At 58.3% G+C, this 115,343-nt stretch carries 94 protein-coding genes, 3 tRNA genes, 1 other RNA gene and 1 pseudogene (1 of these 99 running past the window's edge); 44 read left to right on the top strand and 55 right to left on the bottom strand.

Features of this window, described 5'->3' with window-relative positions; genetic code table 11:
• The 4 genes from garD to kdgD all read right to left on the bottom strand — a co-directional run.
• Positions 1 to 1,276, bottom strand: the 5' portion of a protein-coding gene (garD, locus tag AACY02_RS09680) for a galactarate dehydratase (protein WP_339431736.1). The gene continues 278 nt to the left of window position 1, outside the view; 1,276 of the gene's 1,554 nt are visible here — the first part of the coding sequence; it begins with the start codon at positions 1,274 to 1,276; its stop codon lies beyond the left edge, outside the window.
• A gap of 11 nt (positions 1,277 to 1,287) precedes the next feature.
• A complete protein-coding gene (locus AACY02_RS09675) occupies positions 1,288 to 2,652 on the bottom strand; it encodes an MFS transporter (protein ID WP_339431735.1) in 1,365 nt (454 codons plus the stop codon).
• Positions 2,653 to 2,741: 89 nt separating this feature from the next.
• The gene (locus tag AACY02_RS09670) at positions 2,742 to 4,187 is read right to left on the bottom strand and encodes an aldehyde dehydrogenase family protein (RefSeq protein ID WP_339431734.1); all 1,446 of its coding nucleotides are present in this window, start codon (positions 4,185 to 4,187) and stop codon (positions 2,742 to 2,744) included.
• Between the two features lie 74 nt (positions 4,188 to 4,261).
• Positions 4,262 to 5,173: a 5-dehydro-4-deoxyglucarate dehydratase gene (gene kdgD / locus AACY02_RS09665; protein ID WP_007981458.1), complete on the bottom strand. Its 912-nt coding sequence runs from the start codon at positions 5,171 to 5,173 to the stop codon at positions 4,262 to 4,264.
• 234 nt (positions 5,174 to 5,407) lie between these two features.
• Here kdgD and AACY02_RS09660 point away from each other — a divergent pair, with 234 nt between their 5' ends.
• From AACY02_RS09660 to AACY02_RS09645, 4 genes are all read left to right on the top strand, one after another.
• On the top strand, positions 5,408 to 6,721 hold the full coding sequence (locus AACY02_RS09660; RefSeq protein ID WP_339431733.1) for a phospholipase: 1,314 nt from the start codon (positions 5,408 to 5,410) through the stop codon (positions 6,719 to 6,721).
• 2 nt (positions 6,722 to 6,723) lie between these two features.
• The gene (locus AACY02_RS09655; protein WP_339431732.1) at positions 6,724 to 6,915 is read left to right on the top strand and encodes a hypothetical protein; all 192 of its coding nucleotides are present in this window, start codon (positions 6,724 to 6,726) and stop codon (positions 6,913 to 6,915) included.
• A 207-nt stretch (positions 6,916 to 7,122) separates the two neighbouring features.
• Positions 7,123 to 7,437: a hypothetical protein gene (locus AACY02_RS09650; RefSeq protein ID WP_339431731.1), complete on the top strand. Its 315-nt coding sequence runs from the start codon at positions 7,123 to 7,125 to the stop codon at positions 7,435 to 7,437.
• Positions 7,438 to 7,632: 195 nt separating this feature from the next.
• Positions 7,633 to 7,983 carry a hypothetical protein gene (locus AACY02_RS09645; protein WP_339431730.1) on the top strand — a complete coding sequence of 117 codons (351 nt, stop codon included), beginning with the start codon at positions 7,633 to 7,635 and terminating at the stop codon, positions 7,981 to 7,983.
• Between the two features lie 7 nt (positions 7,984 to 7,990).
• Here AACY02_RS09645 and AACY02_RS09640 read toward each other — a convergent pair whose 3' ends face one another.
• The 4 genes from AACY02_RS09640 to AACY02_RS09625 all read right to left on the bottom strand — a co-directional run bounded on the left by AACY02_RS09640 (position 7,991) and on the right by AACY02_RS09625 (position 12,508).
• Positions 7,991 to 8,737, bottom strand: a complete 747-nt coding sequence (locus AACY02_RS09640; protein ID WP_339431729.1) for a FadR/GntR family transcriptional regulator — start codon at positions 8,735 to 8,737, stop codon at positions 7,991 to 7,993.
• A 131-nt stretch (positions 8,738 to 8,868) separates the two neighbouring features.
• Positions 8,869 to 10,596 carry an ABC transporter ATP-binding protein/permease gene (locus AACY02_RS09635; RefSeq protein WP_339431728.1) on the bottom strand — a complete coding sequence of 576 codons (1,728 nt, stop codon included), beginning with the start codon at positions 10,594 to 10,596 and terminating at the stop codon, positions 8,869 to 8,871.
• 96 nt (positions 10,597 to 10,692) lie between these two features.
• On the bottom strand, positions 10,693 to 11,253 hold the full coding sequence (locus tag AACY02_RS09630) for a response regulator transcription factor (protein ID WP_003221630.1): 561 nt from the start codon (positions 11,251 to 11,253) through the stop codon (positions 10,693 to 10,695).
• Positions 11,246 to 12,508 (bottom strand): ATP-binding protein, encoded by a 1,263-nt coding sequence (locus AACY02_RS09625; RefSeq protein WP_339431727.1) that lies wholly within the window; start codon positions 12,506 to 12,508, stop codon positions 11,246 to 11,248. Before AACY02_RS09625 ends, AACY02_RS09630 begins: the two co-directional genes overlap by 8 nt.
• 259 nt (positions 12,509 to 12,767) lie before the next feature.
• Between AACY02_RS09625 and AACY02_RS09620 the strand changes: the two genes are divergently transcribed.
• From AACY02_RS09620 to AACY02_RS09575, 10 genes and pseudogenes are all read left to right on the top strand, one after another.
• Positions 12,768 to 13,484: an SIMPL domain-containing protein gene (locus AACY02_RS09620; RefSeq protein ID WP_339431726.1), complete on the top strand. Its 717-nt coding sequence runs from the start codon at positions 12,768 to 12,770 to the stop codon at positions 13,482 to 13,484.
• Between the two features lie 625 nt (positions 13,485 to 14,109).
• Positions 14,110 to 14,748: pseudogene (locus AACY02_RS09615) on the top strand (ABC transporter substrate-binding protein); the annotation flags it as partial.
• Between the two features lie 260 nt (positions 14,749 to 15,008).
• Positions 15,009 to 16,634: an ABC transporter substrate-binding protein gene (locus AACY02_RS09610; RefSeq protein ID WP_339431725.1), complete on the top strand. Its 1,626-nt coding sequence runs from the start codon at positions 15,009 to 15,011 to the stop codon at positions 16,632 to 16,634.
• A gap of 300 nt (positions 16,635 to 16,934) precedes the next feature.
• Positions 16,935 to 18,533: an ABC transporter substrate-binding protein gene (locus AACY02_RS09605; RefSeq protein ID WP_339431724.1), complete on the top strand. Its 1,599-nt coding sequence runs from the start codon at positions 16,935 to 16,937 to the stop codon at positions 18,531 to 18,533.
• Positions 18,534 to 18,711: 178 nt separating this feature from the next.
• Entirely contained in the window at positions 18,712 to 20,133 is a 1,422-nt protein-coding gene (locus AACY02_RS09600) for an OprD family porin (RefSeq protein ID WP_221730067.1), read from the top strand.
• Positions 20,134 to 20,210: 77 nt separating this feature from the next.
• Positions 20,211 to 21,806, top strand: a complete 1,596-nt coding sequence (locus AACY02_RS09595) for an ABC transporter substrate-binding protein (protein WP_339431723.1) — start codon at positions 20,211 to 20,213, stop codon at positions 21,804 to 21,806.
• A gap of 73 nt (positions 21,807 to 21,879) precedes the next feature.
• Positions 21,880 to 22,890 carry an ABC transporter permease subunit gene (locus tag AACY02_RS09590; RefSeq protein ID WP_221730069.1) on the top strand — a complete coding sequence of 337 codons (1,011 nt, stop codon included), beginning with the start codon at positions 21,880 to 21,882 and terminating at the stop codon, positions 22,888 to 22,890.
• 12 nt (positions 22,891 to 22,902) lie between these two features.
• Positions 22,903 to 23,829 carry an ABC transporter permease subunit gene (locus tag AACY02_RS09585; RefSeq protein ID WP_221730070.1) on the top strand — a complete coding sequence of 309 codons (927 nt, stop codon included), beginning with the start codon at positions 22,903 to 22,905 and terminating at the stop codon, positions 23,827 to 23,829.
• 10 nt (positions 23,830 to 23,839) lie between these two features.
• Positions 23,840 to 24,808, top strand: a complete 969-nt coding sequence (locus AACY02_RS09580) for an ABC transporter ATP-binding protein (protein ID WP_339431722.1) — start codon at positions 23,840 to 23,842, stop codon at positions 24,806 to 24,808.
• A complete protein-coding gene (locus AACY02_RS09575) occupies positions 24,808 to 25,788 on the top strand; it encodes a peptide ABC transporter ATP-binding protein (protein ID WP_339431721.1) in 981 nt (326 codons plus the stop codon). Before AACY02_RS09580 ends, AACY02_RS09575 begins: the two co-directional genes overlap by 1 nt.
• A 132-nt stretch (positions 25,789 to 25,920) precedes the next feature.
• On the opposite strand, the gene AACY02_RS09570 is transcribed toward AACY02_RS09575, so the two are convergent.
• The 3 genes from AACY02_RS09570 to AACY02_RS09560 form a co-directional block, all read right to left on the bottom strand.
• Positions 25,921 to 26,181, bottom strand: a complete 261-nt coding sequence (locus tag AACY02_RS09570) for a hypothetical protein (RefSeq protein WP_339431720.1) — start codon at positions 26,179 to 26,181, stop codon at positions 25,921 to 25,923.
• Positions 26,182 to 26,361: 180 nt separating this feature from the next.
• Entirely contained in the window at positions 26,362 to 27,564 is a 1,203-nt protein-coding gene (locus AACY02_RS09565; RefSeq protein WP_339431719.1) for an MFS transporter, read from the bottom strand.
• A 648-nt stretch (positions 27,565 to 28,212) separates the two neighbouring features.
• Positions 28,213 to 29,796 carry a peptide chain release factor 3 gene (locus AACY02_RS09560; protein WP_339431718.1) on the bottom strand — a complete coding sequence of 528 codons (1,584 nt, stop codon included), beginning with the start codon at positions 29,794 to 29,796 and terminating at the stop codon, positions 28,213 to 28,215.
• A gap of 357 nt (positions 29,797 to 30,153) precedes the next feature.
• Here AACY02_RS09560 and AACY02_RS09555 point away from each other — a divergent pair, with 357 nt between their 5' ends.
• The 4 genes from AACY02_RS09555 to AACY02_RS09540 are packed head-to-tail and all read left to right on the top strand — an operon-like array spanning position 30,154 to position 33,579.
• On the top strand, positions 30,154 to 30,843 hold the full coding sequence (locus AACY02_RS09555; RefSeq protein ID WP_339431775.1) for an ABC transporter permease: 690 nt from the start codon (positions 30,154 to 30,156) through the stop codon (positions 30,841 to 30,843).
• A gap of 20 nt (positions 30,844 to 30,863) precedes the next feature.
• Entirely contained in the window at positions 30,864 to 31,757 is an 894-nt protein-coding gene (locus AACY02_RS09550) for a glycine betaine ABC transporter substrate-binding protein (protein WP_339431717.1), read from the top strand.
• A gap of 14 nt (positions 31,758 to 31,771) precedes the next feature.
• Positions 31,772 to 32,425 (top strand): ABC transporter permease, encoded by a 654-nt coding sequence (locus AACY02_RS09545; RefSeq protein ID WP_221730077.1) that lies wholly within the window; start codon positions 31,772 to 31,774, stop codon positions 32,423 to 32,425.
• Positions 32,422 to 33,579 (top strand): osmoprotectant ABC transporter ATP-binding protein OsmV, encoded by a 1,158-nt coding sequence (locus AACY02_RS09540; RefSeq protein WP_339431716.1) that lies wholly within the window; start codon positions 32,422 to 32,424, stop codon positions 33,577 to 33,579. The genes AACY02_RS09545 and AACY02_RS09540 overlap by 4 nt, the downstream gene beginning before the upstream one ends.
• Positions 33,580 to 33,632: 53 nt before the next feature.
• On the opposite strand, the gene AACY02_RS09535 is transcribed toward AACY02_RS09540, so the two are convergent.
• The gene (locus AACY02_RS09535) at positions 33,633 to 34,430 is read right to left on the bottom strand and encodes a hypothetical protein (protein ID WP_339431715.1); all 798 of its coding nucleotides are present in this window, start codon (positions 34,428 to 34,430) and stop codon (positions 33,633 to 33,635) included.
• Between the two features lie 725 nt (positions 34,431 to 35,155).
• Here AACY02_RS09535 and AACY02_RS09530 point away from each other — a divergent pair.
• Positions 35,156 to 36,319, top strand: a complete 1,164-nt coding sequence (locus tag AACY02_RS09530; RefSeq protein ID WP_008088754.1) for a type III PLP-dependent enzyme — start codon at positions 35,156 to 35,158, stop codon at positions 36,317 to 36,319.
• 80 nt (positions 36,320 to 36,399) lie between these two features.
• Here the strand turns inward: AACY02_RS09530 and AACY02_RS09525 are convergent, their stop codons facing one another.
• Complete coding sequence (locus tag AACY02_RS09525) at positions 36,400 to 37,158, bottom strand: tetratricopeptide repeat protein (protein ID WP_339431714.1); 759 nt, start codon at positions 37,156 to 37,158, stop codon at positions 36,400 to 36,402.
• Positions 37,155 to 37,835 carry a Fe2+-dependent dioxygenase gene (locus tag AACY02_RS09520; protein ID WP_339431713.1) on the bottom strand — a complete coding sequence of 227 codons (681 nt, stop codon included), beginning with the start codon at positions 37,833 to 37,835 and terminating at the stop codon, positions 37,155 to 37,157. Before AACY02_RS09520 ends, AACY02_RS09525 begins: the two co-directional genes overlap by 4 nt.
• Before the next feature lie 206 nt (positions 37,836 to 38,041).
• On the opposite strand from AACY02_RS09520, the gene AACY02_RS09515 reads away from it, so the two are divergent.
• Entirely contained in the window at positions 38,042 to 40,357 is a 2,316-nt protein-coding gene (locus AACY02_RS09515; protein WP_339431712.1) for a TonB-dependent receptor, read from the top strand.
• A 234-nt stretch (positions 40,358 to 40,591) separates the two neighbouring features.
• Positions 40,592 to 43,120 carry a sulfite reductase flavoprotein subunit alpha gene (locus tag AACY02_RS09510; protein WP_339431774.1) on the top strand — a complete coding sequence of 843 codons (2,529 nt, stop codon included), beginning with the start codon at positions 40,592 to 40,594 and terminating at the stop codon, positions 43,118 to 43,120.
• Between the two features lie 58 nt (positions 43,121 to 43,178).
• On the opposite strand, the gene AACY02_RS09505 is transcribed toward AACY02_RS09510, so the two are convergent.
• The 4 genes from AACY02_RS09505 to ptsP form a co-directional block, all read right to left on the bottom strand.
• Positions 43,179 to 44,720 (bottom strand): alkaline phosphatase D family protein, encoded by a 1,542-nt coding sequence (locus AACY02_RS09505; protein WP_339431711.1) that lies wholly within the window; start codon positions 44,718 to 44,720, stop codon positions 43,179 to 43,181.
• A 171-nt stretch (positions 44,721 to 44,891) separates the two neighbouring features.
• Positions 44,892 to 46,625, bottom strand: coding sequence for a PTS fructose-like transporter subunit IIB (locus AACY02_RS09500; RefSeq protein WP_339431710.1), 1,734 nt, complete (start codon positions 46,623 to 46,625; stop codon positions 44,892 to 44,894).
• An 11-nt stretch (positions 46,626 to 46,636) separates the two neighbouring features.
• On the bottom strand, positions 46,637 to 47,578 hold the full coding sequence (gene pfkB, locus AACY02_RS09495; RefSeq protein ID WP_339431709.1) for a 1-phosphofructokinase: 942 nt from the start codon (positions 47,576 to 47,578) through the stop codon (positions 46,637 to 46,639).
• A complete protein-coding gene (gene ptsP / locus AACY02_RS09490) occupies positions 47,578 to 50,439 on the bottom strand; it encodes a phosphoenolpyruvate--protein phosphotransferase (protein ID WP_339431708.1) in 2,862 nt (953 codons plus the stop codon). Before ptsP ends, pfkB begins: the two co-directional genes overlap by 1 nt.
• 305 nt (positions 50,440 to 50,744) lie before the next feature.
• Here ptsP and cra point away from each other — a divergent pair, with 305 nt between their 5' ends.
• Both cra and AACY02_RS09480 read left to right on the top strand, forming a co-directional pair.
• Positions 50,745 to 51,740, top strand: a complete 996-nt coding sequence (gene cra / locus AACY02_RS09485; protein ID WP_339431707.1) for a catabolite repressor/activator — start codon at positions 50,745 to 50,747, stop codon at positions 51,738 to 51,740.
• A 3-nt stretch (positions 51,741 to 51,743) separates the two neighbouring features.
• Positions 51,744 to 52,520, top strand: coding sequence for a TatD family hydrolase (locus AACY02_RS09480; RefSeq protein ID WP_339431706.1), 777 nt, complete (start codon positions 51,744 to 51,746; stop codon positions 52,518 to 52,520).
• On the opposite strand, the gene AACY02_RS09475 is transcribed toward AACY02_RS09480, so the two are convergent.
• From AACY02_RS09475 to AACY02_RS09455, 5 genes are all read right to left on the bottom strand, one after another.
• Positions 52,521 to 52,910, bottom strand: coding sequence for a hypothetical protein (locus AACY02_RS09475; RefSeq protein ID WP_339431705.1), 390 nt, complete (start codon positions 52,908 to 52,910; stop codon positions 52,521 to 52,523).
• Between the two features lie 189 nt (positions 52,911 to 53,099).
• Positions 53,100 to 53,804, bottom strand: a complete 705-nt coding sequence (locus AACY02_RS25975) for a methyl-accepting chemotaxis protein (protein WP_445261998.1) — start codon at positions 53,802 to 53,804, stop codon at positions 53,100 to 53,102.
• A 1,491-nt stretch (positions 53,805 to 55,295) separates the two neighbouring features.
• Entirely contained in the window at positions 55,296 to 56,135 is an 840-nt protein-coding gene (ampE, locus tag AACY02_RS09465) for a regulatory signaling modulator protein AmpE (protein ID WP_339431703.1), read from the bottom strand.
• The gene (gene ampD / locus AACY02_RS09460) at positions 56,132 to 56,692 is read right to left on the bottom strand and encodes a 1,6-anhydro-N-acetylmuramyl-L-alanine amidase AmpD (protein WP_221730621.1); all 561 of its coding nucleotides are present in this window, start codon (positions 56,690 to 56,692) and stop codon (positions 56,132 to 56,134) included. Before ampD ends, ampE begins: the two co-directional genes overlap by 4 nt.
• Positions 56,693 to 56,756: 64 nt before the next feature.
• Positions 56,757 to 58,931 (bottom strand): DUF1631 domain-containing protein, encoded by a 2,175-nt coding sequence (locus AACY02_RS09455; protein ID WP_339431702.1) that lies wholly within the window; start codon positions 58,929 to 58,931, stop codon positions 56,757 to 56,759.
• Between the two features lie 281 nt (positions 58,932 to 59,212).
• Between AACY02_RS09455 and nadC the strand changes: the two genes are divergently transcribed.
• Positions 59,213 to 60,061, top strand: coding sequence for a carboxylating nicotinate-nucleotide diphosphorylase (gene nadC, locus AACY02_RS09450; protein ID WP_339431701.1), 849 nt, complete (start codon positions 59,213 to 59,215; stop codon positions 60,059 to 60,061).
• A 51-nt stretch (positions 60,062 to 60,112) separates the two neighbouring features.
• Here nadC and AACY02_RS09445 read toward each other — a convergent pair whose 3' ends face one another.
• Positions 60,113 to 60,412, bottom strand: coding sequence for a DUF6388 family protein (locus tag AACY02_RS09445; RefSeq protein WP_339431700.1), 300 nt, complete (start codon positions 60,410 to 60,412; stop codon positions 60,113 to 60,115).
• 275 nt (positions 60,413 to 60,687) lie between these two features.
• Between AACY02_RS09445 and AACY02_RS09440 the strand changes: the two genes are divergently transcribed.
• Entirely contained in the window at positions 60,688 to 61,182 is a 495-nt protein-coding gene (locus tag AACY02_RS09440) for a hypothetical protein (protein ID WP_339431699.1), read from the top strand.
• 5 nt (positions 61,183 to 61,187) lie between these two features.
• On the opposite strand, the gene AACY02_RS09435 is transcribed toward AACY02_RS09440, so the two are convergent.
• The 16 genes from AACY02_RS09435 to rlmE form a co-directional block, all read right to left on the bottom strand.
• A tRNA-Thr gene (locus AACY02_RS09435) sits at positions 61,188 to 61,263 on the bottom strand.
• A gap of 131 nt (positions 61,264 to 61,394) precedes the next feature.
• Positions 61,395 to 63,500 carry a polyribonucleotide nucleotidyltransferase gene (gene pnp, locus AACY02_RS09430; RefSeq protein WP_221730616.1) on the bottom strand — a complete coding sequence of 702 codons (2,106 nt, stop codon included), beginning with the start codon at positions 63,498 to 63,500 and terminating at the stop codon, positions 61,395 to 61,397.
• Positions 63,501 to 63,695: 195 nt separating this feature from the next.
• Positions 63,696 to 63,965, bottom strand: coding sequence for a 30S ribosomal protein S15 (rpsO, locus tag AACY02_RS09425; RefSeq protein WP_003177875.1), 270 nt, complete (start codon positions 63,963 to 63,965; stop codon positions 63,696 to 63,698).
• Positions 63,966 to 64,107: 142 nt separating this feature from the next.
• Positions 64,108 to 65,025 carry a tRNA pseudouridine(55) synthase TruB gene (gene truB / locus AACY02_RS09420; protein ID WP_339431698.1) on the bottom strand — a complete coding sequence of 306 codons (918 nt, stop codon included), beginning with the start codon at positions 65,023 to 65,025 and terminating at the stop codon, positions 64,108 to 64,110.
• A 4-nt stretch (positions 65,026 to 65,029) separates the two neighbouring features.
• Complete coding sequence (gene rbfA / locus AACY02_RS09415) at positions 65,030 to 65,431, bottom strand: 30S ribosome-binding factor RbfA (RefSeq protein WP_095191053.1); 402 nt, start codon at positions 65,429 to 65,431, stop codon at positions 65,030 to 65,032.
• Positions 65,432 to 65,590: 159 nt separating this feature from the next.
• Positions 65,591 to 68,122, bottom strand: a complete 2,532-nt coding sequence (gene infB / locus AACY02_RS09410; protein ID WP_339431697.1) for a translation initiation factor IF-2 — start codon at positions 68,120 to 68,122, stop codon at positions 65,591 to 65,593.
• A 27-nt stretch (positions 68,123 to 68,149) separates the two neighbouring features.
• Positions 68,150 to 69,631: a transcription termination factor NusA gene (nusA, locus tag AACY02_RS09405; protein WP_221730613.1), complete on the bottom strand. Its 1,482-nt coding sequence runs from the start codon at positions 69,629 to 69,631 to the stop codon at positions 68,150 to 68,152.
• Between the two features lie 47 nt (positions 69,632 to 69,678).
• Positions 69,679 to 70,137: a ribosome maturation factor RimP gene (rimP, locus tag AACY02_RS09400; RefSeq protein ID WP_007915250.1), complete on the bottom strand. Its 459-nt coding sequence runs from the start codon at positions 70,135 to 70,137 to the stop codon at positions 69,679 to 69,681.
• 139 nt (positions 70,138 to 70,276) lie between these two features.
• Positions 70,277 to 70,353: transfer RNA gene (locus AACY02_RS09395), tRNA-Met, on the bottom strand.
• 97 nt (positions 70,354 to 70,450) lie between these two features.
• Positions 70,451 to 70,536 (bottom strand) — tRNA-Leu (locus AACY02_RS09390).
• A gap of 22 nt (positions 70,537 to 70,558) precedes the next feature.
• Positions 70,559 to 70,945 (bottom strand): preprotein translocase subunit SecG, encoded by a 387-nt coding sequence (secG, locus tag AACY02_RS09385; RefSeq protein ID WP_095191056.1) that lies wholly within the window; start codon positions 70,943 to 70,945, stop codon positions 70,559 to 70,561.
• A 4-nt stretch (positions 70,946 to 70,949) separates the two neighbouring features.
• Positions 70,950 to 71,705: a triose-phosphate isomerase gene (gene tpiA / locus AACY02_RS09380; protein WP_016986498.1), complete on the bottom strand. Its 756-nt coding sequence runs from the start codon at positions 71,703 to 71,705 to the stop codon at positions 70,950 to 70,952.
• Between the two features lie 65 nt (positions 71,706 to 71,770).
• Positions 71,771 to 73,108, bottom strand: coding sequence for a phosphoglucosamine mutase (gene glmM, locus AACY02_RS09375; RefSeq protein ID WP_339431696.1), 1,338 nt, complete (start codon positions 73,106 to 73,108; stop codon positions 71,771 to 71,773).
• 16 nt (positions 73,109 to 73,124) lie between these two features.
• On the bottom strand, positions 73,125 to 73,976 hold the full coding sequence (folP, locus tag AACY02_RS09370; protein ID WP_339431695.1) for a dihydropteroate synthase: 852 nt from the start codon (positions 73,974 to 73,976) through the stop codon (positions 73,125 to 73,127).
• A gap of 8 nt (positions 73,977 to 73,984) precedes the next feature.
• Positions 73,985 to 75,892: an ATP-dependent zinc metalloprotease FtsH gene (gene ftsH / locus AACY02_RS09365; RefSeq protein WP_221730609.1), complete on the bottom strand. Its 1,908-nt coding sequence runs from the start codon at positions 75,890 to 75,892 to the stop codon at positions 73,985 to 73,987.
• Positions 75,893 to 76,095: 203 nt separating this feature from the next.
• Entirely contained in the window at positions 76,096 to 76,725 is a 630-nt protein-coding gene (rlmE, locus tag AACY02_RS09360; RefSeq protein ID WP_150617091.1) for a 23S rRNA (uridine(2552)-2'-O)-methyltransferase RlmE, read from the bottom strand.
• Between the two features lie 101 nt (positions 76,726 to 76,826).
• Here rlmE and AACY02_RS09355 point away from each other — a divergent pair, with 101 nt between their 5' ends.
• Positions 76,827 to 77,135 carry a YhbY family RNA-binding protein gene (locus tag AACY02_RS09355; protein ID WP_339431694.1) on the top strand — a complete coding sequence of 103 codons (309 nt, stop codon included), beginning with the start codon at positions 76,827 to 76,829 and terminating at the stop codon, positions 77,133 to 77,135.
• A 9-nt stretch (positions 77,136 to 77,144) separates the two neighbouring features.
• On the opposite strand, the gene AACY02_RS09350 is transcribed toward AACY02_RS09355, so the two are convergent.
• From AACY02_RS09350 to grpE, 8 genes are all read right to left on the bottom strand, one after another.
• Positions 77,145 to 77,549, bottom strand: a complete 405-nt coding sequence (locus AACY02_RS09350; protein WP_339431693.1) for an MFS transporter — start codon at positions 77,547 to 77,549, stop codon at positions 77,145 to 77,147.
• A gap of 28 nt (positions 77,550 to 77,577) precedes the next feature.
• Positions 77,578 to 78,054, bottom strand: coding sequence for a transcription elongation factor GreA (gene greA, locus AACY02_RS09345; protein ID WP_339431773.1), 477 nt, complete (start codon positions 78,052 to 78,054; stop codon positions 77,578 to 77,580).
• Between the two features lie 2 nt (positions 78,055 to 78,056).
• Positions 78,057 to 81,278, bottom strand: a complete 3,222-nt coding sequence (carB, locus tag AACY02_RS09340) for a carbamoyl-phosphate synthase large subunit (RefSeq protein ID WP_339431692.1) — start codon at positions 81,276 to 81,278, stop codon at positions 78,057 to 78,059.
• A gap of 126 nt (positions 81,279 to 81,404) precedes the next feature.
• Positions 81,405 to 82,541, bottom strand: a complete 1,137-nt coding sequence (gene carA / locus AACY02_RS09335) for a glutamine-hydrolyzing carbamoyl-phosphate synthase small subunit (RefSeq protein ID WP_339431691.1) — start codon at positions 82,539 to 82,541, stop codon at positions 81,405 to 81,407.
• Positions 82,542 to 82,799: 258 nt separating this feature from the next.
• Positions 82,800 to 83,606: a 4-hydroxy-tetrahydrodipicolinate reductase gene (gene dapB / locus AACY02_RS09330; protein WP_339431690.1), complete on the bottom strand. Its 807-nt coding sequence runs from the start codon at positions 83,604 to 83,606 to the stop codon at positions 82,800 to 82,802.
• A gap of 9 nt (positions 83,607 to 83,615) precedes the next feature.
• Entirely contained in the window at positions 83,616 to 84,740 is a 1,125-nt protein-coding gene (dnaJ, locus tag AACY02_RS09325; RefSeq protein ID WP_221730603.1) for a molecular chaperone DnaJ, read from the bottom strand.
• Between the two features lie 296 nt (positions 84,741 to 85,036).
• Positions 85,037 to 86,953 (bottom strand): molecular chaperone DnaK, encoded by a 1,917-nt coding sequence (gene dnaK, locus AACY02_RS09320; RefSeq protein WP_339431689.1) that lies wholly within the window; start codon positions 86,951 to 86,953, stop codon positions 85,037 to 85,039.
• Positions 86,954 to 87,055: 102 nt separating this feature from the next.
• Complete coding sequence (gene grpE / locus AACY02_RS09315) at positions 87,056 to 87,622, bottom strand: nucleotide exchange factor GrpE (protein ID WP_339431688.1); 567 nt, start codon at positions 87,620 to 87,622, stop codon at positions 87,056 to 87,058.
• Positions 87,623 to 87,862: 240 nt separating this feature from the next.
• On the opposite strand from grpE, the gene recN reads away from it, so the two are divergent.
• Positions 87,863 to 89,536: a DNA repair protein RecN gene (recN, locus tag AACY02_RS09310; RefSeq protein ID WP_339431687.1), complete on the top strand. Its 1,674-nt coding sequence runs from the start codon at positions 87,863 to 87,865 to the stop codon at positions 89,534 to 89,536.
• A 75-nt stretch (positions 89,537 to 89,611) separates the two neighbouring features.
• Here the strand turns inward: recN and fur are convergent, their stop codons facing one another.
• The gene (fur, locus tag AACY02_RS09305; RefSeq protein WP_339431686.1) at positions 89,612 to 90,016 is read right to left on the bottom strand and encodes a ferric iron uptake transcriptional regulator; all 405 of its coding nucleotides are present in this window, start codon (positions 90,014 to 90,016) and stop codon (positions 89,612 to 89,614) included.
• Between the two features lie 97 nt (positions 90,017 to 90,113).
• Between fur and AACY02_RS09300 the strand changes: the two genes are divergently transcribed.
• Positions 90,114 to 90,641: an outer membrane protein assembly factor BamE gene (locus AACY02_RS09300; protein WP_339431685.1), complete on the top strand. Its 528-nt coding sequence runs from the start codon at positions 90,114 to 90,116 to the stop codon at positions 90,639 to 90,641.
• 61 nt (positions 90,642 to 90,702) lie between these two features.
• Here AACY02_RS09300 and AACY02_RS09295 read toward each other — a convergent pair whose 3' ends face one another.
• The 3 genes from AACY02_RS09295 to AACY02_RS09285 are packed head-to-tail and all read right to left on the bottom strand — an operon-like array spanning position 90,703 to position 92,855.
• Entirely contained in the window at positions 90,703 to 91,017 is a 315-nt protein-coding gene (locus AACY02_RS09295; protein ID WP_339431684.1) for an RnfH family protein, read from the bottom strand.
• On the bottom strand, positions 91,010 to 91,444 hold the full coding sequence (locus AACY02_RS09290) for a type II toxin-antitoxin system RatA family toxin (RefSeq protein ID WP_016986510.1): 435 nt from the start codon (positions 91,442 to 91,444) through the stop codon (positions 91,010 to 91,012). The genes AACY02_RS09295 and AACY02_RS09290 overlap by 8 nt, the downstream gene beginning before the upstream one ends.
• Positions 91,445 to 91,451: 7 nt before the next feature.
• Positions 91,452 to 92,855 (bottom strand): sodium-dependent transporter, encoded by a 1,404-nt coding sequence (locus tag AACY02_RS09285; protein WP_339431683.1) that lies wholly within the window; start codon positions 92,853 to 92,855, stop codon positions 91,452 to 91,454.
• Positions 92,856 to 92,974: 119 nt separating this feature from the next.
• Here AACY02_RS09285 and smpB point away from each other — a divergent pair, with 119 nt between their 5' ends.
• Complete coding sequence (gene smpB / locus AACY02_RS09280) at positions 92,975 to 93,457, top strand: SsrA-binding protein SmpB (RefSeq protein ID WP_007915208.1); 483 nt, start codon at positions 92,975 to 92,977, stop codon at positions 93,455 to 93,457.
• 104 nt (positions 93,458 to 93,561) lie between these two features.
• On the opposite strand, the gene AACY02_RS09275 is transcribed toward smpB, so the two are convergent.
• Complete coding sequence (locus AACY02_RS09275; protein WP_339431682.1) at positions 93,562 to 94,329, bottom strand: FCD domain-containing protein; 768 nt, start codon at positions 94,327 to 94,329, stop codon at positions 93,562 to 93,564.
• 262 nt (positions 94,330 to 94,591) lie between these two features.
• Between AACY02_RS09275 and AACY02_RS09270 the strand changes: the two genes are divergently transcribed.
• The 12 genes from AACY02_RS09270 to AACY02_RS09215 all read left to right on the top strand — a co-directional run bounded on the left by AACY02_RS09270 (position 94,592) and on the right by AACY02_RS09215 (position 108,727).
• Positions 94,592 to 96,286, top strand: a complete 1,695-nt coding sequence (locus tag AACY02_RS09270; RefSeq protein WP_339431681.1) for a lactate permease LctP family transporter — start codon at positions 94,592 to 94,594, stop codon at positions 96,284 to 96,286.
• 162 nt (positions 96,287 to 96,448) lie between these two features.
• Positions 96,449 to 97,273, top strand: coding sequence for a (Fe-S)-binding protein (locus AACY02_RS09265; RefSeq protein WP_339431680.1), 825 nt, complete (start codon positions 96,449 to 96,451; stop codon positions 97,271 to 97,273).
• Positions 97,270 to 98,724 carry a LutB/LldF family L-lactate oxidation iron-sulfur protein gene (locus AACY02_RS09260; protein WP_339431679.1) on the top strand — a complete coding sequence of 485 codons (1,455 nt, stop codon included), beginning with the start codon at positions 97,270 to 97,272 and terminating at the stop codon, positions 98,722 to 98,724. The genes AACY02_RS09265 and AACY02_RS09260 overlap by 4 nt, the downstream gene beginning before the upstream one ends.
• Entirely contained in the window at positions 98,724 to 99,395 is a 672-nt protein-coding gene (locus AACY02_RS09255) for a LutC/YkgG family protein (protein ID WP_339431678.1), read from the top strand. Before AACY02_RS09260 ends, AACY02_RS09255 begins: the two co-directional genes overlap by 1 nt.
• A complete protein-coding gene (locus AACY02_RS09250; RefSeq protein WP_339431677.1) occupies positions 99,392 to 102,202 on the top strand; it encodes an FAD-binding and (Fe-S)-binding domain-containing protein in 2,811 nt (936 codons plus the stop codon). The genes AACY02_RS09255 and AACY02_RS09250 overlap by 4 nt, the downstream gene beginning before the upstream one ends.
• 211 nt (positions 102,203 to 102,413) lie before the next feature.
• Positions 102,414 to 102,692, top strand: coding sequence for a hypothetical protein (locus tag AACY02_RS09245; RefSeq protein ID WP_221730590.1), 279 nt, complete (start codon positions 102,414 to 102,416; stop codon positions 102,690 to 102,692).
• A 96-nt stretch (positions 102,693 to 102,788) separates the two neighbouring features.
• Positions 102,789 to 103,181: a transfer-messenger RNA gene (ssrA, locus tag AACY02_RS09240) on the top strand.
• Positions 103,182 to 103,364: 183 nt separating this feature from the next.
• Positions 103,365 to 104,621 carry an integrase domain-containing protein gene (locus tag AACY02_RS09235; RefSeq protein WP_339431676.1) on the top strand — a complete coding sequence of 419 codons (1,257 nt, stop codon included), beginning with the start codon at positions 103,365 to 103,367 and terminating at the stop codon, positions 104,619 to 104,621.
• Between the two features lie 413 nt (positions 104,622 to 105,034).
• Positions 105,035 to 106,429 (top strand): YfjI family protein, encoded by a 1,395-nt coding sequence (locus AACY02_RS09230; RefSeq protein WP_339431675.1) that lies wholly within the window; start codon positions 105,035 to 105,037, stop codon positions 106,427 to 106,429.
• Positions 106,413 to 106,748 (top strand): hypothetical protein, encoded by a 336-nt coding sequence (locus AACY02_RS09225; RefSeq protein WP_339431674.1) that lies wholly within the window; start codon positions 106,413 to 106,415, stop codon positions 106,746 to 106,748. Before AACY02_RS09230 ends, AACY02_RS09225 begins: the two co-directional genes overlap by 17 nt.
• A 370-nt stretch (positions 106,749 to 107,118) precedes the next feature.
• Positions 107,119 to 107,364 (top strand): hypothetical protein, encoded by a 246-nt coding sequence (locus AACY02_RS09220; RefSeq protein ID WP_339431673.1) that lies wholly within the window; start codon positions 107,119 to 107,121, stop codon positions 107,362 to 107,364.
• A 934-nt stretch (positions 107,365 to 108,298) separates the two neighbouring features.
• Positions 108,299 to 108,727 (top strand): hypothetical protein, encoded by a 429-nt coding sequence (locus AACY02_RS09215; protein ID WP_339431672.1) that lies wholly within the window; start codon positions 108,299 to 108,301, stop codon positions 108,725 to 108,727.
• Positions 108,728 to 109,035: 308 nt separating this feature from the next.
• Here AACY02_RS09215 and AACY02_RS09210 read toward each other — a convergent pair whose 3' ends face one another.
• Positions 109,036 to 110,685, bottom strand: a complete 1,650-nt coding sequence (locus tag AACY02_RS09210; protein WP_339431671.1) for a hypothetical protein — start codon at positions 110,683 to 110,685, stop codon at positions 109,036 to 109,038.
• Positions 110,686 to 111,749: 1,064 nt separating this feature from the next.
• Between AACY02_RS09210 and AACY02_RS09205 the strand changes: the two genes are divergently transcribed.
• The 3 genes from AACY02_RS09205 to AACY02_RS09195 all read left to right on the top strand — a co-directional run bounded on the left by AACY02_RS09205 (position 111,750) and on the right by AACY02_RS09195 (position 114,973).
• On the top strand, positions 111,750 to 112,613 hold the full coding sequence (locus tag AACY02_RS09205; RefSeq protein ID WP_339431670.1) for an integrase domain-containing protein: 864 nt from the start codon (positions 111,750 to 111,752) through the stop codon (positions 112,611 to 112,613).
• Positions 112,614 to 112,960: 347 nt separating this feature from the next.
• Positions 112,961 to 113,254: a hypothetical protein gene (locus AACY02_RS09200; RefSeq protein ID WP_024617742.1), complete on the top strand. Its 294-nt coding sequence runs from the start codon at positions 112,961 to 112,963 to the stop codon at positions 113,252 to 113,254.
• A gap of 831 nt (positions 113,255 to 114,085) precedes the next feature.
• A complete protein-coding gene (locus AACY02_RS09195) occupies positions 114,086 to 114,973 on the top strand; it encodes a hypothetical protein (protein ID WP_339431669.1) in 888 nt (295 codons plus the stop codon).
• Between the two features lie 274 nt (positions 114,974 to 115,247).
• On the opposite strand, the gene AACY02_RS09190 is transcribed toward AACY02_RS09195, so the two are convergent.
• The coding region (locus AACY02_RS09190; RefSeq protein ID WP_221733679.1) for a transposase domain-containing protein at positions 115,248 to 115,343 on the bottom strand (96 nt) is incomplete at its 5' end.

Raw genomic sequence — 115,343 nt, 5'->3', positions numbered from 1 at the left:
TCATCCCTGCCGCCAACTGCAATGTGCCGCAGACAAAATCACTGGCCGGGGTCGCACAGAAAATCAAACCCTTGTGCTTGAAGCGCTCACCCGGGCCAAGCACGCCATTGATCGCGCTGCTGCCGGATTTGACGATCGAGCCCAAGGACTTCTCGACAATGTTCGACAGCCCGCCCTTCTTGTTGCCCGGCGTGGTATTGGCGCTGCGATCCGCTTCACCCTTGGCCAGATACCGGTCGTACCAGTCCATTTCGCGGACCAGTTCCTCGGCGATCGCCTTGGTCTTGGCCCGGGACGTCAGCAGATAAATCGCATCGCGCACTTCGGTGACTTCAGAAAACATCACCGTCGCCCCCGCCCGCAGCAGCAAGTCCGAGGCATACCCCAACGCCGGGTTGGCGGTGATGCCGGAGAACGCATCGCTGCCGCCGCACTGCATGCCGAGGATCAGTTCGGACGCCGGCACGGTTTCCCGGCGGCGCTGATCGAGCTTCTTCAGACGGACTTCGGCCAACGCCATGATCTGCTCGATCATCTCGGTAAAACCGTGACTGGAATCCTGCAAGCGATACAGCCAGGGATCACTGAGATCAACCGAAGCGTCGTCTTCGTGCATGACCTGCCCGGCCTGCAATTTCTCGCAGCCCAGGCTGATCACCAACGCCTCGCCCCCCAGGTTCGGGTTGCGCGCCAGATTGCGCACCGTGCGAATCGGGATGTACGCGTCGGTGGCGGTGATCGCCACGCCGCAGCCGTAACTGTGGGTCAGTGCGACCACGTCATCGACGTGCGGGTACTTGGGCAGCAGCTCATCCTTGATGCGTTTTACCGCGTGATCAAGCACGCCGGTCACGCACTGCACGGTGGTGGTGATCCCGAGAATATTGCGCGTGCCAACAGTGCCGTCAGCGTTGCGATACCCCTCGAAAGTGAAGCCTTCGAGCGGCGCCTGAGCGTCCGGCACCTCGGTGGAGAGCGGCAAACTGTCCAGCGGCGGCGCGGTCGGCATGCGCAGTTGATCTTCCTTGACCCAACTGCCACGGGGGATCGGCTGCAATGCGTAGCCAATGATCTGGCCGTAGCGAATCACGTGCCCGCCCTCGGGAATGTCTTGCAGCGTGACCTTGTGGCTCTGCGGCACAAAATCCACCGTCACCAGGCCATCCGGAAACTCAGTACCGGCCGGTACCCCTTGGTCATTGACCACAATCACTACATTGTCCCGCTCGTGCAGGCGGATGTAGCGCGGCGAGTCGGAATGTTCAATCAACTGCATGACGCCGCTCCTCAGGAATGCGCTTGAGACAATTTACCCGTGGTTTCAGAACCACCCTGGGTGGGTGGCTCTTTGAGCACCACACGTTTGATCGGGCCAACGATGACCAGATAGCTGAACACCGCCACCAAGGCGTTGGCACCGACGAACACCAGCGCCCATTTGAACGAACCGGTGGAGCTGATGATGTAGCCGATCACGATCGGCGTGGTGATCGAAGCAATGTTGCCGAAGGTGTTGAACAGTCCACCGCTCAGACCGGCGATCTGTTTTGGCGACGTGTCGGATACCACCGCCCAGCCCAGTGCGCCAACGCCCTTACCGAAGAAGGCCAGCGCCATGAAGCCAACGACCATCCATTCAACATCAACATAGTTGCAAGCGACGATGCTGCTGGACACCAGCAGGCCGGCAATGATTGGCGCCTTGCGGGCGAAGGTCAGCGAGTGGCCCTTGCGCAGCAGGTGATCGGAAATCAACCCGCCCAGCACGCCGCCGATAAAACCACAGATGGCGGGCAACGAGGCAATGAAACCGGCCTTGAGAATGGTCATGCCACGCTCTTGCACCAGATACACCGGGAACCAGGTCAGGAAGAAGTACGTGATGCCGTTGATGCAGTACTGGCCCAGGTACACGCCAAGCATCATGCGATTGGTCAGCAGTTGGCGGATGTAGTCCCACTTCGGGCCGTCAGCCTTTTTGCCTTTGTTCTGATCCATATCGACCATGCCGCCGTTGTCGGCGATGAACGTTACTTCCGCTTCGTTGGCCATCGGGTGTTGGCGCGGGCTGTGGATAACCTTCAGCCAGATCAGCGAGAAGACGATGCCGAACACGCCCATGACAATGAACACGTGCTCCCAGCCGTAGGAATAGACAATCCAGCCCATCAGCGGCGCGAACAGCACCGTGGCAAAGTATTGCGCCGAGTTGAAGATCGCCGAAGCAGTGCCGCGTTCAGCGGTCGGAAACCACGCCGCCACAATGCGTGCGTTGCCGGGGAAGGATGGCGCCTCAGCCAGCCCGACCAAAAAGCGCAGCATGAACAGCGCGACGATGGCCGTGGACATGCCGAACTCACCGACAAAGCCTTGCAGCACGGTGAACAGCGACCAGGTGAAAATGCTCAGGGCATAGACTTTTTTCGAGCCGAAGCGATCGAGCAGCCAGCCGCCGGGAATTTGCCCGGCCACGTAGGCCCAACCGAATGCAGAGAAGATGTAACCGAGGGTGACCGCGTCGATACCGAGGTCTTTTTGCAGGCTGGAACCGGCGATAGCGATAGTTGCGCGGTCGGCGTAGTTGATCGTGGTCACCAGAAACAGCATGAGCAGGATCAAATAGCGGACGTGAGTCGGCTTGGACGATTGCATGTAGATGTACTCCCACTGATTATTTTTATGCGCGGGTGAATCTTGTTGGGTCTGTCTTTTGTGGGAGCTGGCCGGCCAGCTCCCATAGATCAGGAACCGATGTAGCTGGTCTTCACGACCGTGTAAAACTCTTGCGCATAGCGGCCTTGCTCACGAGATCCATAGGATGAACCTTTACGCCCGCCGAACGGAACGTGGTAATCCACGCCGGCCGTCGGCAGGTTGACCATCACCATCCCGGCCAGGGAGTGACGCTTGAAGTGGTTGGCGTACTTGAGCGACGTGGTGGCGATACCCGCCGACAGGCCGAATTCAGTGTCATTGGCCATCGCCAGCGCAGCATCGTAATCAGCCACGCGCACGATGTTGGCCACCGGGCCGAAAATCTCTTCTCGGCTGATACGCATCGACGCTTCACTGTCGGCAAACAGCGTCGGGGCGAGGAAGTAGCCTTCGGTATCGCACGTCACCAAACCACCGCCGCTGACCAGACGAGCACCCTCGGACTGGCCGATGTCGATGTACTTCATGTCCTGTTCAAGCTGCGCTTGCGAGACGACCGGGCCAATATCGGTGCCGGATTTCAGCGCGTGGCCGACCTTGATCGACTTCATGCGCTCGGCCATGGCTTGCACGAACTGGTCGTGAATGCCGGCGGTAACGATCAAGCGGCTCGATGCGGTGCAACGTTGGCCGGTGGAGTAGAACGCGCTCTGCACCGACAACTCGACCGCTTGCTTGAGGTCGGCGTCGTCGAGAATGATCTGCGGGTTCTTGCCGCCCATTTCCAGCTGAACCTTGGCCTGACGCGAGACGCAATTGACCGCAATCTGCCGCCCGACGCCAACCGAACCGGTGAAGCTGATGCCATCGACTTTCGGACTGTTGACCAGGGCTTCGCCCACCACGCGACCGCTGCCCATCACCAGGTTGAACACGCCGGCCGGGAAACCGGCCCGGGAGATGATTTCGGCCAGCGCCCAGGCGCAGCCCGGCACCAGATCCGCCGGTTTCAGCACCACGCAGTTACCGTAGGCCAGGGCCGGGGCGATTTTCCACGCCGGGATCGCAATCGGGAAGTTCCACGGGGTGATCAGACCGACCACACCCAGCGCTTCGCGGGTGACTTCGACGTTGACGCCCGGGCGCACCGACGGCACGTAGTCGCCGGACAGTCGCAGGCATTCACCGGCGAAGAATTTGAAGATATTACCGGCGCGAGTCACTTCGCCGATGGCTTCGGGCAGGGTTTTGCCCTCTTCCCGGGCCAGCAGGGTGCCGAGTTCTTCGCGGCGGGCGAGAATTTCAGTGCCGACTTTATCCAGCGAATCGTGACGGGCCTGAATACCCGAGGTCGACCACGCCGCAAACGCTGCGCGAGCGGCGTCGATGGCGGCGTGAACCTGAGTCAGGTCAGCCTTGGCGTAATCGCCGATAGTGTCGTTCAGCTCGGACGGGTTGATGTTGGCCGAGTAGTCGGCACCGGCAACCCATTCACCGTTGATGTAGTTGTCGTAGCGTTTTGCATTGGTCACAGAGCAGCCCTCAAAACTAAAAGCCTTCACGCAAAAAGCCGCTGATTGCTCAGCGGCCTCGCATTTTTCAGGTGTTATTGCGCACCTTGCTTGTCGATCAGCGCGGCGAGCATTTCATACTCTTCGCCCGTCAGATCGGTCAGCGGCGCCCGCACCGGGCCTGCGTCATAGCCGGCGATTTTGGCGCCGGCCTTGACGATGCTCACGGCATAACCGGCCTTGCGGTTGCGGATGTCCAGGTACGGCAGGAAGAAGTCGTCAATGATCTTGCCGACAGTGGCGTGATCTTCACGGGCGATCGCGTGGTAGAAATCCATCGCGGTTTTCGGGATGAAGTTGAACACTGCCGAGGAGTAAACCGGCACGCCCAGCGCCTTGTAGGCAGCGGCGTAGACTTCGGCAGTCGGCAGACCACCCAGGTAGCTGAAGCGATCACCGAGACGGCGACGAATCGACACCATCAACTCGATATCACCCAGACCGTCCTTGTAACCGATCAGGTTCGGGCAGCGCTCGGCCAGACGTTCCAGCAACGGCGCGGTCAGGCGGCAGACGTTGCGGTTGTAGACGACCACACCGATGTTGACCGATTTGCACACCGCTTCAACGTGGGCGGCAACCCCGTCCTGGCTCGCTTCGGTCAGGTAGTGCGGCAGCAGCAACAGACCTTTGGCGCCCAGACGCTCGGCTTCTTGAGCATATTCGATGGCCTGACGGGTCGAACCGCCAACGCCAGCGAGAATTGGCACGCTGGTCGCGCAGGTGTCGACGGCCGTCTTGATGATTTCCGAATATTCGCTGGCCGCCAGGGAGAAGAACTCACCGGTGCCGCCGGCGGCGAACAATGCCGAGGCGCCATAAGGGGCCAGCCATTCCAGACGCTTGATATAGCCCGCGCGGTTGAAATCACCCTGCGCGTTGAAATCGGTGACCGGGAAAGACAGCAGACCGGCGGAGAGGATGGACTTCAGTTCTTGTGGATTCATTATTCGAACACCCTGGGTAGCAATATTGTTGTGGTTGAATCGTTCAGCCTTCGCCGAAGTTGTAGGTCATCGTACAACTTAAAAAATAACCGTCAACTGCATTTCATCGCAGGGCACGTTTTTTTGTCGGACAAGATCGATCCTTGACGTAGGAGTTTTCTCGGCTAAAGTGAAATTTACTGTATATCCATACAGCAAACTAAAACCAGCCGACGACATATCAAGGAGATAGAAATGTCCGGTCTACAAACCAAATCCCAGGAAAAACCCAAACCGGTCATTGCCCGTTTTGATGATCTGTTTACTCAATCCGGCATCGACTTCAGCACCGAAGATCCACATCTGGTGCTGCACATCGCCGATGCCCACAGCGATGTAGAGCCTGCCACCGCCCTCCCCGATCAAGCCTTGAAGGGCAAGCTGCAAGCACGGTTTGAGGGCGCTGAACACACGGCCATCGGCGACAACACACTGCTGCGCTTCGCCGAAGACGCCCAACCGATCCTCGCGCAAAACGTGCCATTGCATCTGCCCAATGGCTTGGCGCTCACCTACGGCCAAGTGCTGGCGCTGGGCGGCGACTTCTACGGCATCGTCGATCAGCCGATCAACGAAGGCGCAACACCGGTCGACCGCCTGCAACGCTTCAACGCGGCGTTCAATTCTCTCGCGGTCACTGCCGCTTCAAGGGCCGAAGCAACACAGATTCTCGCGGTCATGCAAAAAGAGATCGACGCGGTTAAACAGGCAATAAAGGACGGCAAACAACCCCACGAGGCCTATGACGCGTTAGGAGATACGTTGTCCGAGGAGTGGAACAAAATCACCGGTGGCGGCAGTTTTATCTCGGCGCTGTTTCCACTGGGGCGCTATTTGAAACTGGCGGCGAACAATGCTGATCATTTCGGTGAATGGGCAAAACTGGCCTACATCGCCGGCCACACTGCGGCCTTGCAAACCGCCATGGCCGCCCACGCCAATCACGATGAGCAGCAACTGGAACGGGCTTACGCGATGAACGCGTTTGCCGACCACTTCCTCACCGACCTGTTTTCCTCCGGCCACCTGCGTGTGCCACGCAAGGCGTTGGCTGCTGCGGTCACGCCGAGCGATCTGGGTTCATTGATTACGCGTTTCATGCACGACGAGGACAGCAAATTCGGCCTCAGCGTGCGCAACGCTTATGGCGATCAATGGCGTGCGTTCGGCGACAAGCGCTACTTCGAAGCCACCGACGCCGACAACCGCCAGCAGGTCAATCAAGCGGTGCAAGCCTCGGCGGACGAAGTGTTTGCGGCGTATCTCAGCGGAAAAAAGCCCGTACCGTCCGCGTTTTCTGCACTGCAACGGCTGCCGGATCTGACGGCTGTGTTGAACCCGGCAAACAATTTCCCGGCGCTGTTTCGCACACAGGGCAGCAAGGTGCTGCGGCGCAGGGATGTAAACAACCTCAACGACACCGCGACCGTCGACGACTGGTGGGGTTGGAGCACGTACCTGCTGCTCAAGGATTACCACCCCAGCGGCAACACCAATCAAGGAGATTGACCATGACGATCAAACTGAAACTGGAACTGGCCTCGGGCCAATCACTGAAGGGCGCGCCTCTGGAGTTATTGGCCAAAGGCCTGCCAATTACCCGGGCGACGGTGGATGCCCAAGGTTACGCAACCTTTGATGCCAACCCCGCTGCCGGCCTGCTCGCCGTAAGGGTCGACCGATCAATTCTGCCGCGCCACTGACAACATCCGCCCCCCTGTAGGGACTGCCGCAGGGGGGCTTTGAAATGACTGGAAATGAACGGTTTAAAACACCTTCTGGGAGAGTCTTTTACCGTGCAGAACCGCCGTGAATGGATCACGGCGCACTACGCACGGAGAGCCCCCCTCATGACTTTTGTCTCACCCACACTTGTGCAATTTCTGCCTCACTCACCAGAGACGGCAACCGTGAACCTATCGGAACTGAGCGATCACCTGATCGTTGAGGTCCCGGACTCCAGCGACTTTGCGGCCAACTGGAGCGTCTACGCCATTCTCGGCGAAGACCCCGAAGAGCCTGAATGGGCGGGCGAAGAAGTCGACACCGGCACCTGGGATGACGCCGAGGACGAGATGGAAAAACTGACGGGCATCGAATTGCAGATTCCAAAGGAAGTGCTGCAGACGTATGTGAATTGCGAAATCGAACTGCGCTACAAGTTTCAGGATGAATCAAGCATGGAACCGTTTTCGGCCCCGTTGATGCTGCGTATTGAAGCCTGATTTCCTGACGCGCCTCCGATCGGGCGCGCCTTTAGAAGACATCGACCGTTCGTCTGGACTGGTATTTCTTACAGGCGCCAGCCATTGCAGATCTCGGCCTTAATGGCTGAGGAGTTAACGAACCGGCTCCGACAGTGCAATGCCTTATCTGCGCTTATTCAACGGTTTGAAGGGACAGTGAAAAGGAATTTGATCATGACTGCACAAGTAAAAGCATTGGATCCTCCAGTACTCAAGGAGGCACAGGATGGTGTACTTAAGGTGGACACATTGGAAGACTTTGCTCATGGGCAGGTAGTCTTTACCTCAAACCCGGAAAACATAATTCTAGGAGACGTGGTTACTTTCAAAGTCAAGACCAGTAACGCCTGGTCAGGGAACATGAACGTGACAGAAGTACCCGGGGTACTTGAGTTCCTCATTCCCAAAGAAGTATTCGCGAAAGATTTCACTGAGGGTACCACTGCCGAGTTGCACTACACCGTGGCAAGAGCAGGGCAGAATCTCGGGAGCTCCGACATGCTGCGTGTGAAGCTCGAACGCTAAACAGCAATCACCCCTGCGCCTGCGCCTCTTCATGGGCCTGGCGCAGTCTTTCACGGCTGTTGGTCAGGTGCAGACGCATGGCCGCACGGGCCGCATCGGAATCCTGGCGGGCAATCGCGTCGTAGATTTCTTCGTGCTCGCGGCTCAGGCGATTCATGTAGTGCTGTTGATCATCATGGGCCAGACGCGCCGAATTCAGCCGCGTGCGCGGGATGATGCTGGTGCCCAGGTGGGTCATGATGTCGGTGAAGTAGCGGTTGCCGGTGGACTGGGCTATTTCGAGGTGGAAGGCAAAGTCCGACGCGACGGCATCACTGGCATGGGACACGCTATCGTTCAGCGCATCGAGGGCAGCGCGCATGGTCGCCAGTTGCTCGGGGCTGCGGCGTTGTGCAGCGAGGCCGGCGGACTCCACTTCAAGGCTGATGCGTAATTCAAGAATCGCCAGCACATCACGCAGGGTGACGACCGTGGCCGGGTCGATACGGAAGCCGCTGGGGCTAGGCGTATCGAGTACAAAAGTGCCGATGCCATGACGGGTTTCCACTTGCCCGGCCGCTTGCAGTCGGGAAATCGCCTCACGCACCACGGTGCGGCTGACGCCATGGGCTTGCATGATCGCCGACTCGGTGGGCAACTTGTCGCCGCGCTTGAGCAGGCCATCACGGATCTGCTCACTCAGCACCGTCACTAATTCCTGTGCGAGGCTGCGGCGCTTGCGCGGAAGGCGCGGGGTGTCGATCAGGTTTTCCATGGTTTGTATCGGGTCTCGAAAATTCGGCTTGGTTGGCATCATAGCTCAAGCGGGTTGTACGATCACTTTCCGTTAACACCACAAATTCTGTGGGAGTTGGCTTGCCAGTTCCCACAGGATTTGTGTCGTGATCATGCCGTTACGGTTTGCTCAACCAAATGGCCGCTGTCGATTCGCACATGCCGTGGGTGGAAGCGCTTCAGACTGCTGCGATGGCCGACGCTGACGATGCTTACCCCCGGCAACTGATCGATCAGTGCCTGATACAGCGTCGCTTCGTCTTCTTCATCCATTGCCGACGTGGCTTCGTCCATGTACAGCCATTGCGGTGCATAGAGCAGCGCGCGGGCGAAGGCCAAGCGCTGTTGCTCGCCCGGCGACAACAGGCGCTGCCAGTGATTGGCTTCATCGACACGGGCTACCAGATGCGGCAACCGACAGGTTTCCAGCACCTGTGCATAACGCTGCGGCGCATAGGTATCGCCCGGCTGTGGATAACTCAGCGCTTCGCGCAGGGTGCCGATGGGCAGATAGGGTTTCTGCGGCAGGAACAGATAACGCGCCGCTGGCAGACGAATATTGCCGTGCCCCGCCGGCCACAAATGCCCCATCGCGCGCAGCAGCGTGGACTTGCCACTGCCGGAACGGCCACTGAGCATGACGCGCTCGCCCGGCTCAACGGTCATGTCGGCACGGGTCAACAGATGACGACCGTCGGCCAGATCCAGCCCCAGGTCATGCACCTTCAGCTCACTGCCTTGATTTTGCACATCAATGGCCGGCGGGCGGTCTTCGTTGTCGGTCATTGCCTGCCGGAAACTCAGCAAACGATCACAGGTGGCGCGCCAGGAAGCAAGGCTCTGGTACGCGTTGATAAACCAGCTGAAGCTCTCTTGAACGTTGCCGAAGGCCGAGCTGATCTGCATCAACTCGCCCAGTTCGATCTTGCCGGCGAGGTAACGCGGCGAAGCAACGATGAAGGGGAAGATAATCGCAGCCTGGCTATAACCGGCGGTGAAAAACGTCAGGCGTTTGGACACTTTCATGATGTCCCAGAAGTTATGCCAGACCATGCCGAAACGGTTGCTCAAGTGACGGTTCTCATTCGGTTCGCCGTTGTACAACGCGATACTCTCGGCATTCTCGCGAATCCGCACCATGGAAAAACGCAGGTCAGCTTCAAAGCGTTGTTGCTGGTTGTTCAGACCGATCAAGCGACGACCGATCAAATGCGTCAGCCAGCTACCCACCACGGCGTAAACCAGCACGCACCAGAACATGTAGCCGGGAATGGTGATGCCATAGAGTTCGATGCTGCCCGATACGCCCCACAAAATGATCGAGAACGACACCAGACTGACGATATTGCGCAACAGCCCGATACCCAGTTCAAGGGTGTTGGACGTGAAACTGTTGAGGTCTTCGGAAATCCGCTGGTCCGGGTTATCGGTGTAACCGCCCTGCTCCAGTTGGTAATAATTCTTGTCGGCGAGCCAGCGTGAGAAATGCTTTTCGGTCAGCCACGCCCGCCAGCGAATCGTCAGCATCTGCGTCAGATATTGTCTGTACACGGCACCGACAATCGCCACGGCCGCGATCACACAGAAGTACAGAATCAGATGCCAGAACGCCGCTTCGTCCTTCTTTTGCAAAGCGTTGTAGAAATCCTTGTACCAGGTGTTGAACCACACCGAGATTCCCACGCTGAGCAGCGAGAGCGCTATCACCGCAATCAGCAGCGTCCAGGCCTTTACCTTCTCTTCACTGCGCCAGTAAGGCGTGATCATCGCCCACACTTTGCGAAAAAACTGGCCGCGCACAGCATCGTTGACCGCGGAATGTTCAGCGTTCGGATTCATGGATAAGGCTCGATATGGAAGAGAACACACACGCACCGATCATAAAGGATCGGTGCGTTTTATCGCGAGGGCTGGCGATAGTCGTTCAGCGCAGGTTCAGCGACGAACCGGGCGCTTCTGCAGTTTGCGCTGCAGGGTGCGGCGGTGCATGCCCAGGGCGCGAGCCGTGGCGGAGATGTTGCCTTCGTGCTCGGTGAGCACGCGCTGGATGTGCTCCCACTGCAGGCGATCAACCGACATCGGGTTTTCCGGCACCAGACTGTCGAGGTCGGCGTGCTCGGAGAGCAGCGCGGCGAGCACGTCGTCGGCGTCGGCCGGCTTGCAGAGGTAGTTGCAGGCGCCGCGCTTGATCGCTTCGACCGCCGTGGCAATGCTCGAATAACCGGTGAGGATCACCACGCGCATTTCCGGGTCCAGCTCCAGCAACTTCGGCAGCAATACCAGCCCGGAGTCGCCGTCCATTTTCAGGTCGAGCGCAGCGTAGTCCGGCAGATCGGCCTGAGCGATGGTCAGGCCTTCCTCGGCGGAACCGGCAGTGCTGACGCGAAAGCCGCGGCGGGCCATGGCGCGCGCCATGACTCGGGTGAAAGTCGCGTCGTCGTCGACCAGCAGCAAATGTGGCAGTTCTTCGCCTTCGACTTGGATTTCGTCACTCATGTTGCTCTCCTCGGGCACCGTGAGGCAGGCGCAGCTCGGTGAGCGTGCCGCCTTCCTCATGACTATAGAGTTTCACTGAGCCGCCGGCGCGTGTCACGCTGGCCTTGCTCAAAAACAGGCCCAGGCCGAAACCTTTGCCCTTGGTGGTAAAAAACGGTTTGCCGATCTGCTCGGCGATGGCCAGCGGCACACCGGCGCCGTGGTCACGAATGCTGATGGTCAAGGTGTCCGCGTCCCAATCCAGCGTCACCTGAAGGTTCTCCGGGCAGGCGTCGGCGGCATTGTTGAGCAGATTCAACAGTGCCTGGGTCAGATCCGGCGGCGGCGCCATGCGCGGCACCGCACCCTGGCCGAGACGCTGGAAGCGATAACTGGCCTCCGGACGCATCAAGTGCCAGCGATTCAACGCTTCGTCGAGCCAGACCGTGACGTCCTGCATCTCGACGGCCAGACGCCGATTGGCCTCCGCGGCGCGCACCAACTGCTGCAGGGTTTCCTTGCAGAGCTTGACCTGATCCTGCAGCACCTTCAGATCGTCTTGCAGCATCGGGTCGGGATGATCCTGCTGCATCTCTTTGAGCAATACGCTCATGGTCGCCAGCGGCGTACCCAATTCGTGAGCAGCGCCGGCGGCCTGGGTGGCAACGGCGAGCAATTGCTGATCGCGCAGACCTTCCTCGCGCCGAATCGCACGCAGTTCCTCCTGACGACGCAGCTCCTCGGCCATGCGCGCAGCAAAGAACGTGATCACCGCCGCCGCGAGCGCGAAGCTCAGCCACATGCCATAGACCTGCAGGTTCTCCCGGGCGATCGGCAAGGTTTCCAGCGGGTAGAACCGCGTCAGCATCAGGGTGTACAGCGCCAGTGCGATACCGGACAGAACCACCGAATAGCGCCAGGGCAGCGTCACCGCAGCAATGGTCAGCGGCACCAGATAATAGGAAACGAACGGGTTGGTCGAACCACCGGAGAAATACAGCAGCGCGCTGTGGATCACCAGATCGCAGGCCAATTGCAGAGCGTATTCAAGCTCAGTCACCGGCCACGAAGTGCGCAAACGCACGGCGGTAAACACGCACAGCAGCGTTGAACAGCCCAACGTCATCGCCAGTTGCACCCACGGCAACGGCAACAGTTGCAGCCAATAGGCCAAGCCTACGGACCCGGCCTGCGCGGCGAGCACCAGCGTGCGGATGAAAGTCAGCCGCCAGAGGTTCTGGCGAGTGGCGGAAGTCAGTTGTACGGGGGCGAGCATGAGCTCTCCTGATGAGCGCTCCAGGCGGATCGCACGGAGTATAACCAAGCCGCGCCCCCGAGAGGCGAAAGTGCGGCAAACGACCACATGGCGAAAAGATTTTCGGCGGCTATAAGAACGCCTGCTCGCAAATGGTTGCGCGGCAGCCCCGGGCATCTGTATAGAAGTTGTAACTGGGCGAACCGGATCATAAAAGCTAGAGTCTGATGGTTTCACGCAGGCCCCCACCCAACACCTGCGCCCCCATCAAGGAGCCTTCATGCACACATTTCGCCGCAGCGCCGCCCTTCTCGCCCTGACCGTCGGCAGCATCGCCAGCCTCCCGGCCCTGGCCGCCGATGAGCTGCACTACAACCAGATTTCCCTGCGCGCCGAAGTCAGCCAGGAAGTGGCCCGCGACCTGATGATCGTGACCCTCTACACGGAAGAGCAAAACACCGACCCGGCCAAACTCGCCGCCGACGTCAGCACCACCATGAACAAGGCTCTGGCCCAGGCCAAGCAAGTCAAAGACATCACCCTGCGCCAGGGCAGCCGCAACAGCTACCCGATCTACGACACCAAGGGCCAGAAAATCACCGGCTGGCGCGAACGCGCCGAACTGCGCCTGGAAAGCGCCGACTTCGCCGCCCTGTCCAAACTCACCGGCGAACTGCTGACCGACCTGAAAATGGGCGGCATGGACTTCGCCATCGCCGACCCGACCCGCAAGACCAGTGAAGACGCCCTGCTCAAAGAAGCCGTCACCGCCTTCAAGGCCCGCGCCCAACTGGCCACCGACGCACTGGGCGGCAAGGGCTACAAAATCGTCAACCTGAACCTCAACAGCAATGGCTACCCACAACCGTACCTGCGCGGCCCGATGATGATGAAAGCAGCGGGCATGGATTCAGCGCCGGTTACCCCGGAAGTCGAAGCCGGCACCAGCCAGGTCAACATGACCGCGGATGGCTCGATTGAAGTGCTGATGCCGTGATGTGATGTGGGCTGAATGAAAAACCGGCGATCAGAGCATGATCGCCGGTTTTTTTGTGTCCGGGATTTGTGTTGTTTGTTCTGGCGTCATCGCGAGCAGGCTCACTCCTACCGGAAAATCCTATTTTGCAAATGGGAGCCATCACCTGCCGTTTCTCACGCGGCGAAGTGGGTGGCAGCTATGTGCGGGGTGAGAAACCGGAAAATAGGAAAACCGGCCAGACCGAAGTCTGCCCACAAACAGCCGCCATAACGCATTTGCAGACAGCGAGTACGCTGGCGGCAATTATGCTGATACGAGGACTGAATAACTAATTTTTCCCAGGTTCTCACACCCGATCGCTGAACCTTCAGCGACAACCAAAGCCTAGAGATCGCACGTCCGACGGACAACCTGAAAACCTAGTGGGAAGGTTCTGGTGATTTCACACATTTCTAAACAAACCGAAGTAATCGGGTGACTGAAAGGGCCTCTTCGCGAGCAAGCCCGCTTCCACAGTTTGCACCGAGTACACCCGCCAGAAATGGGTCGGCTGTCAGACCGCCATCGCTAGCAGCTCCCACAGCAACAGCAACAGATCGCAGCCTAAAGCGGAGACAAGTACCCCCCGCACGCGGCCCAGCCCCGCAGGCTTTATCAAAGTGCCGGCCAGTTGGCACAAAACGCCTTGCCCCCGGCGCAATGGTCGTATGACCCGACGATCAAGGACGCCCCCTACGACCCGGCCAAAGCCCGGGCGCTACTTAAGGAAGCCGGGGTTGCGCCCGGTACAACCATCAACCTTTGGGCGATGACAGTGCAACGCGCCTCGAACCCGAACGCGCGAATGTCAGCGCAGATGATCCAGCAGGATTGGGCAAAAATCGGCATCAAGGCCAACATCGTCAGCTATGAATGGGGTGAGTACATCAAGCGTGCCAAGAATGGCGAACACGACGCGATGATCTACGGCTGGACAGGTGACAATGGCGACCCGGACAACTGGCTCGGTGTGCTGTACAGCTGCACGGCGGTGAAAGGCAGTAATTACGCCAAATGGTGCGACCCGGCCTACGACAAACTCGTGCAGCAAGCCAAGGTGTCCACCGACAAGTCGCAACGGGTAAAACTGTATCAACAGGCCCAGCAAATTCTTAAACAACAGGCACCGATTACACCGATTGCCAACTCGACGGTGTTCCAGCCGCTGCACAAGGAAGTCACGGACTTGCGTATTAGCCCATTCGGCCTTACACCCTTCTACGGTGTGGGTATAAATAAGTAACACCAAGCCCCAAGGCGGCGCGCACAACGTGACCGGCGCACCATTTTGGGGCCCTGTTTGCACCGAAAAAATCGCCCGCAAACGGTCAAATGCGTCAACTTTTACACATATGCGACATTAAGGTACGTTCGTGCCACGGTTTAAGGCCGACAGTCGCTCTGCATCTTGCAATGGGTATGGCCCCTGCATAAGTATCCGCAGGCACGACTCACGAGGTCGTACCTCACAACTAAAAAATGACAACAAATCATGAGGCCAACATGCTTAAACACGCGGTCATTCCGTTTTTAGTCGGCGCAGGCTTGTTAGCCTCCGCACCTTTCGCATCCGCTGCGACTAACCTGGTGTTCTGCTCCGAAGGGAGCCCGGCCGGATTCGACCCAGGCCAGTACACCACCGGAACCGACTTCGACGCCTCAGCCGAGACCATGTTCAACCGCCTGACCCAGTTCGAGCGCGGCGGCACCGCCGTTATTCCTGGCCTGGCGACCAAGTGGGACATTTCCGATGACGGCCTGACGTACACCTTCCACCTGCGTGAAGGCGTCAAGTTCCACACCACCCCGTATTTCAAGCCGACTCGTGAGTTCAACGCCGACGACGTGCTGTTCACCTTCAATCGCATGATTAACAAGGATGACCCGTTCCGTAAGGCGTACCCGACCGAATTCCCGTACTTCACCGACATGGGGATGGACACCAACATCACCAAGATCGATAAAGTCGACGACCACACCGTCAAGTTCACGTTGAAAGAAGTGGATGCTGCGTTCATCCAGAACATGGCCATGAGCTTCGCCTCGATCCAGTCCGCCGAGTACGCTGCCAAGCTGCTCAAGGAAGGCAGGGCTGCCGACATCAACCAGAAGCCGATCGGCACCGGCCCGTTCGTGTTCAAGAGCTACCAGAAAGACTCCAACATCCGTTACACCGGGAACAAGGACTACTGGAAGCCTGACGATGTGAAGATCGACAACCTGATCTTCGCCATCACCACCGACCCGTCGGTACGCATTCAGAAGCTGAAAAAGAACGAGTGCCAGATCACCCTGTTCCCGCGCCCGGCCGACCTGAAAGCCCTCAAAGAAGACAAGTCGCTGAAAATGCCTGACCAGGCGGGTTTCAACCTGGGCTACATCGCCTACAACGTGATGGACAAGGTCAAAGGCAGCAACGAGCCAAACCCTCTGGCTGACCTGCGTGTGCGCCAGGCGCTGGACATGTCGGTGAACAAGCCGCAGATCATCGACTCGGTTTACCAGGGCGCTGGCCAGTTGGCCGTCAACGCCATGCCACCGACCCAGTGGTCTTACGACACCACCATCAAGGACGCCAAGTACGACCCTGAGAAAGCCAAAGAGCTGCTCAAGGAAGCCGGCGTCAAGGAAGGCACCGAGATCGTGTTGTGGGCAATGCCGGTACAACGCCCGTACAACCCGAACGCCAAACTGATGGCTGAGATGCTGCAGTCGGACTGGAAGAAGATCGGTCTGAACGTCAAGATCCAGAGCTACGAATGGGGCGAGTACATCAAGCGCTCCAAAGGTGGCGAGAACCAGGCCATGATCATTGGCTGGAGCGGTGACAATGGTGATCCGGACAACTGGCTGAACGTGCTGTTCGGTTGCGACTCGCTCAGCGGCAACAACTTCTCCAAGTGGTGCGACAAGAAATTCGACGGCCTCGTCAAGGAAGCCAAGCGCACAACCGACCAGGCCAAGCGCACCGAACTGTACAAAGAGGCGCAACACGTCCTCAAAGATGCAGTCCCAATGACACCTATCGCTCACTCGACGGTGTACCAACCCATGCGCGCCAACGTGCAGGATTTCAAGATCAGCCCATTCGGCTTGAATTCCTTCTACGGCGTCAGCGTCAGCAAATAAGGCATTGCAACGGCGACGTTTTTGACGTCGCCGTTGTTTTACCTGCCGGAAAGTTAGGAAATTGCCTACATCCAATTCCGCTGCGGATTACTGCAACGGCATAGGACGCGTCGACTTTTCCTACGAGGTTTCAGGCATTTACGCATTTACTGCCAGACCCACGGCCCCTACCGTCGGGTTCTGACCAGTGACTGTGTGGGCTAACGGTTTGCTGTCCGCACTGGTTTGAGCTTGATGCAGCCACAACGTCCCCGGATGGGATCGCAGCGCATCGAAAAACACTAAAAAAGAGGGAGCGTCATGCGCCATACCTTGGTTTTTTCCGCTTTGCTGGGCGCCGGCCTGTTGGCCGCCACGTCCGCCAGTTTCGCCGCACCCAAAAGCCTGGTGTTCTGCTCCGAAGGCAGCCCGGCGGGTTTTGATACCGCGCAATACACGACGGCCACCGATAACGATGCCGCCGAGCCGCTGTATAACCGTTTGGTCGAGTTCGAAAAAGGCGCGACCAATGTCGTCCCAGGTCTGGCTACCAAGTGGGATATTTCCGAGGACGGTCTCAAGTACACCTTTCACCTACGTGAAGGTGTGAAATTTCATACAACGCCTTACTTCAAGCCGACCCGCGATTTCAACGCCGACGACGTGTTGTTCACGTTTAATCGCATGCTCGATGCACAACAGCCCTTCCGTAAGGCTTATCCGACCGAGTTCCCGTATTTCAACGGGATGAGCCTGAACAAGAACATTGCCAAGGTCGAAAAGACCGGGCCACTGACCGTGGAGTTCACGCTCAACAGCGTTGACGCCGCGTTCATCCAGAACATCGCCATGAGCTTCGCCGCCATTCTGTCCGCCGAATACGCCGACAAGCTGTTGGCCGAAGGCAAGCCGAGCGACATCAACCAGAAGCCGATCGGCACCGGCCCGTTCGTGTTCAAGAGCTACCAGAAAGACTCGAACATCCGTTACACCGCTAATAAACAATACTGGGACCCGAGCCGGGTAAAGCTCGATAACCTGATTTTCGCGATCAACACCGACGCCTCGGTGCGCGTGCAAAAGCTCAAGGCTGGCGAATGCCAGATCACCCTGCATCCACGCCCGGCTGATGTCGACGCGCTGAAGAGCGATCCAAAACTGCAACTGATCTCCAAGCCGGGTTTCAACCTCGGCTACATCGCCTACAACGTGCGCCACAAACCGTTCGACCAGCTCGAAGTGCGTCAGGCGCTGGACATGGCGGTGAATAAACAGGGGATTCTCAACGCCGTTTACCAAGGCGCCGGCCAACTGGCGGTCAACGCCATGCCACCGACCCAGTGGTCTTACGACGATACGATCAAAGACGCTGCCTACAACCCGGAAAAAGCCAAAGAGTTGCTCAAGGCTGCCGGCGTGAAAGAAGGCACCGAGATCACCCTGTGGGCGATGCCGGTGCAGCGTCCGTACAACCCGAACGCCAAACTGATGGCCGAAATGCTCCAGGCCGACTGGGCGAAAATCGGTCTGAAAGTGAAGATCGTCAGCTATGAATGGGGCGAGTACATCAAGCGCACCAAGAATGGCGAACACGACGTCAGCCTGATCGGCTGGACCGGTGACAACGGTGACCCGGACAACTGGCTCGGCACGCTGTACAGCTGCGATGCCATTGGTGGCAACAACTACTCGATGTGGTGCGATCCGGCTTACGACAAGCTGATCAAAGAGGCCAAGGTCGTCACCGACCGCGACCAGCGCACCGCGCTTTACAAACAGGCGCAGCAGTTGCTCAAGCAGCAAGTGCCGATCACGCCTGTCGCCCACTCGACGGTCAACCAACCGTTAAGCACCCGGGTTGAAGGGTTCAAGGTGAGCCCCTTCGGTCGCAACGTGTTCTCGGGCGTCAGTATCGATTAACCCAACCGATTAGCCGCAATGCTGAGGGGGGCCGTCTATCCCCCTCACGCAAGCGCTTTGCCGAAATTCGCCAATCCGGCCTTTGGCAAACGTTTGCGATGTGTGATTGAGTTCTAAACCAAATAGCCGGACGACCAAAAAAAGACCGGTATAAAAAGAAAGTAAAGGAGCTTCACCCATGAAACTGAGCAGCACCGCGATACTGGCTTTGGCCATCAGCAGCATCACCGCCACGGCGTATGCAGAACCTGTCAGTCAGGAGTTCGTCCCCACTACCCTGGCCGGCAGTAGCGCCCAAAGCGAGGCCAAAGGCTTTATTGATGGACAGAGCTTGGGCGGCACAACCCGTAACTTTTATGCCAATGAACTGAAGCGTCGTGACGACAGTTTCAGCTACGTGAAGAACAGCGACAAGAACACCACGCCACAGGTCAGAACCAAAACCCCGCGTCGTATCAACTGGGTTCAGGGCACCATCGTCAACTACACCTCGGGCTTCACCCAAGGCACCGTTGGCGTGAGCACTGAAGTGGCCGCCTACAACGCCATCGTTCTGGATCGTGACCGTAAGGACATCGCTGGCGGCTCCAACCGCACCCTCGCCGACTCCGACGGCGACGCTGTCGGCCAGTGGAGCAAACTGGGTCTGGCCAACGTCAAGTTCCGCGTATCGAACACCACCCTGACCGCCGGTCGCCAGAACTTCAGCACGCCGATCGTCGATGTCATCGGCAACCGTCCGCTGCCTTCGAGCTTCGAAGGTATCAGCCTGCACAGCGAAGAATTCAGCAACCTGTCGTTTGACCTGGCCGGTTTCGACCGCGTCTCGCCACGTACCGAACAGAGCCTGTCGAAATTCCGTTCCGAGTACTCGGCCACTGGTGTTGAAACCGACAAGGTTTACACAGCCGGTTTGAACTACCAGCCGCTCAAGAGCCTGAAAACCAGCCTGTATGTCGCGAACGTTGAAGACTTCTGGAACCAGTACTACTTCGGCGCCACCCACGAACTGGGTGACAGCCAGGTCCTGAGCCTGACCACCGGTCTGAACTACTACAAGACTGTCGACGAAGGCAAAAAGTTGATGGGCAACATCGACAACGACACCTACTCGCTGTCGCTCGGCCTGACTCACCAGGCCCACAGCCTGACCTTCTCGTACCAGGAAGTGAACGGCAACGAGTACTTCGACTACCTGCACGAAACCAACGGCATCTACCTGGCCAACTCCCTGCTGTCGGACTTCAACGGCCCGAACGAGAAATCCTTCCAGATCGCTTACGGCTTGAACATGGCTGAATACGGCGTACCCGGCCTGAAGTTCAACATCTACCAGGCGCGCGGCTGGGGCATTGACGGCACTCACTACCGTGGCACGGCTTACACCGATCCAGGAGCCAAACGCGGCGACCTGAGCCTGATGAATGGCGAAAGCCACTATGAATACGGCGTCGGTGCTTCTTACGCCGTGCAGAGCGGCCCGCTCAAGGCCACCGCTATTCGTGCGACGTACACCACTCACCGCGCCAGCGAGCACCAGGCTGACGGCAACATCAACGAGTTCCGTCTCGTGACCACCATTCCGTTCAACATCCTGTAAAAACGCTAACCGACGGCTGACTCATGAAGAGTCGGCCGTTCGGTTTTTTGTCTTCAACCGATTGCAGAGGGTTATCGATGAAAATGCTTCCCCTACGTGCGGCCGTCGCTGCCGCGTTGTTGAGCGCCGCCATCGGCGTCTCGGCCAAACCCTTGGTGGTCTGCACCGAAGCCAGTCCGGAAGGCTTCGACATGGTCCAGTACACAACTGCAGTCACAGCCGACGCGGTGGCCGAAACCATCTTCAACCGGCTGGCGGACTTCAAGCCCGGCACCACCGAAGTGATACCGGCGCTGGCCGACTCCTGGGACATCAGCGATGACGGCTTGAGCTACACCTTCCACCTGCGCAAAGGCGTCAAGTTTCACACCACCGATTACTTCAAGCCGACTCGCGACATGAACGCCGACGACGTGGTCTGGAGCTTCCAGCGTCAACTGGACCCGAATCACCCGTGGCACAAACTGTCGAGCGTGGGCTTCCCCTACTTTGAAAGCATGGGCTTCAAGGAACTGCTCAAAAGCGTAGAAAAAGTCGACGACAACACGGTCAAGTTCACCCTGACCCGCCGCGAAGCGCCGTTCCTGGCCGACCTGGCCATGGCGTTCTCCTCGATCTACTCGGCCGAATACGCCGACCAGTTGCTCAAGGCCAACAAGACCGGCGACCTGAACAGCAAGCCGATCGGCACCGGCCCGTTCATCTTCCAGCGTTACGCCAAGGACGCTCAAGTACGGTTCAAGGCCAACCCGGACTATTTCCGTGGCAAGCCACCGGCCGATGCGCTGATTCTGGCGATTGCCACCGACAACAACGTGCGCCTGCAAAAACTCAAGGCCAACGAGTGCCAGATTGCGCTGTATCCGAAGCCGGATGACATCCCGAGCATCAAGAAAGACAGCAACCTGAAAGTCGCCGAACTCGACGCGATGACCGTGTCGTATGTCGCCATGAACACCCAGCACAAATACATGAGCGACGTGCGGGTGCGCAAAGCGATCGACATCGCCTTCGACAAGGAAGCCTACGTAAACGCGCTGTTTGGCAAAGGTAACGCCACCGTCGCAGTCAACCCGTACCCACCGACGCTGCTGGGCTACAACCATGACTTGAAGAACCCGCCTCGCGATCTCGACAAGGCTCGCGCCCTGCTCAAGGAAGCCGGTGTTCCAGAAGGCACCACGTTTACCCTGTTTACCCGCAACGGCGGCGGCCCGACCAACCCCAACCCGATGCTCGGCGCGCAGATGATGCAGGCTGACCTGGCGAAAGTCGGGATCAAGATCGACATCCGCGTGATGGAATGGGGCGAAATGCTCAAACGCGCCAAGGCCGGTGAGCACGACATGGTCTCGGCCGGATGGGCGGGCGACAATGGCGACCCGGACAACTTCCTGACGCCTATGCTCAGTTGCGAGGCGGCCAAGAATGGCGAGAACTACGCGCGCTGGTGCAACGAGAAATTCCAGGCTCTGCTGGATGAAGCACGGGCTAAAGTAGATCCGGCCGAACGCGCGAAACTCTACGAGCAAGCCCAGGTCCTGTTTAATCAGGACCAACCGTGGATCAGCATGGCCCACACCCGGATGTTCACTGCAATGCGCAACAACGTAGAGGGCTACCACATCAGCCCTCTGACAACTAATAACTTCGCCACCACCCAGGTGAAGTAGATAAGAAACGCCCGGCCTCCCTGACCCCAGGGAAGCCGGGTACGCCTAACCGGCTGATGAGGTACCACACAAGATGTTTAGTTTTATTGCCCGCCGACTGGGGTTGTTGATCCCCACGTTTTTCGGCATCACCTTGCTGACTTTCGCGTTGATTCGCATGATTCCGGGCGACCCCGTGGAAGTGATGATGGGCGAACGTCGGGTCGATCCCGAAATGCACGCTCAGGCAATGGAACGCCTAGGTCTGAACAAACCGCTGTATGCCCAGTATCTGGACTACATCGGCAAACTGGCTCACGGCGATCTCGGCGAATCCCTGCGTACGCGCACCAGCGTCTGGACCGAGTTCACCTCCCTTTTCCCGGCGACCCTGGAACTGTCCATGGCCGCCCTGCTGTTCGCCGGCATTCTGGGCCTTCTGGCCGGGGTGATTGCGGCACTCAAGCGAGGATCCCTGTTCGACCATGGGGTGATGGGCATCTCCCTGGCGGGGTATTCGATGCCGATCTTCTGGTGGGGCCTGATCCTGATCATGTTCTTCTCGGTGAGCCTGGGCTGGACCCCGGTGTCCGGGCGGATCGACCTGCTCTACGACATCGAGCCGCGCACCGGTTTCATGTTGATCGACACGCTGCTGGCCGATGACGTCGGCGCATTCTTCGACGCATTGCATCACTTGATCCTGCCGGCCATCGTGCTGGGGACCATCCCGCTGGCGGTGATCGCGCGGATGACCCGCTCCTCGATGCTCGAAGTCCTGCGTGAAGACTACATCCGCACTGCCAGGGCCAAAGGCCTGTCGCCGGCACGCGTGGTGTTCGTCCACGGTTTGCGTAACGCGCTGATTCCGGTCCTGACCGTGGTCGGCCTGCAAGTCGGCACGCTGCTGGCCGGTGCGGTTCTGACCGAAACCATCTTCTCCTGGCCCGGCATCGGTAAATGGCTGATCGAAGCCATCGGCGCCCGGGACTACCCGGTTGTGCAAAACGGCATCCTGTTAATCGCCTGCCTGGTGATTCTGGTCAACTTCGTAGTGGACATCCTCTACGGCTTTGCCAACCCACGCATCCGTCATCAGCGCTGAGGTCAATTACCCATGAGCACTCCAACTTCCTCAGCAGCCACCGCCGCGTCCGACGTGGATCAAAGCCTGCTGTACCCGTCACCGTACAAAGAATTCTGGCAAGCCTTCTCCAAGAACAAGGGCGCAGTTGCCGGTTTGCTGTTCATGCTGCTGATCGTCTTCTGCGCGCTGTTCGCGCCGTGGGTCGCACCGCATAACCCGAGCGAGCAATACCGTGACTTCCTGCTGACGCCGCCGTCGTGGCTCGAAGGCGGGCAGATTCAGTTCCTGCTCGGCACCGATGAACTGGGTCGCGACTTGCTGTCGCGTCTGATCCAGGGTTCGCGCCTGTCGCTGCTGATCGGTTTGTCTTCGGTCGTGATGTCGTTGATCCCGGGCATCCTGCTGGGTCTGTTCGCCGGTTTCTTCCCCAAAGTCCTCGGCCCGACCATCATGCGTTTGATGGACATCATGCTGGCCCTGCCGTCCTTGCTGCTGGCGGTGGCGATTGTCGCCATCCTCGGCCCTGGCCTGATCAACACCGTGATTGCGATTGCTGTGGTATCGCTGCCGTCCTACGTGCGTCTGACCCGTGCCGCCGTCATGGGCGAACTGAACCGCGACTACGTGACCGCCGCGCGCCTGGCCGGTGCCGGGCTGCCACGCCTGATGTTCATCACCGTGCTGCCCAACTGCATGGCACCGCTGATCGTACAAGCGACCCTGAGCTTCTCCTCGGCGATTCTCGATGCCGCCGCCCTGGGCTTCCTCGGCCTTGGCGTACAACCGCCAACCCCTGAGTGGGGCACCATGCTGGCCTCGGCCCGCGACTACATCGAACGCGCCTGGTGGGTGGTGAGCCTGCCTGGTTTGACCATTTTGCTCAGCGTGCTGGCAATCAACCTGATGGGCGACGGTCTGCGCGATGCGCTGGACCCGAAACTCAAGAACGCCGCCTGAGGAGATTCCCATGTCACTGCTAGAAATCAAGAATCTCAACGTTCGCTTCGGCGACAAAACCGCCGTGCCGGTGGTCGATGGCCTCGACCTCAAAGTCGACAAGGGCGAAGTACTGGCGATCGTGGGCGAGTCCGGTTCGGGCAAATCCGTGACCATGATGGCCCTGATGGGCCTGATCGAGCACCCGGGGATCGTCACGGCCGACGCCCTGAATTTCGACGGCAAGAACATGCTCACCCTGAGCAACCGCCAGCGCCGGCAGATCGTCGGCAAAGACCTGGCAATGGTGTTCCAGGACCCGATGACCGCACTGAACCCGAGCTACACCGTCGGTTTCCAGATCGAAGAAGTGCTGCGCCTGCACCTGAAAATGTCCGCCAAGCAAGCGCGTAAACGTGCCATCGAACTGCTGGAAAAAGTGGAAATCCCGGGCGCCGCCAGCCGTATGGACGCCTACCCGCATCAACTGTCCGGCGGTATGAGCCAGCGCGTCGCCATCGCCATGGCGATTGCCGGCGAGCCAAAACTGCTGATCGCCGACGAACCGACCACTGCACTGGACGTAACGATTCAGGCGCAGATCATGGATCTGCTGCTGGCGTTACAGAAAGAACAGGACATGGGCCTGGTGCTGATCACCCACGACCTCGCGGTCGTGGCTGAAACCGCCCAGCGCGTGTGCGTGATGTATGCCGGCCAAGCCGTTGAAGTCGGTCAGGTGCCACAACTGTTCGACATCCCGGCGCACCCGTACAGCGAAGCGCTGCTCAAGGCGATTCCGGAGCACAGCCAGGGCGCCGAGCGTCTGGCGACGCTGCCGGGCATCGTCCCGGGCCGTTACGACCGTCCGCAGGGCTGCCTGCTGTCGCCGCGCTGCCCGTACGTGCAGGACAGCTGCCGCGCGCAACGTCCGACCCTTGACCCGAAAAGCCACAGCCTCGCCCGCTGCTTCTACCCGCTGAACCAGGAGGTGGCGTAATGGCCGTCGTACTTACCGCCCGCGACCTGACCCGTCACTACGAAGTCTCCCGTGGCCTGTTCAAGGGCCACGCCACCGTGCGCGCGCTGAACGGCGTGTCGTTCGAACTGGAAGCCGGCAAGACCCTCGCGGTTGTCGGCGAGTCGGGCTGTGGCAAATCGACCCTCGCCCGCGCCCTGACCCTGATTGAAGAGCCGTCGTCCGGCTCCTTGAAAATCGCCGGCCAGGAAGTGGCCGGTGCCGACAAGGCCCAGCGCAAGCAACTGCGCAAAGACGTGCAGATGGTGTTCCAGAGCCCGTACGCGTCGTTGAACCCACGGCAGAAAGTCGGTGATCAGCTCGGCGAGCCGCTGCTGATCAACACCAACCTGTCCGCCGCCGAACGTCGCGAGAAAGTCCAGGCGATGATGAAGCAGGTCGGCTTGCGTCCCGAGCACTACCAGCGTTATCCGCACATGTTTTCCGGCGGTCAGCGCCAGCGTATCGCCCTGGCCCGAGCAATGATGCTGCAACCCAAAGTGCTGGTGGCGGACGAACCGACTTCGGCGCTGGACGTGTCGATTCAGGCGCAGGTGCTGAACCTGTTCATGGATCTGCAGCAGGAGTTCAACACCGCCTACGTGTTCATCTCGCACAACCTGGCGGTGGTGCAACACGTGGCCGATGACGTGATGGTGATGTACCTCGGTCGCCCGGTGGAAATGGGTCCGAAAAACGCCATCTATGATCGTCCTCTGCACCCTTACACCCAGGCGCTGCTGTCGGCGACCCCGACGATTCACCCGGATCCGGACAAGCCGAAAATCAAGATCGTCGGCGAATTGCCCAACCCGCTCAACCCGCCCGCAGGCTGCGCGTTCCACAAGCGTTGCCCGTATGCGACCGAGCGTTGCAGCACTCAAGAGCCAGCCCTGCGCGAGCTCGACAACCGGCAGGTGGCGTGCCACTACGCCGAGCAGTTCCTCGACGGCGCGGCGTAAGCAAATCCCGAGGCAAATGCAAGCCCGTTCCCACAGAGATTGTGTTGGACTTAGAGTCAAAGTGTTAACCAAACCCCTTCCGCTTCGATTGCGCATCAGTCGAGGTAGAAGGGGTTTTCTTTTGTCTGCCATTTACGTCTGGCTGTCGCCTTCGTCACTGTCGTCGGTGGCCGGCTCGTCGGTGGTCGAATCATCATCGCCTTCGCTGCCGCCCTGGCCTTTATCACCGCCCTCAGAATCAGACTTGGCCAGCATCAGCCCGCTGTGCCCCACCTGCCCGCTGAAGGCCTGGGCATCGTGATCCTCGCACTCGGCCCAAGCCGTCGCGGTGCCGAGGGAGAACATCACCATCACTTTCAACAGCAGCAAAACGCGTAGCAATCTGTTTTTCATGATCGATTCCATCCTCTGCGGGTGAGACAAACATGCCGATCCGGCGATGAATGAAATCTAGTTCCGATCCGCCGGGTTCACCAGACAAGACACTCAGCAGCCGGCAGAAATACCCTCGACACAAAGACTGGTTTCCAATAACGCCAATAGCCGGAGCCGCTAAAGGACGCCGGCCTGCCCTTAAGGCCCGTCCGAGACGCGTGTGTGAGTGGCCTGATAAATCAGCGGGATGGCCAACAGCGCCAGCGTCGCACTGACCAGCCAGACACTGTGCCCGCCAAAGTATCCGTACATTTGACCGCTCAGCACCGGTGATACCAGTGCGCTCGCACTCCAGCTCATGAAAAACAGACCGAAGTACTGCCCGCCTTTGCCACTCTGTGCATGCTGCATGACCAACACATTGAGCGGCGGCATGAACAGCGCTTCGCCCAGTGTCCAGACCACCGTCGACAGGCAGACGAAAAACAGTCCGGTGCCCAATGGCAACATGCCCAGCCCGATAGCCAGCAACAGACTGCCGGCCACCAGTTGCCGCCGCATGCCCCACCGTTCGCCCCAATGGGACAGCGGAATCTGCAGGGCCACAATCAGTATCGCGTTGAGCGCGAACTGCCAACCGATGGCTTCTGTGCTCAAGTGGTAGTAGTCACGCAGATAGTTGCCCAGCGTGCTGTAGACGGTATCGAACGCCATGCCGAGCAAGACCGCCGCTGCCAGCAACCAGAGAAACGCCTTGTCGCGATACGCAGAGGATGCGCCGGAGCCCGCGTCGGCTGACGCCTCAACGATCAACACCGGTCGACGCCAGGTCGTGCGGACAAACCAGAGCAACGCCAGTAGCGTCATCGCCGCACTGGCGAAAAACACCGAGCGAAAATCCGTCTGCGCCAACACCCCGCCAGCCACCCCGGCAGCGGCCATCCCGAGATTTCTCGCAACCCGGCTCAAAGCTTGCGCACGCGAACGCTGCGCAACCTCGCAATACTCCATGATCAACCGTTGATGCAGGGTGCGGATCGCCCCGTCGAGCACACCGCTCAACAGCAATAACGCCGCAAGCCACGGCACGTCGGTGACCAACCCCAACAGGATCAGGGTCCATACCGACAGGAAAAACAGCGCCGCCGTGAGCCGCGCCGTGGGAAAGCGATCACTGAGCAACCCACCGACCATCGAACCGATCAACAGCCCCGCGCCGTAACCGGACAGCAGCCAGCCCACGGTTTCAATCGCCAGCCCCAGCTCCTGACGCAGATACAACGCCATGAACAGCTTGACCATACTGCTGAGGCGATTGATGAACAGCAGCGCCGCGAGCACCCAGGCCATTACGCCAAAATAGCCATTGAGTCGCAGCAGGTAAGTCAGCCGACTTGTCATTCCTTTGACCTCTCAAAGCGACTTTCGCAAACCTGAGACACTAACGGTCAGCTCTCGGATTGTCGCGCTCAAGTATGTCGAGATCACAAAAAACGGAGTCGCCCTACAGCCCCATGCAGGTGCAACCTTCGGCAGATCAGGCAGATTGAAGGCACTCAGTCAGAAAATGGTCGGCCGTCAGGCCGCCTTCGCGAGCAGGCTCGCACACAAAAAAGCATGAGCAGAACGCGTATCCCCTCTGCTACTCACCACTCAACAGGATGAGCGTTAGCTCGGCTGCAGCTCTTGACCTTGATCCACGGGCGACGTCGGAAGGCTGAGTGGAGGGATTGATCCGGGGATGGGAGCGCAGCGACCGTTTGGCGAAGCCAAACACATCGAGAGGAGGTGCAGCGCAGCAAACCGGAGGCGATGCCCCCCGGATCAATCCCGCAGCGAAGGAACCCCGAGCCCCAGCGAGCGGGCCGCACGTAGGAGCAAGCGTTTTTTTGCTTACTTTTTTTAGGCGTTTGTAAAAAAAGTGAGTCGCCGTAAGGGCGAAACCGTCAGCCGCAACACCCGCAGAAACGGATATACACCCAAACCAACCAAGCAAAAAAAGCCCCCTAGGCATACACCTAGGGGGCTTTGGACAAAACAATTCAGCGCTTAGTGATGCTCACGCGTCGCACGGAATTTCACATCCGGCCAGCGCTCTTCCATCAACGCCAGGTTAACCCGCGTCGGAGCGAGGTAAGTCAGGTGCCCGCCGCCATCGACTGCCAGGTTTTCCACAGCCTTGTTGGAGAATTCCTCAAGCTTCTTCTTGTCGTCGCATTCAATCCAGCGCGCCGAGTAAACAGTGATCGGCTCATACGAGCACTCGACCTTGTATTCCTCTTTCAAGCGACTGGCGACCACGTCGAACTGCAGCACACCGACGGCACCGAGAATGATGTCGTTGCTGCGCTCCGGGAAGAACACCTGGGTCGCGCCTTCTTCAGCCAACTGCTGCAGCCCCTGGCGCAGTTGCTTGGATTTCAGCGGGTCACGCAGACGCACGCGACGGAACAGTTCCGGGGCGAAGTGCGGAATACCGGTGAAACCAAGCGCTTCACCTTCGCTGAAGGTGTCGCCGATCTGAATGGTGCCGTGGTTGTGCAGGCCGATGATATCGCCGGCAAACGCCTCTTCCAGTTGCTCACGCTCGGAGGAGAAGAACGTCAGGGCGTCGCCGATGCGCACGTCCTTGCCGGTACGCACATGACGCATCTTCATGCCTTTTTCGTACTTGCCGGAGCAGATACGCATGAAGGCGATGCGGTCACGGTGTTTGGGGTCCATGTTCGCCTGGATCTTGAAGATGAAGCCCGAGAACTTCTCTTCGACCGGTTCCACGGTGCGCTCGTTGGCCACGCGTGCCAGCGGGCGCGGCGCCCAGTCAACGACGGCGTCGAGCACGTGGTCGACACCGAAGTTGCCCAGTGCGGTACCGAAGAACACCGGGGTCAGTTGGCCGTCGAGGAACTCTTGCTGGTTGAACTCGTGGCAGGCGCCCTGTACCAGTTCCAGTTGCTCGATGAAGCGGTCGTACTCGTCGCCCAGATGCGCGCGGGCTTCGTCGGAGTCGAGCTTCTCGATGATCTTGGTTTCGGTGCGTTCGTGACCGTGACCGGCGGTGTAGACAATGATGTAGTCGTCGGCCAGGTGGTACACGCCTTTGAAGTCGCGGTAGCAACCGATCGGCCAGGTGATCGGCGCCGCCTTGATCTTCAGAACGGCTTCGATTTCGTCGAGCAGTTCGATCGGGTCGCGGATGTCACGGTCGAGTTTGTTGATGAAGCTGACGATCGGCGTGTCTCGCAGACGGCAAACGTCCATCAGCGCGATGGTCCGTGGCTCAACACCCTTACCGCCGTCGAGGACCATCAAGGCCGAGTCCACTGCCGTCAGAGTGCGGTAGGTGTCTTCGGAGAAGTCTTCGTGGCCCGGGGTGTCGAGCAGGTTGACCATGTGATCGCGATACGGGAACTGCATGACCGACGTGGTAATGGAAATACCCCGTTGTTTCTCCATCTCCATCCAGTCGGATGTCGCATGGCGGTCGGATTTACGGGATTTCACCGTACCGGCCACCGCAATCGCCTTGCCCATCAACAGGAGCTTTTCGGTGATCGTGGTTTTACCGGCATCGGGGTGGGAAATAATGGCGAAAGTGCGGCGTTTCGCGACTTCGGCGGCCTGGTTGGTCATGGGAAATCGCCTGGCGGTGATTCAAAAAAGGGCCGCGATTATAGCCCAAGTCCAGACAATAACCGAACCGTTGAGCACATCAGGGGTGGCCAAATGCTGTCTCGGATGGGAACCTTTTAAAGCACGGAGACGTCCATCCCCTGTTACGACGTTTCGTCAGGGGCTGAAAAATCAGCAAGTTAGCCTGACGAGGCTGCGCTCATGGCTCGCTTTCAGACCGCTTTTTGCCGGTGCTGAGGGAGCTGCTTCTCGCGAACGTTTTTTCCCGGCAGCCAAGGTTTGGCCTGCCACGCAGGATGGCGTTCGCCGACTAAAAAAAGGAGTCCGCCTGTGGCTATCCGCTATGGCAAAGGGCTGATGGGAGGTGCGGTGGTGATCGCGCTCCTGGCCCTGCTGGTCCACTGGATCGGCATCAACACGATCGAACACTACCGCGACGATTTGTTGTTTTACCTGCAAGCTCATCTGGTTCTCGTCCTCGCTTCAATGCTCGCTGCCCTCGTCGTGGGCATCCCCGCCGGCATCTTCCTCAGTCGCCCAGGCATGGTCGGGCGCGCCGAACGCTTCATGCAGATCTTCAACATCGGCAACACCGTGCCGCCGTTGGCCGTACTCGCAATTGCCCTGGGGATTCTGGGCATCGGCAGCGGCCCGGCGATCTTCGCGCTGTTCCTCGCGTCACTGTTGCCAATTGTGCGCAACACCTACGAAGGCCTGAAAAACGTTCAGGGTTCACTCAAAGAAGCCGCCGTCGGCATCGGCATGACCCCGCGTCAGGTGCTGTGGAAAGTCGAGTTGCCCAACGCTGTGCCGATCATCGTCGGTGGTGTGCGTGTGGCGCTGGCGATCAATGTCGGGACAGCGCCGCTGGCGTTTCTGATCGGCGCCAACAGCCTTGGCAGCCTGATCTTCCCGGGTATCGCGCTGAACAATCAGCCGCAACTGCTGCTCGGCGCCGCGTGTACCGCCTTACTGGCGCTGCTGCTCGATGGCGCTGTCACCCTGGGCAGTCGACTCTGGCTCGAACGCGGCTTGCGCCCGTCTTAAGCCCCGGCAAAGGAATCTTCATGAAACGACTTAGCTTGATTTTAGGCTGCGCCCTGCTGTTCGCAGGAATCGCCCAAGCCGCCGACAAACCGGTTATCCGCATTGGCGCCCGGGTGTTCACCGAACAAACCCTGCTGGCGCAAATCACCTCGCAGTACCTGCGCAGCAAAGGCTACGACGCGCAAATCACCGGTGGGCTGGGTAGCAATCTGGCGCGCAGCGCTCAGGAGAGTGGCCAACTGGACATGCTCTGGGAGTACACCGGTGTGTCGCTGGTGTCCTACAACCATGTCACCGAAAAACTCGACAGCGAACAGTCCTACGCTCGGGTGAAAGAACTCGATGCCAAAAAAGGCCTGACCTGGCTCGCACCGTCGAAATTCAGCAACACCTATGCACTGGCCCTGCCGAAAAAAATCGCCGACCAGTACCCGCAGATCAACAGCATCAGCGAACTGAACACCGTGCTGCGGGATGAGGCCGAGGCCAATCATCTGGTGGCTCTGGACACTGAGTTCGCCAACCGCTCCGACGGCCTGGACGGCATGGTCAAGCTCTATGACATGAACCTGACACGCGAGAACACCCGCCAGATGGACGCCGGTCTGGTCTACACCGCCCTGCGCAATGGCCAAGTGTTCGCCGGCCTGGTGTACACCACGGACGGTCGCCTGAGCGCCTTCAATCTGAAATTGCTGGCGGACGACAAGCATTACTTCCCGGACTACACCGCCGCGCCCGTGGTGCGCCAGGCCTATCTGGACGCCCACCCGAAACTGGCCGGGCAACTCAAGCCGCTGGCCGAACTGTTTGATGACGAAACCATGCGCCGGCTCAACGCGCGGGTCGATGTCGATCATGAAAGCCCATCCGCTGTGGCCGCTGATTTCCTGCGCCAACATCCATTGAATTGAAGGGAGGAAACGTCATGGAATTCTTGAACGCCTTTTCCCATCTTGACTGGCAGCAGGTGCTGCACCTGACCTTGCAGCACATTTCTCTGGTGGGGATCGCCGTCAGTCTGGCGATTGTCGCCGGTGTGCCGCTGGGCATTCTGATGACCCGCTTTCCGAGCCTCGCCGGCCCTTTACAGGCCAGCGCCACCGTGCTGCTGACCGTGCCGTCGATTGCCCTGTTCGGCCTGCTGTTGCCGTTCTACTCCAAGTTCGGCCAAGGCCTGGGCCCGATGCCGGCGATCACGGCGGTGTTCCTTTATTCACTGCTGCCGATCATGCGCAACACCTACCTGGCCCTGACCGGCGTCGAACCGGGCATCCGTGAAGCCGCACGCGGCATCGGCATGACCTTCGGCCAGCGCCTGCGCATGGTCGAGTTGCCGATTGCGGTACCGGTGATCCTCGCCGGTGTGCGCACTGCCGTGGTGATGAACATCGGCGTGATGACCATCGCCGCCACCGTCGGCGCCGGCGGTCTCGGTGTGTTGATCCTCGCCTCCATCAGCCGCAGTGACATGTCGATGCTCATCGTCGGCGCGCTGCTGGTCAGTCTTCTGGCGATCTTCGCCGACCTCCTCCTGCAGTGGCTGCAACGCGCACTGACTCCAAAAGGACTCCTCAAATGATCGAACTTCAAAACCTCAGCAAGACCTTCCAAAGCAACGGCAAAGACATCAAAGCCGTGGACTCGGTGAGCCTGACCGTCAATGAAGGCGAAATCTGTGTGTTCCTCGGGCCATCGGGTTGCGGCAAAAGCACCACGCTGAAGATGATCAACCGCCTGATCAAACCGACTTCGGGCAAGATCCTGATCAATGGTGAAGACACCACCGACCTGGACGAAGTGACCCTGCGCCGCAACATCGGCTACGTGATCCAGCAGATCGGTCTGTTCCCGAACATGACCATCGAAGAGAACATTGTGGTGGTGCCGAAGCTGCTCGGCTGGGACAAACAGAAATGCCACGACCGCGCCCGTGAACTGATGAGCATGATCAAGCTTGAGCCCAAGCAGTATCTGCATCGTTATCCGCGTGAATTGTCCGGTGGCCAGCAACAGCGCATCGGCGTGATTCGTGCGCTGGCGGCGGACGCACCGCTGTTGCTGATGGACGAGCCGTTCGGTGCGGTCGACCCGATCAACCGAGAGATGATCCAGAACGAGTTCTTCGAGATGCAGCGCGCGCTGAACAAGACCGTCATCATGGTCAGCCACGACATCGACGAGGCGATCAAACTCGGCGACAAGATTGCGATCTTCCGCGCCGGCAAACTGCTGCAGATCGATCACCCGGACACCCTGCTCGCACACCCGGCGGACGACTTTGTCAGCAACTTCGTCGGCCAGGACAGCACCCTCAAGCGCCTGCTGCTGGTCAAGGCAGAAGACGCGGCGGACAACGCGCCGTCGGTGAGCCCGGAAACCCCGGTGGCCGATGCGCTGGAATTGATGGACGAACATGACCGCCGCTACGTCGTGGTCACCTGTGCCGAGAACAAGGCGCTGGGTTATGTGCGTCGCCGCGACCTGCACCGCCAGACCGGCACCTGCGCGCAGTTCCTGCGTGAGTTCAACGCCACGGCGGCGTATGACGAGCATTTGCGCATCCTGCTGTCGCGCATGTACGAGTTCAATCGTTCGTGGTTGCCGGTGTTGGACGCCGAGCGGGTGTTCCTGGGCGAGGTCACGCAGGAGTCGATTGCCGAGTATCTGAGTTCCGGCAAATCCCGCGGTGGCAAGACCAGCATCATCTCCCCCGCCGAGACAGCGCTGGCCTGATAGAGCGCTGATGTGCCGTGCCCCTCTGGCAGGGCACGGCACAATTGAATGGATCAGGAAGAGATGGCCTGGTCACCGGCAATGAACTCGAACCGCACATCAGCCGATGGCGTCTGGGGCAGCGTGATCCTGATTGCCGGAATCCAGATACCTGTCTGGTTCTTGAAATCCTGCTGGTCATACTGCGCACCGGCCTTGCCGGCGTCACCGATGTAGAACACCGCCTCGATTGGCAACGTCGTGCCCAGATTCTGCCCCCACTTGGCCAGCCGGAACTCGTTCTGCGTATTGAAGGCGAACGTGCCGCCCATCCCCTGGGCCTTGATTGCCTCATTGAAAGCGGTGGTGGCTGCCTGATTCAAATCGTCGCTCACATCAAAGCCGCACAGATGCCCGTATTTGTTCGTTTGCTGATTGTAATGCGCGATGTATTGCGCGGCCGTATTGATCCCTTGTGACTGGCAGGGTCGACTGGAAACTATTCCCGGACTTTGACCGCAGCCCTGATCTGCGCGCGGGGTCGTTGCACCGTCCACCGGAAAGAAACAAAGTATCTCTGGTTCTATTTTACCCACGGGTTTGAAAAAGTACGGATACAAGATAAATCCGTTGTGATAACCGAAGACCAACTTGCTGAACTTCGCATCCGCCCGCAAATAGGAAAAAGACACGCCGGTAGACGTTGGATTAGGGTTCCAGAAATGAAACTGTGTGGAGTGTTGAGTGGCTCTCAACATGACCCCGGAACACAGGAATGCCGGGGCTGAAGGGTTATTTCGGCACATGTTCAGCTTGTTGTGGTAGGCCTCCGTGAGATAGGCGGCAATCTGTGGCCCGGTGCCGGCGCCCATCACCCCAGTCGATGCGGTCCCGAGCACTTCCTCTCGCGATACGGGAACAGACGGCTGAACCACTTCGTGAGTGGCACAACCTGACAGAGTCAATACAACTAGCCACAGTAATATTCTATTCATCCTTGTTACCCCAGCATCCGCTTGAATTGATAGACAGGCGCACTCCCCCCATCATGCAAACGGGTCGACGGAGCCATTTCCAATAACAAAAAATACTGTGCTCGCCGATCACCAGACTTTCTTTCAGAACTAATCGGCGCCCTCATCCTAGAAAGAAAACCGCGTCTAGACACCTGTCAGAAATACTAGTCCTGACGGTTGTCTCAAGGCTTTTTTGGAATTAAACGTCTGTGGCTTATTTCCGTTTTTTCCAGCCATACCAACTACGCAAATCCATGCTCGAGGGAACATCAGCCTGTCATGTCGGTCGGTTACATCAGTACCGGAGGAAGACCGCACGACGGAAGCGTGCAAAAACGCGACATTTTTTGTTGATCTCAGGCCCCTCACGCCCTAAAGTTCGCGCCGAACGTCCATGCTGGAAACGATCCATCCGGCTCAAGTACTGACGACGAGACAGCAAGGCCAAGGGCAGCATCGGCGCCCGTGGCCTTTTTGCTTTCGGCGACATGCCTTGGGAAGTAGGCGAACCAAAGTGGGGATACGGAGGACGTTCATTTGCACCCATTGTTTTTACTTGTTTGCCCATAGGAGCTCCCAGCATGTCGATCCAGGTCGAAGACTATTTCGCGCGCGCTACATTCGACAAAATGAAGGCGTTCGCCGACAAACAGGAAACCCCGTTCGTGGTGATCGACACCGCGATGATCAGCCAGGCCTACGATGACCTGCGCGCCGGTTTCGAATTCGCCAAGGTCTACTACGCGGTCAAGGCCAACCCGGCCGTCGAGATCATCGACCTGCTCAAAGAGAAAGGTTCGAGCTTCGACATCGCCTCGATCTACGAGCTGGACAAAGTGATGGATCGCGGCGTCAGCGCCGACCGTATCAGCTACGGCAACACCATCAAGAAATCCAAGGACATCCGCTACTTCTATGAGAAGGGCGTGCGTCTGTTCTCCACCGACTCCGAAGCCGACCTGCGCAACATCGCCAAGGCTGCACCGGGCTCGAAAGTGTATGTGCGCATCCTCACTGAAGGCTCGACCACCGCTGACTGGCCGCTGTCGCGCAAATTCGGCTGCCAGACTGACATGGCCATGGACCTGCTGATCCTCGCCCGAGACCTGGGCCTGGTGCCTTACGGCATCTCGTTCCACGTCGGTTCGCAGCAGCGCGACATCAGCGTCTGGGACGCGGCAATCGCCAAGGTCAAAGTGATTTTCGAACGTCTGAAAGAAGAAGACGGCATTCACCTGAAGCTGATCAACATGGGCGGTGGCTTCCCGGCCAACTACATCACCCGCACCAACAGCCTGGAAACCTACGCTGAAGAAATCATCCGTTTCCTGAAAGAAGACTTCGGTGATGACCTGCCGGAAATCATTCTGGAGCCGGGCCGTTCGCTGATCGCCAACGCCGGCATCCTGGTCAGCGAAGTGGTATTGGTCGCACGTAAATCGCGCACCGCCGTCGAGCGCTGGGTGTACACCGATGTGGGCAAGTTCTCCGGCCTGATCGAAACCATGGACGAGGCGATCAAGTTCCCGATCTGGACCGAGAAGAAAGGCGAGATGGAAGAAGTGGTGATCGCAGGCCCGACCTGCGACAGCGCCGACATCATGTACGAGAACTACAAGTACGGCTTGCCGCTGAACCTGGCGATTGGTGATCGTCTGTACTGGTTGTCGACCGGTGCGTACACCACCAGCTACAGCGCGGTTGAGTTCAATGGCTTTCCGCCGCTGAAATCGTATTACGTGTAATTGTTGAACCGGTAATGCGTAAAGCCCACGACATGTCGTGGGCTTTTTTGTGCGTCGATGCAAGCCCGCTCCCACAAGGGTTATGCGCTGCGGCTCAGCTCATCCGTACGCTGTTGATACCTGGAGGCCAACGCCTGAATCTCTGGATCTGTTGCATTTAACAGCGTCTTGCTTGCCACCCGCAGAAAATTCAGATTACCGCCAGCCAACGCCTTCTCAAGCCAAACCACCGCCTCATCAATCCGCCCTTCCCCCGCCAACACTGCGGCAAAACTGAACTGCCCGCGAAAATCCCCGCCCTTGGCCGAACGTCGATACCACTCGCGCGCCATGACAGGATCCGCCGGACATGCCTGCCCTTCTTCCAGATAACGCCCCAGCAGATTCATCGATTTCGCATGGCCCCGTTCAGCCGCGCGCCGATAAAGCGCCAGCGCCTGCAAATGATCCACCACCACACCGCGCCCGGTCGCCAGCAAATTGGCGAGGTTGTACATCGCCCAATCCAGCCCGGCATCCGCGGCGATCCGATAATGCTGCGCCGCAACAGACGCATCTGCGCCACACCCCCAGCCATGCTCATGGCACCGCCCGAGCATATTGCGCGCCATCAAGTGGCCGCGCTTGGCGGCGATGCCAAACCAGCGCAGCGCCAACGGCTGATCCCTGGCAATGCCCTGCCCCTCCAGAAGGATCTGCCCCAGCAACGCCTGGGCTTCAACTTCGCCCTCACCCGCCGCCAGCAAAATCGCCTGCGCGGCACGGGCCGGGCTTTCTTCGAGCATGGCGCTGAGTTGTTCACCGCTGAGGATTTCCTCGCGACGCAGTTTAAAACTCATACCTCGACCCAGCGCCGCAGCAGGTTGTGATACGTGCCGGTAAGGCGGATCAGCGATGGGTGATCAGGCATGTCCTGGGTGAGTTGCTGGATCGCGCCGTCCATCTCGAACAGCAGCGCGCGCTGGCTGTCTTCGCGCACCAGGCTTTGCGTCCAGAAGAACGACGCATAACGCGCACCGCGAGTGACCGCATTGACCTTGTGCAGACTGGTGCCGGGGTACAGCACCATGTCGCCTGCGGGCAGCTTCACCCGTTGGGTGCCGAAGGTGTCCTGGATTTCCAGTTCGCCGCCGTCGTAATCCGCAGGCTCGCTGAAAAACAGCGTGGCCGACAGATCAGTGCGCACCCGCTCGATGCTGCCCTTCGGTTGGCGCACGGCGTTGTCGATGTGGAAGTCGAAACTGCCGCCGGCCGTGTAACAGTTCACTAACGGCGGGAACACTTTGTGCGGCAGCGCGGCGGACATGAACAGCGGATTTTTCCACAGCCGCTCAAGCATCGCTGCGCCAATTTCCTTGGCCAGTGGGTGGCCTTCAGGCAATTGCAGATTGTGTTTGGCCTTGGCCGACTGGTAGCCGGCGGTGATCTTGCCATCGGCCCAGTCCGCCTCTTCGAGCGCCTGGCGGATGCGCTGCACTTCTTCTTTCGCGAACAGGCCGGGAATGTGCAGCAGCATGGCAAACGTACCTGATGGTAAAAGATTGCCAATGGTATTGATTCTTATTGACCGTGTAAAACACCCAGACGAATGAATCAGTAAAAACCGTAAGGCCAAATTGTAAAGAATGTAAATTTGGTGCGAATAACAATATTTCGCAATTGATACAAATACCTGTTTACCCTATATTCCGCCGCCTCAAATCCTTGGGGAGGGGAATTCAAATGGCACGTCAACACGCTCAAATACCGGTCAGTTCACCACGTTTGCTCGCCTCTGCAATTGGCGTGGCAATCACCGCAGGCTCCGCGGGCCACATGGTATTCGCCGCCGAAAAGACCGACAGCAAAGCCTCTGGCAATGCCATCGCCCTGGACGCCACCGCCATCACCGGCGAAGTGCAGGACACCACGTCCTACCAGGTCGAGAAAGCCTCCTCGCCCAAGTACACCGCGCCGCTGGTCGACACACCGCGCTCGGTCACCGTGATCCCGCAACAAGTGCTCAAAGACACCGGCGCCCTGAACATGCAGGATGCGCTGCGTACCGTGCCGGGCATCACCTTCGGTGCCGGTGAGGGTGGCAACCCGCAGGGTGATCGTCCGTTCATCCGCGGCTTCGACGCCCAGGGCGACACCTACCTGGACGGCGTGCGCGACACCGGTTCGCAGAGCCGCGAGATCTTCGCCGTCGAAAACATCGAAGTCAGCAAGGGCCCGAACTCGGCCATCGGTGGTCGCGGCGCAGCCGGCGGCAGCATCAACCTGGTGAGCAAGAAAGCCCACCTGGGCGATTCGTTCGACGGTGGTTTTACCTGGGGCTCAGACCAGACCCAGCGCTACACCCTGGACGGCAACTACCAGTTCAGCGACACCGCTGCCGGGCGTCTGAACCTGATGAGCCACGAAAGCAACGTCGCCGGCCGCGACAAGGTCGATTACGACCGTTGGGGCATCGCGCCGTCGCTGGCGTTCGGCCTGGGCACCGACACCCGCGTCAACCTCGATTACTACCATCTGGAAAGCAACGACACACCGGACTCGGGCGTGCCGTACACCATTCCAGCCGGTGGTTCGGCAGCACGCAGCAAATCCAACCCGGACAAGCCGTACGCCGGCGGTGACCACAGCAATTTCTACGGTCTGGATCGCGATTTCCGCAAGGGCCGCACCGACACTGCGACCTTCGCCATTGAGCACGATTTGAGCGACTCGCTGACGATCAAGAACACCCTGCGCCACGGCACCAGCATGCAGGATTACATCCTGACCCAGCCGGACGACAGCAAAGGCAACGTCAACAACGGCAGCGTCTGGCGTCGGGCGAACACTCGCGTGAGCAACACCGAGACCACCACCAACCAGACGGACCTGTTCGGCAACTTCTACGTCGCCGGTTTCAAGAACAGCTTCTCCACCGGCGTCGAATACACCCGCGAGCAAGGCCAGAAGTCCTCGTACACCGTCAACACCGACACCACGCCGCGCACCACCGCTGTCACCAATAACTGCACGCCGTCGATGATCGGCGCGTCGAGCGGCTACAACTGCACCTCGCTGTCGAACCCGAACCCGAACGATCCGTGGAACGGCGCTATCTCGCGCAACTACGCCGGCACCGACACCAAGGCCAGCACTTACGCGCTGTATGTGTTCGACACCCTGGAACTGTCCGAGCAGTGGCTTGTGAACATGGGCCTGCGTTACGACCACTTCGACACCGAATACAAAACCTACACCGCGGCCGGCAAAACCACCTCCAAGGGTGATGACACCAGCGAGTTCGTTACCGGTCAGTTCGGCGTGGTCTACAAACCAGCGGATAACGGCAGCATCTATGCATCCTATGCCACCTCCGCCACCCCGCCGGGCAACACCCTCGGCGAAGGCCAGGAAGGCAACCCGTTGGGCGGCACCCCGAACCGCGCCGGCAACTTGCTCAGCAGCGACATGGAGCCGGAAACCACCAAGAACTACGAAATCGGCACCAAGTGGGATCTGCTCAACGATCGCTTGTCGCTGACGGCTGATGTCTTCCGCACCGAGAAAGATAACGCTCGCGTGCAAGTCGATACCACGTCGTACGAGAACGCCGGAAAAACCCGCGTACAAGGTATCGAACTGTCGGCCAGCGGCAAGATCACCGAACAGTGGCAAGTGTTCGCCGGTTACGCCTACATGGACAGCGAGCAGGTCGACGGCGGCCCGATGGGCAAGGCCAACGACGGCAACCAACTGCCCAACACGCCGAAAAACAGCGCGAGCCTGTGGACCACTTATCAGGTCACACCGAAGCTGACCATTGGTGGCGGTGCGTTCTACGTCGATGAGGTGTTCGGCAGCGTGGCCAACACCACCCTGGTCGATTCGTACGTGCGTTACGACGCGATGGCGGCCTACAAGCTGACCAAGAACGTCGACCTGCAACTCAACGTGCAGAACCTGACCAACGAAACCTATTACGACAAAGCCTTCGCGACCCACTTCGCCAACCAGGCGGCGGGCCGTACGGCACTGTTGAGCACCAATTTCCACTTTTGATCAATGCTGTAAATGTCGGAGCGGCCTTGCTCGCGAAAGCGGTGTGTCAGAGAAATAGATATCGACTGACATGACGCATTCGCGAGCAAGCCCCCTCCCACAAGGAATGCGCCGCAAGGTACGGCCCCGTTCATTCAGTTGAACGGGGCTTTTGTGCGTAATAAAGAACGCTTCTCGATAAGCCACGGCATAATGCGCGCCGTGATGACAATTTCCGAACGGACGGCGAGTGACGTGTTAAAGAAAACCCTGTTCCAGTTGCACTGGTTTTTTGGCATCACCGCAGGGCTGGTGCTGGCCTTGATGGGCATTACCGGTGCGGCCTATTCGTTTCAGGACGAAATCCTGCGAGCGCTGAACCCGTCGGTGCTGCAGGTGGAAAAACACGTCGCCGGGGTCCTGCCGCCGGTCGAACTGGTGGAGCGCATCGAGGCCACTTCGGGCAAGAAAGTCTCGATGCTCTGGGTCGAGACCGACAGCGGCAACGCCGCAAAGGTGTTCTTCACTCCGCCAAAAGGCCAACGTCGCGGCGAGATGCGCTACTTCGATCCGTACACCGCAGAGTTCAAGGGTGACGCAACCGGCCAGGACTTCTTCGGCCTGATGCTGCAACTGCACCGTTTCCTCGCCATGGGCGACACCGGGCGCACCATCACCGGCGCCTGCACCTTGATTCTGCTGTTCTTCTGCCTGTCCGGCCTTTACCTGCGCTGGCCGCGCCAGTGGAACAAGTGGCGCGTGTGGCTGACCCTGGACTGGAAGAAAAAGGGCCGCGCGTTCAATTGGGATCTGCACTCCGTGGCGGGAACCTGGTGCCTGTTGGTGTATTTGCTGCTGGCGTTGACCGGGTTGTCGTGGTCGTACGAGTGGTACAACAAAGGCCTGACCAAACTGCTGTCCGACGCACCGCAGAACGAGCGCGTGCGCGGTGGCCGCGGTCCGGCGCCAGAGGGTCCGGCGCCAACCGCCGACTACATGGCGATGTGGAGCAGCATCTACAGCGCCGCCGGCCCGGGCCTGTCTGCCTACAACATCCGCATGCCGCCCGTGGCTGGCCAACCGGCGACGGTGTTCTACCTGCTCGACCGTTCGCCCCATGATCGCGCGCTGAACCAGATCACCCTCGACCCGGCCACCGGCATCGTCAAACGCGTTGATCGCTACGCCGACAAGAGTTTCAAGGCGCAACTGCTGACCAGCCTTTATGCGCTGCACGTGGGCAGCTATTTCGGCCTTGTCGGGCGGCTCATCATCACCCTCGCTGCGGTGTGCATGCCGCTGTTCTTCATCACGGGATGGCTGTTGTATCTGGATCGTCGGCGCAAGAAGCAGCAGATCCACAATGCCCGCAAAGGCCTTGAACAACCGGCCGGCGATGCGGCTTCGTGGTTGATCGGTTTCGCCAGCCAGAGCGGTTTCGCCGAGCAACTGGCGTGGCAGAGCGCAGGCCAGTTGCAAGCCGCCGGGATGTCGGTGAACGTGCAACCGCTGGCAACCGTCAGTGAGCAGGATCTGCGTGAGTCAGCCAACGCACTGTTTGTCGTCAGCACCTTCGGCGACGGCGAGGCGCCAGACAGCGCCCGCGGTTTCGAGCGCAAAGTGCTCAGCCACGCGGCGACACTCGACAGCCTGAACTATGCGGTGCTGGGCCTTGGCGATCGCCAGTACCCGCACTTCTGCGGCTTCGCCCGGCGCTTGCATCAATGGCTGAGCGAGCATGGCGCCAAGACCTTGTTCGCCCCCGTGGAAGTCGACAGCGCTGATCCCTACGCCCTGCGTCACTGGCAAACCCAGCTCGGCCAGATCACCGGGCAAGCACCGGTCGACACCTGGCAAGCGCCGAACTACGACAACTGGACGCTGCTGCGCCGCGAGCGGATGAACCCGGACAGCAGCGGCTCGCCGGTCTTTCTGATCGCTCTGAGCGCACCGGACACCAGCAGTTGGCTGGCCGGTGACCTGGTAGAAGTGCTGCCGCGCAACGGCGGTTGGGCCATCGAACACTTCCTCGACGGCCTCGGTATTCGCGGCGAGACCAAGGTGATCATCAATGGCCTGGAAGAGCCGCTGGAGGTCGCCCTGGCCACCCGTCAGTTGCCGGAGCACCGCGCGCATCTGGTCGGCCTGCATGCGCAGGCGCTGGTCGACGCGATGGTGCCGCTGACGATGCGCGAATACTCGATTGCCTCGATTCCCGCCGATGGCGTGCTGGAGCTGATTGTGCGTCAGGAACAACACGCCAATGGCAGCCTTGGCATTGGTTCCGGCTGGCTGACCGAACACGCGCCGGTGGGTGGCAGCATCAGTCTGCGAGTGCGCCGCAACAGCGGTTTCCACTTGCCGAACGAGCCAGTGCCCATGATTCTGCTGGGCAACGGCACGGGCCTTGCCGGGTTACGCAGTTTGCTCAAAGCGCGTATTGCCGACGGTCAGCAACGCCAGTGGTTACTGTTTGGCGAGCGTAATCGTGAGCACGACTTCCTCTGTCGAACGGAGCTGGAGGAGTGGTTGATCAACGGTGATCTGGAGCGACTGGATCTGGCGTTTTCGCGGGATCAGGCCGAGAAGATTTATGTACAGGATCGCTTGCGTGAATCGGCCGATGAACTGAAAAAATGGCTGGCCGACGGTGCTGTCATCTATATCTGTGGCAGCTTGCAGGGAATGGCATCAGGCGTGGATCAAGTGCTCAGTGAAGTCCTTGGTGCTGCTGAAGTTGAAAGCCTGATCGAACAGGGCCGATACCGCCGCGACGTTTATTGACCGTGCCCCATCCCCCCTGTGAGAACGAGCCTGCTCGCTCCCACAGGGTGTGCGGTGATTAGACTGGCTGCAACTTGCGCTCAAACACCGCCACCCCATCCAGATCGCGCAACACCACGCTCATCTCCCCGCTCTGCCCTTCAATATTCACCTCGCCAAAAAACTGAAACCCGGCAAACGGCGAAGTGTTCTGTGCCGGCGGGGCTTTCTCGAACACCACCTCAGGCCCAAAGGTCTTGTCCAGCGGATTAGGCCCGAAACTCCCGGCATTCAACGGCCCGGCGACAAACTCCCAGAACGGTTCGAAATCCTGAAACGCCGCACGATCCGGGTGATAGTGATGCGCCGCGCAGTAGTGAACATCGGCCGTGAGAAAGACAAAATTGCGCACCTGCTGCGCCCGCAGAAATCCGAGCAATTCGGCAATTTCCAGCTCACGCCCCTGCGCGGGTCCCGGATCGCCGTTGGCCACTGCTTCCCAACGCGCCACACCTGGACTGACCTCGCCATCGGGCACACCAAGACCAATCGGCATATCAGCGGCGATCACTTTCCATTGCGCTTGCGAGCCCTTGAGACCCTGCTTGAGCCAGTTCAGTTGCGCACGCCCAAGAAACGGTTTCGCCGCCCCCAGGTTGTCATCGTTGGCCTCGCGATAACTGCGCATGTCGAGGACAAACACATCAAGCATCGGCCCGTAACTGAGCTTGCGATAAATCCGCCCGCCACCGTCTGCGGTCTGCAAACGCATCGGCGCGTATTCGAGCCAGGCCTGACGCGCTCGGCCCACCAGCGTGTGGATATCTTTCTCCTGATAGCGCTCATCCAGTTGCTTGCCCGGTGACCAGTTGTTGACCACCTCATGGTCGTCCCACTGCCAGATCTGTGGCACCTGGGCATTGAAGCGGCGGATGTTTTCATCCAGCAGGTTGTAGCGGTAGTTGCCCCGATAATCGTCGAGGGTCTGCGCGACGTTGCTTTTCGCTTCAGTGGTGATGTTGCGCCACACCCGCCCCCCTTCCGTCACAAGCTGCGCCGGCACCGGGCCGTCGGCGTAGATGGTGTCGCCGCTGTGGATAAAGAAGTCCGGCAGGCGCAGACGCATGGCTTCGTAGATACGCATGCCACCGATGTCCGGATTGATGCCAAAACCCTGGCCGACGGTGTCGCCGCTCCAGACGAATCGAATATCACGCTTGGCCGTCGGCACGCTGCGTAAATGGCCGAACCACGGTTCGCTGGCGATGCCGGTCTGCGCGTCTTCAAAGTAAACACGATAGAAAATCGCCTGATCGGCGGGCAACCCGGTCAGCTCGACACGAGCGGTGAAATCAGTGCGGGCGTCGGCCAGTGGCGAGACAGATCGGCGGGGGTTGCCGAACAGGCTGCGCGTGTCCCACTCAACCACCATCCGCGCCGGACGATCACTGCGACTCCAGATCATCGCCCGATCGCCTTGCAGGTCGCCGGACTGCACGCCATCGGTCAGTTGCGGACGATCCTTGACGGACGCGATCACCGCCGGCGCCAGCCCCGGCATCAACAGCCCCGCGCCCACGGCTTGCATGACACGACGGCGACCGAGGTTGAAATCGCTCATGGTGTTCTCCCTGGAAAAAGGAAAACTAAAGCACGGGTTTATGAACCCGGCATGACATCAGCCCACCCCCCCATGTGGGAGCGGGCTTGCTCGCGAAGGCGTCGTATCAGCCAACATCGAATCGACTGACGCACCGCTTTCGCGAGCAAGCCCACACACAGGGGATGTACGTCAGGCCTTCGCCGGTGCCATTGTGAGGTCGACGGACTCGGGACGTTTGACCGTCGCGTACACCACCGCCGTCAGCAAACTACCGGCGACAATCGCCAGCAGATAAAGCAGCGCATGATTGATCGCATTCGGAATCGCCAGCACGAACAAGCCACCGTGCGGCGCCATCAGTTTGCAGCCGAAGTACATCGACAGCGCGCCGGTCAACGCACCGCCCGCGATGCTCGCCGGGATCACCCGCAGCGGGTCTTTCGCGGCAAACGGAATCGCCCCTTCGGAGATAAAGCACAGCCCCAGCACGAACGCCGCCTTACCCGCTTCGCGCTCGGTCTGGGCGAACTTGCGTCGGGCGATGAACGTGGCAATACCCAGACCAATCGGTGGCACCATCCCTGCCGCCATGGTCGCGGCCATCGGCGCATAACTTTGCGAGGCGAGCAGCCCCACCGAAAAGGCATACGCGGCTTTGTTGATCGGCCCACCGAGGTCAACGCACATCATGCCGCCGAGCAACACACCCAGCAGAATCGCATTGGTGGTGCCCATGCTGTCGAGGAAATGCGTCAGCGCCGCGAGCATCTGCGCTACGGGTTTGCCGACCACGTAGATCATCACCAGACCGGTGAACAGGCTGGCGAACAACGGGATGATCAGAATCGGTTTCAACGCTTCAAGACTTTGCGGAAGCGCGACATATCGACTGATCGCCTTGGCCGCGTAACCGGCAATGAAACCGGCGACGATCCCGCCGATAAACCCGGCGCCCAGGGTGCTGGCGAGCAAGCCGCCAATCATCCCCGGCGCCAGGCCCGGACGGTCGGCAATCGAGTAAGCGATGTAACCGGCCAGCAGCGGCACCATCAACTTGAACGCGGTCTCGCCGCCGATCTGCATCAGTGCCGCCGCCAGCGTGCCTTCTTCCTTGAACGCGGTGATGCCAAAGACAAACGACAGGGCAATCATCAAACCACCCGCCACCACCATCGGCAGCATGTACGACACGCCGGTCAGCAGGTGTTTGTAGACGCCGGTTTTCTCCGACTTGACGGGGGCCTTGCCCTCGCTGGCAGCGCTTTCCTGCTGGCCTTCGGCGAGGGCTTTTTTCAGCGTCGCTTCGGACTGTTTCAACGCAATGCCGGTGCCACAGCGGTAGATTTTCTTGCCGGCAAAACGCTCGGTGGCAACGTCGATATCCGCCGCCAGCAACACCACATCCGCCTCGGCAATCGCTGTCGCACTCAGGGGCGTTTTCGCCCCCACCGAACCTTGGGTTTCGACTTGCAGTTCATAGCCCAGACGCTTGGCCGTTTGCTGCAACGCTTCGGCCGCCATAAAGGTGTGGGCGACACCGGTCGGGCATGCGGTGATGGCGACGATGCGCGGTGCACGTTGCGCAACCGCAGCAGGGGCGGCTTCGGTTGCGACATAAATTTCGGCTTCTTCGGCACCGCGACGCAGTACGCCTTCGACGTCCTGCAGGGCTTGTGCCGGGGCAATCTGAAAGAGTCGTTTGCCGACGAACCGCGTCATGTCGACGTTGCCGGTGGCCACCAGCAACACCCACTCCGCCGCCTCAATGGTCGCCGCCGACAATTCGCGTTCCGGATGCGCCGCATCAACCACTTCAACGCTGGTGCTCCAGCCCTGACGCTGCGCTGCCGCATCAAGCAAACGGGCGCACAGCACACTGGTGACCATGCCGTTCGGGCAGGCCGTAACAATGGCTAACTTCATGACAAACCCTCTTATTGTTCTGTCAGGGGGCGAATGCGCACGCCCTGTTCGAGCTGCGCCAGTTGCGTGGCGTCGTTGATGCCAAAACCGATCTGCGTCACCGCCATCGCCGCAATCGCGGTGGCCGTGCGCAAGGTCTGCTCAGGCGTGTCGGCGCTGAGCAAACCATGGAGCATGCCGGCCAGCAGCGAATCGCCGGCACCGACGGTGCTGGCCACGCTGACCTTGGGCGGCGAGGCGTGCAGCGCCGAGCCGACACTGAACCAGTTCACACCGTCGGCACCGTGGGAGATCACGACATGCTCGATGCCTTGAGCGTGCAGTCGACTCGCCGCTTGAGCCTCGGCGGCGTGGGAAACCACCTCGCAACCCAAGGCATCGGCCAGTTCCTCCGTGTTCGGTTTGATCAGCCAAGGGCTGGCCTTCAACGCTTGGCGCAACGCTTCGCCGCTGGAGTCGAGGGCGACTTTCAGGCCAAGCGAGTTCAGCCGCTCGATCAATTCGCGCAGCCACTGCGCAGTCACGCCACGCGGCAAACTGCCGGCGACCACGACCGCGTCATGCCCCGGCGCAATCTGCACCAGACGCTCAAGCAACGCCTGCTGCGCGGCTGCATCGACCAACGGCCCAGGGCCGTTGATGTCGGTGATACGGCCATCGCTTTCAGCGACTTTGATATTGCTGCGCGTCTCACCCGGTACACGGATAAACGCGTCGACAAAACCGCGCTTGGCGAACAGGGTTTCGAACGCTTGCAGGTTGTCTTCGCCGAGAAAACCGCTGACCGTCAGTTGATGCCCGAGGTCGGCCAGCACCTGCGCAACGTTCACGCCTTTGCCAGCGGCGTGGGTGTGCATTTCGTCGCTGCGGTTGACCTGACCGGGCGCAAGCACTGGCAGCTCAACCGTGAGGTCCAGCGCCGGGTTGAGGGTCAGGGTGAGAATCTTGGCCATTACAGGGCCTCCACTAATGCACGCACTTCATTGGCGCTGCCCACGGTGAGGGCTTGTTGAGCAAGGGTTTGCGCCTGGGTCAGGCTGAGTTCGCGCACGCGCGCCTTGACCTCGGCAATGCTGCGTCCGGACACACTCAGCTCATCGACGCCAAGGCCAACCAGCACCGGCACCGCCAACGGGTCCGCCGCCAGTTCACCGCACACGCCCACCCATTTGCCGTGGGCATGGGCCGCGCGTACGGTGATGTCGATCAGTTGCAGCACCGCCGGGTGCAAGCCGTCAGCCTGGGCCGACAGGGTCGGGTGACCACGGTCGATGGCCAAGGTGTATTGGGTCAGGTCGTTGGTGCCGACGCTGAAGAAGTCGACTTCTTTGGCCAGCACCGGCGCGAGCAACGCGGCGGATGGGACTTCAATCATGATCCCCAGTTGCAAATCGGCCACCGGGATTTCCAGGCGCAGACGCTCGGTCATGTCACGGGCCTGACGCCACTCTTCGACGCTGCCGACCATCGGGAACATGATGCGCAATGGACGGTTGTCCGCCGAACGCAGCAAGGCACGCAGTTGCGCTTCCATGATCTGCGGACGCTGCAAGGTCAGGCGAATGCCGCGCACGCCGAGGAACGGGTTTTCTTCCTTGGCGATCGGCCAATACGGCAGCGGTTTGTCGCCGCCAACGTCCAGCGTACGCACCACCAGCGGCCGCCCGGCGAGGCCATCAAGAACGCGGCGGTATTCGGCTTCCTGAGTCGCTTCGTCCGGCGCTTGCGGGTGGGCCATGAAAATCAGTTCGGTGCGCAGCAGACCGATGCCTTCGGCGCCCTGCTCCACCGCGCTGATGACGCCAGCGCTTTCGCCGATGTTGGCGAACACTTCGACGGCGTGGCCGTCGGTGGTGTGCGCCGGTTGATGACGTTGTTCGGCGGCCACCTTGAGGCGCTGCTCACGGGTGTCGCGTTCTTCGGCGGCGCGTTGCAGGGTTGCGGCATCGGCGTCGACATGCAGGCGACCGCGCTGACCGTCCAGCAGCAACGGCGTGCCCGGCGCCAGCAGCAACACCGCCGCGCCGGCGCCGACCAGCGCTGGAATCCCCAGAGCCCGCGCAACGATTGCACTGTGCGCGGTGGCACCGCCGCGAGCGGTGAGAATCCCCGCCACGCGCGCAGGGTCCAGCCGCGCCACGTCGGACGGGCCGACTTCGTCCATCACCAGAATGTACGGTTGCTCCGGCTCGCTCGGCGTCTGCACGCCACACAGTTGCGCCAATACACGGCGACCGATATCACGCAGATCCGCCGCACGCTCGGCGAGCAAGGCGTCCTGTAGCGACTCCTGCTGTTTGGCCGCGGCTTCGATCACTGCCATCCACGCCGCTTCAGCGCTTTCGCCCTGCTTGAGGCGCGTGTCGACTTCGTCGGTCAGTTCCGGGTCGTCGAGCATCTCCTGATGGGTGATGAAAATCTCGCGAATGGCTTTGGCTTTGCTGCGTTCGATCAGGCCCTGAATATCACCGCGCACATCGCTCACCGCCTGCTTGAGACGCGCACGCTCGACAGCCGCGGACTCGCCGCGCAGCGGGTAATCGATGGTTTGTTGCACTTGAATGTGCGCAGGGCCAATCGCGATGCCCGGTGCCGCCGGGATCGCTTGCAGCAGGCTGCCGGACGCCGGGGCGACCACGACTTCGGCGATATCGGCAACCACTTCGCGTTGCTGGCTCACGGCCGGCAACGGCTCGACTTCTTCGCCGAGGCCTTCTTCGATGGCGGCCAACAAGGCGGGCAACGCATCGGCGGCGATGCTCGGTTCGGCGATCAGCTCCAGCACCTGACCGCGACGGGCGCCCAGGCTCAGCAGTTTGCTCAGGCTCTTCACCGACACGGCGCTGTCCTGACCGTCGACAATGCGCACACGAATTTCGCCATCAAAACTCTTGGCCAGTTGCGCGAGGATCTTCGCCGGACGCGCATGCAAACCGTGGGCATTGGCCAACGCAATACGTGCGCTCGGCCAGTCGGCCGGCAATTCACCGCCAAGCACTTCGAGGACTTTACGGCTGCTGGTGGCACGACCCAGTTCGTGACCGCGACCTTCGATCAGCAACGCACACAAGCGCTCAAGCAAGGCCTGATGCGCTTCGCCCAGGCTGGCCAGGCAGAACAGACCGCTGAGCGGTTGGCCGAGATAACGCATCGGTTTGTCCGGGGTGACAAAAGCCAGGCCCGGGCGTTTCACCGTTTGTTCGCTGTGCAGCCACCACAGGCCATCGCCCAGCGGCAGCGCTTCGACTTGCTGCAACACACCGGCAAAGCCGTTGCTCACGCAATCGGCCTGACGCAATAGACGCGCGCCACGCCAGACCAGTTCTTCGAAATCGTCGGCGGAGACACCGAGGCCGATCATCTGCGCGTCCAGCGCCAATTCCTGCGGCGCGCCTTGCAGCAGTTTCAGCAGCGCTTCGGGGGAACTGGCGCGGCGCAGGGCCTGGCCCAGATCGGTCTCGCCGAGGGCGCGGGTCAGCAGTTGCAACAGGCGCAGGTGTTCATCGGATTTGGCGGCGATACCGATGGCCAGATAAACGATCTGACCATCGCCCCAATCCACGCCCTCGGGAAACTGCATCAGGCGCACGCCAGTGGCGAACACTTGGTCGCGGGTCTCGGGGGTGCCGTGCGGGATGGCAATACCTTGGCCGAGAAAGGTCGAGCCCTGGGCTTCGCGAGCCTGCAATCCGGCGAGGTATCCGTCGGCGACCAATCCATCGGCGACCAGGTGATTGGCCAGCAATTGCAGGGCAGCGGGTTTATCCACAGCCGATTGGCCCATGGATATCTGCTCTATAGTGAGCTCGAGCATGCGATCTCCTTTTTGGCACATGAAGGTGCCAGGTATTGTTTTGAATGGTTGCAGCTTAGGCGCTTGTCAGCTTCCTTTTCAGGGGCATTTTTGGCGGTTTCACGGCAGAACCGGTCAAAGGCGTCTAAAACGTAGAAAATACGCTTGCTGAAACGTTTAATCTAGATTGATCGGCACGTTACTCGATAATGTCTCATCCTTGAAGTCCAACTTGTCGGATGCGCGCCGGCAATAGTCGTCTGTCCTAATCGGGTAGGATTGGCGAAAATTTCGCGGCAAGCTCGAAAACACAAGGAAATACCGGGTTGAAACTCAGTGATATCGCGCGGTTGGCCGGAGTGTCCGTGACCACCGCCAGCTACGTCATCAACGGCAAGGCCGAACAGCAACGCATCAGCACCGCCACCGTCGAGCGTGTGCGTGCGGTGGTCGAGCAGCACGGCTTCACGCCCAACCCTCAGGCGGCCGGGCTGCGCAGTCGGCATACGCGCACCTTGGGGTTTATCCTGCCGGATCTGGAAAACCCCAGTTATGCGCGAATTGCCAAACTGCTGGAACAAGGTGCGCGGGCGCGCGGCTATCAGTTGCTGATCGCCAGTTCCGACGATGCGCCGGACAGCGAGCGCCAATTGCTGCAACTGTTCAAGGCGCGCCGCTGCGATGCATTGATCGTCGCCAGTTGCCTGCCGGCCGGTGACGACAGTTATCGTCAGTTGCAGGCCAAGGGGCTGCCGATCATTGCCATCGACCGGGTCATGGAACCGGAGCATTTCTGCTCGGTGATCAGCGACGACCGCGAAGCCAGTCTGCACCTGACCCAGAGCCTGCTCGATCCGCAGCCCAAGCAGATCGTGTTGCTCGGTGCCCGTGCTGAGCTGAGCATCAGCCAGGAGCGTGCCGCCGGTTTCAAACAAGCCCTCGCCGATTTCCAAGGCGAAGTGCTGGTCGAACACGCCGAATCGTTCAGCCGCGAATGCGGCAAGCAATTGATGGAAGAGCTCCTGCAACGCCTGGGGCATTTGCCTGACGCGCTGGTGACCACGTCCTACGTGCTGTTGCAGGGGGTGTTCGATGCGCTGCATGACTTCCCGCTCAAGTCGCGGCCGCTGCGCCTCGGCACGTTCGGCGATACGCAGTTGCTGGACTTCCTGCCGCTGCCGGTCAATGCCATGGCCCAGCAGCACCAGTTGATCGCCGACAAGGCGCTGGAACTGGCCCTGGCGGCGGTCGAGCAGTCGGAGTACAAGCCCGGCGTGCAGGCCATCGCGCGGACCTTCAAGCAGCGTATTCACCAGGGCTGAACCGTGGAGTTGATCGACAGCCACACCCACCTGGATTTTCCCGATTTCGACGCCGATCGCTCGGCGTTGCTGGCCGAAAGCCGCGCCCTCGGGGTGCGGCGGATGGTGGTGCTGGGCGTCCATGAGGGCAACTGGCAACGGGTGTGGGATCTGGTGCAAAGCGATGCTGATCTGTACGCGGCGTTCGGTTTGCACCCGGTGTATCTGGATCAGCATCGCCCCGAAGATTTACAGACACTCGGCGACTGGCTGACGCGGTTGCGCAGCCATCGACAGTTATGTGCGGTGGGCGAGATCGGTCTGGATTACTTCATCGAAACCCTCGACCGCGAACGCCAACAGGCGCTGTTCGAGGCGCAGTTGCAACTGGCGGCGGACTTTGAATTACCGGCGCTGATCCATGTACGCCGCAGCCACGCGGCGGTGATTGCCACGCTCAAGCGTTTTCGATTGAAACGTGCAGGGATCATCCACGCGTTTGCCGGCAGCCGTGAAGAGGCGCGCGAGTACATCAAACTCGGTTTCAAACTGGGTTTAGGCGGCGCGCCGACCTGGCCGCAAGCGTTGCGCATGCATCGGGTGCTGGCGGATCTGCCGCTGGATTCGATCGTGCTGGAAACCGACTCACCGGACATGCCGCCCGCGATGTTTCCCGGCCAGCGCAACAGCCCGGCGCACTTGCCGGCGATCTGCGAGGCGCTGGCCGCACTGATGAACATCAGTGCGCCACAACTGGCCGACGCCAGCACGGCCAACAGCTGCGAAGTGTTTGGCTGGTAATCAGTCGCCGTGAGCCTTGGCGGCTTCTAGCACCAGCGTCAGATGCTGGCGCTGACGCGCGTATCGAACGGCAACGAAGTACAGAAAAATAGTTATCAGCGACGCATTCAACTGCTCGGTGACGCTCAGCAGCCCTATCCACTCCATCACCAACGCCAACAGCAACGCAATGCACGCCGTTATTGACACGCCAAAGCGCAACAACGCCAGCGAATCGAGAGACTTGAAGCGTTTGATCTGTTGCGGGCAGCGCAGCTCCAGGCTTTTGTGGCAATGCTGGCAGGTGAACGGTTCATTGATTGCGATGGCATTGAGTTGCCAGGGCTTGAGCACCAGGGTGATCTGGCAGTGGGCGCAGTGGCCCTGGATGCCCAGAGCTGCAACAGTCATTAGCGGCCTTCTCCATGCAGCCTTGTGAAGCGTGATCTTGGTTGATCGAAGGCGAAATGCCAGAGCATGGAGAAAAACAAGAAATGTCTTACATAGGCTGGCAAGCAAGGACTACAAGCCATTCAGACAAAAAACCGGACCTGTGGGAGCGGACAGCCCACGCCCACAGGAAACAAGGTGTTTCATGAATCAGACGCGAAACGCGCTGATCAGGTGTTTGAGTTCCACGACTTGAGCCGACAACGCCCGACTGGCGTTCTCGGTCTGGTGCGCGCCTTGCGCGGTACGCTCACCGGCGCGGTTGATCTCGACGATGTTCTGGTCGATGTCATGGGCCACCGCCGTCTGCTGCTCCACCGCAGCGGCAATCTGCTGGTTCTGATCGACGATCATGCCTACAGCGCCGAGTATATTTTCCAGCGCCTGCTGGACCTTTTCTGACTGCCCGACCGTGCCATTGGCCATCTGATGACTGACACCCATGGCTTTGACGGCGGCACCGACGCCGCCGTGAAGCTTGCCGATCATCTGCTCGATTTCTTCAGTCGATTGCTGCGTGCGCTTGGCCAGCGTGCGAACTTCGTCCGCCACCACCGCAAAACCTCGCCCCTGTTCCCCGGCCCTGGCCGCTTCGATTGCGGCGTTGAGCGCCAACAGGTTGGTCTGTTCTGCAATGCTTTTGATCACTTCCAGCACGCGACTGATCGATTGGCTGTCGCTGGCCAATTGGTTGATCACCTGCACTGACTGGTCGATTTCGCTGGCCAGCGCAGCAATGCTGCCCTGCTGCGACTCAACCAGGCAGCGCCCACTGACTGTCTCTTCATTCACGCTGTGGGCGCTGCTTACCGCTGCTGCGGCACTGCGTGCCACCTCCAGCGAGGTGGCCGACATCTGGTTCATCGCGGTCGCCACTTGCTCGATCTGCGAGCGTTGCCCGGCGACAGCTTGATTGCTTTGTGCAGAGACATCCTCCACTTGCCCGGCCTGACGCTCGACTTCGCCAACGGTTTGGCCGACGCGCTCGATCAAGTCATGAATCTTCTTCACCGTGCCGTTGAACACCTCGCCCAATTCGCCCAGTTCATCGCGGCTATTGGCCTTGAAATTAACCGTCATGTCGCCTGCCGCCACCTTGTCCATCATCGCGCCGAGGCGCTTGAGCGTGGTGCGGGTCGAGGCGTAGAAGCCGCCGTAGAGATAGAAGATCAGCACAAACACCACCGACAACGCCACAGCCTGCAAGACCATGTGCGTGCGGTTTTGCACCAGGCGCTGCTGCAATTGGGTGTCGAGGAATTTCAACGTCGCTTCGTTGAGCAGGTAGGTTTTGTCCATCAGAACGGTGACCTGGTCGTAAAACGCCTGCCACGGCGCATCCAGGGTGTCGGCCATCACCACTTGCTCTTCGAACAACTCGCTGGCCTCTTTGAGCGACGCCTTGCTGCTGTCGGCCTGAGCACTGAGGGCTTCACGCGCCACGTTGCTGGCGCCGAGGGCATCCTTCAATTTCAAACCGTACTCGGCCTGGAGCTTTTCGATCTGCACCAGCAACTCGTCAAAACGGGTGCTCGACGAACTGTTGAGAAAACCCTGGCCCAACGAGTACGAACCCATGGCCCGACCGTCGCCAAGGGTCTGCGTGACGGTCGGAGTGATCAGGGTCACCAGTTCGCTGAGCTGACGGATATCGCCCTGGTTGTCGCGGCTCAACCCGGCCTGACTGCTGATGATCTGGCTGAAAATCTGCGCACTGGCCAAGAGCTTTGCGATCAGGGCGCTTTTGCTTTGCAGCGAGCGTTCCGCTTGCTGGGCTTTGAATGCAGCCAGCATTTCATCGCGCTTGCCGTCGAATACCTTGATCTGCTCAGGATCGTCGCTCATCGCCGTCAACCCTTGCAGACGAGCCAATACCGTCTGTTCGAGGGTGGTGATCTGCGACTCGACGTTACTCGCCTTACCGGACTGGCCGAGGGTGACGTTGATTTGCACCAGATTGTTGAGGGTCTCCAGATCCCGGCGCAAGGCCAGGCTGCTGCCCAGCAGGTCGAGGCTCTGCAATTCGACTCGGGTGCCCTGAAACTCACGATAGGAATCGCGTACCAGATAGAAATTGGTCACCAGCATCGGCACCAGGAACAGCACGCTGATCAGGCTGAACTTCATACCGAAGCTCAGACGGTTCATCAGCGTGACGGCGGGATAGAGCAAGCTCTTCACTGGAAGTCTCCCTTGGTTTTTCTTGTTTTTATTGGCAGGCGCGGGGCGACAGCAGATAGCCACTATCGAGCGCCATCTCTGTATAGCTCAAAACGAAGGGAGTTTTTGTAACTTAAGGTTAACGGCGGGGTGTGCCGAGGGAAATGACTCCCTCGGCACCCTCTATCAGTGAATCAGAACTGTCCACAAGGCAAACCCGGCAAACCACAGCACCGCCGCACGCAGCAGCAGTTCCCACAGGCAATCAAGGGTGTTGATGCCTTCAGGGCCCACCGCAGGTGGCGGGATCTCCCCCGCCGCCAATCCGACCTTGTTGATCAGTTGCGCAGCACTGATGTTCCAGTTCAACAGTTCATGCAGCATCACCCGACTGACCGCAACGAAGTTGCCCACCAGGGCAAAACTCGCCGCCAACAATCGCACCGGCACCCAGTCGAAGGCATGGCGCAGTTGCGCGGCCCGTTCAACCAATGCCGGGTTCTGGCCATGTTCTTCGGCCAGCGCCAACAAGCGATAGGCCAGTGCAGCCACCGGGCCGAGCACGAAATACCAGAAGATCACCGCAAAGAAGCTCTGATAGGCCTGCCACAACAAATGGCCCTGGACCTGATCGAGCAATTGCTCGCCACTGTCGGCGCAGATATCCAGATCACGCTTGGCCACATGGGCCGCCGCTTGCAGATCCTCACGGCGCCAGGCATCGCGAAACGGCCCGAGACCGCCCAGCAAGTCGCCGCGCCCCAGACTGTAAATCACCACCAGTAAGTGCACCGGCAAGGCCAGCAAGCCATAAGCCACAGGCTCCAGCACCACCAGCAACAAGCCGAGCAAGGCCACCGGCAGCAACACCAGAATCGTCAGCACCAGCCACGGCCGATTGGCCAATCGCGCGCTGCTTTCGAGTTTGTTCAGTTCGCGGATCCATCCGCCATCGCGTTGAACCCGATGGCGCAGGGCCGAGAACTTCTCGACCCAGACTGCCAGCAGTAACACCAGAAAACTCATTGTCCTTCCTCTTGTGCCAGGGCAGCGCGGTAACGCGCCCAGTCGAATGCCGGGCCAGGATCGGTCTTGCGCCCGGGTGCAATGTCGCTGTGTCCGCAGATGCGTGCGCCGGTGATCGCCGGAAATGCTGTTTGCAACTGCCGCGTCAGCCTTGTCAGTGCCTGATATTGCGCATCGGTGAACGGCAGATCATCGGTGCCTTCGAGTTCGATGCCCACGGAAAAATCGTTACAGGTTTCGCGTCCGTCAAAAATCGACACGCCCGCATGCCACGCCCGCTCAAGACAGGAGACAAACTGGGTGACCTTGCCGTCACGCTCGATCAGAAAATGCGCCGAGACTCGTAGGTCGGCAATACCTGCAAAGTAGGGATGTTCGGTGACATCCAGACGGTTCTGGAAAAATTCCTGCACCTTGCCGGTGGCGAATTGCGCAGGCGGCAGACTGATGTTGTGGATCACCAACAGGGAAATTTCGCCCGCAGGGCGTTCATTGAAGTTGGGCGATGGGCAGACCTGCACCCCGTGACACCACCCGCTAGCGGGATCCAACTGCATACCGATTCCTTCAACGCCGACTGTGTTGGCGCCCAGTATGCCGTGATCGGCCCCCGGCGCGCGATCACTTGGCGCGATTGAGTCGCCTCAGATTGCCCAGCACCGACTCCAGCGCCCGGTCGAACAACAAGGTGTCGTCCAATGCGCGTACCGCACCACGGCGAAACTCAAGGGCCAGGCCGATGCGGCTGCGCTCCAGCACTTTCATCCCGGTGCGGTCGACAAACACATACTTGCCGGTGGCTTCGATGATCGCCGCGAGTTTGCAGCGCAGGGTATGTTCCTCATCTTCCTCGAACGCCACCCAACTGCCCACACGCAGTTGATCGACCTGACGCAGCCCCGCGTCATCGCGAGGCAAACGCACCCGCGCCATGCCGTCCTCATCAGCGGTTTGCAAGACGATCTGCTGCGACACCTCGACCAGCGCCGTGGCCTCATCCGCCTCTGCGGAACGCTCCAGCACGCGAACATGCAAGGCTTCGAGCTCACTGAAAAATTCGCTGGTGGCAAACGGGTCGAACGCCGAACCGTTCAGGCCATCACGCAATGACTTGAGCAACCCCGGTACCAGCGCCAGCAGACGCAGGCTCGATTGCTCGTCTTCATGCCGTTGCACGCTCCAGATCAGTTGCGTCATGGTTTGCACATCGGCCTGCCATTCGGCGGATTGATCGCCATGCTTGAGGCAGGTCAGCAGCAGCACTTTGCTCCAGGCGTCCTGCACGAACGTCACCACCGACGGTGGCAGGACTTTACCCAACAGTGCCTGATTCAGCGCCTGCTCGACTCGGCGCCGCGCCAGGTCGGTTTTCGCCCGGCCCTCTTCTGCATCGCGTAATCGCTGTTCGAGCAACTCGCTGCGACGACGTTCGTCGCTGGTGAAAGCGAGGAAGTCGGCCAGCAACTCGGAGAAAATCGCCGGGTCATCGACAAAATCCGTCAGCAAGCGCTGCACCACTTGTTCGATACGCTGATACAAACTGTCGCGCGCATCACCGTCACAATTGCCCCAGCCCATCGCCGCGTCGGCGATTTCGTTGAGCAATCGCCGCGCCGGATGGCTGCTGCGGCTGAAGAAACTCTTATCCAGCACCGCCACCTTGAGCATCGGGATTTGCAAGCGGGCGATCAAGGCCTTGAGGAAGTCCGGCAGATTGCGGTCATCGAGAATGCAGTCGAACACCATGGCAATTAGGTTGATCACGTCTTCGTCTGCGCCGCCGACAATCCGCGATTTGCCACTTTTGACACTGACCCGCGTCAGCAACTGTTCGAGTTGATTGCGCAGATCGAAATCGTCTTGCGCTGCCAACGCCGGCACGTATTGCTGCAAGTGTGACAGCAGGCGCAGCAGGTCGCGGGTGGTGATCGGCTGGGCGCAAACGCTGGGTTCCAGAGTCGGCGCGACACTGCCGCGCACCTGCAACAACAACGCCTGCAGCGCGGCGAAGACTTCCTGCACGCTGTCGTCCGCGGGCGGCGGGCCCTGGCTTTCTTCGCTGTCCACCGTGGCCGCAGCACGATCGATAGCTCGCCGCGCCGGTGCCGGTTTCAGGTCCGGCAACACTCCAGTTGCGCTGAGCAGTTGATTGGCTTCGGCATAAAGTTGTTCCGTGTCCGCCAGTACATAGCGCTCGAACAGTTTAAGCAGGATCAACTTGACCTTGATCTCCACGCCGAGGTTGCGTCCGGCTTGCAGGAAATACTCGCAGAGCAGCGCCGGGCCGAGCGGGTTGGTTTGATCGTCAAGGGTGTTGCCGAGCAGCGCGTTGAACCGGGTGCTCAGTTGATCGAGCGCGAAGCCATCGCGCTTGAGCACTCGACCGACCATGGTTTCAACCGCCACATTGCGCTCCATGTCATCGGTGCGCGGTGCCAGGTCTTCGTAAATCAGGGCGTGCGGTAGCGTGTTGTGCGTGAAATCGTATTGAGTGAGGCCGACAAAGGCTTCGAAGAACTGTTCGAGAAAGCCGCGCTCAATGTTCTTGCGCTTGAGGCGCAGGTCGCGCATGGCTTCGAAAAAGATATTCTGCTCGACGTCGTTGCGTGCGCGGTCGGCCATTTCAAACAAGGTGTCATCGGCGTTATCGAACAGCTCCTGCAAACCCTGGCGAAGTTGCTGGGCAGCCTTGTCGCGAACCTGAAGCAGAATCACTGGCAGGCGGGCGAGCGGCGAGTGATTCGCCTGATCGGTAGCGGCCTTGTGCAAAGGCACTACTTTCCCGTCGTTGTGCATCCAAGCCTCCTGGAACGGTGATTCTTCTTTGAGCACAAACCTCGAGCGCAGGAGATGTCAAAGCTATGACGTCAAATGCAAGGCGGATTATCTTGCAAAAGATGTCTCCAGCGCCAGAGGCGTCAGGGTTTCCCCTATGCCCGCCTACCTTGCAATGACCGCGCGTTCGCCGGGTTTGCTCACATAAAATCGACCGAATGCAGACCAGCACGCGCGTTCCCGCCTTGGGTTGGTTCGTGCCATGCCCCTATAATCGACCCACTTTGTTTGTGGAGCCCGTTATGCCGAATCTACGTCTCGCCGATTTGACCGCCGAAATCGAAGCCAACGTGCGCCGTGCGTTGCTCGAAGACATCGGCAGCGGCGACATCACCGCGCAACTGATCCCGGCCGAACGCCTGGCCAAAGCCACCATCATTACCCGGGACGCGGCCGTCATCTGCGGCACCGCGTGGGTCGATGCGGTATTTCGCCAACTCGATCCACGGGTGGCCGTGCATTGGCAGGTGACTGATGGCGAGCGGGTGAAGCCCAATCAGCCGCTGTTTCATCTGGAAGGCCCGGCCCGTTCGCTGCTGACCGGCGAACGCAGTGCTCTGAATTTCCTGCAACTGCTCTCTGGCGTGGCAACGCATGCGCAATACCTGGCAGACTTCGTGGCCGACACTCAGGTCAAGCTGCTCGACACCCGCAAGACCCTGCCGGGCCTGCGCCTGGCGCAGAAATACGCGGTGACCTGCGGCGGTTGCCATAACCACCGCATCGGTTTGTACGACGCGTTTCTGATCAAGGAAAACCACATCGCTGCCAGCGGCGGCATCGCGCAAGCCATTGCCGCCGCGCACAAGATCGCCCCGGGCAAACCGGTGGAAATCGAAGTGGAAAGTCTGGATGAGCTCAAAGCAGCACTGGCGGCCGGCGCGGACATCATCATGCTCGACGAACTGAGCCTGGACGACATGCGCGAAGCCGTGCGCCTGAACGGCGGCAAGGCAAAACTGGAGGCCAGCGGCGGTATCAACGAAAGCACGCTGCTGCCGATCGCCGAGACCGGGGTCGATTACATCTCGATTGGCGCGATGACCAAGGATGTCAAAGCGGTGGATCTGTCGATGCGCCTGAGTCTCTAAGACCTTCACGCGATAAAAAACGCCAGCCCGGTTGAGGCTGGCGTTTTTGTTTCAGACCACCAGATTATTCATCTCGCAATACTCTTGCCACTCGACGCCCAGCACTTCGGCCGCCTCTTTGTGCAGCACCAGACGCTGCGCCTCGAACTCCTCTGGCGTGCTCGTGTACTTGAGCGTCAACTCCCACGGCTGCAAGCCCTGAGCTTCGGCTTCGTCTTCGAACGCCCACTGGATCTGATCTTTCTGATCATCGGGACTGAGATCCTTGATCTCTTCCAATAGCTGCGGCGCATCGAGTTTGTATTTCTCCAGCGCTTGTTCGTGACGTTGCTCTTGAGTTAATTCGGTCATGGCGTTCTCGCTGATCGTAAGAATGGAGGATGGATCTGGATCATCAAGGATCTCTCTGACGCGGTTTGTCCGGCCTTCGGAACCATTCGGGATCATCTGAAAACTGCTGGGCGATGCTCATGCAGGCACCGAATATAGGACGTTTGCATGACGAATTACACGGCTCTTTACATCTCTCCCACAAAAAGTTGACCTGCGGAACATAACGGTGGATTTCGAGTCATAGCGATGTGCCACTTCGGCACCCTCTCCGCTGTTCACAAGGAAAACCAGTGATGCGCAGCTTTTCGAAGATGTCCTCCATTGTCTCCGTCACCACTTTAATGGCTGCACTGGCCCTGCCGGCCAGTGCAATGGCCGTTGAACTGAGCACCAGCAGCCCCTCCTATGGCGACAAGGTTTCTCTGATTCACAACGATTACGGCAAAGAGGTCGTCATCAGAAGCGACATCAGCATCGATGAACTGAAAAAGATGCGCGACACCGTCAATGATCAGTCGCGCCAGATTGAAGAGCTCAAACGCAACAGCGGTTCGAGCAGCAGTGCCAGCAGCAAGGAAATCGATGAGCTGAAGAACAAAGTCAAAGAGCAGGATCGTGAATTGGACACACTTGGCCGTCAGGTCGAAGACCTCAAGCGCAACAGTGGCTCGAGCTCCAGCTCGAACAGCAGCGAGATTTCAAACCTGAAGCAGAAGATCAACGATCAGGATCGGGCGATGGACCAGCTCAAACGCACCGTTGAGGATTTGAGCCGCAAGGTGAAATAAGGGGATGGTGCCCGAGACAGGAATCGAACCTGCGACCTTCGCGTTACGAGTGCGCTGCTCTACCGGCTGAGCTACACGGGCGGTGGGCTAAACCTAGCACCGCTCTTGAGGTCCGGCAACTCGGGACTTGGTACGGTTGATTTCAACAGACAAAAAAATGCCCCGCCGTTTTCACGGCGGGGCATTTTTATTGCGCTAACGCTGCGGGGTGTTTAAACGCCCGAAGCCTTGGCCGCTGCCACGTCTTTGATGGACAGCTTGATACGGCCGCGGTTATCCACGTCCAGTACCAGCACTTCCACTTCCTGACCTTCTTTCAGAATGTCAGTCACTTTCTCAACACGAGCATCGCTCAGCATCGAGATGTGAACCAGACCATCCTTGCCCGGCAGGATGTTGACGAATGCGCCGAAGTCGACGATGCGCTCAACCTTGCCAACGTAGATCTTGCCAATCTCGGCTTCAGCGGTGATACCCAGAACGCGCTGACGAGCTGCTTCAGCCGCTTCCTTGGTTTCGCCGAAGATCTTGATCGAACCGTCGTCTTCGATGTCGATCGAAGCCTTGGTTTCTTCGCAGATCGCACGGATGGTGGCGCCACCTTTACCGATAACGTCACGGATCTTGTCGGTGTCGATCTTCATCGCAATCATGGTCGGAGCGTTGGCCGACAGTTCGGTACGCGACTGACCGATGATCTGGTTCATCTGACCGAGGATGTTCAGGCGCGCTTCCAGGGCTTGGCCCAGAGCGATTTCCATGATCTCTTCGGTGATGCCCTTGATCTTGATGTCCATCTGCAGTGCGGTAACGCCTTTGGCAGTACCGGCTACTTTGAAGTCCATGTCGCCCAAGTGGTCTTCGTCGCCCAGGATGTCGGTCAGGACTGCGAATTTCTCGCCTTCCTTAACCAGACCCATGGCGATACCGGCAACCGGTGCCTTCATCGGCACACCAGCGTCCATCAGGGCCAGGGAAGCGCCGCAAACGGAAGCCATCGAGCTCGAACCGTTGGATTCAGTGATTTCCGAAACCACGCGAATGGTGTACGGGAACACGTCAGCGGCAGGCAGCATGGCCGAAATCGAACGACGGGCCAGACGGCCGTGACCGATTTCACGACGACCAGCGCCACCCATGCGACCACACTCGCCCACCGAGAACGGAGGGAAGTTGTAGTGCAGCATGAACGGGTCTTTTTTCTCGCCTTCCAGGGTATCCAGCAGCTGTGCGTCACGGGCGGTGCCCAACGTCGCGACGACCAGAGCCTGGGTTTCGCCACGGGTGAACAGAGCCGAACCGTGGGTCTTCGGCAGAACGCCGACTTCGATGTTCAGCGGACGTACGGTACGGGTGTCACGGCCGTCGATACGTGGCTTGCCGTTTACGATGTTTTCGCGAACGGTGCGGTATTCGATTTCACCGAAAGCCGCTTTGACTTCGCTGGCAGAAGGCTGGCCTTCTTCGCCGGACAGCTTGGCAACAACCTGGTCTTTCAGCTCGCCCAGACGTGCGTAGCGGTCAGCCTTGATGGTGATGGTGTAAGCCTGGGAGATCGCTTCGCCGAATTCGGCACGGATCGCGCCCAGCAACTCGGTGGCTTCTAGAGCAGGCGCCCAGGTCCAGGTTGGCTTGGCAGCTTCGGCAGCCAGCTCTTTAACGGCGTTGATCACAACCTGGAACTCGTCTTGAGCAAACAGTACCGCGCCCAGCATCTGGTCTTCGGTCAGCTCTTTGGCTTCCGACTCAACCATCAGCACAGCGTCCGAAGTACCGGCAACGACCATGTCCAGGCTCGAAGCAGCTTGTTGCTCGTAAGTCGGGTTCAGCAGGTAGCCGGTGCTTTCGTGGAAAGCTACACGAGCGGCGCCGATCGGGCCGTCAAACGGGATACCCGAAATGGCCAGGGCAGCCGAGGTACCGATCATCGCAGCGATGTCCGGATCGGTCTTCTTGCTGGTGGAAACGACGGTGCAGACAACCTGCACTTCGTTCATGAAACCTTCTGGGAACAGCGGACGGATCGGACGGTCGATCAGTCGGGAAGTCAGGGTTTCTTTCTCGGAAGGACGGCCTTCACGCTTGAAGAAACCGCCAGGGATCTTACCGGCAGCGTAAGTCTTTTCCTGGTAGTGAACGGACAGAGGGAAGAAGCCCTTGCCCGGATCGGCTTGCTTGGCACCAACAACAGTCACCAATACGCTGACGTCGTCGTCAACGGTGACCAATACTGCGCCGGAGGCCTGACGGGCGATACGGCCAGTCTCGAGGGTAACGGTCGACTGACCGAACTGGAATTTTTTGATTACCGGGTTCACGGTGTCCTACCTTCTTTTGTGGCTCTTGGGGGAACTGGTTTCTTGCGAAATTCTTGGGCAATGTCGGGAGTCGGCCCAACGCCTGTCCAGGGTAAAACGTGTATCCAGATAAAACTTGAGGCTGGGAGCCTGCAAGGCGCCAGCGGTAAACCGCTGACGCCTGACAGACAACCAACCTCATAGCGCAATCGCTGATTAGCGACGCAGACCCAGGCGACCGATCAGAGTCTGGTAACGACCCAGATCCTTGCCTTTCAGGTAGTCCAGCAGCTTGCGGCGCTGGTTAACCATGCGGATCAGACCACGACGGGAGTGGTGATCTTTACCGTTGGCCTTGAAGTGACCTTGCAGTTTGTTGATGTTGTGGGTCAGCAGTGCAACTTGCACTTCTGGCGAACCAGTGTCACCAACAGCTTGCTGGTAGTCAGCAACGATTTGAGCTTTTTCTTGAACGTCGAGAGCCATGAGGCAATCCTTTTATCAGGAAACTGTTTCAAGGAAACAGCTTCAACAGGCCAGGGACAAATCCCTGTATCTATAAATGAGTCGTGACCGTGCCTGTTAACAGCCACACTCGCCGACCTGCTGTTACACAGGCCGGTTCCGGTCATTCTGACCGAATCAAGCGACGTGGCGCGATGCGCCCGTCTTCGCTCACTTCACCGATACCGATGAAGCGACCATTGTGATCCTGTACCCGCACCATGCCGAACTTCGGAGCATCCGGAGCACGAACCGGCTGGCCGTTAAGCCAGTAGAACGCACTCGCTTGCGAGAACTGCAGCAACGGCCAATCCAGCAGGCCGCTGTCCGATGGCATCAGGAAGCGGTCGACCGCTTCGTTGCCGCCTTCGGCATGTACTGCTTCCAGCTCTTCGAGAGTCACGGTCTGCGCCAGGGTGAAAGGCCCGGCCTGGGTACGGCGCAATTCTGCGACGTACGCACCACAACCGAGTTGCTCACCGATATCCTCCACCAGGGTGCGAATATAGGTGCCCTTGCTGCAATCCACCGCAAGGCGCGCAGTATCGCCCTCGAAGGCCAGTAATTCCAAGCGCGCAATAGTAACAGAACGCGGTTCGCGCTCCACTACTTCGCCTGCACGAGCCAGCTTGTACAGCGGCTGACCATCTCGCTTGAGCGCCGAGTACATCGGCGGTATCTGACTGATTTGACCGCGAAATTTCGGCAGAACCGCCTCGACATCGGTGCGACCAACGGTCACCGGACGCTCCTGCAAAACCTCACCTTCGGCGTCTGCCGTGGTGGTGGTCTTGCCCAGTTGCGCCAGGGTTTCGTAACCCTTGTCGGAATCGAGCAGATATTGCGAAAACTTGGTGGCCTCGCCGAAGCACAGCGGCAAAACGCCAGTGGCCAGCGGATCGAGACTGCCGGTATGCCCAGCCTTTTCGGCGTTGAGCAACCAGCGAACCTTCTGCAACGCGGCGTTGGAGGTGAACCCCAGCGGCTTGTCGAGCAGGATGATACCGCTGACGTTACGACGGATACGTTTGACCTGAGCCACCGAATTACTCCTTGGTGTCTTCAGGTTCAGCAACTGCCGGGTGCTGATTGTCTTCAGCCACGGCGCGCTCGATCAGGGCCGACAGGTGCGCACCACGCACGACGCTTTCGTCGTAGTGGAAGTGCAATTGCGGCACGCTGCGCAACTTCATTTCGCGGGCCAGTTGCATACGCAGGAAACCTGCGGCGGCATTCAGTACCTTGATGCTTTGCGCGATGTCTTCGGCATTGTCCTGCCCCATCACGGTGATGAAGATCTTCGCGTGACCGACGTCACGGCTGACTTCCACAGCGGTAATGGTGACCAGGCCGACGCGCGGATCTTTGACTTCACGACGGATCAGTTGGGCCAGCTCACGCTGCATCTGATCGCCGATACGTTGGGTGCGGCTGTATTCTTTTGCCATGATTTGTTACCTGTTACTGCCCTACGGTGAAACCCGCAAGGTCTGAAAGCGGCAAACGCCCGGCCTGACAGAAGCCAGACCGGGCGTTGCGTTTAGAGTCCGAGTGATGCGCCACACATTGCAGTGCGGCCGACCATCACGGCTCCTGAAGTGCGCGAGTTAGAGGCTGCGAGCAACCTGAACCTTCTCGTAAACTTCGATCTTGTCGCCAGCTTTGACGTCGTTGTAGCTCTTGACGCCAATACCGCATTCCATGCCGGCACGTACTTCGGAAGCGTCATCCTTGAAGCGGCGCAGGGATTCCAGCTCGCCTTCGAAGATAACGATGTCTTCACGCAGTACACGGATCGGACGGTTACGGTGCACAACACCTTCGATCACCATGCAACCAGCGATCGCGCCAAACTTCGGCGAACGGAACACGTCACGCACCTCGGCAACACCCAGGATGTTCTCGCGAACATCGCTGCCGAGCATACCGGTCAGGGCTTTCTTGACGTCTTCGATGATGTCGTAGATCACGTTGTAGTAACGCATATCCAGACCTTCCTGCTCGACGATCTTCCGTGCGCCAGCATCGGCACGCACGTTGAAGCCGAACAGTACAGCGTTGGAGGCCAGTGCCAGGTTGGCGTCGGATTCAGTGATACCACCGACACCGCCGCCGACTACGCGCACTTGCACTTCGTCGTTGCCCAGGCCATTCAAGGCACCGTTCAACGCTTCCAGCGAACCACGGACGTCGGATTTGAGGACGATGTTGAGCGTCTTCTTCTCGGCCTGACCCATGTTTTCAAAGATGTTTTCCAGCTTGCCGGCGTGAGCGCGAGCCAGTTTGACTTCGCGGAACTTGCCTTGACGGAACAGAGCCACTTCACGGGCTTTCTTCTCGTCAGCCACTACGCTCATCTCGTCGCCAGCGTCCGGGGTACCGTCCAGGCCGAGAATCTCGACAGGGATGGAAGGACCGGCTTCCTTGATTGGCTTGCCGTTCTCGTCGAGCATGGCGCGAACGCGACCATAGTTCGAACCGACCAGCACCATGTCGCCTTGGCGCAGGGTACCGTCTTGGACCAGCACGGTTGCAACCGGGCCACGACCTTTGTCGAGACGCGATTCAACCACGACACCACGGCCTGGAGCCGAAGGAGTCGCTTTCAGTTCGAGAACTTCAGCCTGCAGCAATACGGCTTCGAGCAGTTCGTCCACGCCAGTACCGACTTTCGCCGAAACCGGTACGAACGGCGTATCACCGCCCCACTCTTCCGACGTCACACCGTGAACCGACAGTTCGCTACGGATGCGATCAAGATCAGCACCCGGCTTATCGATCTTGTTCACTGCAACCACCAGTGGAACGCCAGCCGCTACAGCGTGCTGAACAGCTTCAATGGTCTGCGGCATTACGCCGTCGTCGGCTGCAACCACCAGAATCACGATATCGGTCGCCTTGGCACCACGGGCACGCATTGCGGTAAACGCGGCGTGACCCGGGGTATCAAGGAAGGTGACCATGCCGCGTTCGGTTTCAACGTGGTACGCACCGATGTGCTGGGTGATACCGCCGGCTTCGCCCGCAGCAACCTTGGCACGACGAATGTAGTCGAGCAGCGAGGTCTTACCGTGGTCAACGTGGCCCATTACGGTCACGACTGGCGCACGGGAGAACGACTCACCTTCAAACTTCAGGGACTCGGCCAGGGAATCTTCCAGAGCGGTGTCGCTGACCAGGGTCACTTTGTGGCCCAGTTCTTCGGCTACCAGTTGAGCAGTTTCCTGATCAAGCACCTGGTTGATGGTCGCTGGAGTACCCAGTTTGAACATGAACTTGATGATTTCAGCAGCCTTGACCGACATCTGATTGGCGAGATCGCCAACGGTGATGGTCTCGCCGATCTGCACATCGCGCACGACAGGGCCGGTTGGGCTCTGGAAACCGTGAGCGTTGCGCTTCTTCAGCTTGGACTTGCCGCGACCACCACGACGGAAGCCATCGCTCTCTTCGTCGGTAGTACGTGGCGCGACACGTGGTGCTGGCGCTTTCTCTTTGACCGATGCGCGATGCGGAGCGTTTTTACGCTCGCCGTCACCACCGCCACTGCGACGATTGTTGTCGTCGGCACGTGGTTTGTCCGGACGGCGCTGTTCGTTCTGCTTGTTACGAACGTCAGCAGACGGTGCTGGAGCAGCGGCGGCCACCGGTGCGCTTTCGCGTACTGGCTGGGCAGCTGCAGCCGGCGCCGAAACGGCGTCGTTGGTAGCGGTTTTGGCAGCAGCAGGCTGGCGACGCGCTTCTTCTTCGGCGCGTTGCTTGGCTTCTTCTTCAGCCTTCTGACGCGCAGCATTTTCTACTGCGCGACGTTCATCCAGTTCACGCTTGCGCTCGGCTTCGATTTCTTCCGGGCTACGCTGTACGAAAACTTTCTTTTTGCGAACTTCAACGCTGATGCTCTTGCTACCAGCCACACGCAGGGTGCTGGTGGTTTTACGCTGCAGCGTGATCTTGCGTGGTTCTTCCACTTTCGCCTTGTGGCTGCTCTTCAAGTGAGTCAGCAAAGATTGCTTCTCACTGTCAGTCACATGTTCTTCGGCGGCGGTGTGCGGCAGACCTGCCTCACGCATCTGCTGCAACAGGCGCTCTACCGGTGTTTTGACCTCATCGGCCAGTTGTTTCACCGTGACTTGCGTCATGCACTTCTCTCCTCAGGCCGCGCCTAATTACTCGAACCAGTGGGCTCGGGCGGCCATGATCAACTTGCCGGCACGATCATCGTCAATGCCGTCGATGTCGAGCAGGTCGTCAATAGACTGCTCGGCCAGGTCTTCGCGGGTAATTACGCCGCGCACCGCCAGTTCCATCGCCAAATCCTTGTCCATACCCTCAAGCGAGAGCAGGTCTTCGGCCGGATGGGCGTCTGCCAGCTTTTCCTCAGTAGCGATGGCTTTGGTCAACAAGCGATCCTTGGCACGAGCGCGAAGCTCGTTGACGATGTCCTCGTCAAAGCCGTCGATGTTGAGCATTTCTTCCAACGGTACGTAGGCAATCTCTTCCAGGCTGGTGAAGCCTTCATCAACCAGCACCTGAGCCAGCTCTTCGTCGACTTCCAGCTCGTCGATGAAGTTGCGCAGGATGTCGCCGGTTTCTGCTTGCTGCTTAGCCTGGATGTCCGATTCGGTCATCACGTTCAGGGTCCAGCCAGTCAACTGGCTCGCCAGACGCACGTTCTGACCACCGCGACCGATGGCCTGAGCCAGATTGTCTGCGCCAACGGCGATGTCCATGGCGTGGGCATCTTCGTCAACGATAATTGCCGCAACCTCGGCCGGGGACATGGCGTTGATCACGAACTGAGCCGGGTTGTCGTCCCACAGGACGATATCAACACGCTCACCGCCCAACTCACCCGACACTGCCTGGACGCGCGAACCGCGCATACCAATGCAAGCGCCCTGCGGGTCGATGCGTTTGTCCTTGGAGCGGACGGCGATCTTGGCACGCGAACCCGGATCACGGGACGCAGCCATGACTTCGATCAGACCTTCGGCAATTTCCGGCACTTCGATACGGAACAGCTCGATCAGCATTTCCGGCGCGGTACGCGACAGGATCAACTGCGGGCCACGGTTCTCGGTGCGGATTTCCTTGAGCAGCGCGCGCAAACGCACGCCGACGCGGAAAGTTTCGCGAGAGATGATGTCTTCACGGGCCAGCAACGCTTCAGCGTTATTGCCCAGGTCGACGATCACGTTATCGCGGGTGACTTTTTTCACGGTGCCGGAGATGATTTCTCCCAGGCGCTCGCGATAGGCGTCGACCACTTGAGCACGCTCGGCTTCGCGCACTTTCTGCACGATGACTTGCTTGGCAGTCTGTGCAGCAATGCGGCCGAACTCGATGGACTCGATCTTTTCTTCAACAACGTCGCCGACATTGGCGCCAGGATGCGTTTCAGCAACCTTGCTCGGCCAGGTTTCGATAGCCGGATCGTCGAGATCGTTTTCTTCGACGACCGTCCAGCGACGGAAAGTTTCGTAAGAACCGGTGTGGCGGTTAATTTCCACACGCAGGTCAACTTCGTCTTCAAAACGCTTTTTGGTAGCAGTGGCCAGAGCCAGCTCCAGCGCTTCAAAAATTACGCTTGCCGGTACGCCCTTTTCATTGGATACCGACTCAACAACCAGCAGTACTTCTTTGCTCATCGTACGCCTCGCCTTTCGCAAGCCATTGGATCCGCGGGATCCGCGTCTCAGTCAAAACTGGGAATAATGTTGGCCTTGTCGATCATATCGATCGGCAACAGGAATTCGTGGTCATCTACCTGCACCACGACATCCTGCTCTTCTACACCGCGCAGAAGGCCCTGAAAGTTGCGTCGACCTTCAAAAGGCGAGCGCAGCTTGATCTTCACTTGTTCACCGGCAAATTTTGCAAACTGCTCAAGAGTGAACAGTGGGCGCTCCATGCCAGGCGAGGAAACTTCGAGGGTGTATTCAACGGAGATTGGATCTTCAACATCCAGTACACCGCTGATCTGACGGCTGACAATGGCGCAATCGTCCACCAGCACGCCACCCTCTTTATCGATATAAACGCGCAACATCGAGTGACGACCTTGAGCCGAAAACTCAATACCCCAGCATTCATAGCCTAGGGCCACGACCACCGGGGCCAGCAAGGCCTGCAACTCTTCTAGCTTGCTCGACACCTGAACCCCCTAGTGCATGATATGTGCATGCTATGCAAAATAAAAAAATGGGCCTAACGCCCATCCTTGAAACGCCGCCGAACAGCGGCGTCGAAAGTATCCAGCTAACAAAAAGCCCCTTAAAAGGGGCTCCTTAAACTGGTTGCGGGGGCCGGATTTGAACCGACGACCTTCGGGTTATGAGCCCGACGAGCTACCAGACTGCTCCACCCCGCGACAAAGCTGGGGCGGAAGTATACGACCGATCCCTTGCAGGGTCAATGTAACCTTCCACCTGCAAGAAAGCCCGCAACAGCGGGCTCTCTTGACTAATTGGTACCGAGAAGGGGACTCGAACCCCTACACCCTATGGGCACAACCACCTCAAGGTTGCGTGTCTACCAATTCCACCACCTCGGCAAAACTACGTTTGAAACCCTTCTTACTTCTGCTCTTGAGCTGGAGGTACGTCAGTCGCTGGAGTAGCCGACTTTTGCTCTTGAAGCACCGGTACATCATCAGAAGCCGGTTGTTGCTGCTTAGGCACTTCCAACACTGCTGGATCTGGCAAACCTGCTTGAGTCAGCTCATGAGCTTTCTCTTTAGCAAAGTAACCTAACCCCAAGCTGGTTATGAAGAAACCGGCGGCAAGTATAGCAGTAAACTTACTAAGAAAGGTAGAGGAACCTTGGCTTCCGAACACAGTATTTGAAGCACCTGCTCCGAAAGACGCACCAGCGTCCGCACCCTTACCCTGCTGCAGCAAAACCAGAGCAACTACGCCCAATGCACCCAGCAGATGAAAAACGACTACGACTGTTTCCAGCATTTTTTCAGTTTCCCGCGGCGCGACAAATCGCACCGAACTCATCTGCATTCAGGGAAGCTCCACCAATGAGCCCCCCATCGATATCCGGCATGCCGAACAGTTCGACCGCATTGGCCGCCTTCACGCTGCCGCCGTATAGAAGCCGCACACCTCGTGCGACCTCAGAATTCTCTGCCGCCAACTGTTCGCGAATGGCTTTATGCACATCCTGAGCCTGTTGCGGCGTTGCAGTCAGTCCGGTACCAATGGCCCAGACAGGCTCGTAAGCGATGACTGCCTTGGCAAAAGCACCTACACCCAGCTCCTCGATGATGCTGCCCAGCTGACGCCCGACAACCTCAAGAGTTTTTCCAGCTTCGCGTTGCTCGAGGGTTTCCCCTATACACAACACCGGAATCAAGCCACATGCCTGTGCCGCTGCGAACTTGCGATTCAGCATCCCGTCTCGCTCGCCCATTATCTGGCGGCGTTCGGAGTGCCCGACAAGCACAAGGGAACAACCTGCATCCACCAACTGACTCGGTGCAATCTCACCGGTCAATGCACCTTGCATGGATTCCACCGCAGAATTCTGCGCACCGACCGAAATCGATTTGCCTTTCAAGCCATCAATCACTTGATTGATATACAAGCAAGGCGGGAATACCGCGACATCAACACCGCTTGGCAAGGCCAGATGACGAAGCCCGTTGATCAGCTCAGCGACGCTGGCGCGGGTACCGTGCATCTTCCAGTTACCAGCTACCATAGGGCGACGCATGCTGTACCTCGTCGGTCAAAGTGGGCGCAGATGTTACCCAACACAATCATGGCTGGCAAGCCGAATCAGGCAGAAACTTCAGTTACCAGTTTTGCCAGCTCTTCGGCATAGCTGCGAACCTGGGTTGCATCCTCCCCTTCAACCATCACACGCACCAAAGGCTCTGTGCCGGACTTGCGCAAAAGCACACGTCCGCGACCGGCCATTGCCTGAGTGACGCGCGCGCTGGCCTCCTTGACAGCCGGATGTTCCAGCGGACTTTCACCTCCACCGAAACGCACATTGATCAGCACCTGAGGACACTTGCGCAAAGCTTGTCGAGCTAACGCCAGACCTTCGTTACGCGTTTTGAGCGCCATCAGCACTTGCAGAGCAGCAATGATCGCGTCACCGGTCGTGGTGTGATTGAAACAGACGATATGCCCTGAGTTCTCACCACCGACCAACCAGTTACGCTCAAGCAACTCAGCAATCACATAACGGTCGCCGACATTGGCGCGAACAAACGGAATCGAAAGATCGGCAAGGGCCAGCTCCAGACCGAGATTACTCATCAGGGTGCCTACCACTCCTCCTTGCAGCTTTCCACGCTCCTGCAGATCGCGAGCAATGATGAACAGCAGGTCATCACCGTCAACAATCGCCCCCGTGTGGTCAACCATCAGGACGCGATCACCATCCCCGTCAAAAGCAATACCCAGATCAGCGTGCTCAGCCAGCACCGCCGCCTGCAACTGCCCCATATGAGTGGAGCCGCAATTGTCGTTGATGTTCAGACCATTTGGCTGGGCTGACAGCACCACGACCTCGGCGCCCAGCTCACGAAAAACACTCGGCGCAACTTTATAGGTCGCACCGTGAGCGCAGTCGATGACGATCTTGAGACCGGCGAAATTGGTACCGGTTGGCACACTGCTTTTGCAGAATTCAATGTAACGACCAGAGGCGTCATTGATCCGCGACACCTTGCCGATCTTGCTCGACTCGACCACGGTCATTGGAGTGTCGAGCAACTCTTCGATCATCAATTCCAGCTCATCCGGCAACTTGGTACCTTTACCTGAGAAGAACTTGATGCCGTTATCATCATGCGGGTTGTGCGAAGCACTGATCACGATGCCGGCTTCAGCCTGGAACGTGCGCGACAGATAGGCAATGGCCGGCGTCGGCATCGGACCAAGCAGCATTACATCCGCCCCCGCCGAAGTCAGTCCAGCTTCAAGCGCCGATTCAAACATATAACCGGAGATGCGCGTGTCTTTGCCAACCAGCACTTTGCAGGCGCCCATCTTGCGGAACGCCATGCCAGCAGCCCAGCCGAGCTTGAGCATGAAGTCAGGAGTAATCGGATATTCCCCGACTCGACCACGAATGCCGTCAGTACCAAAGTATTTCTTGCTCATAACTGCTCCATCGTTCTTATTCAGCCGACTCAACGGCCGCGATCATCCGCACCACGTCTACCGTTTCCGCCACATCATGGACGCGCAATATACGTGCGCCCTTGATTGACGCGAGCGCAGCCAGTGCGAGACCACCATGCAGACGCTCGCCCACAGGACGATTCAAGGCGTGACCAATCATGCTTTTCCGAGATACACCAACCAACAAAGGTCGACCTAGCTTATGCAGAGCCTCCATATGCTTGAACAAGCTTAGGTTGTGCTCCAGGGTTTTGGCGAATCCGAAACCAGGATCAAGTATGACACGCTCGGCAGCAATACCTGCCAACGCGCATTGAGCCATCCGCTCAGCGAGAAATTCGCTCACTTCCCGAGTGACATTCTGATAGCGCGGATCATCCTGCATATCACCAGGCTCACCCAGCATATGCATCAGACACACCGGCAACCCCGTAGCCGCCGCCGCATCCAATGCACCATCGCGCCGCAGTGACCGCACATCATTGATCAATCCGGCACCCAGTCTCGCAGTTTCGCGCATCACCGCCGGAGTCGACGTATCGACCGAGATGATGACATCAAGTTCGCGATTGATCAGCTCGACGATTGGCGCCACGCGCTCAAGCTCTTCCAGCGGCGAAACCGTACGAGCGCCAGGACGGGTGGACTCGCCACCCACATCGATCAGCGTCGCACCTGCGGCGACCATGGCTTCAGCGTGGCGCAAGGCCACGTCGAGCTGGCTGTATCGGCCGCCGTCAGAGAAAGAATCGGGAGTTACATTGAGAATACCCATGACATGCGTCTGGGAAAAATCAAGAACCCGGTTGCCGCAAGGCAACCGGGTCAGGGACTGTACAGAAGTCATTTCAAACCTTAAACATCAGCAGCCGGACCGCCAATCGGTTTTTCCGGACGCTCATCCTGAACGACAGGAGGCGGCGGCGTACCCGCACCACCCGACCAATCGCGAGGCTCGCGAGGCGTGCGACCGGCCATGATGTCGTCGATCTGCTCAGCATCAATCGTTTCATACTTCATCAGCGCGTCAGCCATTGCATCCAGCTTGTCACGATTATCCGTGAGGATCTGCTTGGCCGTGCCGTAGCACTGATCAATGATGCTGCGCACTTCGGAATCGATAAGCTTCGCAGTCTCACCAGAGAAACTGGCGCCCTGACCGCCACCACCACGCCCGAGGAACACTTCACCCTCTTCTTCGGCGTACATCAACGGACCGAGTTTTTCCGAAAGACCCCACTTGGTCACCATGTTCCGTGCAATCTGACTGGCACGCATGATGTCGTTGGAAGCACCAGTGGTTACACCGTCGAAGCCCAAGGTCATTTCTTCAGCGATACGGCCACCGTACAGCGAGCAAATCTGGCTGATCAGCGCACGCTTGGACAGACTGTAACGATCTTCTTCCGGCAGGAACATGGTCACACCCAACGCACGACCGCGCGGGATAATCGAAACCTTGTAGACCGGGTCATGCTCAGGCACAACACGACCGACAATGGCGTGGCCAGCTTCGTGATAAGCAGTGTTCTGCTTTTCTTTCTCGGACATGACCATCGATTTTCGCTCGGCGCCCATCATGATCTTGTCTTTGGCCAGCTCGAACTCTTTCATCTCGACGATGCGTTTGCCGCTACGAGCAGCGAACAGCGACGCTTCGTTGACCAGGTTGGCCAAGTCGGCACCGGAAAAGCCCGGAGTACCGCGAGCGATAACGGCCGGAGCAACGTCGTCACCCATTGGCACTTTGCGCATGTGAACCTTGAGAATCTGCTCGCGACCACGAATATCTGGCAGGCCGACCACAACCTGACGGTCGAAACGGCCCGGACGCAGCAATGCCGGATCGAGTACGTCAGGACGGTTGGTTGCAGCAATCACAATGATGCCGTCATTCATTTCGAAGCCGTCCATCTCAACCAGCAACTGGTTGAGGGTCTGCTCACGCTCGTCGTGACCACCCCCCATGCCGGCGCCACGGTGGCGACCGACAGCGTCGATTTCGTCGATGAAAATGATGCAAGGCGCATGTTTCTTCGCCTGCTCGAACATGTCACGCACACGGCTTGCACCGACACCGACGAACATTTCGACGAAGTCAGAACCGGAAATGGTGAAGAAAGGCACTTTGGCTTCGCCAGCGATAGCCTTGGCCAGCAAAGTCTTACCGGTACCCGGAGGCCCCACCATCAGCACGCCACGAGGGATACGACCACCCAGACGCTGGAACTTGCCCGGATCACGCAGGAACTCTACCAACTCACCCACTTCTTCCTTGGCTTCGTCGCAACCGGCAACGTCAGCCAAAGTAGTCTTGACCTGATCTTCGGAGAGCAGGCGCGCCTTGCTCTTGCCGAAGCTCATCGGTCCGCCCTTGCCGCCAGCGCCGCCCTGCATCTGGCGCATGAAGAACATGAACACCGCGATAATCACCAGGATCGGGAAGCTGGCTACCAGAAGCTGGGTCCAGATGCTCTGCTGCTCAGGTTGCTTGCCCTCAACCACAACGTGGTTATCGACCAGATCACCGATCAGGCCATTGTCCTGAATAGCGGGACGAATGGTCTTGAAGCTGTCGCCGTCGTTGCGCTTGCCGGTAATCACATAGCCATCAACCGCTACGCGCTCGACCTTGCCATCCTTGACCTGCTGGATGAAGTCGGAATAGTTGAGGGTCTGCGGCTCGTTAGGGCTGGAGAAGTTGTTCATCACCGTCACCAGGACAGCCGCGATGATCAACCACAGGATCAAATTCTTTGCCATATCGTTCAATTAACTACCCTCTGAAGCAAGCTCCGCTACTGGCGCGCGCTTCGCATGATATTCACCGGCCTAACTTACTACATTACCTACAACTCTGGCAGGCGCCGTCTGTAACCCTTTGTGAAACACTTTCTACACAATATTCGCTAAAGCGCTCGGGGCAAAATACGAAAAACCTATCACCCCCGTGAAAAAAACCCGTTTTACTCACTACGCCCGCGATAACCCCAAGCCAGCATGTACTGCTCGCGGGAGCTGCCACGAGAAGAATCCGGTTTGATCATCTGGATCTTGTCGAACTTCTTGCGGGCATCCTTCAGGTAAACATCAAACCCTTCGCCCTGAAAAATCTTGATTACGAAATTACCACCCGGCTTGAGTATCCGCTCCGCCAGATCAAGCGCCAACTCGCAAAGGAACATGGCTTTGGGCATGTCCACTTCAGGTGTACCACTCATATTGGGGGCCATATCGGAAATCACAAGGTCTACCTGCGAATTACCGACGGCATCCAGGATCTGCGCGAGTACTGCGTCCTCGGTGAAGTCGCCCTGAATGAAGGTCACGTCCGGAATACTGTCCATTTCCAGGATGTCCGAGGCAATCAGACGCCCCTGACCACCGATCAGCCGGCTAGTAACCTGCGACCAGCCACCAGGCGCAGCCCCCAGATCGACAACACTCATGCCCGGACGGATCAGCTTGTATTTCTCTTGAACCTCCAGAAGCTTGTAACTCGCACGCGAGCGGTAGCCATCCTTCTGCGCTTGCTTCACATAGGGATCATTGACATGTCTTTTCAGCCAACCAAGGCTTGTCTTGGAACGCGCCATTGGGCACCTCGATGATAAGGGTCGTGATTAATTGGGCGGATCCACGAACCCTCGGGTAAAATGGCCGCCATTTTACAGAATCCAGACGAAAGGGTCAGATTATGCCGCTCACTCAAGAGCAGAAGAAACAGTACAAATCCATTGGCCACCATCTGAAACCAGTCTTGACTGTGGCTGACAACGGTTTGACTGAAGGTGTTATAGCCGAACTTGAACGCGCATTGGCGGATCACGAGCTGATCAAAATCAAGCTCAACATCCTTGATCGCGAGTCGCGCCTGGCGCACATCGCAGAACTGTGCAAGGTCGGCAAGGCTGACCTGGTACAGGTCATCGGCAAGATGGCACTGGTTTACCGCAAGAACTTCAGCGTCAACAAGCAGCTGTCGAACGTTCATCGCTTCAAGTGATGACAAGGGTCAAGGGTGTGCTTCGCGCACCCTGCCACTCCATCCAGGTACCGGCTGCAGCACCAGCACCAACCCGGAAAACCCCAGAACCAGATAACTGAATACCTGCCAGCGCTGAGCATCCGGCCAGCCGATACGCACGGCGACAAACATCGCACACGCATTCAACGCCATCAACAGCACCTGCCCGCGAAAATCTTGCCATAGACTGCCAAGGCCCTCGGCCTGCACCAGCACCAAGGCCTGAAAAATCAAGCATGCGGCGGAAAAGCCCACCACCAGCACTTCAAATGCACTGGCGATTTCATCAATCAGCAACTGCGCCAGGCCAATCTGGCCCAACGCCGGCTGCAAACCAAAATGAATCAACCAAAGACCACCGACCCACAACATCTGGGTCAGCTGCCAAAGCATGGCGCCCGCGCGTAGCGGGCGCCCGGTTTCAGATGTGACGGACTTCGACAATCTCATACTCGATAACGCCACCTGGCGTTTTCACAGCAACCACATCACCCTCTTCCTTGCCGATCAAAGCACGAGCAAGAGGAGAACCGACTGAAATCTTGCCGAGTTTGAAGTCAGCCTCATCCTCACCCACGATGTGGTAAGTGACGCTTTCATCAGTTTCGACATTAGCGATTTCAACGGTGGTGCCGAAAATCACTTTACCGGTATGGGGAATCGTCGTGACATCGATGATCACCTGATTCTGAATCCGGCCCTCAATATCACGAATCCGCGCTTCGACCATGCCTTGCTGTTCACGAGCGGCATGGTATTCAGCGTTTTCCTTCAAGTCACCCAACTCGCGGGCCGTACCGATGTCCTGGCTAAGCTTTGGACGAACGACCTTGGTCAGGTGAGTGTGCTCTTCTTCCAGGGCGCGAGCGCCCTGAACAGTCATTGGGTACTTGATTATGCTCATGCCTTCAATCCTGCGTGTAGATCCTGCAAGCGGCGCACGGTTTTTTCAGGACCGAATTTCAGCGCTTCACAGATAGCTTCGCCAGCAGCAATGGTGGTGGTGCAGTAAATCTTGTGCTGCAAGGCATTACGACGAATGGAGTAGGAGTCGGCGATCGACTGACGACCTTCAGTGGTGTTGATGATCAGAGTGACTTCGTCATTCTTGATCATGTCGACCACGTGCGGACGCCCCTCGGTCACCTTGTTCACACGACGCACTTTCAGGCCCGCAGCTTCGATCAGCTTGGCAGTGCCGGCAGTCGCGACCACTTCGAAGCCCAAGTTGATCAGATCACGGGCTACGCCTGCAACCAGTGGCTTGTCGTCGTCACGCACGCTGATGAATGCAGTACCGCCGGTCGGCAGCACTTCGCTGGCACCCATTTGGGCCTTGGCGAAAGCTTCGCCGAAGGTGTCGCCGACACCCATCACTTCACCAGTGGACTTCATCTCTGGGCCGAGGATCGGGTCAACGCCAGGGAATTTGGCGAACGGGAAGACCGCCTCTTTCACGCTGTAGAAGTTCGGGATGATTTCCTTGGTGAAACCAATTTCTTTCAGGGTTTTACCGGCCATCACGCGAGCCGCGATCATCGCCAGGGAAACACCGATGCACTTGGAGACGAACGGTACGGTACGGGAAGCGCGCGGGTTCACCTCGATGACGTAGATGTCTTCTCCTTGCAGCGCCAACTGCACGTTCATCAGGCCGACAACACCCAACTCCAGGGCCATTTTCTTGACCTGTTCGCGCATCTCGTCCTGGATGTGCGCCGGCAGCGAGTAAGGCGGCAGCGAGCACGCGGAGTCACCGGAGTGAACGCCAGCCTGTTCGATGTGCTGCATGATCGCGCCGATCACCACGTCCTTGCCGTCGCAGACCGCATCAACGTCCATCTCGATGGCGCAGTTGAGGAAGTGATCGAGCAGCACCGGGCTGTCGTTGGACACCTGCACCGCGTCACGCAGGTAACGCTTGAGCTCGTCTTCCTTGTAGACGATCTCCATTGCGCGACCGCCCAGCACGTAGGACGGGCGCACCACCAGCGGATAACCGATCTTCGCAGCAGCGCGAACAGCTTCGTCTTCGCTACGCACGGTGGCGTTTGGCGGCTGACGCAAGTTCAGACGCTCAACCATTTGCTGGAAGCGCTCACGGTCTTCAGCGCGGTCGATGGCGTCAGGGCTGGTGCCGATGATCGGTACGCCGGCAGCTTCCAGAGCACGAGCCAGTTTCAGCGGAGTCTGGCCGCCGTACTGGACGATCACACCTTTGGGCTTCTCGACGCGGCAGATTTCCAGCACGTCTTCCAGCGTTACCGGCTCGAAGTACAGACGGTCGGACGTGTCGTAGTCGGTGGACACGGTTTCCGGGTTGCAGTTGACCATAATGGTCTCGTAACCGTCTTCGCGCAGAGCGAGGGCCGCGTGAACGCAGCAGTAGTCGAACTCGATACCCTGACCGATACGGTTCGGACCGCCGCCCAGAATCATGATTTTGTCGCGACCGGACGGCGCCGCTTCGCACTCTTCCTCGTAAGTCGAGTACAGGTAAGCAGTGTCGGTGGCGAACTCGGCCGCGCAGGTGTCAACGCGCTTGTAGACCGGGAACACTTCCAGCTTGTGACGGTGAGTGCGCAGGTTTTTCTCGGTAACGCCCAGCAACTTGGCCAGACGCTGATCGGAGAAGCCTTTGCGCTTGAGCTTGAACATCAGGTCGCGGTCGATAGCGGACAGACCGAGGGTCTTGACCTTCTCTTCGTCCTTGATCAGATCTTCGATCTGCACCAGGAACCACGGGTCGATCATGTTCATGCCGAAGATGTCTTCGACAGTCATGCCCGCACGGAAGGCGTCTGCCACGTACCAGATACGCTCGGCGCCCGGCACAGTCAGTTCGCGCTTGAGCACGCTCATGCTTTCCGGATTGCTCAGGTCGAGCTTCTCGTCCAGACCGCAAACACCAACCTCCAGACCGCGCAGGGCTTTCTGCAGGGATTCCTGGAAGGTACGGCCGATAGCCATGACTTCGCCGACCGATTTCATCTGCGTGGTCAGGCGTGCGTCAGCCTTGGCGAATTTCTCGAAGGCGAAGCGGGGCAGCTTGGTCACGACGTAGTCGATGGACGGCTCGAAGGACGCCGGGGTCTTCCCACCGGTGATGTCGTTCGACAGTTCGTCGAGGGTGTAACCCACAGCCAGTTTGGCCGCGACTTTGGCGATCGGGAAACCGGTGGCTTTCGAAGCCAGCGCCGAGGAACGCGATACACGCGGGTTCATTTCGATCACGACCATACGGCCAGTGTTCGGGCAGATACCGAATTGAACGTTGGAACCGCCGGTCTCGACGCCGATCTCGCGCAGTACCGCCAGGGAGGCGTTACGCAGGATCTGGTATTCCTTGTCGGTCAGGGTCTGAGCCGGGGCGACAGTGATCGAGTCACCGGTGTGCACGCCCATCGGGTCGAAGTTTTCGATCGAGCAGACGATGATGCAGTTGTCCTTTTTGTCGCGGACAACTTCCATTTCATATTCTTTCCAGCCGATCAGGGATTCGTCGATCAGCAGCTCTTTGGTTGGCGACAGGTCCAGACCACGGGCGCAGATTTCTTCGAACTCTTCACGGTTGTAAGCGATACCGCCACCAGTGCCGCCCATGGTGAAGGACGGACGGATGATGCACGGAAAACCCAACGTTTCGAGGACTGCGTTGGCTTCTTCCATGCTGTGGGCGATACCGGAACGCGGGCAGGCCAGGCCGATGGATTTCATCGCCTTGTCGAAACGCGAACGGTCTTCAGCCTTGTCGATGGTGTCGGCGTTGGCACCGATCATCTCCACGCCGAACTTCTCCAGAACGCCTTCGCGCTCCAGATCCAGGGCGCAGTTCAGAGCAGTCTGGCCGCCCATGGTTGGCAACACTGCATCGGGACGTTCTTTTTCGATGATCTTGGCAACAGTCTGCCACTTGATCGGCTCGATGTACGTGGCGTCAGCCATGTCCGGGTCGGTCATGATGGTGGCCGGGTTGGAGTTCACCAGGATGACGCGGTAACCCTCTTCGCGCAGGGCCTTGCAGGCCTGGGCGCCGGAGTAGTCGAATTCGCAAGCCTGGCCGATAACGATCGGGCCAGCGCCAAGAATCAGGATGCTTTTAATGTCTGTACGTTTTGGCATGGGTTTGTCACTCAAATCCGCAGGTCAGTCGGCAAGCCGTCTTGATCGATTTCTGAAGTCTCGAGGGGGCCGCCGGTGTCGGGGCCGCCCTCGAAGGGCTTCTCTCTACAGTCTCAAGGCGAACGCTTAGCGTCGCTTGGCCATCTCGTTGATGAAGCGGTCGAACAGTGGCGCGACATCGTTCGGGCCCGGGCTCGCCTCAGGGTGACCCTGGAAGCTGAACGCACTTTTGTCGGTGCGCTCGATGCCTTGCAGGGTGCCGTCGAACAGCGATTTGTGAATCGCGCGGACGTTGGCAGGCAGCGTTTCTTCGTCTACCGCAAAACCGTGGTTCTGGCTGGTGATCATCACGACGCCCGTGTCCAGGTCCTGCACCGGGTGGTTGGCACCGTGGTGACCATGGCCCATTTTCAGGGTCTTGGCACCGGAGGCCAGCGCCAGCAACTGGTGACCGAGGCAAATGCCGAATACCGGAGTTTCGGTTTCCAGCACGTCCTTGATCGCCTGGATCGCGTAGTCGCACGGCTCCGGATCACCAGGGCCGTTGGACAGGAACACACCGTCCGGCTTCAGAGCCAGTACGTCAGCGGCCGGAGTTTGCGCCGGGACCACGGTAACGCGGCAGCCGCGCTCAACCAGCATGCGCAGAATGTTCAGCTTGACGCCAAAGTCGTAGGCAACGACGTGGTAAGGCAACTCGGAAGCTTCGATGGTCGCGTGGCTGTCGGTTTTCAGATCCCAGACAGTGGAGCGCCATTCGTATTGAGCCTTGGTGCTGACGACTTTCGCCAGATCCATTCCCTTGAGGCCCGGAAAGCCTTGCGCGGCAGCAATGGCGGCTTCTTCAGAGATGTTGTCACCGGCCATGATGCAGCCGTTCTGTGCACCTTTTTCACGCAGGATGCGGGTCAGACGACGGGTGTCGATACCGGCGATCGCCACAACATTGTTGGCTTTCAGGTAATCAGACAGGGACATCGTGTTGCGCCAGTTGCTCGCCACCAGCGGCAAGTCACGGATGACCAGACCAGCGGACCAGACGCGGTCGGACTCGGCGTCTTCGGGCGTGGTGCCGGTGTTGCCGATGTGCGGGTAAGTCAGGGTAACGATCTGTTGGGCGTAGGAAGGATCGGTAAGGATTTCCTGATAGCCGGTCATTGCGGTGTTGAACACCACCTCACCAACGGTTTGACCGTCGGCTCCAATGGCTTCGCCGCGAAAAATGCTGCCATCAGCAAGGGCAAGTATGGCTGGCTTAGTCAAGAAGACCTCCCGTAAATAACGCATGAAAGGGCGATCGCAGGTTGTAAAAAAGCGGAGTGACGTATGGACACGTCACCCCGCTTCTTCACTGAATTATTCTGCTCGCTTTTAGTGGACACACTAAAGCTGTAGCTTACAGAAAAAGGCTTTTTGGGTCCACCGCTAATGAGCCTAAAAGGCCGGAGAATGCGACAGGACGTCGCTCGGCGGAGAAAATCCAGCGCAAACAGGGCGTTTGCGCCGGGTTCAAACGGTCAATCAACGCAGGTCGAGCACGTCTTGCATGTCGTACAGGCCCGGCTCGCGACCGTCCAGCCACAACGCCGCACGCACCGCGCCCTTGGCGAACGTCATGCGGCTCGACGCCTTATGGGTGATCTCCAGACGCTCACCCTCACAGGCGAACAGCACCGTGTGATCACCCACCACATCCCCACCACGAACCGTGGCAAAACCGATGGTTTCGCGCTCACGGGCACCGGTATGGCCTTCACGACCGTAGACCGCAACTTTCTGCAGATCACGATCCAGCGCACCGGCAATCACCTCACCCATGCGCAACGCCGTACCCGACGGCGCATCGATCTTGTGGCGGTGGTGAGCCTCGATGATTTCGATGTCGGCATCATCACCCAACACGCGCGCCGCCATGTCCAGCAGCTTCAGCGACAGATTGACCCCGACGCTGAAGTTGGACGCGAAGACGATAGGAATGTCCTTGCCCGCCTCGACCAGCAATTGCTTTTGCGCCGCATCCAGCCCGGTGGTGCCGATGACCATGGCCTTGCCTGCCTTACGACAGAACGCCAAATTTTTCAGCATCACTTCCGGCAGCGTGAAGTCGATCAATACATCGAATTCATCAGCGACCGCTTCCACATGACCGGAGAGCGGCACGCCAATTCGCCCCAGCGAAGCCAACTCACCGGCATCCACCCCGATCAGCGTGCTGCCAGGACGGACGACAGCGGCAGTCAACCCGGTCAGTGGCGCGCGCTGCTGCACGGCCTCCACCAGAATTTTACCCATGCGCCCGGCGGCGCCCATCACTGCAATACGTCGCATGCCCACTCCTTACAAGTCGCCGAAGAAGCGCTTCACACCGTCAAACCAACCCGTGGTTTTCGGCGAGTGGCTGTTGTCATCGGCCAGGGAGCTGCGGAACTCTTCCAGCAATTCGCGCTGACGACGATTCAGGTTGACCGGCGTCTCGACCGCTACACGGCACATCAAGTCGCCCGCACCACCGCCACGCACAGGAGCCACACCCTTGCCGCGCACGCGGAACTGCTTGCCGGTCTGGGTACCTTCAGGGATTTTCAGTTTGACGCGACCGTCGAGGGTCGGAATTTCCAGCTCGCCGCCCAGCGCTGCATCGACAAAGCTGATCGGCACTTCGCAGAACAGATGTTTGCCGTCACGCTGAAAGATGTCGTGCTCTCGCACGTTGATGACGACATACAGGTCACCAGTCGGACCACCTTGAGTACCCGCCTCGCCTTCGCCAGACAGACGAATGCGGTCGCCAGTATCGACGCCGGCCGGCACTTTGACCGACAGGGTTTTGTACTCTTCAACGCGGCCGTCACCGTGGCAGGAGTCGCACGGATCGGAAATGATCTTACCCTGGCCATGGCAACGCGGGCAGGTCTGCTGCACCGAGAAGAAGCCCTGCTGCATGCGCACCTGACCAATGCCGCCACACGTCGGGCAAGTCGAAGGTGACGAGCCTTTTTTGGCACCCGAACCATCGCACGGCTTGCAATTGACCAGTGTCGGAACGCGGATATTCACGGTTGTGCCGCGCACCGCTTCTTCCAGATTCAGTTCCAGGGTGTAGCGCAAGTCGCTGCCACGCTGAGCCCCGCCACGGGAACCACCGCGACCGCCACCGAAGAAGTCACTGAAGACATCGCCAAAGATGTCGGAGAAGTTCTGACCACCGAAACCGGCACCGCCTCCCCCCATGCTTGGGTCGACACCGGCATGACCATACTGGTCGAACGCCGCTCGCTTGCTCGAGTCGGACAATACTTCGTAGGCCTCATTGGCCTCTTTGAACAGTTCTTCCGATGCTTTGTCATCGGGATTACGGTCCGGGTGATGCTTCATCGCCAAACGGCGATAGGCCTTTTTCAGGTCTGCGTCGCTCGCGCCACGCTCAACACCCAACACCTCGTAATAGTCACGCTTTGCCATAAGTCTTTGCACTCTTAAGGACGTTCGGCAAACCCCTCCTGAGCCTCGCCAAACTCGTTGAGCCCCAATACAGGCCCGGACCCAACTCACGTCAATTCAACGATCCTGGTCTGTGATTCATGCGGTACTTTCGACGTGAAAAGCAGGAGCATTTTCAGCCATACCGCCAGCATCCGAACGCTGTCGCATGCTGTAAAAATTCGCGTATTCCAGATACACCAACGCGGGAGCAAGCTCCCGCGCGGCGACATCCTACCAGTCACCGCCGAAAGGCAGTCAACCGGCCGACCAACAACTTACTTGTGGTCTTTGACTTCTTCGAACTCTGCATCGACCACGTCTTCAGGTTTCTCAGCCGATTCGCCTTGCGGGGCTGCACCATCAGCTGGCTGAGCCTGGTCGGCGTACATCTTCTGAGCAACCGGAGCGGAGAGTTTCGACAGCTCTTCAACCCTGGCTTCGATGGCAGCCTTGTCGTCGCCTTTAACAGCGGCTTCCAGAGCGACCACAGCGGCTTCGATCGCAGTCTTCTCTTCGGCGCTGACCTTGTCGCCAGCTTCGGAGACCATTTTGCGAGTCGAGTGAACCAGTGCATCACCTTGGTTACGGGCGACGGCCAGTTCTTCGAACTTGCGATCTTCGTCAGCGTTCGCTTCGGCGTCACGCACCATGCGCTCGATTTCTTCGTCGGACAGACCGGAGTTGGCCTTGATCACGATCGACTGAGTCTTGCCGGTGGCCTTGTCTTTCGCACCAACGTGCAGGATGCCGTTGGCATCGATGTCGAAAGTCACTTCAATCTGCGGCACGCCACGTGGAGCGGGTGGAATGTCGGCCAGGTCGAACTTGCCCAGGGATTTGTTTTGTGTGGCTTGCTTACGCTCACCTTGCAGAACATGAATGGTCACAGCGCCCTGGTTGTCGTCGGCAGTCGAGAACACTTGCGATTTCTTGGTAGGAATCGTGGTGTTTTTCTCGATCAGCGCGGTCATCACGCCACCCATGGTTTCGATACCCAGGGTCAGCGGGCTGACGTCGAGCAGCAGAACGTCTTTCACGTCGCCAGCCAGAACAGCGCCCTGAATCGCAGCACCCATGGCAACCGCTTCGTCCGGGTTAACGTCTTTACGTGCTTCTTTACCGAAGAAATCGGTTACCAGCTTCTGTACCAGCGGCATACGAGTCTGACCGCCGACCAGGATCACGTCGTTGATCGCGCCAACGTCCAGACCAGCGTCTTTCATGGCGATGCGGCAAGGTTCGATGGTGCGCTGAACCAGGTCTTCAACCAGAGCTTCGAGCTTGGCACGCGAGATCTTGACGTTCAGGTGCTTAGGACCGGTGGCGTCTGCAGTGATGTACGGCAGGTTCACGTCGGTCGACTGAGCGGACGACAGCTCGATCTTGGCTTTCTCAGCGGCTTCTTTCAGGCGCTGCATGGCCAGCGGATCACCTTTGAGGTTCATGCCGCTTTCTTTCTTGAATTCGTCCACGAGGTAGTCGATCAGACGAATGTCGAAGTCTTCACCGCCCAGGAACGTGTCACCGTTGGTGGCCAACACTTCGAACTGGTGCTCGCCGTCAACTTCAGCGATCTCGATCACCGAAACGTCGAAAGTACCGCCACCCAGGTCGTAAACGATCACGGTGTGATCGCCCTTGGCCTTGTCCATACCGTAAGCCAGAGCGGCGGCGGTTGGTTCGTTGATGATACGTTTTACGTCCAGACCGGCGATGCGGCCGGCGTCTTTGGTCGCCTGACGCTGGCTGTCGTTGAAGTAAGCCGGAACGGTGATTACCGCCTCAGTCACTGGCTCGCCGAGGTAATCTTCGGCGGTCTTCTTCATTTTCTTCAGAATTTCAGCCGAGATTTGTGGCGGGGCCATTTTCTGGCCGTTTACTTCAACCCAAGCGTCGTTGTTGTCAGCCTTGACGATCTTGTAAGGGACCATCTGAATGTCTTTCTGCACAACTTCTTCGTCGAAACGACGACCGATCAGACGCTTTACGGCGTACAGAGTGTTGTGCGGGTTGGTAACAGCCTGACGCTTGGCCGACTGACCTACCAGAATTTCGCCATCGTTGGCGTAAGCGATGATCGACGGCGTGGTACGCGCGCCTTCAGCGTTTTCAATAACTTTTGCTTTGCCGTTTTCCAGCACGGAGACGCAGGAGTTGGTAGTCCCCAGGTCGATACCGATAATTTTGCCCATGTTAACTCTCCCGAAACTTTGGATTTGGATGCCGCAGCAGTGGTGGCTAACTGCGGTAGCACTTAAACGCTTGACTTCTAAATGGGGGCCTTGCGGCTAATTTCAAGCCTGCTCATCAATAGAAGGCGAAACTGGCGCAGGCGCCTTGCTGACCACGACCATGGCCGGGCGCAACAAGCGGCCGTTGAGCTGGTAGCCCTTCTGGAACACCTTCAGAACGCTGTTCGGCTCTACGTCGGCGCTTTCCTGCATGGCCATCGCCTGATGGTGAACGGCATTGAACGGTTCGCCATGCGGATCGATCGCTTCAAGCTGATAACGCTTGAGGGTGTCGTGGAACATTTTCAGCGTCAGCTCGATCCCCTCGCGCATCGGACGAATACTTTCGTCGTCCGGGTTCGACAGCTCGAGGCCGCGCTCCAGGCTGTCGACAATCGGCAACAGATCGCTGGCGAATTTTTCCAGCGCAAACTTATGCGCTTTCTCGACGTCTTGCTCGGCACGACGACGGACGTTCTGCAGATCAGCGGCAACACGCAGAGACTGATCCTGCGCGGCGGCCAATTGCTCTTCGAGCACTTGTACACGGGTCGCCAGGTCGTCACCCGAACCCTCGGGCGCTGGATTGGCTTCTGGGTTTTGCTTATCTACTGTCTGTTCGTCAGCCATAGAATTCTCCTTTCAATATCGTCCGCGAGTTCGACTCGCGCTTCTGTCCCGATATATGGGGCCGCAAAATCAGGCTTCAAGGGGCTTCAATGATTAACCCTACAAAAAAGTGCCGCTTTCTCATTCCTCAATGCACTAAGAAATTTTTCCGTTCAAGCGAATCGAGCTAAGAGGGGGCATTGTCAGCCCGAAACAAAACACTGTATAAATAACCAGACCTAAAGCCTGGGAGCGGCCTTTATGCTGGTGCACCTGTCTGTACACAACTACGCCATCGTTGAACATCTCGATCTCGAACTCGATCGCGGGATGAGCGTGATCACAGGGGAAACCGGCGCAGGCAAATCGATCATGCTCGACGCCCTGGGCCTGACCCTTGGCGATCGCGCCGACAGTGGCGTAGTGCGCCCGGGCGCCGACAAGGCCGATATCCTGGCGACTTTCGACCTGATCGATATCCCCGAAGCCCGCGCCTGGCTAGCCGAACGCGACCTGGACATCGACGGCCCCTGCATCCTGCGCCGGGTCATCACCTGCGAAGGTCGTTCGCGCGGCTATATCAACGGCACGCCCTGCCCGCTGGGTGATCTCAAGGCTCTCGGCGAATTGCTGATCGATATCCATAGCCAGCATGAACACCAGTCCCTGCTGAAAACCGACACCCATCGCCGACTGCTGGACGAATACGCCGGCGCTACCGACCTGGCGCGCCAAGTGCATCTGGCCGCGCAGCGTTGGCGCCAGACACGCCAGGAGCTGGAGCGCCTCTCCAATTCCGGCGACGAACAACGCGCGCGCCATCAACTGCTCAGCTACCAGCTCGAAGAACTGGAAAATCTCGGCCTCGGCGAGAACGAACTCGAGCAGTTGGAGCAGGAACACAAAAACCTGACCAACGCCGAAACCTTGCTGGGTATTTGTCGACAAGTGGTCGAGCAATGCAGCGAAAGTGATTCCGGCAACGTGCTGAATGCGCTGACCGCCAGCCTCAATCGCTTATCGAGTGTGAACAATTCGGTCGGCGCACTGGGCGAAGCAAGCAGCTTGCTGACCAGCGCGCAGATCCAGGTTGAAGAAGCCGTTGGTGAACTCAACCGCTTCCTTGATAACTTCGATGCCGACCCGGCTCGCCTGCAATATCTGGAAGAGCGACTGGATGCCATTTACACGCTGGCGCGCAAGCACAGGATTCAACCGACCGAAGTCAGTGAAATGCAGCAGAAACTGCTGGATGAAATCGAAACGCTCAATGCCAACGACGAATCCATCGAGCGCTTGAGCGAAGAGCTAGCCTCCTATGCTCGCCATTATCAGGAGAAGGCCCGCGAGCTGAGTGATTTGCGCCATCAGGCCGCCGGCAGCCTCGCCAGCGCGGTAGAGCAGGAAATTCAACGCCTGGGCATGCCGGGCGGGCGGTTCACCATTGAGCTGCGCGCCAATAGCAGCGAAGAACTTCTGCCCAACGGGCTGGAGCAAGTCGAACTGCTGGTCAGCGCCAACCCCGGCCAACCCCTGAAGGCACTGGCGAAAGTGGCGTCCGGTGGCGAACTGTCACGTATCAGCTTGGCAATTCAAGTGATTACCGCGCAAACCTCCCGCGTACCCACACTGGTATTCGACGAGGTGGACGTAGGCATTGGCGGTCCGACCGCTGAAATTGTCGGCCAATTGCTTCGCCGCCTGGGTGAACGCGGACAGGTTCTGACAGTGACGCACTTGCCACAAGTGGCGGCGCAAGGTCACCAACACCTGTTTGTACACAAGGTACGGGGCGAACAGGCAACCCATACTGCTGTCTCCAAGCTGAGCAAGAACGACCGAATAGAAGAAGTGGCACGCATGCTGGGCGGCATCGACCTGACCAAGGAATCCTTGGCGCATGCGAAAAAGATGGTCGTCACCGCCAAAGTTTAAAGATGACACAAAGCACGAAGGCGACCCTTGGGTCGCCTTCGCTCGTTTCGCGAACCTGAAATTCGCGCGACATGCTTACTTTTTCTTGCGTACGTACAGCACCAGGTTGTGATCCACCAACTCGACACCGTGCTCCTCGGCAATTGCATTCTGGAGTTTTTCGATTTCCACGCTGATGAACTCGACGACTTCACCGGTTTCAACGTTAACCATATGGTCGTGGTGCCCACCGTCGGCCAATTCGAATACCGCGTGGCCACCGTCGAAGTTGTGACGGACCACGAGACCAGCCGCTTCAAACTGGGTCAGAACACGGTAAACCGTGGCCAGACCGACGTCCTCGCCAGCTTCCATCAACGCCTTGTAGACGTCCTCGGCACTCATGTGACGCTGCTCGGTAGAGTCGAGCATTTGCAGGATCTTGACCCGTGGCAGGGTCACTTTCAGACCGGCTTTGCGTAGTTCGCTATTTTCAACCATGGTTAGCTTTCTCGCGATGCTGCTTCGCAGCTTCTCTTAATGCGGGTATGATCGGCGTTTACGTTGTCCCAGCCAAGATAGTGGAAGTCGCCCACCGATGCAAAACACCAAGCTCTTGCTAACCAGTTTCACCTTTGTGGGACTGCTCGCACTCGCCGGTTGTTCATTCCCCGGGGTTTACAAAATCGACATCCAGCAGGGCAATGTCGTCACGCAGGACATGATAGACCAGTTACGCCCGGGAATGACCCGGCCGCAAGTACGGTTTATCATGGGCAACCCCCTGCTTACCGACACGTTCCATGCCAATCGCTGGGATTATCTGTACAGCCTGCAACCGGGTGGCGGTGAACGCCAACAGGAACGCATCAGCGTTATTTTTAACTCAAACGACCAGCTTGTCAGCCTGTCTGGTGACTTCATGCCGGGCGTAAGCCGTGACGAAGCCATTCTCGGCAAGGACAGTGGCACTACCGTGACCGCTCCTGCTGAAAACGCCGAGAAGCCAAAACCGGAAAAACCGGTCAAGCCAGGTTCCATGCTGGATCAGATCCAGAAGGAAGTCGATGGTGTAGAAACCGTTCCGGTTCCGACACCAGAGCCGCTGGACACCTCGCCGCAATAATTGGCGAGGCAATAAAAAACCCGGGAATTCCGGGTTTTTTATTGCCTGCAGATTGGCTTGCTTACTGATTTCGAGCTTTGGCTTCAGCTGCTTTAGCCGCACGCAAACGCCGAACCTCTTTGGGGTCGGCGAGCAGCGGCCGGTAAATCTCGATTCGATCCCCCGCCTGAACCAGCCTTGCATCCGGATCAGAAACCACTTTGCCAAAAATCCCCAGAGGACACTCAGACAGATTCAACTCGGGAAACTCGATATCAATACCCGAGGCAAACACCGCCGATCGCACGGTCGCCCCCTCAACCAAGCTGACCGTACGCAGCACCTGACGATCAACGGCCGCAAATACGACCTCTATCTCGATCATCGATTCAACCATGCATCTGCTTGGCACGCTGGCAGAACGCATCCACCAGGGTATTCGCAGCCTGATTGAACAGCGGCCCCAGCGTGGCGCGCACTAGCGGCCCCGCGTAGTCGAAGGACAGATCCAAACTGATCTTGCAGGCCTTCTCGTTCAACACCTTGAACACCCATACGCCGTGCAACTGATTGAAAGGGCCCTCTTCGAGATTCATTTCGATCGATTGCCCAGGTACCAGCGTGTTGCGCGTCACGAAATGCTGACTGAGGCCACCCTTGGCCACGCCCACGCTGGCACGCATATGCTCGGGCGAGCTTTCCAGCACTTCAGCCGACGAGCACCACGGTAAAAACTCCGGATAACGCGCCACGTCGTTGACCAGGTCGTAAAGAAATTGCGCCGGGTACGGCAGCAGCGCCGATCGTTGAATATGTGTCGTCATGTAAGCGTCACTTCCAGAGCTGGGTGGCAAACACTACAAGAATGCCGATGGGCGCCACATAGCGCATCAAGAACAAAGACAGGGCAAACAGCGCCGGGTTACGAGTCGACAACTCGTCACGCACCGCATCACGCCCCATCACCCACCCGGCAAACAGCACGAAACACAACCCACCCAGCGGCAACATGATCCGCGAGGTGAAGAAATCGATCACACCGAAGAAATCAAGGCCACTCTGCGCGCCCCATTGGTAGAGATGGAACATCCCGCCTTCGCTCACGAAAAACTTGGCTTCCTTCCAGATATTGAAGGAGAACACCGTGCCCAAACCGACGAACCAGCAGGTGAATGCCAGCCAGAATGTCACCCAGGCACGCCTGACTTTCGTGCGTTCCACCAGGTAGGCAACCATGGGCTCAAGTAACGAAATTGCCGAACTCCAAGCCGCAACCGCCACCAGAACAAAGAACACAACGCCCATCAACTGACCGAAAGCCACATTACCAAAAGCGAATGGCAGACTGACGAACATCAGGCCTGGCCCCTCGCTAGGGTTCAGTCCGCCGGCGAACACAATAGGAAACAAGGCCAGACCGGCCACCAGCGAAACAAACGTGTCGAGCAATGCCACGCCGACAACCGTGCCAGACAATGACGCACTCTTGGGCATGTAGGCGCCGTAGATCATGATCGAGCCAACGCCCACGCTCAAAGAGAAGAACGCGTGGCCCATGGCGGGCAGCAAACCGTCGAGGACTTTTTCCGGGTGAAAGTCGAACATGAAATGCACGCCTTCCATGAAATGCCCAGTGGTCATGCTGTACCCCAGCAGCACCAGAATCATCACGAACAGCAGCGGCATCATGATCCGCAGGCTGCGCTCAAGCCCTGCAACCACGCCCTTGGCGATGACGAGCGCGGACAGCAGCATAAAAATCGTGTGCCAAAGTGTCAGACGCCAAGGATCGGCAATGACATTGCCAAAATAGGCACCGACCTGATCAGCCGTAGCGCCCTGAAAGTCGCCGCGTCCCATGTCGATGATGTAATCCAGCGACCAGCCACCGACCACACTATAGAAAGACAGAATCAGCAATGCCGTGATCATCCCGGCAAACGCCCCCCACGACCACTTGGGCGAGTGCCCAGCCTCAAGCGCCAGCACCTTCAGGGCATTCGCCGGACTTTGCCGGGCGCGCCGGCCTATCAGGGTTTCAGCGAGCATGACAGGGATGCCGATCAGTGCGATGCACACCAGAAACATCAATACGAACGCGCCGCCGCCGTACATCCCGACCATGTAGGGGAATTTCCAGATACTACCCAGTCCCACGGCCGAACCGGTCGCGGCGAGTATGAATACCCAGCGGCTAGCCCAACTGCCGTGGACAGAAACCTTGTCTGTCGACATCGTTTATCACGCCCAAGCGTTAGAAAAAGAGGCCGCATTGTCCGGCATTCACTCAACCTGCTCAAGCACGCAGCATCACCGTAGCCGACGGCCATTTATCTCCATATAATGCCGCCCCTATGGCTAAACAGAAGAAACACCCAACAGGGACCATCGCGCAGAACAAAAAAGCGCGACACGATTACTTCATCGAGCATAAGTTCGAGGCCGGTCTGGTCCTGGCCGGCTGGGAAGTAAAAAGTCTGCGGGCAAGCAAGCTGCAACTGGTCGACAGTTATGTGCTGCTCAAGGATGGCGAGGCGTGGCTGCTCGGCAGTCACATCACGCCTCTGATGACCGCCAGCACCCACGTCATCGCTGACCCGGTGCGCACTCGCAAATTGCTGCTCAATCGCCGCGAGCTTGAAAAACTCGCCGCCGCTGTGCAGCAAAAGGGTTACGCCTGCGTATGCCTGTCCTGGTACTGGAGCAAGCACATGGTCAAGTGTGAGATCGCTCTGGGTAAGGGCAAGAAGGAATACGACAAGCGTGACACCGAGCGTGAACGCGATGCAGGTCGTGAGTTGCAGCGTGCCGTGCGCAACAAGGGCAAGGAAGACTGAGTCTTTCTGCCTGAAAAGATCGCAGCCGGCGGCAATTCCTACAGGGAAATACATCTCCCACACGCAGGAACTGCCGCCGGTGCGATCTTTTGCTTTTAAAAAAGCTACTTCCCCTTTCGCCGCTCCGCTCGCGCCATGCGCTGAACCTCTTGCCGCACCTCTTCCAGCACTTCCTGCACATACAGAATGTGTCGGCTGGAAACTTCCCGCGCCTGCTCCGCGCGCCCCTCAATAATCGCCAGATACAATTCCCGATGCTGAGTGATCAGCATGTCGCGGGTTTCCGTGCGCTGCTTGTACATGCCGCCAATATTAGTCACGACGTTGCGCTTGAGCAGATCGAACAGCCCGCGAATGGTGTGCAGCAACACGGCGTTGTGACTGGCCTCGGCAATCGCCAGGTGAAATTTCGCGTCCGCAGCGCCCTCCTCCGCACGACTGATTTCGTCGTGTCGCGAATAGCAGTCCTGCAGCTCATCGAACGCAGCGGTCAATCGTTCACGATCAACGTCGGTAGCACGTAATGCAGCGTAATAGGCACACGATGCCTCCAGAGTGTGGCGAAATTCCAGCAGATCGCGCTGCGCCTCAGGGTTGCTTTCAAGCAATTGCAACAGCGGATCGCTGAACGTTGAACCCAGACTCTCAACCACATAGTTGCCGCCGCCCTGGCGACTGACCAGCAGACCTTTGGCCGCCAGTTTCTGAATCGCCTCGCGCAGCGACGGGCGTGATACGCCAAATTGTTCGGCCAGCGTGCGCTCCGCCGGAAGCCGTTCACCGGACTTCAACGTGCCCTCGAGAATCATCCCCTCAAGTCGCTCGACAATATCGTCAGACAAACGGCGCTGACGTATCTGATCAAACCCCATAACTCATTTCTCCACGACCCCGGCCGCTCGCCGGGCTCTCTATTCTGGCCTATCGGCGCCTTGCCGACATCTATCAGACGACATTGGCCCGAACCGGATCAGATGCGATCTGCACCGCTTGTTCGACAAAAGTTTCAGGGCGACAAATTGACACACCGATATAAAGGCTTTTACCCTAGCCAACAGCGATTGTAAATTGGTCTTACCAATTATCCAAGAACGCTGACAGTGCCTGACCAACAACAATTAGGGGCCACCCCATATGCAAACCTGGCAACAGCTCTACAGCCCGCTCGGCAGTCTCGGCGTGTCCGCACTCGCGGCCGTCATTCCCATCGTTTTCTTTTTCCTCGCCTTGGCGGTATTCCGCCTCAAAGGTCATATAGCCGGCAGCATCACGCTCGCCCTGTCGATTGCCGTGGCGATCTTCGCGTTCCAGATGCCGGTCGACATGGCCTTCGCCGCTGCCGGGTATGGCTTCGCCTACGGTCTATGGCCGATTGCCTGGATCATTGTCGCGGCGGTATTCCTCTACAAACTGACCGTCAAAAGTGGTCAGTTCGAGGTTATTCGCAGCTCGGTGCTGTCGATCACTGACGACCAGCGCTTGCAGGTGCTGCTGATCGGTTTCTGCTTCGGTGCATTCCTCGAAGGGGCCGCCGGTTTCGGCGCGCCGGTGGCGATTACCGCCGCCCTCCTCGTCGGACTGGGTTTCAACCCGCTGTATGCCGCAGGTTTGTGCCTGATCGCCAACACAGCCCCCGTCGCGTTCGGCGCACTGGGGATTCCGATCATCGTGGCCGGCCAGGTCACGGGGATCGACGCATTCAAGATCGGCGCCATGGCCGGTCGCCAACTGCCATTGCTGTCGTTATTTGTACCGTTCTGGCTGGTGTTCATGATGGATGGCCTGCGCGGCGTCCGTGAGACCTGGCCAGCTGCGCTGGTTGCGGGCTTGAGCTTTGCCGTCACCCAGTACTTCACCTCCAACTTCATTGGCCCGGAACTGCCGGACATCACGTCGGCCCTGGTCAGCCTGATTTCCCTGACCTTGTTCCTGAAAGTCTGGCAGCCGAAACGCAGCGCCGACGCGCAAATCGCCGGCGCCACGTCGAGCGCAACCATCACCGCCAGCGTCGGCGGTTTCGGCCAGAAGCGCACCACCGTACCTTCGCCCTACAGCCTGGGGGAAATATTCAAAGCCTGGTCGCCGTTCCTGATCCTCACCGTGCTGGTGACCATCTGGACCCTCAAGCCATTCAAGGCGATGTTCGCCGCCGGCGGCTCGATGTACAGCTGGGTATTCAACTTCGCAATTGCGCACCTCGATCAACTGGTGATCAAAACCGCACCGATCGTGGCAACGCCCACGGCGATTGCGGCGGTGTTCAAATTCGACCCGATTTCCGCGACCGGCACGGCGATCTTCTTCTCCGCACTGATCTCGATGCTGGTACTTAAGATCAACGTTAAAACTGGTCTTACCACTTTTAAAGAGACACTGTTCGAGCTGCGCTGGCCCATTCTGTCGATTGGCATGGTGTTGGCGTTTGCTTTCGTCACCAATTACTCCGGCATGTCTTCCACCATGGCGCTGGTATTGGCCGCGACCGGCGCTGCATTCCCGTTCTTCTCGCCGTTCCTCGGCTGGCTTGGTGTGTTCCTCACCGGCTCCGATACCTCGTCCAACGCCCTGTTCAGCTCGTTGCAGGCCACCACCGCCCACCAGATCGGTGTCAGCGATGTGTTGCTGGTAGCCGCAAACACCAGCGGCGGCGTGACCGGCAAGATGATCTCGCCACAATCGATCGCCGTGGCTTGCGCCGCGACGGGCCTGGTGGGCAAGGAGTCGGATCTGTTCCGCTTCACCCTCAAGCACAGCCTATTCTTTGCAACGATTGTCGGCCTGATCACTTTGGCTCAGGCCTACTGGTTCACTGGCATGCTGGTGCACTAAAACCGGCAAGAAGCCTACAAGCGACATGGAAATAACCGACGCCGGTTCGTGATTCCGGCGTCAGCAATTCACAACCCGGTCTGTAAGGCTGCTGAAAGCAACGCGCTCTATATTCAGCAGCCTCAGCGGACGGATAACCGGGATCACCCGGAGACACGCCTGATGAGCGAGCTTTTTTACAACGCGGTGCCGAACGCAACCCGCGTTGCACCGCCACTGCCCGAACCTCGGCAATACCCCAGCGAGAAACCCTCGCAGGTCTACCTGTTCGGGACGTGTGTAGTCGACCTCTTCTACCCGGAAGCCGGGATGGACGCGATCCATTTGCTGGAGCGCGAAGGGATCCGGGTCGAGTACCCGCAAGGGCAGAGCTGCTGCGGACAACCGGCCTACACCTCGGGTTACACCGAGCAGGCACGGACGGTGGCGCGCTCACAACTGGCGCTGTTTGCCGGGGATTATCCGGTGGTCGTGCCGTCGGGCTCCTGCGCCGGCATGCTGCGAGAACATTACGCCGACTTGTTCAAGGACGAGCCGGACACACTCAAACAGGTCCAGGCCCTCGCGGCCCGTACCTATGAGTTAGCGGAGTTTCTGCTGTTCGTCTGCAAGGTGCAGCTCAAGGACAGCGGCGCACCAGTGAAAGTCGCGCTGCACACCTCGTGCTCAGCGCGCCGCGAGATGAACACTCACCTGCATGGCCGAGAGTTGTTGGCGCAGTTGAGCAACGTGGAACGGGTCAATCACGACCACGAAAGCGAATGCTGTGGCTTCGGTGGGACATTCAGCGTCCGTATGCCAGACATTTCCGGCGCGATGGTGGCTGACAAGACCCGAGCGCTGAAGGAATCCGGCGCACACAAGGTGTTGAGTGCGGATTGTGGCTGTTTGATGAACATCAACGGCGCCTTGGAGAAACAAAAAGAAGCGCTGCGCGGCCAACACCTGGCGAGTTTCCTCTGGCAACGAACCGGGGGTGCGCAATGAGTACCTCGGCGATTATTCCGACGGTCACCGTAGAAGAAGATTTCCGCACCCGGGCGCACAACGCCTTGGGTGATCCGCAGCTACGGAACAACTTCCGTACGGCGATGGATTCACTGATGACCAAACGGGCAGCGGCTTTCAGCGATGCCCACGAAAGAGAACACTTGCGTGCTCTGGGCAACTCGATCAGAGCCCGCGCGCTCTCCAAGTTGCCCGACCTGCTCGAGCAACTGGAACAAAACCTGACCCGCAACGGTGTGACAGTGCACTGGGCGGAAACGGTGGACGAAGCCAATGGCATCGTCTTGTCGATCATCCGCGCTCACGAGGCGCGGCAAGTGATCAAGGGCAAATCGATGGTCAGCGAAGAGATGGAGATGAACCATTTCCTCGAGGCTCAAGACATTGAATGTCTGGAGTCCGACATGGGGGAATACATCGTCCAGCTCGACCACGAGAAGCCTTCACACATCATTATGCCGGCGATCCACAAGAATGCCGGTCAGGTCGCGTCCTTGTTCCACGACAAACTTGGCGTGGAATACACCAAGGACGTTGACCAACTCATTCAGATCGGTCGCAGAGTCCTGCGGCAGAAATTCTTCGAAGCGGACATCGGCGTCTCCGGCGTCAACTTCGCCGTGGCCGAAACCGGCACCTTGCTGCTGGTGGAAAACGAAGGCAACGGGCGCATGACCACCACCGTGCCCCCCGTCCACATCGCCGTCACCGGTATCGAAAAAGTCGTGGAAAACCTGCGCGACGTGGTCCCGCTGCTATCGCTGCTGACCCGCTCGGCGCTGGGCATTCCAATCACCACTTACGTCAACATGATCTCCGGTCCACGCAAGGAACATGAACTCGACGGCCCGCAGGACGTGCATCTGGTGCTGCTCGACAACGGTCGCAGCCAAGCCTTCGCCGACAGTGAACTGCGTCAGACCTTGAACTGCATCCGCTGCGGCGCGTGCATGAACCATTGCCCGGTCTACACCCGGGTCGGCGGTCACACCTATGGTGAGGTGTATCCGGGGCCAATCGGCAAAATCATCACCCCGCACATGGTCGGTCTGGCGAAGGTTCCAGACCACCCGAGCGCCTCGTCGTTGTGCGGCGCGTGCGGCGAAGTGTGCCCGGTAAAAATTCCTATCCCGGCATTGCTGCGTCGCCTACGCGAAGAGAACGTCAAAGCCCCCGACAGCCCTCATCAAGTGATGCGCGGTCAGGGCAGCAAGTACTCGCGCAAGGAACGTTTCATCTGGAACGCCTGGGCGAAACTCAACAGCTCGCCGACCCTGTATCGGTTATTCGGTTTCTTCGCCACGCGCCTGCGCGCCCTGGCGCCGAGCAATGTCGGCCCATGGACGCAGAACCACAGTGCACCGAAACCCGCCGCCCGCTCATTGCATGACATGGCCCGCGAGCATCTGGCCAAACAGGGAGATCGCTGATGAGTGCCAAGCAAAATATCCTCGGCAAACTGCGCAAAAGTCTGACCGGCACCACGCCGATTGCTGACGACTTCGACGTCGATCTGGTGACTCAGCCTTACACCTACAGCGCCGAACAACGCATCCCGCAACTGCGCAAGCTGATGGAAGCGGTGCACACCGAAATCCATCTGACCTCAGACGCAGAGTGGCCGGCACTGCTCCAGCAATTGCTGCGCGACCGTCAATTGCCCAGCCTGTTGATCGCACCGACGACAGCGCACGGGCAACGAGTCACACAGCACTGGGCGAACAATCCTGACCTGCCAACGCTGAAATCCTACAACCGGCCGATGGAAGAATGGAAAGCCGAGTTGTTCAACGACACCCCGGCCAGCCTCACCGGCACCCTCGGCGCCATTGCGGCAACAGGTAGCCTGATTCTCTGGCCGACCCGCGAAGAACCGCGCCTGATGAGCCTGGTGCCGCCGGTGCATTTCGCTCTGCTCAAGGCCAGCGAAATCCGCGACAACTTCTATCAGGTGCAGCAAGAATTTGAATGGGCTCAGGGCATGCCGACCAACGCGCTGCTGGTGTCCGGCCCATCGAAAACCGCTGACATCGAACAAGTGCTGGCCTATGGCGCCCACGGCCCGAAAGACCTGGTGGTATTGATTCTGGAGGACCGATGAGTCTACCGGCGGCTTTCCTGCGCGATGCGCAGCAACTGATTCCGGCTGATCGACGCTTTGACGATCCGCTATCAACCCTGGCTTTTGGCACCGACGCGAGTTTCTATCGGCTGATCCCCAAACTGGTGATCCGCGTCGAGTCCGAAGACGAAGTGGTGACCCTGCTGAAACTGGCTCAACGCGACCGTGTACCGGTCACGTTCCGCGCCGCCGGCACCAGCCTGTCGGGGCAGGCGATCAGCGATTCGGTTTTGATCGTGCTTGGGGATAACTGGAACGCTCGCGAAATTCGTGGCCAGGGCACGCAAATCCGTCTGCAACCGGGCGTGATCGGTGCCCAGGCCAACGCCTGGCTGGCGCCATTCGGACGCAAGATCGGCCCCGATCCCGCCTCGATCAATGCCTGCAAAATTGGCGGTATCGTGGCCAACAATGCCAGCGGCATGTGCTGCGGCACCGCGCAAAACACCTATCACACCCTGGCCGGCCTGCGCCTTGTTCTGGCCGACGGCACGCGCCTTGATACTGAAGATGCCCACAGTGTGGCGGCGTTTCGCGCGAGCCACGGCGATCTGCTCGAACGTTTGGCGACGCTCGGTCGCGAGACTCGCGCCAATGCCGAACTGGCCGCGAGAATCCGCCACAAATATCGTCTGAAAAATACCACTGGCCTGTCGCTCAACGCCTTGGTGGACTTCGATGAGCCTGTGGATATCCTGAGCCACTTGCTGGTCGGTTCCGAAGGCACTCTCGGCTTTATCAGCGCGGTGACTTACGACACCGTTATCGATCATCCGAACAAGGCCTCGGCGCTGATCGTGTTCCCGGATGTGGAAACCTGCTGCAACGCGGTCACCGTACTGAAAAGCCAACCGGTGTCGGCGGTGGAACTGCTGGATCGGCGCAGCCTGCGTTCGGTGCAGAGCAAACCGGGCATGCCTGCTTTCGTACAGCAACTGTCGAACAATGCCTGTGCGTTATTGATCGAATCCCGCGCGGCTTCTTCGTCATTACTGCAGGAACAACTGGCGCAGATCATGGCGTCACTCAGTGGTTTCCCGGTGGAGAAACAGGTCGACTTCACTGAAGACCCGGTCGAAAACGCCCGCCTCTGGGCAATCCGCAAAGACACCTTCCCCGCCGTCGGCGCCGTGCGCAAAACCGGTACCACGGTGATCATCGAAGACGTGACCTTCCCGGTCGAGCAACTGGCAATCGGTGTGAACCGCTTGATCGAACTGTTCGACAAACATGCCTACGACGAAGCGATCCTTTTCGGACACGCACTGGAAGGCAATCTGCACTTCGTTTTCACCCAAGGCTTCAACAGCGCGGAAGAAGTCGCACGCTACCAAGCGTTCATGGACGACGTCGCGCAATTGGTGGCCGTGGAGTTCGGCGGCTCGCTCAAGGCCGAACACGGCACCGGGCGCAACATGGCGCCGTTCGTTGAGCTGGAATGGGGCAGCGACGCGTATCAACTGATGTGGCAGCTCAAACGCCTGCTCGACCCCAGCGGCATCCTCAACCCGGATGTGGTGCTCAGCGAAGACCCGCAGATCCACCTCAAACACCTGAAACCGCTGCCGGCGGCCGACGAGATTGTGGACAAGTGCATTGAGTGCGGCTTCTGCGAACCGGTCTGCCCGTCGAAAGGCCTGACCCTCAGCCCACGCCAGCGCATCGTGATCTGGCGCGACATTCAGGCGAAAAAACGTGCCGGCATCGACACCACCGAACTGGAAGAAGCCTACGAATACCAAGGCATCGAGACCTGCGCCGCGACGGGTTTGTGTGCGCAACGATGCCCTGTAGGCATCAACACCGGCGAACTGGTGAAAAAGCTTCGCGGTCGACACGCAACGCATCAGAAAACTGCCGACTGGATCGAAGGAAATTTCGCCAAGACCCTGCAAGGGGCACGCTTCACCCTGCACGTAGCCAACGGCGCGCGAATGCTGCTCGGTGCGCCGCGTCTGACCAAGCTTTCGGCAACGCTGACGCGCCTGTCCAAGGGCCAAGTGCCTCTGTGGACGAGCGCGATGCCGCAACCGGAGAAAGCCATCCGTTTCAGCCCGAGCGTGTCGGACGAACGCCCACGCGTGGTGTATCTGGCGGCGTGTGTGTCACGGGTCATGGGCCCGGCGGCGGGCGATAAAGAGCAGATGTCGCTGTACGACAAAACCCGTGGCTTGCTGGAAAAGGCCGGTTACCAGGTCGTCTTCCCGGACAATCAGGACAACCTCTGCTGCGGTCAGCCCTTCGCTTCAAAGGGCTATGCGGAGCAGGCCGAACACAAGCGGCAAGAACTCATCAGCGCCTTGCTCCACGCCAGTCGCGGCGGGCTTGATCCGATCTATTGCGATACCAGTCCGTGTACGTTGCGACTGGTGCAGGACGTCGCCGATGTGCGTCTGGATCTGTACGACCCGGTGCGTTTCATCCGCACGCACCTGCTTGATCGGCTGGACTTTACGCCTCAGGACGCACCGATTGCAGTGCATGTGACGTGCAGCACTCAGCACCTGGGCGAAAGCCAGGCGCTGATCGATCTGGCGCGCAAGTGCAGCAAAACCGTGGTGATTCCGGAGGGTATTCATTGCTGTGGCTTTGCCGGCGACAAGGGCTTCACCACACCGGAACTGAACAGCCACTCGCTGCGCACACTCAAGGACGCAGTGCAGCATTGCAGTGAAGGGATTTCCACCAGCCGCACGTGCGAAATCGGCCTGACGCAGCATGGCGGGATCGACTATCACGGCTTGGTTTATCTGGTCGATCGAGTCACACGAGCCAAATCTGCCTGATCCATTTGTATGGAAAAGGGGCTATTTCGCCCCTTTTCAAGGCGAGCAGAGAGGTGTTTCGGCTTTTTCATACCGAACGTAAAAAAAAACGAATTCCTCTGCGCAGCCGCAGTCGATTAATCAAGCCCTAAACGAACGTGGCTTGTTCCGACCTCGGCAGAGCCGCCAGATCGTCCGGCAGCACCGAGACCAACTGTTCAAGGAGATACCCATGAAACGCACTGCTTTTGCTGGTTTGTTTATTTCCGCCGCACTGCTGGCCTCCCCCGTGTTTGCCGCGGACAACGATCTGTGCACCTCAAAACTGCAAGAACTCAAAGACAAGGTCACGTCCCTCCCGGCCACGTCGGAAAACACCACCATGGACATCAAGCGCATGCAGGGCGACGCGGAGATGGCGCAAAAAGCGGGTGATGACAAGAAATGCATCGCCTCGGCCACGCAAGCGCTGCAACGCGTAGACAATCTGGCCAACGAACCCGCCAACTAATGACAGCGTGGCCAACCTTCGGGTTGGCCTTCCCCTGTCGTTTGGCGTACACTGCGCAGGCTTGTTGCTCATCAAGATGTACAGAGCAATGAGTTCGGGGCCGTTTAGGATTCGACGCCGGTTGCGAAACTTTAGGTGCATGCCGAGTTGGTAACAGAACTCGTAAATCCACTGTTGCAACTTCTTATAGTTGCCAATGACGAAACCTACGGGGAATACGCTCTCGCTGCGTAAGCAGCCTTAGCCTTCCCTTCTGGTACCTTCGGGTCCAGCAATCATCAGGGGATGTCTGTAAACCCAAAATGATTGTCATATAGAACAGAATCGCCGTGCAGTACGTTGTGGACGAAGCGGCTAAAACTTACACAACTCGCCCAAAGCACCCTGCCCGTCGGGTCGCTGAGGGTTAACTTAATAGACACGGCTACGCATGTAGTACCGACAGCGGAGTACTGGCGGACGGGGGTTCAAATCCCCCCGGCTCCACCACTTCATCATCTAAAGACGTCCACGGACGTCTTTTTTTGTGTCTGAAATCCAGTAAATACGGGGGTTTCAGGGCCATTGAGCTCCACAGCGCTTCAGGCAGATCCATTTTGAAATGTATTCCAAGGCGTATTCCAAGCCCGTGACTGGTAAATTTTGGAATACACAAACAGCGTTGGAGTACCCATGGGAGCCCGAGCCACACGCCTTTCAGACCTAAAAATCAAAGCCGCCAAGCCCAAGGACAAAGACTACACATTGACCGACGGCGATGGCCTTCAGTTACGAGTACGAACCAACGGTTCGAGGCTTTGGAATTTCAACTACATCCATCCCGTCACCAAGAAACGGATCAACATGGGACTGGGAACATTCCCGGAACTCAGCCTGGCTCATGCGCGTAAACGCACGGTTGAAGCCAGGGAGCTGGTTGCCCAAGGACATGACCCGAAAGAGCAACGTGATGCAGATCGCCAAGCGAAAAAAGCCGCGACAGAGCACACCTTTCAAAACGTCGCGACAGCCTGGTTTGAACTGAAGAAAGACTCCGTGACAACCGCCTACGCTGAAGACATTTGGCGCTCGCTCACGCTGCACATCTTCCCGGATCTACAAGCGACCCCGATTTCTGAAATCAGCGCGCCTCAGGTCATCAAGTTGCTTAGGCCACTTGAAACCAAAGGCAGCTTGGAAACGGTCAAGCGCCTGACCCAACGCCTCAACGAAATCATGACTTACGGGGTGAACTACGGACTCATTCATGCCAACCCCTTGAGCGGAATTCGATCGGTCTTCAAAAAACCAAAGAAGAAAAACATGGCGGCATTACCCCCCGATGAACTCAATGAACTCATGGTGGCAATTGCCAACGCCAGCATCAAAAGAACCACCCGATGCCTCATCGAATGGCAGCTCCACACGATGACTCGGCCAGCAGAAGCTGCAACCACTCGATGGGCTGACATCGATCTCAAGAAGAAGATCTGGACGATCCCAGCGGAGCGCATGAAGAAACGCCGCACACACATCATCCCGCTCACGGAGCACGCTTTGGCGCTTCTGGAAGCGATCAAGCCCTACAGCGGACACAGGGAGTACGTGTTTCCTGCCGACCGTAATCCACGCACCCATTGCAACAGCCAGACCGCCAACATGGCGCTGAAGCGGATGGGGTTTGAGGGGCGACTCGTAAGCCATGGAATGCGCTCCATGGCGAGCACCATCTTGAACGAGCATGCCTGGGACGCCGAATTGATTGAGGTTGCCCTGGCTCATGTCGACAAAGATGAGGTTAGAAGCGCTTACAACCGCGCGGACTACATTGAGCGTCGACGCCCAATGATGGCCTGGTGGAGCGAGCACATTCAAAAGGCGGCCACGGGTGACTTTTCAATAGCAGCAATCCATGAAAACAGAAGCCAGAAAGTCGTCTCGATTCGTTAATCACATTCAAATTGATGGCGACGGCGGCGACAGCGGCGACAACCCTCGCTGTCTCTGAACAAGGGCGAGGCGACGAACTGGCGGTCGTCGCCAACATAACTCCCGATCGTGCTTTCCCGCCGTAGCAGCTGTAGTCGCGAAGGCTTCGCCGCGGCGTTTTGCAGCGGCTCGCTTGGCGATCTCACATACGGTAATAAATCTATCTAAAGCCACCGAGACCCAAGGTCTTCTAAGTAAATTGCCTCCCCTGATGGCCTGGTTGATCGCGAGTCGAGCGCGGGGTACACCAACGCCTCACGAGGAGCAGTTAACGACGATCCCGAGTAGTTCCAGAGCGCTGAAAATACATCTCATCGTCGTGCTTTCTCCTTAGTAGCGAGGAAAAAACTGACCTCATAAGGAGATGGTTCTCAATGCAATTGTGCGAAAAATGCGATCCACCACCCCGCCCTCTTCTGGATTATCAGCCCCAACCCTTGAGCTACCCGGTCGAAGCACTCGGTGAACTATTGGGGGGCGCGGTAGAACGGATGGCAGAGGTGATCGGCGCACCTATTGCCATGGCCGCACAATCGGTGCTGGCCACTGCGGCCCTGGTGACGCAGGGCCACGTCAACGTACAGCTCGACGGTCGCACCTACCCGCTGTCTCTGTATCTGCTAACGATCGCATCATCAGGTGACCGTAAAAGTGCAGTGGATCATCAAGCTCTCTCTGCAGCGCATAACTGGGAGCGAGAGCAGTGGTCTGTGTACACGGAAAAGCTCAATGCCTACCAATCTACCATCCGCCTTGCTGCCAAGGCTCAGCGACAGGCAAACCATGAAATCTGTGAACTCTCCGACCCCGTCCAGCCCAGACTGATTTCCACCGACCCTACCATCGAAGGCCTCACAAAAAACTTGTGTTATGGGCTACCAAGCATGGGCTTGTTCAATGACGAAGGTGGTCAATTCCTCGGTGGCAGCACCATGAGTAAAGAGAACCAGCTCAAAGCGATCACCACGCTGTCGAAAATCTGGGATGGCAGTCCCATTGATCGAACACGGTCCACACCCGGGGAAAGCCTTCGAGCCTATGATCGTCGTCTCAGCATGCATCTGATGCTGCAGCCGTACCTCGCTAACCAGTTCCTCAAAGATCCGATGATCAATGGCCAAGGTGTACTCGGCAGATTCCTGATCAGTTGGCCTGAACGTTTGATCGGTCAGCGCCTGTACAAGGCAGTAGATCTGACGCAAGACCCCAAGATCCAACGCTACCAATCGCATATCACTGATCTGCTGAAGAAACCGTTAGCGACCAACAAGGACGGATCACTCAAGCTCACGACAATGGAACTCACGCACAGCGCTCGCGTGGCCTGGATTGATATTCACGACACCATAGAGTGCCAGTCTGGCGAGTTCGGCGAGCTAGCAGGCGTTCAATCCGTCGCAAGTAAAGCTGCAGCCAATGTACTGCGCATCGCGGGGGTTCTGGCAGTAATCGAAGAAGCAACTGCCTTGAATGAAGAGCATATTCAGCGCGCTTCAACGCTAATGGACTATTACCTCGCCGAGATTCAACGCCTGACTGAGCAAGAACCGGTTAACACCCTACGGGAGGAAGCAGATCGTTTGTTACGCTGGCTGAAACAGAAAGGCTGGACCCGCTTTACCATCCGAGACATCAATCGCAACGGCCCTCGCTTTGCACGCAAAAGCCGTGATCACACTGCCACGCTGCTCGTTGAGTTACTCACAGCGAACTGTGTGAAATGCCAAGACGCCAAGACTTTCGAGGTGTGCCGTGTTCCGTCTGAATGACGCAGTACGCCGCTTTCATTCGAAAAATCGGACGCCCCCTGTCCTGCGGTGTGTCGCCACGGCCGTCGCCAATCTGTCGCCAGATGCCAACCGTGGCATCCCGCAGGTTGTCGCCAGTGTCGCCGCTGTCGCCACATCCAACTCAGATCGTGTCGACATCAAACTGCTGATCCAGCAATTGCGTAATGACGGGGTGGTGTTGCACCACCATGAAAATACTCTGCACATCCGACCGAGACACTGGCATCAGTTGGAACAAATCAATGGCCACTGGAAAGCTATGCTTCTCTTCCTTCAAACGAATGAAATGGATGATTAGGGTGAGGATCGATCAGCGTGAGAACCATGACGTTGGCTATCTCCAACTGCTGACTGATTCAAGGCTTGCGGGCTACGCCAAATTCAGAAGACTAAAGTATCGGATGCAGACAACCCTGCGCCCAACATTAGGGAGCACTCGATAGCCGGTTTTCGGATTGACGGCAAATGTCAGTGGATGCAATTTGCAAGCTCACACTAGCCGCCAGGATCTTCAAGACGGCACTGCGGTTTCCGCAGGATCCTCCCAAAACGCATCGCTTCCGGAAGCGCGGACAGTCGACCTGTATGTCGACGGAAGCATGATGTTCCCCCACCCAAGACGGGCCTCCCCGTCTTGGGGCAGGCCTTTTTTAATTTTGGAGGCCTTAATGAAAAATCGACTGGCAATGTACAAAGCCCTAAAGGCGATTAACGTGCCTGAGCAGAAAATCGAAGCAGTTATCCAAGCCATGGATTCTGATATGCATTTATCTACTGCAGGTACATCTGATTCCGACTTCGCACAATTTCGGGCAGAGCTACCCCGGCTTCGGGTGAGTCTCACTATAGATATTGGCGTGATGCTCTCCCTTGCGGTGGCGATTCTCTTCGCCGGGATTGCGTTTATCCACTGACAAAGTCTCTCTTCCAGCAAAATCAGAAACCATCTGTTCTAGGACAGGTGGTTTTTTTCGCTCAGGTATCAGGCACTGGATCCCGCAGACAGTGTTGACTAAGCGCGGCGCCTAGCTAGAGGTGCATGCGTGGCTAGGGGCAGCAATCGGCCAGGAGCGGCCATCCAGCGTCTACGAATTCAGGGCCGGTTCATATTGAGGTCAGGACTGTAGAGATGTTGGATGATAAACAAAAATATTATTGAACCAGGACAACTGGCGACGAAGCTCGCTGTGCAGGGCAATGAGGCTTGACCCAGTTCAACCTGCCTCTATTAGCTTCCGCGCAATCCACTCCGCAACCTGCGGCACGACGGCGTTTCCGGCACTGAAAGCTTCTGCAAGGTTGGCCGCATCCTGTTCGAGGCGAAGGCCATCATCGACAGACGCTCACTGCCGCTCATAGCAGCGCTTTAAACCCGTATAGAGCCGGAATCTCATGATGCCATGAAGGCTCTAACAAATGACGTGCGCCGGGCAAGTGCTTCACGCGTCAGTGTCTGCTTTCTGTAATTGCGAAAGCCCTCAATGTGTCGTTCGCTGTCTCTTGTACCGATCACGGAGAAATCTGGGGCGAGCGCGTCAGAGCAATCGTTTTTTTCAGTTTTTTAAAAATATTTTCGTCGATTTGAAAACGTTGTAATTGCAGAATGAATCGTCATATCGAAGGCTCAAGCTAAGGCATCAGAGCCTCAAAACGGCCGCTCAGCAACAGGCGATTTAATGTGCGCACGGTATGATGTGCACAACCCGCTGAATCTGGTCAGCGCTGAGGCAGCCTCGGGTGATCCGATGCTCAACATGCTGCTTCGCCCCCCCTTCTCTACACGGGCCAACAGATGCGCTCGCGACGTCTCGCGGACGCAAAAACAGACTTACCTATGGTGTACATTTAATGCAATTCAAGAAATCTGCTTTCATCGCAATCGCAATCGTGACCTCCTTGATCATGGGGTGTGACTCCGGCAAAAAAGTCGAACTCGAAGCCGGCTCGAAAATTACCGCAACGTTGTGGAGTGTCAGTGACACTCTTTTTGGCAAGGATCTCGCCGTTCAAACAGGTATGCGCGGGATTGAGCAATACGACGTTCCAACTCAAAACGCGCTGAAAAAAATGAATTGCAACCTTGCAGTCGAACCGAAGTGGGATGCGCCTCTCAGCCGGTTTGTCGCGGGCACAGCGAAGCTGGCTTGCGATAACGACACTGTTGAAATCCCCGCAGTCCTGATTGATGAAGAAGGCAAAGCTGGGGTCCCAACGCTTGCTTTGGATCAGCGCATCACTGTGAGGTTGACCGACTCGACAAAGATCACAATCAAGTAATCCGATAGCCCGAGTTGCTTCACACAAGCGCCTCCCCCCGCCTTGTGACGGCATACCACAGTTAAAAAAAGAAATAACAAAAAAGGCGCACCCCACAGGGGATGCGCCTTTGATTTTTAGCGGTTCAATACCCGTTGATCATCTACCCCAGTCCGCTATTGGCCGATAGCTGCCTAACTTGGATGACCACGTTTGGTCGATGCGGGCTTACGCGTGCATGCTATTACTCTGTTCATCTTTTCGCAGCGATTTGAGCCACGGCTCGGTTGTCCAGCAACGCGGCATTCACCGCGTCGCTGGACACTTGGTTAGAGGTTACTGCGTTGATAGCGGATCGAGTGGAAGGTCAACTCCTCGTCACCATCAAACAGCGACTCTTCTAGAGGGTTAACCACTCCGTTGCAGGTCGGATCGAACATTGATCCACTGGCCTGCAACGTTGGTGCTGCCTTTAGCTGTTCGGACAGCCCTTGGACGCGCAGGACCTGCCCTTCGCGGATGGCTTTCTTCAGCAACTTCAGCGGTTGGCGCTCCACCAGTTTGAGCAAGGCCGGTTCAATATCGCAGTACAGCATCTGCTTTTCCCCATCGTTTTGGATCACGCGCCGGCTGATCAGATGGGTACTATGAAAGACTGTCTGTTCGATACAGTTCATCGACAGGCTCAGATCAACGCAGGCGTGGTCGGCCAGCAGGTCAATGCGCATGGCGTAGTGCGCACCGAACGTTGCGTGCTCGTAGCGAATGAAATCCCCCTTGTGTACCCGCTCCAACACTTCCATGGCAAGGCTTGGATTGTCAGTCTGCAGGGTCAGGAGCGTTTCATTGGGCTCAGGCTTGATCTCCACTCGCAGTTGGCGCTCCAGAGTTGAGCGGCAGGCGGGGCTGATGAATAACAGGTCACCCCAACCGTGCTGGGGCGCGCTGATCCAGCCTGCGGCCGCCGCGCCGTCCAGCAATCCATTGCATAGCGCCTGGTGATAGTCTGCGTAATCCCAATACTGGTGTTGTGTTGGTTTAGACACGATCAACATCTCGATCTGCAGCAACTGGCCACCGAGCACAATGACTTGAGAGCAATTATTGTCTTCGTCAGGGAACTGGATGTACTGGCGGCGCAACGGCGGGTGTGTCACCGGTTCGGCGCAGGGCACGCCGAACACCAAGTACGCGTGGCCTTGGTAGAGGAACGGAATGAACTCCTCTCCCTCATCATTGTAGCGGCGTTCCTGCGGCCACTCTTTCAGGCACTGGGCGAACCACCGAGCATGCATTTGCATCCGCGCAGATTCGGGAATCAGCGGTTCCACGAAGTCTGGCAGGTCGTCCCAGTCGTCTCCACGTTGATATTCGAACAGATAGTCTCGGCTTGCCTGATACCACGGAGCCACTTCCCACATGATCTTGAGGTCGTCGCCAAAGGGTTCTGCAGTCATTGACTCGACGGTGATATCGGCGTCAAAAGCAAATAACCGCGGCCAGAAAATCCGGGTTCCCAACAGCAGTAGATCCTTTCCGTTAACACAGACTCGACTTTGAATCACCGCCAATGGATCCGGCCCCATGCCGGTAGGTAGCCATTCACTTGGTGTGATGGCTTGCAACACATCCTGCAGTGCCACCGGGTTGCCTGGTACCGCGAATACTTTCCGCAGCACTTCACAGAGCTCTGGCAAATTGCGGTTAGTGATGATCAGTTGGCTGACCGAGGCTGCCAACGTGCATAGATGCTTGGCCAGATATGCTGTTGCATTCAGGGACTGGGGCAGTTCGGCCAGTTGCAGCGAACCTTGAAGAGGGGGCTCCTGTTCGAGTCGGGTACACAGATCTGTCCAATCGGCACAGCCATAGGGGCCGCGCGCTAAAACGTATTTGGCAGTTGTCAGGTCGATATCGAACAAATCGCGCAGTTGCTTAGCCTGCACTTTGATAGTTTCGCGGCGTGTAGTCGGTACCATAAGTTCTCCGTTGCTCCCAAGGAGCGACATCGGAGACGCCCACCCGCCATCCCCGATGCCCGGAAGAGGCTCAGGTCAAGAGATTGCTGTGATGATCATGGTTCGATGCGGTTAGCTGCGGCCGGTGAGGCCTCAAGGGGTGGGCAGCCCGTCGACCATGTAGCGACGTGTGGCAAAACTAGCGCAAAGTGATTTGCGACGCAAGCTATTGGAATCACGCGAAAAAATTTGACCGTTCAAAACCGACTTTCAGGTTCAGGCTCGGAGGATAATCGCCACGAGGCTGTCTGACGGGGACTTGCGCCTGCGCGCCAACACTGGCGGACACGGAGGCTTTACGGTGCCCTGCTCCTTCTTCCTCACAGCTCCCTGCGCAGGCGTGGCTTGGGAACCATGCCGCCCCTGCGCAGGGAGCCGACAAGGCCGAAGGCCGCGTCAGTCCCTCAGGCAATGATATGTATGCCCCTACCCGAAAACGCGCATGAACCGGGCCGTCACTGCAAACCGCAGTGACGGCCCCGCAGACGCCTCAACATCACGGGCAAATCCTGAATCCTAAAACGTGCGGCATACATGATGATGCCCCCATACACTGGCCCAGCAAAAACCTAAGACGACAGGTTCGAGAGTCGTCATCCCAAAAGCGCAAGACTCCTGCGAGCGCTGATCCAACAGGATGGAGTTAGCCAGGTATGCAAGGTTCCAGAAGCATACCGACCCATACCCATGGGATGGAGCCGCCTTTGTCTGTAGACCTATTCCCTAATATGCCGCTACTACGCTGTCCCAAATAGCGGACCTTTGCGCAATAGCGATGCCTCCACTTAACAATCCCATCCATTCCTTGGAGTACTCATCAACATTAAAAACTAACTCATCCCGCTCCATCTCCGTCCGACCTTCCAGCAGGAAGAAAGACGGACGTCTCAGCCGAGACACCGGTGTTTCCTGAACACCATGCCCCTGCCCTTCGGGGATCTCGCCTAGCGAGTTGGCACCAACACTTACCAATGATTTTCAGGACAGGACAACAGCAAAAAACAAAGCCAGTGAGTGGATGGGATATGGACGATTTGACCTACACCCTGCGGCAACTTTGCCGGCGCAATCGCGATGGCAGTCACAACACTCAGGCCGACCGTATCCGTTCATTGGGGCTGATCGCTCGCCAGCTGCGTGAGATTGGCTTCCGTCAGATGAAAGCCTCCTCGCTCAAGGGCAAACACGTACAGGCACTGCTGGATCGATGGCAAGGCGAAGGCCTGTCAGTTGGCACCATCAAAAATCGGCTTGCGCACCTTCGATGGTGGGCTGAAAAGATCAGCAAGGCTGGCATCCTCCCCGCGGACAACACGCAACTGGGTGTAGCCGAACGGCGCTTCGTCACTAACGTCAGCAAAGCTCAGGAACTGGGAACAGACCTTGGCAAGATCGCCGATGCCCATGTACGCATGAGTCTCCAGCTTCAGTCGGCGTTTGGACTACGCCGTGAAGAAGCGATCAAATTTCAGCCCAAGTATGCGGATCAAGGAGATCACATTCTCCTCAAGGGCTCATGGACGAAGGGTGGGCGTGATCGCTCTGTGCCGATCACTACTTCGCAACAGCGCGAGGTGCTGAGCACGGCACATCAGCTAGCGGGAGCTGGCTCATTAATCCCGGCTCAGAAAACGTATATTCAGCAGAGAAACACCTACGATGGTCAGTGCAAGGCAGCAGGCCTGAGCCACATGCATGGGCTGCGTCATCATTATGCACAAAGCCGTTACATAGCTTTGACAGGATGGAAGGCTCCGGCGGCAGGAGGAATCTCGGCCAAGGAATTGACCCCATTGCAGCGCTTTCAAGACCGTACCGCTCGACAACTTATCAGCCGTGAACTCGGGCATGAGAGAACACAAATTACCGCGATTTACCTCGGCCGATGATTCAGGGCGCTCGACGTCGATCGCCAACAACTCAAATCTGAAGCTGGTGGCGACCACAGGTAGTGAGAAGCCTCATACAACATTAGGAAACAGTCGAAAACCGATTACCGGATTGACAGCAAAAGGCCTCAGGGGCATTTTTGCTATGCATCTAGCTGATTCGTTCAGCACGCCAGCCGCCAGGATCTTCAAGACGGCGCTGCGGTTCTCCGCAGGATCCACCAAATGACCGCATAGCTTCCGGCAGCGCGGACAGTCGACTTGATTGTCGATGGAAGCATGACTTTCCCACCCACGACGGGCCTTTCCCGTCGTGGAGAAGGCCCTTTTTGTTTTAGGAGGCCTTAATGAAAATGGAACTGGCGATGTATCAGGCACTGCGCGCAATCGACGTGCCTGAGCTCAAAGCCGAAGCTGTTATCCAAGCATTGGAATCTGACATGCTCACACTACTCGCTACGAAAAGTGATCTCGCAAGTCTCGCTGCTGAAATCGGCAAAGCGACTGCTGAAATTGCTAATACTAATCATCGGCTGACTGCAGAGATCGCCAAATCTGATCTCAAGTTGTCCATTCGCATGGCTTCCATGCTCGCCGTGACGATCGGCATCTTGATCGGGGCGATGAAAGTCTTCTTATAGTGTTCTTAGCGATTACATAAACCACGAAAATCACCTGTCTTTCGACAGGTGATTTTTTTGCGAGTCTTGGCTACGAATAAGACAGTGAGTTTGACTAATCATCCATTTAGGCTCCCTTGCCGCCGTCATCTATGTGAGCATGGATATTCTCTTGCGGATGAACCGGCTCGGTTATGCCAGCTTAGTAGACAAGCTTGCCCTGTGGGGCGGGGCCTCAGTTGGCCGCCCAAAAAAGACGCCAACAGTGGGGTTTTTGACATCAGCAAATTCAAAGGCAACCTATCATCGGTGCATGCTATTTTTCGATTACTGATCACCGATTTAGGTCAGGGCGTCTCAATGCCGGAGCTGACCACAGTTGACATTTCACTTGACAACTGATTAGATTCTTAAAGATCGTGTTTTAATGCGTTAAAGGCTCACCAGCTACCAACAGGACGGCTACGCCAGCCGTCCTGTTGGTAGCTGGTGAGCGAAAAACAACCGTTTTTTACACAGAATGGTCGCCGGGCGATACATTTCGTCGGTTAAATTCTTGCAATTACAGCCCTTCACCTGTAAATGCGCAGACTGGATGTGCTAACCTCAAATCCAAGTCCATTTCACCCGTATGGGTACATTCGCCATGATCAGCGGCCACCAGCATTCAAATGACCTTAGCTTTGCGGAAATGATGAGCCTTAAAAGCAGCTCACGTGATCGCCAGGTTGGTGCTGTCTATGCAGCTGACCCTCAGATGCTTGAAATGGCTGCTGCCCGTGCCAAAGCAGCCCTTCGTGGCAACTCTGCTTCAATCGCTCGCCCACAACGATTCTCTGCGCTAAGCAACTGATGCCCGAAACGGTAGACGAAGACGCTCCGTTCGCCCTACTTGAACGTTCAGAGCTCTTCGCTTTCCTGCTCGAACTAATTCAGCGCGTCTACCGCCCCTCAATTCAATCAGCTGTCACCGATTACGGCCTTGTGATCGTTGGCGGGCAATCGCTTACGCTTTGGGCCCGGCAATACCTCATCGACGAAATGACAGGTGAGGATGTCGGATTCGTCACAAGCGATGACTTGGACTTTATCGGCAAACCCAACTCTATTGATTATTGCGCCGAGATGATGGGGGTTCCTTTTCGCAGGGCGAAGATGGACGACAACACAATAAATATTGCCGCCGCGTACATTGACTGGGTTGACGGTAAAGAAGTCATCGTCGATATCCTGGAAATGGACAGCGTCGGGGGCGCGCCCAAAAAAGAGATTTTCAAGTACTTATCCGTTCTGGATATCGAAGGCGTGCAAGTCGCCGTCATCGACCCCATCACATGCCTAAAGTCTCGCTTGTTCAACCTATTTGCTTACTGGCAGGATCGGAGGCACAGGGAATCCGTGCGGGTGAAGATCGCACTTCGCGCCTCGAACCATTACCTCCGCGACCTGCTTGTACATGACGGATACCGAGCCATAACAGAACATGTCCGCCGAATTAAGGCCTTGGCCCTGACACCGCTCGGCAAGCGTGTTTATGTCGAATATGGAATCGACATGCTGGACGCCATCCCCTACGATCCGGCACTGTATCCAGCTGCCTATACGGACCGGGAACGACCGAACATGCTCCGCCAAATTGGTGATGTACGCCGACGGAAGTTAATTCAGTACCAACGATTCGCTTGTGGTCCTATTCACCTGAGCCATCTTCATCCCGCGGTAGAGAACGATCCAAGATAAGAGAATCTGGATAACGCAAAACACTCACGCGGTCATCTCCTCGACTCTCTTTATCGGTTGGCGTTCAAGTTGCTGGCGGCTTCCTATCCGACAGCGGCGCGTTCCTGGGTCACCAACAGACGCTCGTAGTAGAGCATACCGATCTGTCGATCCAGCACACGAGTACTCCAGTTTTGCGTGGCGGCCTCAGTCATATACCACCGGCGGCGCTGCCAACCGTGAGCAAGGTGCGGTAATAGATCTGTAAGCGTCTGCCCAACTCACGTTGCGTAAGTCAGACAGATACCCACTGATGCGGCAGCAGTTGGTCGATCTCACTCGCCCGTTGCGTCGGCAACCGCGTCAGCACATCTTTGAGATAGGCATACGG

The organism is Pseudomonas sp. EA_65y_Pfl2_P78 (assembly GCF_963970495.1).
Classification (GTDB): Bacteria; Pseudomonadota; Gammaproteobacteria; order Pseudomonadales; family Pseudomonadaceae; genus Aquipseudomonas; species Aquipseudomonas baetica_A.
The sequence above is the reverse complement of the archived record's forward strand: the minus strand, read 5'-3'. Positions and strand labels throughout refer to the sequence as shown.

What these genes read in the sequence shown, in the direction of transcription:
- AACY02_RS09520 (WP_339431713.1), bottom strand. Translation starts at nt 37,835, where the DNA reads ATGCTGCTGCACATTCCCGGCCTGTTCGCGAAAGAAGAAGTGCAGCGC.
- tpiA (WP_016986498.1), bottom strand. Translation starts at nt 71,705, where the DNA reads ATGCGTCGCCCTATGGTAGCTGGTAACTGGAAGATGCACGGTACCCGC.
- AACY02_RS09535 (WP_339431715.1), bottom strand. Translation starts at nt 34,430, where the DNA reads ATGGGCGCCGGCACCGGGCCACAGATTGCCGCCTATCTCACGGAGGCC.
- ptsP (WP_339431708.1), bottom strand. Translation starts at nt 50,439, where the DNA reads ATGCTCGAGCTCACTATAGAGCAGATATCCATGGGCCAATCGGCTGTG.
- AACY02_RS09300 (WP_339431685.1), top strand. Translation starts at nt 90,114, where the DNA reads ATGCAAAACACCAAGCTCTTGCTAACCAGTTTCACCTTTGTGGGACTG.
- AACY02_RS09350 (WP_339431693.1), bottom strand. Translation starts at nt 77,549, where the DNA reads ATGCTTTGGCAGCTGACCCAGATGTTGTGGGTCGGTGGTCTTTGGTTG.
- AACY02_RS09355 (WP_339431694.1), top strand. Translation starts at nt 76,827, where the DNA reads ATGCCGCTCACTCAAGAGCAGAAGAAACAGTACAAATCCATTGGCCAC.
- folP (WP_339431695.1), bottom strand. Translation starts at nt 73,976, where the DNA reads ATGACTTCTGTACAGTCCCTGACCCGGTTGCCTTGCGGCAACCGGGTT.
- AACY02_RS09505 (WP_339431711.1), bottom strand. Translation starts at nt 44,720, where the DNA reads ATGAGCGATTTCAACCTCGGTCGCCGTCGTGTCATGCAAGCCGTGGGC.
- AACY02_RS09560 (WP_339431718.1), bottom strand. Translation starts at nt 29,796, where the DNA reads ATGACCAACCAGGCCGCCGAAGTCGCGAAACGCCGCACTTTCGCCATT.
- ampE (WP_339431703.1), bottom strand. Translation starts at nt 56,135, where the DNA reads ATGAGTTTTCTGGTGTTACTGCTGGCAGTCTGGGTCGAGAAGTTCTCG.
- dapB (WP_339431690.1), bottom strand. Translation starts at nt 83,606, where the DNA reads ATGCGACGTATTGCAGTGATGGGCGCCGCCGGGCGCATGGGTAAAATT.
- AACY02_RS09630 (WP_003221630.1), bottom strand. Translation starts at nt 11,253, where the DNA reads ATGAGTGACGAAATCCAAGTCGAAGGCGAAGAACTGCCACATTTGCTG.
- infB (WP_339431697.1), bottom strand. Translation starts at nt 68,122, where the DNA reads ATGACGCAAGTCACGGTGAAACAACTGGCCGATGAGGTCAAAACACCG.
- AACY02_RS09600 (WP_221730067.1), top strand. Translation starts at nt 18,712, where the DNA reads ATGAAACTGAGCAGCACCGCGATACTGGCTTTGGCCATCAGCAGCATC.
- AACY02_RS09525 (WP_339431714.1), bottom strand. Translation starts at nt 37,158, where the DNA reads ATGAGTTTTAAACTGCGTCGCGAGGAAATCCTCAGCGGTGAACAACTC.
- dnaK (WP_339431689.1), bottom strand. Translation starts at nt 86,953, where the DNA reads ATGGGCAAAATTATCGGTATCGACCTGGGGACTACCAACTCCTGCGTC.
- AACY02_RS09545 (WP_221730077.1), top strand. Translation starts at nt 31,772, where the DNA reads ATGGAATTCTTGAACGCCTTTTCCCATCTTGACTGGCAGCAGGTGCTG.
- AACY02_RS09550 (WP_339431717.1), top strand. Translation starts at nt 30,864, where the DNA reads ATGAAACGACTTAGCTTGATTTTAGGCTGCGCCCTGCTGTTCGCAGGA.
- AACY02_RS09445 (WP_339431700.1), bottom strand. Translation starts at nt 60,412, where the DNA reads ATGACCGAATTAACTCAAGAGCAACGTCACGAACAAGCGCTGGAGAAA.
- AACY02_RS09515 (WP_339431712.1), top strand. Translation starts at nt 38,042, where the DNA reads ATGGCACGTCAACACGCTCAAATACCGGTCAGTTCACCACGTTTGCTC.
- nadC (WP_339431701.1), top strand. Translation starts at nt 59,213, where the DNA reads ATGCCGAATCTACGTCTCGCCGATTTGACCGCCGAAATCGAAGCCAAC.
- AACY02_RS09265 (WP_339431680.1), top strand. Translation starts at nt 96,449, where the DNA reads ATGAGCGAGCTTTTTTACAACGCGGTGCCGAACGCAACCCGCGTTGCA.
- AACY02_RS09675 (WP_339431735.1), bottom strand. Translation starts at nt 2,652, where the DNA reads ATGCAATCGTCCAAGCCGACTCACGTCCGCTATTTGATCCTGCTCATG.
- AACY02_RS09270 (WP_339431681.1), top strand. Translation starts at nt 94,592, where the DNA reads ATGCAAACCTGGCAACAGCTCTACAGCCCGCTCGGCAGTCTCGGCGTG.
- AACY02_RS09655 (WP_339431732.1), top strand. Translation starts at nt 6,724, where the DNA reads ATGACGATCAAACTGAAACTGGAACTGGCCTCGGGCCAATCACTGAAG.
- AACY02_RS25975 (WP_445261998.1), bottom strand. Translation starts at nt 53,804, where the DNA reads ATGTCGGCCACCTCGCTGGAGGTGGCACGCAGTGCCGCAGCAGCGGTA.
- AACY02_RS09275 (WP_339431682.1), bottom strand. Translation starts at nt 94,329, where the DNA reads ATGGGGTTTGATCAGATACGTCAGCGCCGTTTGTCTGACGATATTGTC.
- AACY02_RS09475 (WP_339431705.1), bottom strand. Translation starts at nt 52,910, where the DNA reads ATGACTGTTGCAGCTCTGGGCATCCAGGGCCACTGCGCCCACTGCCAG.
- AACY02_RS09605 (WP_339431724.1), top strand. Translation starts at nt 16,935, where the DNA reads ATGCGCCATACCTTGGTTTTTTCCGCTTTGCTGGGCGCCGGCCTGTTG.
- AACY02_RS09285 (WP_339431683.1), bottom strand. Translation starts at nt 92,855, where the DNA reads ATGTCGACAGACAAGGTTTCTGTCCACGGCAGTTGGGCTAGCCGCTGG.
- nusA (WP_221730613.1), bottom strand. Translation starts at nt 69,631, where the DNA reads ATGAGCAAAGAAGTACTGCTGGTTGTTGAGTCGGTATCCAATGAAAAG.
- AACY02_RS09555 (WP_339431775.1), top strand. Translation starts at nt 30,154, where the DNA reads ATGGGAGGTGCGGTGGTGATCGCGCTCCTGGCCCTGCTGGTCCACTGG.
- AACY02_RS09590 (WP_221730069.1), top strand. Translation starts at nt 21,880, where the DNA reads ATGTTTAGTTTTATTGCCCGCCGACTGGGGTTGTTGATCCCCACGTTT.
- rbfA (WP_095191053.1), bottom strand. Translation starts at nt 65,431, where the DNA reads ATGGCAAAAGAATACAGCCGCACCCAACGTATCGGCGATCAGATGCAG.
- AACY02_RS09220 (WP_339431673.1), top strand. Translation starts at nt 107,119, where the DNA reads ATGAAAAATCGACTGGCAATGTACAAAGCCCTAAAGGCGATTAACGTG.
- pfkB (WP_339431709.1), bottom strand. Translation starts at nt 47,578, where the DNA reads ATGGCCAAGATTCTCACCCTGACCCTCAACCCGGCGCTGGACCTCACG.
- AACY02_RS09290 (WP_016986510.1), bottom strand. Translation starts at nt 91,444, where the DNA reads ATGACGACACATATTCAACGATCGGCGCTGCTGCCGTACCCGGCGCAA.
- fur (WP_339431686.1), bottom strand. Translation starts at nt 90,016, where the DNA reads ATGGTTGAAAATAGCGAACTACGCAAAGCCGGTCTGAAAGTGACCCTG.
- smpB (WP_007915208.1), top strand. Translation starts at nt 92,975, where the DNA reads ATGGCTAAACAGAAGAAACACCCAACAGGGACCATCGCGCAGAACAAA.
- AACY02_RS09500 (WP_339431710.1), bottom strand. Translation starts at nt 46,625, where the DNA reads ATGAAGTTAGCCATTGTTACGGCCTGCCCGAACGGCATGGTCACCAGT.
- rlmE (WP_150617091.1), bottom strand. Translation starts at nt 76,725, where the DNA reads ATGGCGCGTTCCAAGACAAGCCTTGGTTGGCTGAAAAGACATGTCAAT.
- AACY02_RS09195 (WP_339431669.1), top strand. Translation starts at nt 114,086, where the DNA reads ATGCCCGAAACGGTAGACGAAGACGCTCCGTTCGCCCTACTTGAACGT.
- AACY02_RS09210 (WP_339431671.1), bottom strand. Translation starts at nt 110,685, where the DNA reads ATGGTACCGACTACACGCCGCGAAACTATCAAAGTGCAGGCTAAGCAA.
- AACY02_RS09205 (WP_339431670.1), top strand. Translation starts at nt 111,750, where the DNA reads ATGGACGATTTGACCTACACCCTGCGGCAACTTTGCCGGCGCAATCGC.
- AACY02_RS09565 (WP_339431719.1), bottom strand. Translation starts at nt 27,564, where the DNA reads ATGACAAGTCGGCTGACTTACCTGCTGCGACTCAATGGCTATTTTGGC.
- AACY02_RS09635 (WP_339431728.1), bottom strand. Translation starts at nt 10,596, where the DNA reads ATGAATCCGAACGCTGAACATTCCGCGGTCAACGATGCTGTGCGCGGC.
- AACY02_RS09575 (WP_339431721.1), top strand. Translation starts at nt 24,808, where the DNA reads ATGGCCGTCGTACTTACCGCCCGCGACCTGACCCGTCACTACGAAGTC.
- AACY02_RS09440 (WP_339431699.1), top strand. Translation starts at nt 60,688, where the DNA reads ATGCGCAGCTTTTCGAAGATGTCCTCCATTGTCTCCGTCACCACTTTA.
- secG (WP_095191056.1), bottom strand. Translation starts at nt 70,945, where the DNA reads ATGCTGGAAACAGTCGTAGTCGTTTTTCATCTGCTGGGTGCATTGGGC.
- AACY02_RS09610 (WP_339431725.1), top strand. Translation starts at nt 15,009, where the DNA reads ATGCTTAAACACGCGGTCATTCCGTTTTTAGTCGGCGCAGGCTTGTTA.
- AACY02_RS09530 (WP_008088754.1), top strand. Translation starts at nt 35,156, where the DNA reads ATGTCGATCCAGGTCGAAGACTATTTCGCGCGCGCTACATTCGACAAA.
- grpE (WP_339431688.1), bottom strand. Translation starts at nt 87,622, where the DNA reads ATGGCTGACGAACAGACAGTAGATAAGCAAAACCCAGAAGCCAATCCA.
- AACY02_RS09570 (WP_339431720.1), bottom strand. Translation starts at nt 26,181, where the DNA reads ATGAAAAACAGATTGCTACGCGTTTTGCTGCTGTTGAAAGTGATGGTG.
- AACY02_RS09295 (WP_339431684.1), bottom strand. Translation starts at nt 91,017, where the DNA reads ATGGTTGAATCGATGATCGAGATAGAGGTCGTATTTGCGGCCGTTGAT.
- AACY02_RS09625 (WP_339431727.1), bottom strand. Translation starts at nt 12,508, where the DNA reads ATGCTCGCCCCCGTACAACTGACTTCCGCCACTCGCCAGAACCTCTGG.
- AACY02_RS09455 (WP_339431702.1), bottom strand. Translation starts at nt 58,931, where the DNA reads ATGCACAACGACGGGAAAGTAGTGCCTTTGCACAAGGCCGCTACCGAT.
- AACY02_RS09640 (WP_339431729.1), bottom strand. Translation starts at nt 8,737, where the DNA reads ATGGAAAACCTGATCGACACCCCGCGCCTTCCGCGCAAGCGCCGCAGC.
- AACY02_RS09255 (WP_339431678.1), top strand. Translation starts at nt 98,724, where the DNA reads ATGAGTGCCAAGCAAAATATCCTCGGCAAACTGCGCAAAAGTCTGACC.
- dnaJ (WP_221730603.1), bottom strand. Translation starts at nt 84,740, where the DNA reads ATGGCAAAGCGTGACTATTACGAGGTGTTGGGTGTTGAGCGTGGCGCG.
- AACY02_RS09215 (WP_339431672.1), top strand. Translation starts at nt 108,299, where the DNA reads ATGCAATTCAAGAAATCTGCTTTCATCGCAATCGCAATCGTGACCTCC.
- AACY02_RS09200 (WP_024617742.1), top strand. Translation starts at nt 112,961, where the DNA reads ATGAAAATGGAACTGGCGATGTATCAGGCACTGCGCGCAATCGACGTG.
- AACY02_RS09580 (WP_339431722.1), top strand. Translation starts at nt 23,840, where the DNA reads ATGTCACTGCTAGAAATCAAGAATCTCAACGTTCGCTTCGGCGACAAA.
- AACY02_RS09660 (WP_339431733.1), top strand. Translation starts at nt 5,408, where the DNA reads ATGTCCGGTCTACAAACCAAATCCCAGGAAAAACCCAAACCGGTCATT.
- ftsH (WP_221730609.1), bottom strand. Translation starts at nt 75,892, where the DNA reads ATGGCAAAGAATTTGATCCTGTGGTTGATCATCGCGGCTGTCCTGGTG.
- glmM (WP_339431696.1), bottom strand. Translation starts at nt 73,108, where the DNA reads ATGAGCAAGAAATACTTTGGTACTGACGGCATTCGTGGTCGAGTCGGG.
- rpsO (WP_003177875.1), bottom strand. Translation starts at nt 63,965, where the DNA reads ATGGCTCTCGACGTTCAAGAAAAAGCTCAAATCGTTGCTGACTACCAG.
- AACY02_RS09645 (WP_339431730.1), top strand. Translation starts at nt 7,633, where the DNA reads ATGACTGCACAAGTAAAAGCATTGGATCCTCCAGTACTCAAGGAGGCA.
- AACY02_RS09540 (WP_339431716.1), top strand. Translation starts at nt 32,422, where the DNA reads ATGATCGAACTTCAAAACCTCAGCAAGACCTTCCAAAGCAACGGCAAA.
- recN (WP_339431687.1), top strand. Translation starts at nt 87,863, where the DNA reads ATGCTGGTGCACCTGTCTGTACACAACTACGCCATCGTTGAACATCTC.
- AACY02_RS09620 (WP_339431726.1), top strand. Translation starts at nt 12,768, where the DNA reads ATGCACACATTTCGCCGCAGCGCCGCCCTTCTCGCCCTGACCGTCGGC.
- ampD (WP_221730621.1), bottom strand. Translation starts at nt 56,692, where the DNA reads ATGCAGTTGGATCCCGCTAGCGGGTGGTGTCACGGGGTGCAGGTCTGC.
- AACY02_RS09260 (WP_339431679.1), top strand. Translation starts at nt 97,270, where the DNA reads ATGAGTACCTCGGCGATTATTCCGACGGTCACCGTAGAAGAAGATTTC.
- AACY02_RS09250 (WP_339431677.1), top strand. Translation starts at nt 99,392, where the DNA reads ATGAGTCTACCGGCGGCTTTCCTGCGCGATGCGCAGCAACTGATTCCG.
- AACY02_RS09245 (WP_221730590.1), top strand. Translation starts at nt 102,414, where the DNA reads ATGAAACGCACTGCTTTTGCTGGTTTGTTTATTTCCGCCGCACTGCTG.
- AACY02_RS09235 (WP_339431676.1), top strand. Translation starts at nt 103,365, where the DNA reads ATGGGAGCCCGAGCCACACGCCTTTCAGACCTAAAAATCAAAGCCGCC.
- kdgD (WP_007981458.1), bottom strand. Translation starts at nt 5,173, where the DNA reads ATGAATCCACAAGAACTGAAGTCCATCCTCTCCGCCGGTCTGCTGTCT.
- AACY02_RS09595 (WP_339431723.1), top strand. Translation starts at nt 20,211, where the DNA reads ATGAAAATGCTTCCCCTACGTGCGGCCGTCGCTGCCGCGTTGTTGAGC.
- AACY02_RS09585 (WP_221730070.1), top strand. Translation starts at nt 22,903, where the DNA reads ATGAGCACTCCAACTTCCTCAGCAGCCACCGCCGCGTCCGACGTGGAT.
- carB (WP_339431692.1), bottom strand. Translation starts at nt 81,278, where the DNA reads ATGCCAAAACGTACAGACATTAAAAGCATCCTGATTCTTGGCGCTGGC.
- AACY02_RS09230 (WP_339431675.1), top strand. Translation starts at nt 105,035, where the DNA reads ATGCAATTGTGCGAAAAATGCGATCCACCACCCCGCCCTCTTCTGGAT.